We start from the raw sequence: 92,500 nt of genomic DNA, 5'->3' as shown, positions 1-92,500 counted from the left end.
GTAATTGGCGCGCCCGAGAGGAGTCGAACCCCTAACCTCTTGATCCGTAGTCAAACGCTCTATCCAATTGAGCTACGGGCGCTTATTCATGATGTTTTTTCGTCGTTGTAATTTGGCGACTCAATTATCTTATCATACTACATTTTCAAATGCAAGTACTTTTTTAAGATTTTTTTGGTGCGGCCGAGAGGACTTGAACCTCCACGGGGTTTCCCCCACTAGGCCCTCAACCTAGCGCGTCTGCCGTTCCGCCACGACCGCGCGGAAAAAACAAAAGTGAGCCATGAAGGACTCGAACCTTCGACCCTCTGATTAAAAGTCAGATGCTCTACCAACTGAGCTAATGGCTCGTAAATGGCTGGGCTAGCTGGATTCGAACCAGCGCATGACGGAGTCAAAGTCCGTTGCCTTACCGCTTGGCTATAGCCCATCGAAATAATTATCTTCTTTTCAAAGACAAATGTTATTGTAACATAATATCCAATAAAAAACAACTGCTATATAGCAGAAGTTAAAATGGCGGTCCCGACCGGGGTCGAACCGGCGATCTCCTGCGTGACAGGCAGGCATGTTAACCACTACACCACGGGACCATTTGGTTGCGGGGACAGGATTTGAACCTGCGACCTTCGGGTTATGAGCCCGACGAGCTACCGTGCTGCTCCACCCCGCGACAATACTATTCATATAAAATTATATGGTGGAGGATGACGGGATCGAACCGCCGACCCCCTGCTTGTAAGGCAGGTGCTCTCCCAGCTGAGCTAATCCTCCAAAAGTGGTGACCCGTACGGGATTCGAACCCGTGTTACCGCCGTGAAAGGGCGGTGTCTTAACCACTTGACCAACGGGCCAATATGTATGGCAGAGAAGAAGGGATTCGAACCCTCGCACCGCGTTAGCGATCTACTCCCTTAGCAGGGGAGCCCCTTGAGCCACTTGGGTACTTCTCTGTATGGCTCCGCAGGTAGGACTCGAACCTACGACCGATCGGTTAACAGCCGATAGCTCTACCACTGAGCTACTGCGGAATAATGAAGACAATTTGTATCTTATAAAAATTCTCTCTGTAAGTCAAGAAGTTTTTAACAACATCTTGTTCAAACGTGACATGTTTATAATATACTGGATTGCGTTTTTACTGTCAAGATGTTTTCGATATCGGTTTGAGTTTCCCTTTACACTTTCCACAGACATATCTTTTTGTATTTATTTGACGCCTTCTTACATATTGAAGTGAACACTCCATACATTCATACTTATAAATCTTTTTTTCCTTCTCTTCATTAATCATTCGTTTACAAAAACGTGGTGCATCAACTTTCTTTAACAACTCACGAAAATCCCTGTCCCTGTGCTTATACCCTCTTCCTGCAATATGTAAGTGATAATGACAAAGCTCATGTTTAATAATCCCGACTAACTCTTCTTCACCATACACTTCGTAATATCGATAATTTAATTCGATATTATGACTCTTCAATAAATAACGCCCACCAGTTGTACGTAATCTATTATTAAACACTGCTTTATGTAAGAACGGCATCTCAAAGTATTGTAGTGACACTTCTTCCACTAGTCGCTGAATTTCTTGCTCATCCACTCTCATTCCTCCTAAACAAAAAAATATTTTTACACTTTTCTCCCTTCTTATACATATATTAAATAGTACATATACCCATCCTCATGTAAGAAGCGTGGTTTCTAAAAACAAAACATGAATAGAAATCCACTCACCAACCTCTCATCAATAGCATTTTAAATTTTTGAGAGCAGGATTAAACAAGGAGGGATTCCTATGCCTACGTGGCTAAAAAAACAAATGCAACGTGCATATTTCGAAAAAAACCGGTATCAAATTAAGTTATTAAATGAATGCTGGTTTTATTATAGCAAAATACATCAAAGCTCATAATCCATTACACTTTTTATTCCATAAAAAAAGAGCAGTTTCATCTGCTCTCTTCTCTTACTATTCAATCGGCAACATAGATAGTGCAACGCGTCCTTTTTTTGTATCAATATCATCTACCCATACTTTTACAATTTGCCCTACTGATACAACATCTAACGGATGCTTTACAAACTGTTTGCTAAGTTTAGAAATATGTACTAAACCATCTTGCTTTACGCCAACATCAACAAAAGCACCAAAATCAACAACGTTACGAACTGTTCCTTCTAATTCCATACCACGTTTTAAATCTTCTAATTTCAAAATCCCTTTTTTCAGAAGTGGTTTAGGCAACTCATCCCTCATATCGCGTTCTGGACTAATAAGCGCATCTATAATATCAACTAACGTCGGCTCCCCAACTCCTGTTTCTTGAGATAACTTAGAAATCTCTACTTCTTCCAATCTCTTTTGTAATTGCGGTTGTCCTACGTCATCTATCGATAACCCTAGACTCTTCAATAATAATTCAACATTTTTATATTGCTCTGGATGAATACCTGTTCGATCTAATGGATTCGCTCCTTCTAGTATACGTAAGAAACCTATACATTGTTCATACGTCTTTGCACCTAAACGTGGGATTTTCTTTAATTCCGTGCGCTTCGTGAATTTCCCATCTTCTTCTCTCTTTGCCACAATATTTTTCGCAACAGTTTTCGATAAACCTGAAACATATTGTAACAATGCAACCGAAGCCGTATTTACATTAACCCCAACTTGGTTAACAGCTGTTTCTACTACAAATGTTAATGACTCATTCAGTCTCTTTTGAGATACATCATGTTGGTATTGTCCAACCCCAACTGATTTAGGATCAATTTTCACAAGTTCAGCAAGTGGATCTTGCAGACGTCTCCCAATAGAAACGGCACTTCTCTCTTCAACTTGTAAATTTGGGAATTCCTCACGGGCTAAATCAGAAGCTGAATATACACTAGCACCCGCTTCATTTACAATAATATAAAAGACATCTCGGTTCACACTTTGTAATACATCTACTATAAACTCTTCTGTTTCTCTAGATGCTGTCCCATTACCAATTGCAATCATTTCAACTTGATATTTATCTATAATAGAAAGAACTTTCGTTTTTGCATCATCATATTTACGAACAGGTGGATGCGGATAAATAACATCGATATGTAGTACTTTCCCCGTATCATCTACTACAGACAATTTACAACCAGTTCTATATGCCGGATCTACCGCTAGCACGACTTTCCCTTTCATCGGAGGTTGTAATAATAAGTTACGTAAGTTCTCAGAGAAAATATGTATTGCTTGTTCTTCAGCTGTTTCTGTTAATTCTTTACGAATCTCTCTTTCGATTGAAGATTGAATTAATCGTTTATAACCATCTTCAATCGCTAATTGTACATAATGTGCACTTTTCGAATCGTTATCACGAATTACTTTCTTATTTAAGAAAGTTACTATCTCATCTACTGGCGGAACAACAGCCACTCTCAATATATCTTCTTTCTCGCCACGATTCATTGCTAATACACGATGTGGTACTACTTTTTGCAATGGTTCTTCATAACTGTAATACATTTCATATATATTCTTTTCATCTTTTTCTTCATCTTTCACGGACGAAGACATAACACCTTTTCTAAAAGTAACATTTCGAATCCAACTACGATACGCAGCTTCATCTGAAACCATTTCTGCAATAATGTCTTGTGCACCTTGTAAAGCTTCTTCTGCAGATTGCACTTCTTTCTCTACATTAATAAATTCCACTGCCTTTTTAGCCGGATCTTCTTTCTTATATAACAATAACCATTCAGCTAATGGTTCTAATCCTTTTTCTTTAGCAATTGTCGCTTTCGTTCTTCTTTTCTCTTTATATGGACGATATAGATCTTCTACTTCTTGCAACTTTGTAGCTTTAACAATTTGCTGTCGTAGCTCTTCTGTCAGTTTCCCCTTCTCATCAATAAGACGAAGAACTTCTTCCTTCCTATCTTCAAGTTGCATCATATATTGCCATCTCTCTAAAATCGTACGAATTTGCACCTCATCTAAAGAGCCTGTCCATTCTTTTCGGTAACGAGCAATAAATGGAACTGTGTTACCTTCTTCTGTTAATTGAATAACATGACGAACTTGCTTTTCGGTAAAGCCTAATTCTTTCACTAACATTTTCATTAACGCTTGTCGATTACCTACCATTTCCATATACAACCGTAACCTCCTCTATAATAAAAAAAGTTGCCCTTCAAAGAGAGCAACTTAAACTGCCGATTTAAAAATCTATTAGTCCTAAACTAATTTGTAACGCTTCATCTACACGACTCATCATCACTTCATCCAAATGAGTGATTTTGTCCGTTAAGCGTTGCTTATCGATTGTTCGAATCTGCTCAAGTAAAATAACAGAATCTCTCTCAAAACCATACTTTTTCGCATCAATTTCCACATGAGTGGGTAATTTCGCTTTTTGAATCTGTGCAGTAATAGCCGCTACAATCACCGTTGGACTAAAACGATTTCCGATGTCATTTTGAATGACAAGAACCGGACGAACGCCTCCTTGCTCAGAACCAACAACTGGGGAAAGGTCTGCAAAATACACGTCGCCGCGTTTTACAATCAAAATATTACCCCCCGCTAACTAAGCGTTCTACTGTATGAGCTGCTTCATACTCTGCTAAGAAAGCTTCAGATGCAATACCAAGATTAATTTTTCCCATTTCAATGTACCCACGTCGCATTGATTCATGTTGGTAGCGTTTCTTCGTCTTATGTTGACGCAATAACAATTGTGTTGCCTGGCAAATTAGTTCATGGCGATTCTTATTCTCTTGTTTTCCAATTCCGTCCAATTCCGTTACCATTTGCTTTGGCAACCGAACCACGATTTCAGTAGTTACACTTGATTCGGACACAAAAATACACCTCCACCGTCAACTACACACCCAAATATATATATGACACCTATTGTAATAATACCATTGTATGGAGCCTGTTGCAAAGACTTCCTTATTCCTTGCTTATGTTTTCCAATTCACAAACAAAACATTCATCTTCTTAAATTTTTTATCTCATAACTAACTAAAAACAATAGAACTCCTCTTCAAAACTTACGTGCAACTTATATAAAAAATGATTATAAGTAAAAAGCTTCTCATCAAAAAGAGCTTATTATCCAGCAATGAACAGTCACTCCAATGACAAGAAGCAATCATACTACCTTCTATATATTGTTCAAGTAATTAATTATCTCTACAACCTTACCATTCCGTATAAATATTCTTGGCACACGGAAACTGATCGTTGCAATAATTTCATAATTAATAGTCCCTGAGTATTCCGCAACCTCTGTAGCGCTAATATACTCATCTCCTTGCCTTCCAATAAGCGTAACTTTCGTACCAAGTGGCACTTCACAAGGAAGATGAATCATGAACTGATCCATTGTTACTCGCCCTACAATCGGTACCCTTTTACCATTTATAAGCACTTCAAATCCTTGTAACCTTCTAAGCCACCCATCTGCATAGCCAATCGCTACAGTCGCAATCCATTCTTCAGTTTTCGTTCGATAGGTGACGTTATAACTAATTCCATCACCTTTAATTACCTGTTTAATATGAGCAACTTTCGTATGAAGTGATAGCGCCGGTTCTAATTCAAATGGTAAAAAAGGACGTATTTCTACAGAAGGAGATAATCCATACATTGCAATCCCAATTCGCACTGCATTAAATGTAATCCCTTGAAAACGTAACGTCGCAGCACTATTAGCTGTATGAACAAACTTAGGATCCACTCCGAATTCTTTCAACCAACTTAACTGCTCCAAGAACGTGTTATATTGCTTATCAAAATACGAAGTCTCAACCTCATCTGCCGTTGCAAAATGCGTGTATACTCCTTCTAACTCTAAAAACGGTGCACCCTCTAAACTCTTTAAAAATTCTTTTAGCTCTTTTCTTTCACGTATTCCAATTCTCCCCATACCACTATCAAAGTTAATATGGAATTTCATTACAGATGAACCATCCCAAAGTTTAATTGCTTCGTCCACCCATTCTTTTTGAAAAACAGTTAGCGCTACATCATTTTCAGCAGCTACATTTACATCACGCGGCGGCGAGGGACCTAATACTAAAATCGGCTCAGTAATACCAGCCCTCCGAAGCACTAAAGCCTCATCTAAAAAAGCAACAGCTAACCTTGTTGCACCTGCTTCTAATGCCGTTTTAGCCACCGGTACATAATCGTGCCCATATGCGTTTGCTTTAACTACAGCAAAAATCTCTACATTACTTGGGATGAACTCTTTAATATGTGTAACGTTGTTATAAATGGCATCTAAATCCACTTCCACCCAAGTGTCACGGTAAAATGGTGCTTCTTCCATAAATACACTTCCTTATACACGATATGCGAAGCTTATTCTTTTATATGCTTCTTTTATGAAATCCACCTTCAAACTAAGAAAAGACGTGGTGCACATATATCACCACGTCTAAGAAGTTTACTTCACCTGCTTCGCTGTAACTGAACGAGCAACCATTAACAGCTCCTTCGGCTCTAAACCTTTAGACACGAGCATATATTCTACTCCGTTATGCGACCACGTTACAGAGTCTTTTGTTAATGCACCAATCGTAAACCCAAGATCAACTGGTTCTCCACTTACACTTACCGCTGATGATGCCTCTGCAACTTTTGCCTTTTCTTGTATTAAAGTAAAGGATTTCTTATTTCCAGTGTATGTGAGTATCGCACGCTTGCCACTGTCTGTCTTCAACTCTTTTTCATCTTGCAGAGTCATACCTTGTGGTGTATCAAGTGGATACAAAATAGCAAACGGTTTGTCTTCTTTCGCTGTTGTTTGAACATCTACCTGCGCTCTAGACATATTTTGTTTCGTATCAAATGCACCTTTATCAAATTTCGCATCGAATTTCACTTTAGAGAAATCTACTTTCACAAGAACATTTTGATCATTATCCATTAACTTCACTGAAACTGGAGTCAAGTCGCTCTTATTCAATGTAATCTCTTGTCTCGGCAACATATTTTGATGTTGATAGTTTGTTTTTGTTTTAAAAATATAATACTTATCTGTTTTCTCAAAAGTAAGGTTTTTCTTGTCCTGCAAAATATCTCTTACAAGTGATTCATATAAATAAGCCTGGCTACTATTTTGCGGCCAATCACTTTGAAAACGGAAGCTCTTATTAAGCGCTGGCGTTAATACAAATACACCTTCTTCATTTCTCAAAATAATTTGGCTCTGATCTTTTTTTGCATTTTTTAAATTCACACGATAAAAAGACGGTTCCTTATGCCAAATCTCTACGTTATACTCTTGAGGCTCATTGCCTGTTTTAATAGATAATTTTGCCTCAGCTTGATAACTTTTCATCCCTTTTACTTTTGATTCTAAATCTCTCACGACATCATCTTGCTTCTTTTCCATACAACCCGCCAACACAAAAACGGTCAACAAACCGACAAGAACTAAAAACAGACGCCTTTTCATCAATTCAGCCCCTTTGCCCCTATAAATGAATGGAAGATGTACCTTCCTTATCGCTACCTCAAATATATGAGACAAAGATATAAAATATGCAGACTAGCGTGACGAGCTTTCTAAAACAACTTGAGCAACAGCAAATTCCTTACTATGACTAATTGATAAATGAACAATATGCTCTGTACTTGTAATCAGAATTGGCTTACCTCTTTCATCATTTTTCACTTCAATATCTAAAAAACTCACTTCTTTTCCGATACCAGTACCTACAGCTTTTGAATACGCCTCTTTCGCTGCAAACCTTCCAGCTACAAACTCTGTAAGGCGACTTCCTTTCAGCTCCATAGCAACATTACGTTCATTTTCCGTTAAAATACGTTCCATAAATTTAAGCTTTCCATCTAGCATTTTTTCAATACGATTTAATTCAATAATATCGATACCAATCCCTATAATCATTTCGAAATCCCCTTCTTCTATTTAACTTTCTTCTTTCATATTGATAAGAATAACAGAGAATCTTTCTGATGCAAAAGGGGTGATAGTAACCGTATGCTAATAAGATCCACTCATATTTCTTTACAACCGACTATTCTTACCTTACTGCTTATTCATTTAGTCATGATGATATTAGGCGACTTTTTTCTCTTACCACTGGCAGCCTCTAATGAATATATCGCGAAAGGAGAATGGTGGCGTGTCATAACTTCTCTTCTCGTACACGTAGACTTACAACATTTTCTTTCTAATAGTATTTTTTTGTTTGCTCTTGGTTCTTCTATCGAAAAGCAACTCGGACACTTTTCTTTTTTTATTCTATTTTTTCTCTCTGGAATTTCTGGAAATATTTCTTCTTATATTATTATGCCGCTTGAATATATTCACGCAGGTGCATCAGGTGGTATTTTCGGACTATTAGGTGCACAGTTATTTTTATTGTACAATCGATACCGCTCTTCAAAACCAAAAGAAATTGCCATTTTCTCAATTATGATACTTCTATTACTGCTATTTACTTTCTTTAACCCTTCTGCCAATCCGATCAGTCATTTAACAGGTTTAATAACCGGTGGCATTTTAACCCCTTTTTTAACAAAAAAAAACGATGGTGCAAAGCTTATTTAATATAAAAGCTTGCACCATCGATAATTTCTACATCTACTTGTTCACTTAAATCTCTCATTAATTGAAATAAAGACTCATCCTTCATCTTCGCCTCAATCATACAATCAATTTGCGGAACACTTCCCTTTATCCTTCTTAAAAAAGATAAAAATGCGTCTACATTAATATAATCTGCATGAGCTCTTGGATCTTTTCCCTCTCTAGGGCTAGAGATATGCATTTTAATCGGCAACAAAGACGTTTCCCACGTATGAACAACACGTGCCCAATCTTCATACCAATCTTCTTGCTCATTATTCATCATATGGTGATGCAAGTCAAATACGACGGGAATATCTAATTTTTCTCCTAAATATAATGTTTCCTCTAACGTAAAGGTTGTATCATCATTTTCTAATATAATCATTTCTTGAATACCCCTTGGGACATTCGACCAATTCTCTATAAAGCGCTCTAATGCAAGTTCTTTATCTTTATATCCTCCTCCAACATGCAGTACACATCGTTGCTTATGTTCAATCCCCATGCCTTTTAATAATTTTTTGTGCATCTGCAATGTTTTTACAGATTGTTTAAAAACACTCTCCTCAGGTGAATTTAGTACAACAAAATGATCTGGATGGAAATCAATTCTCATATTCATATGAACTGCATATTCACCTAGTTTTTTTAAATTTTCTTTTAACGGACGAATATAGTTCCACTCTAGCAATTCCTCATGATTCGCTAAAGGAATGAGCTTTGAACTGAGCCGAAAGAAAGATATGTCATGTCCTTTATTATGCTTTAATAAACGTAAACAATTTTCTAAATTGGAATTAGCAATTCTTTCAAGCTTACGAATTGCAGCATCACGATCATCTAATTTCTGAAACTGTGCATACGTCATCGTTTGAGATGGAGATGCATTCTTCAAATGTACACTCATCGCAACGTAACCAAGCCTTACAAGCATATAACAGCCCCTTTTCTATCATAACTATTATGTAGTATGCACAATTATAGAAATAAAAAAAGAGAATGCCCGCAAAGGGCATTCTCTTTTTTTATTAAGCTTGTGGACGGCTATGATGTTTTCTTTCGCCGCGTCCATTTGAAGAACCAGGGCGACCTTGGCCTTCACCTCTACGACCACGACTACCACCATCACGATTACGATCGCGGTTACCATCACGATTGCGATCACGGTTTCCGTCACGATTACGTCCATCACGGTTACGGTCACGATTACGTCCATCGCCACCGCCGCGTGCATCACGACTACGATTACGGTTACCATCACGGTATCCGCCTCCGTTACCGCCGCGTTTTTTAGAACCGCCGCCTCTTGAAACAACAGGTGGTTCTGATGTTAAAGCGATCGGAGTTGTATCCGGCTCTTTAGTCATCATTTTTAAAGCAGCAGCTACTACTGTTACAGAGTCATTTTCTTCTAACATTTCTTCTGCAATACGCTTGTAGTATGCTAAGTTTTCATTTTCAATTGTGCTTTGAAGCTTTTCAGCGATTAAACGTTGTTGACCTTCTAATGCCTCGTCAAGTGTCGGTGCATCCATACGGTCCATTTTACGTTTTGTTGTACGCTCGATATTTTTTAATTGTCCTGATTCACGTGGTGTTACAAATAGCATTGCAATACCTTTTTTACCTGCACGACCAGTACGACCGATACGGTGAACGTATGATTCTGGATCTTGTGGAATATCGAAGTTATATACGTGCGTTACGCCTGAAATATCAAGACCACGTGCAGCAACGTCTGTTGCAACAAGAACTTCAATAGAACCTTCTTTAAATTTACGTAATACAGACATACGTTTCGCCTGAGTTAAATCACCGTGAATACCTTCTGCAGCATAACCACGTAAGTTTAATGCTTCTGATAATTCATCAACACGACGCTTTGTACGACCGAATACGATTGCAAGCTCTGGAGATTGAATATCTAATAAGCGTGTTAACACGTCAAACTTTTTCTTTTCTTGCACTTCTAAATAGAACTGCTGAATGTTTGGCATTGTTACTTCTTTTGCTTTTACTTTAATGTGTTGAGGCTCAGTCATGAAACGCTCAGCAATACGGCGGATTGGATCCGGCATTGTCGCTGAGAATAGTAATGTTTGATGTGTTTCTGGCACATCTGTTAAAATTGCTTCAATGTCTTCAATGAAGCCCATGTTTAACATTTCATCCGCTTCGTCAAGAACAACTGTCTCTACGTTTTGCAGACGAAGTGTTTTACGGTTAATATGATCTAAAATACGACCCGGCGTACCAACAATAATGTGTGGGTGTTTTTTTAGAGCACGAATTTGGCGGTTAATATCTTGACCACCATAAATTGGTAAAATACGAACGCGTTTATGCTTACCAATTTTGTATAATTCTTCTCCAACTTGAATTGCTAATTCACGCGTTGGCGCGATAACAATACCTTGAACCGATTCTTTATGTGTATCCACTTTATCTAATAGTGGTAATCCGAATGCTGCTGTTTTCCCTGTACCTGTTTGCGCTTGCCCAATAATATCTTTACCTTGCAATGCATGTGGAATTGTTTCAGCTTGAATTGGTGTAGCCTCTTCAAAGCCCATACTTTCAACAGATTGCAGTAAAGAATCACTTAATCCTAATTCTCGAAATGTTGTCAATGTTACTTCTCCTTTTCTATCCTATACTTATCATTTAAAAAAAGGCGTTTTCCGAATTTGCGGAAAAGCCCTTTTCCTGAATGCTCACGTATATAAACGGGCGTATATTCTTCACGAAAATACTTCTAAACGTTATTACACTTTATCAATTATAAGTTTTGTATGTGTAAAAAGCAAACCCAACTGTTACCTTATTTTCATATTCAGAGTTTTTTTCTTCACTTTTATTTTTTTATATTTACTGTAAGCGCTTATTATAAGTTTCTTCTATTTTCGTAACTATCATCCCTATTTATATACACCAATTATTTCAACATCGTAATTACTTCTTCTAATTTCATACCGCGAGATGCTTTTATTAATACAACATCTTTCACATCGACTACTGCTTGTAAATCTTTTACTAACTCTTCTTTATTATCATACGCCTTTACACGTTCATTAGGGAAATTAATTTTCGCTCCTTCAGCAATTTGAGCCCCTAATCTACCGTATGTGAATACATGTGAGATTTTTGCTGGATCAATTAATTTTCCTACCTCATAATGGAACTGTACTTCTTGATCTCCAAGTTCTAACATATCACCGAGCACAACGATTTTTTTAGCAAAACCATCTAAACCATTCATTAAATGGAATGCTGCTTCCATAGCCGTCGGGCTTGCATTATAAGCATCGTTGATAATTGTTAAACCACTATTTGTTTTCACAATTTCCATACGCATGCCCGTCATTTGAAGTGTTACTAAACCTTCTTTCATCTCTTCCCACGTTACACCAAAATGTTTCGCAATTGCCATTGAAGCAAGTGTATTATACACATTATGTTTTCCTAACACCGGTAAGTAGAATGAAATATTTTCATCTCTATTCATTTTGAAATGTGTCCCAGTTGCTTGTAATGTTACAGTCGTTGGATAATAATCGTTTGCTCTTGCATCACCAAACGTAACCGTTTCTGCTGCTAAATTCATTCCAGGAACACGATTCGTTAATAAAGGCTCATCTCCGTTATATACGAACACGCCACCTTCTTGTAATCCTGTAACAATTTCTAATTTCGCCTCAGCAATTGCCTCACGAGATCCTAAATCCATTAAATGTGCCTCACCAATATTTGTAATGATAGCTGCATTAGGACGAGCTAACTTAGATAAGAATTCAATTTCGCCTCGGCTTGACATACCCATCTCTAATACTGCTACTTCTGTATTTTCTTCTAAGTTTAAAATGGTAAGAGGTAATCCGATATGGTTATTGAAGTTCCCTTCTGTTTTTTGCACTTTGAATTTAGTCGCAAGAAGACTTGTTACAATATCTTTCGTAGATGTTTTACCGTTACTACCCGTTACACCTACAACTTTAACATCCAATTGATCGCGATAGTTTTTCGCTAACATTTGCAATGCCGATAGCGTGTCTTCTACAAAAATAACCGGAAGATTCTCAGGTGGATTCGCTACATCTTTCATCCATAATGTAGCCACAGCTCCATTTTCAACAGCTTTATCTACAAAAGCATGTCCATCGAAGCGCTCCCCTTGAATCGGAACATACAAGTTTCCTTTTTCAATTTTTCTCGTATCAATAGACACGCCTTGAATAGTAATTCCCTCATATTGCTCTGCTAATTCAGTACCATTTACCATCTGTTCCACTTGCTTTAACATTCGCTTTATCATATATAAACGCTCCTTACATAGAGGAAGCACTATTCCTATGAATAGTGCTTCCTCCTTTTTTGTTAGATTGTATATTTAATTTTTTGTTTTTCTTCGTGACGTTCAATCGCTAAACGAATTAGCTCTTCGATTAATTCTGGATACGGTAACCCAGTATGTTGCCATAATAGAGGGAACATACTGAACGGTGTAAATCCTGGCATTGTGTTTACTTCGTTAATATACACTTCTCCATCTTTCGTTAAGAAGAAATCAGCTCGCGTTAAACCTGCACCGTCTAATGATTGGAATGCAATAATCGCATCACGCTTAATTACATTAGATTCTTCTTCTGTCATTTCAGCTGGAATAATTAGCGCCGTATCACCATCGATATATTTCGACTTATAATCATAGAAGTCCTTTTTCGGAACGATTTCACCTACAACTGAACATTTCGGCTCATCATTACCTAGTACCCCAACTTCTACTTCACGACCTACAATATTTTCTTCTACAATAATTTTGCGATCAAATTGGAATGCCTCTACAAATGCATCCTCAAGTTCTTCACGATTTTTACACTTATTAATACCAACACTTGAACCAAGGTTCGCTGGTTTTACGAAGCAAGGATATCCTAACTTATCTTCTACTTTAGAATAAGCTTCCTCACGATTTTTTTCCCATGCACTACGAATGAAGGATGCATATTTTGCTTGTTTTAAACCAGCCTCTGCAAAGATGTTTTTCATAACAACTTTATCCATACCAGCAGATGATGCTAGAACACCATTTCCTACATAAGGGATATTCATTAATTCTAATAGTCCTTGAACCGTTCCATCTTCACCGTTTGGTCCATGTAGTAATGGGAAAATAACGTCAATAGCGTTCTCCTCAGAAGCTGCAGATGGGATAATTTCTGTACTTAATGATAACGGAGAAATCGCATTTTCTGCACCGCTCATTTTTAAAGCTTCAACATCTGTTACTTCGCCTTCAATACGCTCACCGCGTACCCATTGACCTTGTTCTGTAATATAAATTGGATGAATCTCGAATTTATCTTGATTTAACGCTTTAATAGCAGCAAGAGCCGTCTGTAGCGAAACTTGATGCTCAGCTGATTTTCCACCATATAATAAACCTAATTTAATTTTCGTCAATGAAATCACCCTAACCAATTGTTTTCATTTTTCTATTTTAGCACTTTTTATAAAAATAGGTAGTTCCTATTTGAAATAAAATGTAACTTCCATAAATAATTAAATAACATCACTTATTGGTTTTTCATTTCATTTTCTATATAGCTACACAAAATAAAATGGCAATCTAATCTAGTTATGTACCTAAAATATGTAGAAATCCCCTTTTTTGTGTATGTCACCTATTCACTAAGAAGATTGTTTGGTTAGTGTGTCTTTTTGCCTTTGCTCCACAAGGCGATCTAAAGAAACATATACAATACCTGCAACTACACATCCTACAGCTAAAATTGTAAATAGAAAGTGACCAAGTAATCGATCTAATAAAAAACCGCCCAAAAGTGGACCAAATGCGCTTCCTGTAATCCACTGCAAACCTGCAGCTCCCATATAAGTCCCTCTCAAATGCTCAGGGGCCAAATTTGCTACAAATGTCATCTGTACAGGCGACATAATCATCTCACCTAACGTATATATAGCATAAACGAACAGTAATATTATTAAAATAATTGTAGCATTTGTATTAAATTCTCCAAACCACTTCGGTAACCACCCTATAAAAAATAATCCAATCCCGAATAAACATGCACCATATAACATCGTCTTCCCGACCGGTTTATCCGTAGCCCATTTTGAAATTTGAAACTGGAATAAAACAACTAATAGTCCGTTTAACGCCATTAAATATGGATATGGATTATTCGTTCCAAAAATATGCTTCATTTCATTATCAAAATGTAGTGGCAACATGCCTTCCGTTTGAGAAAACCCCATCGAAATGATAATGCCTGCTAATAAGTAAATCATTAATACCTTATCTCGCATTACAATTTTCCAAACTGCCCCAGCTTCCTTTTCTTTATGTTCTTCCTTATCTGTCCTTTTTGGCATCGTCTCTTGAATAAGAAGTAATACAAGTAACGCATAAAATAGCATTGTAGAAGAGGCAATAATAAACACAAGGTTCTTTGACAACACAACTACTGATGCTCCCATTATCGGACCAATCGCAGCACCTATATTGTGTCCCATTCGTAATAAACCATATGCCTCTGTTCTTTTTTCTGGTGCCGTTACATCCGCGACCATAGCTGATGCAGCTGGATGAAATAAAGAATTACTCAACCCTAAAAAAATAGATAAAATTGCATATGGAATAAATCCTTCTATAAATAGAAAACCGAGCATTAATAATGCATTACTTGCCATAGAAAATATCATAATAGGCTTTCTTCCATATATGTCAGCAATTCTCCCTCCTATAAGTGATCCAAAACTTGCAGCAATTGGAGAAAGCGCCATAATAACCCCAACTTCCAACAACGAATCCACCTTATCTTTTAAATATAATGCAAAAAAAGGCATTAACATCATCATTGCAATTCCATTTAACGTCTCTCCAATAAATCGAATCCATACGTTACGGTCCATCTCCCTTAACTCACGCCACGTATTTTTCATCATTTCACCCCTTTAGTTAGCCAACAATTATCTTATAATAAGTTCAGAAAAATGTAAATTTTCAAATAAAAAATCCATTCTAACAGAATTAGAATGGATTTTTTCACTTATAAATTTGCAACATCTTCTTCTTTTTTACTATTATTTAAAGCACTATGTTTTCGGCTATATAAGAAGTAAACCGCTATACCAATAACCATCCATATCCCAAAACTAATCCATGCTGTCCCCGATAATTGAAGCATTAAGTATAAACAGAAGATCACTGTTAATGCTGGTAAAAATGGTACAAGCGGAGCCTTAAATGCCCTTGGTAAGTCTGGATGTGTTCTTCTCATTACGATTACCGCAACAGCTACGAGTGCAAATGCTGACAATGTCCCCATATTTACAAGATGTGCTAAAACATTTAAATCTATTAATCCTGAAATCAGTGCCGCAATAATTCCCGTTGTCCATGTATTTAAAAATGGCGTTTTAAATTTCGGATGAACTTTAGCAAGACGTTTCGGCAGTAAACCATCTCGGCTCATCGCATAAGAAACACGAACTTGCCCATACATCATAACTAGCATTACTGTTGTAATTCCTGTAATTGCTCCTACCGAAATTACCCCCGCTAAACCATCTTGTCCAATAAATTGAAGTGCAAAAGCAACTGGATCTGATATATTTAGCTGTCCGTATGGAACAATTCCTGTCAAAATAAGCGAAACAACGATATAAAGAACTGTACAAATTAATAACGATGCAATAATACCAATTGGTAAATCACGTTGCGGACGTTTCACTTCTTCTGCCGCTGTTGAAACTGCATCAAATCCTATAAATGCGAAGAATACTGTAGCCGCTCCAGCCATTACACCATCTAAACCAAATGGCATAAAAGGCGTCCAGTTTTCAGGTTTCACATAATTAAAACCAGCAAAGATAAAAATAAGAACAACTGCTATTTTAATAAATACCATAATGTTATTTACTCGTGCACTTTCACGAACACCCCTAGATAAAAGAACTGTCATCACTAAAATAATTAGAACTGCAGGTAGATCAATTATTCCACCCTTACCTGTACCAGGAGCCGAGGAGAGAATAGTCGGAATATGAATTCCAAACCCCTTTAATAAAGATTGAAAATATGCAGACCAACCGTTCGCTACAGCAGATGTAGCAAGTAAATATTCCAGCATTAAGTCCCAGCCAATTAAAAATGCGAATACTTCCCCCATCGTCGCGTATGTATACGTATACACACTGCCCGAGACAGGAACTGAAGAAGCAAATTCAGCATAACAAAATGCAGCAAAGGCACAAGCTAGAGCGGCAATCGCAAATGATAATATAATAGCTGGCCCAGAATGTTTCGCTGCCACAACACCCGTTAGAACAAAAATACCAGTTCCAACAATTGCTCCGATTCCAAGCATAGTTAAATCTAGCGCGCCCAATGTTCTTGCTAACGTTTTTTGCTTACTTTCTTGCATTAACTTTGCAATTGGCTTCTTTTGAAAAATTTGCTTCATCTTTCACTCCTCCAAGTTTTAAATTTTCTGAAAATTTTTAATTCGCTTTTTTATTTTACTCATTACGCTTTTCCTAGTCAATACTTTTGTCGAAACAAGTAGAAATTCTTCTGAATATGCACGCCCCTTATTATTCTTTCTATATATCTTTCCATTATTTTTTTGGTATTATTATACATGTCGATTCCGTGAAAAAGGCATGCCCCCTTATTGAGAGCATGCCTTTTTTACTTATTTCACAGTATATGAACCTTGTTCAATCCAGCTATACATATACTTTTCATCTTCTGTTTCATGTGCTTGTTTTACAATACGAAGCGGACGGAATGTGTCTATCATAACAGCTAATTCAAGCGTCTCTTTCTTCCCTATACTTGCCTCTGTTTTCCCCGGATGCGGCCCATGGGGAATCCCGCTCGGATGAAGTGTAATAGAACCTTCTTCCACACCTTTGCGACTCATAAAGTTTCCTTCTACATAGTAAAGAACTTCATCACTATTAACATTACTATGATAATATGGTGCCGGAATTGACTCTGGATGATAATCGTATAAACGTGGTACGAAAGAACAAATAACAAAATTATGTCCTTCAAATGTTTGATGTACTGGCGGTGGCTGATGAATGCGCCCTGTAATTGGTTCAAAATCCTCTACATTAAATACCCACGGATATAAATAGCCATCCCATCCCACAACATCTAACGGGTGGTGTCCTAAAACATGTTTATGCATATAGCCTCTTGATTTTGTCATTACGACAAACTCGCCTTTTTCATCATATGTCTCTAATTTTTCTGGACCACGAAGATCTCTTTCACAAAACGGACTATGCTCTAACAATTGTCCGTATTCATTTCGATAACGACGCGGCGTTGTAATTTGGCTATTCGCCTCTACAACAAGAAACTTAGTCTCTCCTTCATCTGGAATAACACGATAAATCGTTCCAATTGGAATCGTTACATAGTCGCCTTTTCTATAGTGAATCGTTCCAAACATCGTTTCAATTTTCCCTGTTCCATAATGAACAAATAACATTTCGTCGCCATCACCATTACGATAGAAATAATCCATTTTTTCTGTTGGACTCACTACTCCAATTAATAAATCTTCATTTCCAAGTATGAAATTCCGTCCACTTATTGCATCACCACTTTTTTTACTTTCTTTCGTTCGAAAGTGGCGATGAGAAAGAGCAACATCCTCTTCATACTGCAACTGACAAGAATGCGATAATGCAGAATGACCTACTTCTGTCGGCATATAATGATGATACAAAATAGACTGCGTACCAGAAAAACCTTTTGTTCCCATTACCTGTTCACGATAAAGCGATCCATCTTTTTTACGAAATTGTACATGTCGTTTATGAGGTAGTTCTCCCATGTGACGATAAAACATGCCCATCACCCGCTTCCTTTTCTTTTTTGATCGTATTACGTAGTGTACCTAAACCAGTAATCGACAGTTCTACAACATCTCCATCTTGTAGCCACTCTTCTGTACCCAGTTCTAAAATACATCCTGTTCCTACTGTCCCAGAACCAATCACATCTCCTGGATATAACGTAACGTCCTCTGAAGCACGTTCAATCATTTCAGCAAATGTATAGTAAATATCTTGGAAGTTTCCTTTTGATAATAGTTTTCCATTTACATGAGCAGTCATTTCTAAATTATATCGATCACCATTACGATAAACGTCTAATTCCTCTTTCGTAACAAGATGTGCTCCTAAAGAAGTTGCAAAGTCTTTTCCTTTCGCTGGACCGAGACCTACTTTCATTTCTGTTGCTTGTAAGTCTCTCGCACTCCAGTCGTTCATAATACAATAACCAAAAATATATTCCTCTGCTTGCTCACGAGAAATATTTCGCCCTTCTCTTCCTATTACGCAAGCAATCTCCAACTCATAATCAAGCTTTTTAGACTTTTTCGGACCAATTACAAAATCACTGGAACCAATTACAGCACGATGATTAGTAAAATAAAAAACCGGAATATCATACCATTCAGGCACAACATCTAATCCTCTTCGTCCGCGAGCTGTTTTTACATGTTGTTCAAATGCGTAAAAATCTCGAATACTACTCGGATTAGGAAGAGCAGCTGTCAATTGTACTTCTTCTAAAGCATATATACCCTTATTTGGATTCTTAATATTCCGCACTACTTCTACATACTCATCCGCTTTCTCTAAAAAAGCAATCATAGAAGAAGGGATTTTCCCTTCACTAGCAAGATTCATATCTATTACTTTGTCACCTTCAAGCCATCCAGCCCGTAGTTCTTTTGAAGGAAGACGAAATGTAACAAATTTCATCCTGATTCCTCCTTATAAAAATGAAATTTCCACCAGCAAAGGGACTTTTGCTGGTGGATACAAATCTTATAAGTTTCCGCGACGCTCTTGTTCTCTTTCAATTGATTCGAATAACGCTTTAAAGTTTCCTTCACCAAATCCACGAGAACCTTTACGTTGAATGATTTCAATAAATAAAGTCGGGCGATCTACAATTGGTTTCGTAAAGATTTGTAGTAAGTAACCTTCATCATCACGATCTACTAAGATCTTTAATTCTTTTAACTTATCAATTTCTTCATCGATTTTTCCAACTCGTGCAGTTAACTCATCATAATAAGTATCAGGTGTATCTAAAAACTCCACACCATTTGCACGAAGCGCTTCAACTGTTTTAACAATATCACTTGTTAATAAAGCAAGATGTTGTACACCAGCTCCATTATAGAATTCTAGATACTCTTGAATTTGTGACTTTCTCTTTCCATCTGCTGGTTCGTTAATAGGAAACTTAATACGACTTCCATTCGTCATAACTTTCGACATTAACGCCGAATACTCTGTACTAATATCGTCATCATCAAAATGAATCATTTGTTTAAAGCCCATAACATTCTCGTAATAACTAACCCACTCTTCCATTTTTTCAACATTACCAACTACATGATCAACAGCAATTAAACCAGACTCTTCAAATGGAATATTAAATTCTACCTTTTGGAATCCTGGCATAAATGCCCCTTTATAATTTTTACGCTCTACAAGCGTATGAATTGTATCACCATACGTACCAATAACTGCTTTTTTCAATGTACCGTCCTCATCTGTTAATTCCTGCGGTGGAGCAATTGCGACGGCACCACGTTTCACTGCTTCTGAGTATGCTTTATCAACATCATCAACAAGTAGTGCCACATCCTTCACGCCATCACCATGAGTCTTTACAAACTCTGCAATACGATTTTCACTACTTAAAGCTCCAGACACAACGAAACGCATATTTTTTTGCACAAGAACATAAGAGACCTTTTCACGGTTTCCAGTTTCTAATCCAGAGTAAGCCACAATTTTGAATCCGAACGCTCTCGCAAGATAATAACTCGATTGCTTTGCATTCCCTACGTAAAATTCCAAATGATCTACATCACGTACTGGAAAAAAGTCCTCCATTTGTGCAGCTAGCGTATCCATAGATTTTTGTTTCATAATATCTTCATCCCCCTGTAAATAGATTAAATGGTCCATACTTAAAACCAACCGAAAACGCTTCCAACATTAATTAATAGAAATTAGTTAGCAAGCTAACAAATTCTGACCTTTAAAATTTTCTATCTTTTCTGTCAAATTCCTCTTTTTTTCTTACATATAAAATTCGACTTTTTTCTCTTTGAAATAAAGCGGGATTTTATTCAGTGGATTTTTGATTATTCGTTGAATCAAGTTTCAACCGCAGCGTTTAATTAGCCATGAATGCTGGATAATGAGGTAACTTTAATACTTGAGGGGATATAAGAAGAATATAAAAAAGACTCCAACATATTAACTACTTACTAATACGTTAGAGTCTTTATTTTTTTTGAATGATTGTATTTATATATCTCATACTAATACATTTGCAAGGAATAGAATAAATGATGTTAATATTACTGCTCCACCTAAGGATCCTAATAAATCTGTTTTTGTTACTTGAAACACTTGTTCACTGTTCATATCCCTCATTCTCCTTCCTTTTTTGTTTGATTTAAAACTTCTATTATACTAATACACTTGATAAAAATACGATTAATGCTGTTAATACTACCGCTCCACTTGCTGATCCTACGAAGTCACCTTTTGTTACTTGTAATACTTGCTCTTTCATATCTTTCATTCTCCCTTCTTTTTCCTTTGTTACAAAGCTTCTATTATACTAATACGCTTGATAGAAATACGATTAACGCTGTTAATACTACTGCTCCACTTGCTGATCCTACGAAGTCACCTTTTGTTACTTGTAATACTTGCTCTTTCATATCTTTCATTCTCCCTTCTTTTTTCTTTTGTTACAAAGCTTCTATTATACTAATACGCTTGATAGAAATACGATTAACGCTGTTAATACTACCGCTCCACTTGCTGATCCTACGAAGTCACCTTTTGTTACTTGTAATACTTGCTCTTTCATATCTTTCATTCTCCCTTCTTTTTCTTTTGTTACAAAACTTCTATTATACTAATACGCTTGATAGAAATACGATTAATGCTGTTAATACTACCGCTCCACTTGCTGATCCTACGAAATCACCTTTTGTTACTTGTAATACTTGCTCTTTCATATCATTTATCCTCCCTTTTTATAAGTTATCTATATGTAATTTCTAAGAAATGTTTATTTCATAGTTTTTATGTTAACGTTACATTAATTTTGATAACGTAACGTTTGTAACATTAATGTAACATAACTATTATTACGTTGCAATATAATTACGTAAAATTTATTACACTTTTTTTACGTTTTTTTATAATAACCCTCAAAAACCTTTATTTAATGCGTTTTTCACTAAGTTCACGTTTGTAACATTCGTGTAACATTACAGTCATAAAGTGAAATGTATTCATATTCCTCTCTATTTTTGTTACAAATCGTTTATTTAGTGACACTAAACCTATCTAATCTTTACTTACTTTTAATATGAGATAAAATACCGTCTTTCCAAGATAAGTTTATATGTTTCCTCTATATAACTATGTATAATAAAAACAAAGAGGTGGTCATTTTGAAATTAATCGCATTAGATATGGATGGTACACTACTATCATCTAATCTTGAAATCTCCAAAGAAAACCTACAAGCAATCCAAACTGCACAAGAAGCTGGTCATATTGTAATGATCTGTTCTGGTCGTGCGAAAGAGGATGCTTTAAAGCTATTGGAAGAATATAAATTATCTCTTCCAGTCGGAGCGAGCAATGGGGCTATTGTTTATGTGGATGGAAAAGTAATTAACTCGCGTTGTATACAAAACGACAAAGTGTACAAACTTGCAAAATTACTAGAATCTGAAGGTTTCCCATATAAGCTATATACGAATAAAGGAGTTTATTCTCCATATACATGGCAAGATCAAGTGATGCAAGCATTCGAAGAAAATAAGCATGCGCTTGATGTTACATTAGAGGAACTTGAACGAATTACAGAAAAGCAAAAGAAATCGAACCTAATTACTGATTTCAAAAAAATAGAAGATGTTGTAAATAACCAAGAACTAGAAATATCTAAATTCTTCATTTTAACGTTTAATGCAGCGCATCGCGCACAACTATTAAGTATATTACAAGAAGATGCTGATATTATGGTTACAGCATCAGCTCCTACTAACTTAGAAATTATGGATAAGAATGGACATAAAGGAAACGGGATACAGCAGATGGCAGCTCATTTTAATATCCCTATTGAAGATACAGTTGCTATTGGTGATAATTTTAATGATGTACCGATGTTAGAAGTAGCAGGCTTATCTGTTGCAATGGGCAACGCTGAAGAAGATGTAAAAAAGCTATGTGATGTTGTAACACTAACAAACAATGAACATGGTGTTGCTCACGCAATCGAGCAATTTGTATTGAAACAAACTTCATCTAGTAAATAAAAAAGGACTCTTTCAATTTGAAAGAGTCCTTTTTTATACGTGATGACAAGCAACAAAATGCTCTGCACCAACATTACGGAATTCTGGTACTATTTTTTTACAAACATCCGTCGCAAATGGGCAACGTGTATGAAAACGACAGCCCGAAGGTGGATTTGCTGGACTTGGAATATCCCCTTCTAGTATAATTCGCTCTCGCTTCACTGTTGGATCTGGTATTGGAACAGCTGATAACAATGCTTTCGTATAAGGATGTAGCGGATTGGTAAATAACTCATCACGCGGTGCTGTCTCCACAATCGTACCTAAATACATAATTCCGATTTTCGTACATAAATGTTCTACTACACTTAAATCATGCGAAATGAATAAATAAGATAATCCCTTTTTCTCTTGTAACTCACTAAATAAATTAATAATTTGTGCTTGGATAGATACATCTAGTGCCGCCACAGGTTCATCAGCTACAATAAATTCCGGATTTAATACCATAGCTCTTGCGATTACGATACGCTGACGTTGTCCACCAGAAAATTCATGGGGATACCGGTCAATATGATAAGGAGCTAACCCACATAACTCCAATACTTCAATTACCTTTTCACGAACATTTTCTTTCGTCGCTAATCCGTGGGCCAACATTGGCTCTCCAAGCGCTTCTCCAATTCTCATTCTCGGATTTAATGAGCTAAATGGATCTTGGAAAACGAGCTGCATATTAGGGCGATGTTTTCTTAATTCATCCTTGGATAAAGAATGAACATCTTTCCCTTTAAACTTCACTTCTCCCTCCGTTTTTTGAACGAGGCGTAAAATTGTTTTTCCTATTGTTGTTTTTCCGCTCCCTGATTCGCCAACGAGACCAAACACTTCACCTTTATTAATAGTAAAACTTACTCCATCAACCGCTTTTACATGCCCAATTGTTCTACTAAATACGCCACCCTTAATTGGAAAATATGTCTTTAGATTTTTCACCTCTAATAATGGTTCACTCATTGTTCCGCACGCTCCTCATATAGCCAGCAAGCTACTTTATGATTTTCATCATTTACATTTAGATTCGGGGCTTCTTTTCCACATATTTCCATACAATGCTCACAACGCCCACTAAAGTAGCAAAACTCACCTAAACCAACTAAATTCGGAACTTGCCCTGGAATAGAATATAGTTTATCTATTCGTTTTCCCATTACTGGTTTTGATTTCAATAATCCTTTCGTATAAGGATGTTTTGGATTTTGGAATATCTCTAGTACTGGGGCTTCTTCAATAACTTTCCCGCCATACATAACGACAACATAATCAGCCATTTCCGCTACGACACCTAAGTCATGTGTAATTAATAAAATCGACGTTTTAAATTCTTCTTTCACTTGTCTTAGTAGATCCAATATTTGAGCCTGAATAGTAACATCAAGAGCTGTTGTTGGTTCATCCGCAATTAATAACTTAGGATTACAACTAAGTGCAACAGCAATCATAATACGTTGTAACATCCCGCCGCTCAGTTCATGCGGATAAGAATGGACGATTTCATCAGCGCGGGCTATGCCAACTTTATGAATTAACTCAATTGCCTTCTTATATGCTTCATTTTTACTAAGTAATTCATGCTCCCTTAACGTTTCTACAATTTGCTCTCCTACAGTGAAGACGGGGTTTAGCGATGTCATCGGTTCTTGGAAAATCATCGCAATATCATTCCCTCGTAAACTACGAAGCTCTTTCTCTTTCATTCCTAAAAGACTTTTTCCTTCATATAAAATATCTCCACCTACTACACTGCCTGATTCAGCAATAAGTCCCATAATAGATAACGCCGTTACACTTTTTCCACAACCAGATTCACCTACAACACAAACAGTTTCACCTTCTCGAACAGAAAAACTAACATGATTCACAGCTTTTACTGTCCCTTCTTCTGTCTGAAAGTGTGTTTGTAAATCTTTCAGCTCTACTACCGCTTTACTCATATCTCCTCACCTACCGTCTCATCTTTGGATCTAATGCATCACGAAGTGCATCACCAAGTAAATTAATTGATACAACTGTTATAAAGATTGCAAAACCAGGCGGAATCCATAACCATGGACGCTTTTGGAAATCGATTAATGAGTTAGCTGCGCTAATCATGTTCCCCCATGATGGTGTAGGTGGAACGACTCCGAGACCTAAGTAACTTAGTGCGGATTCTCCCAAAATAGAACCTGCAACACCTAATGTAGATACGACAATTAAAATGGGTAAAACATTAGGTATTAAGTGATATATAATTTTCCGGTAATCTTTTATTCCTAACACATCCGCAGCTTGCATAAATGCTTGCTCCCTAAGTGATAAAATTTGCCCTCTTACAAGGCGTGCAAGCCCTGGCCAACCTACTAAACTTAAAATAATCATAATGACATACAAACGATAATCAGACGGTACTTTCCACTCTGATAAAATCGCACCCATTATAATAAGTAACGGTAATCCTGGCATCGACATTAAAATATCTGCAAGTCGCATAATAATATTGTCCACAATACCACGATAAAAACCTGCAATCGCTCCTAATAAAGCTCCAAGTATAACCGATAAAACCATTGAAGCTAAACCAATGGTTAATGAAATACGTCCCGCTTGCATAAGCCTTGTTAAAATATCTCTTCCTAATTGATCTGTACCAAGCCAATGAGAAAAACTAGGTGGTTTGTTAATGAGCGCAACTTGTATTTTTCCTGATGCATATGGAGAAAAGAACGGACCGATAAAACAAAATAAAAACATAAAAATTAATGCATAAAACCCTACAAGTGCCATCTTATTTTTCTTTATCTTTTTAAAAGCTTGTCGCCATGGTGATGATTCATTTCTTCTCTTTTTTTCTTTTTTTTCTGTAATTACTGTAACAGTCTCCATTTCTTTCCCCCCTTACTTCAACCGAATTCTTGGATCAACAACTGCATATACGATATCTGCTAAAAAGTTTGAAACGATTGTTAAACAAGAAAGAAACATCGTAAATGCCATCAATACTGTATAGTCACGGAAATTTAATGCTTCTAATTGAATATTACCAATCCCTGGCCAGTTAAAAATTTGTTCAATAATAATTGCCCCAGAAAACAATCCAGGTAATTCAAATGCTAATAACGTAATTGCCGGTAAAATTGCATTTTTTAATGCATGCTTATAAATAACCGTCTTCTCCTTCAAACCTTTCGCTCTTGCTGTTCGTATGTAATCTTGTCTTACAACCTCTAACATACTTGTTCTAAAATAACGAGTTAGCGAGCCGACCCCAAGAAGTGTCAAAATAAATACTGGTAAAATCATATGTTTTGCAACTTCTATCACGTAAGCAAATCCTGTTGAATTACTGCCAACATCAATCATTCCACCTATCGGTAATAACTTAAAGTCAACCGCAAACACCTTAATTAAAAACAAACCGATAAAGAATGAAGGGAATGACATTGCTGCAAAAACACCGATTGTTACAAGTTTATCGAATAAAGAATGTTGCTTCGTCGCCGAGAATACACCGATAATAAGTGCAATTAGCCAAATAAAAAACAATGCAATAATTGCTACACTAAAAGAATTCCAAATAAATTTATTTAATAATGACGTTACAGGCTCTTGATATTGAAGCGAAAAGCCAAAGTCCCCTTGCAATGCATTACCTAACCAATGAAAATAACGCTCAACAATTGGTTTGTTCAACCCATATAACTCCCTCAGTTCAGCTGCTCTTTCCGGTGTAATTTTCGGGTTTGAATCAATATAATCCCCAGGAAGAAGTGCGAACAGGACGAAGATAATAATTGATGTACCAAGCAGTGTAGGAATCATTTGTAACAACCTACGAACAATATATGTTTTCACCCTTTTTCTCTCCAATCTTATGCTTAAAATAGAAGAACATTTTTTCAAAGCGGCACATTACTAACCGAATGAAAAAATGTCTTCTACTTATACATTCTTATCGTTATTTTTCAAATGATAATACTGGTAAGTTTGCACTAATACTGTTGTACTTTTCAGGATCAATTCCTTTTATATTCCCGTTATAACCAGTAATTGTTCTACGGTAGTTTAATAGAATTACTGGTGGATCATCACTTAATTCTTTATACAATTCTTTATAAATAGGTTTACGCTTTTCGATATCTACAGTTTCAATACCTTTTTGAATTAGCTCATCTACTTTTGCATTCTTATAACCAAGACTAGTTTCATTTGCAGTAGACAAATATTCACCAGCTGTTTCACTCGGATCACTTGTAATCGGTGTCGAAACAGAAGCTAAATCATAATCCCCTTTGTTTACCTTAGAAAGCATCGTATTAAAGTCCATAAATTCAGGATTAAACTCTACACCTATTTCTTTATAATTCTCTTTCGCAATCGGAATTAATAAATCACTATCTTTAGCCGAACTTGGACCGAAATAAGAAAGTTTTAATTTTTGACCATCTTTTTCACGAATTCCATCCGAACCAACTTTCCACCCTGCTTCATCTAATAATTTTTTCGCTTTTTCTTTATCGTATTCGTATTTATTAACTCCTTCTTCCGTATAAGCCCAAGAAGTTGGATGAATTGGTACATTGGCTACTGTACCGTATCCTTTTAACGCTGTATCAACATATTTTTTGCGGTCTAATCCGTAAATAAGTGCTTGGCGAACCTTTTTATCCTTTAAGTAAGGCTTATTATTATTCATATAAATATAACTAAATGACGGTGCTGTTTCAATTTGGATATTTGCGAATTCTAAAGCCTTAGCCTGTTCAAGAACCTCATCACCAGTACCTAAGCCAGTATGGTCAACTTCTCCTGTTTGGAATAACTGAAGCTTCGTATCACCAGAAGTAATTTTATAAATGAAGTTTTGAATTTTTGGTTTACCCGCATAATAATTTTCGTTTGCTACAAAACGAACTTCTTGACCTGGAATATACTTTTCAAATTTATATGGACCCGCAGCTAATGGCTTTCCATATAAATCTTTTAAATAATCTAAGCTTGTATTTTGCTTATAATCTTTTCCATAATAAGCTTTTGATAGTACTGTACCTCCTAAAACAAATATAGCTTGTGAATTCACTTTTTCAGTTGTAATTTTAATTGTTTGTGGATCAACAACTTGAATACCTTCAATTGAAGTTGCTTTCCCTTCTTTATATTCTTTACCACCTTTAACCGCATATTGAGAGATATCTACTTCACCTTCATATGCCTTATCATGTAAAAGCGTCAATGTGAAAGCTACATCATCCGCCGTTAATGGCGATCCATCACTAAATTTCAAATCTTTACGTAAATGGAATGTATATGTTAACTGATCAGAAGAAACGTCCCACTTCTCAGCTAATTCTGGAATTGGTTTCCCTTGTTTATCGGTTGATACGAGAGATGCAAAAATAACTGAAGTTACGTTTCCATCCCAACCATTTTGTTGGAAGTATGGCAAAAATACGCCGCCTGGCTTACTAATACCAACTACTAACGTATCTTTTCTATTCTTCGCTTTGTCTGGCACTTTCGTTTTATCTGTCGCAGCGATCTTTTCAATTTTCACATTTTTTAAATCCTGCTTTTTCACCGGCTCTGTAGAAGCCGCGTCCTCCTGTCCCCCACAAGCAGACAACACAAGCGAACTACTTATTAATACCGAAAATACACCAGCCCATTTTTTTGTCTTTTTCTTCATTGTCCCCACCCTAACTTTTTATGATTATACCCTCTGAACGAATTACCTTATGTATGCCTCCCACAGCAACATTTATAGCCAATCGGAAAAGTCGGTTTTAATCGTAAAAAAATAGATGTTTTTGAGGGGTAACAACCTTATTCCGACCTTTCCGGTAGACTTTATGGTTATTAGCTTATATCGTTCATTATGTTTTGTCAATTCTTTCTAAATAAATATTTTGAGAATTTTTCCAAAATTATCACTCTACATTTATACTTTAAGAAAACTCAGCTATAATTCGTATTAAAACTTAAAAATCTACTTCTATTCCTTCAGCATGAAACATAGAATACTAATAACCAATTACAAAAAAGGGGGCGAAAATATGGACAACCTATTCCAATACGTCCTGCACTACGTATTATTAACAATTATGATAGTCGGAGCGCTATTACTATTCCCGTTCTTCCCAAAGTTCGTCCTCTTTTTAGCTTTTTTTATCATGCTCGGGATCGCTATTATAATTTCAACGAGAGAAGATGCCACGCAAAAAGAGAGCAGAGTTCAGCGCGTAAAGCTGTAACTTTGCTCTCTTTTTGTTTTCATTCACTAGTCTCTGTTACACATATTTATTCCGCTATTTGCCGGGCAGTAAGACCCCCACTGATTAAAGTTTCACTTTATCTCTCGGGAAATAATTAGCCTTTGTTTTTGTAATTACTCCTATCGAAAAACCACTAATGACATTTATTTTTCAGCTTATCATTTTCATATGTTTCACAAACTATGCAAATTGAGGAAAATGGATTTATCTAAGTTACTGTTTCACGTGAAACACATCGCTTCATTTAACCTTTAAAGCAAAATATCATTATGAAAAAAGCCACTTCCTCCAGCAAAACTGAAAGGAAGTGGCTTTCTACTCATTACTCCACCATATTCTCTAATTCATTATATAAATCTGCTCGTAACAACTCTTTCTTCGTTTTTTCCTCATATAATTTTTCAAGTCTTTCAACATCAGCTACATATTCCATTTCACTTTCTAATGCATATATATCTTCTTCTATATGCATTAACTCGTTTTCAATCTCCGCAAAACTTCTAGAATCTTTCTTTTTTATAGAGATTGCTTCAACACTTTTTCTTCCATGGTGCTTATGCTTTATTACTTCCTCCTCAAGCTTTTCTTCCCACTTTTGACGAGCCCATGCATAGTTTCCTGCAAACTCAAATAATTTGCATCTATCAATCCAGTACGTCTTTTCAAATAACTTATTTAAAAAATATCGATCGTGTGAAACAGCTAAAATCGTTCCGTTATATTGCTCAAGGGCTTCCTCTAAAACTTCCCTTGATTCAATATCAAGATGGTTTGTCGGCTCATCTAAAATTAGAAAATTGATGTCTTGATACATAAGTTTCGCAAGTCTTAATCTCATTTTTTCTCCACCACTAAGTTGCGTTACTTTCTTAAATACTGCTGGACCATAAAACAAAAACTTAGCTAATATATGTCTTGCTTCTCCCTCTGTTACAGCCACATTCTCTCTGAATGCTTCCAATACATTACTCTTCATATTTTCATATGCATGTTGTGATAAATAACCAATTTTGACACTACTACCAATTCGAATTTCACCAACGTCTGGATTTATTTCTTCTAATAGTAGTTTTAATAATGTAGTCTTTCCTGTACCATTACGACCAACGATAGCAGCACGCTCTTGAAAACGAACATGTAAATTCGCTTGTTCAAATAAAGATCGGCCAGCAAAACCTTTACTCACTTCTTTCATTACAACAACATCTTTTCCGCTTCTCTCTTGCCCTTCAAACTGAAGACCCATCTGTTTTCTTTCTAAAATCGGCCTCTTTAATTTCTCTATACGCTCTAACGCACGTTCCATATTCCTCGCTCTTTTATGCAATCCTTCATTCGGAGGATTCGCTTGATTTGCCCATTCACGTAGGCGCTTAATTGCTTCTTTCATTTTCTTTATTTTCTTTTGCTGCTCTTGATAAGCTTGAAACTCTTGAAGTAATCTTTCTTCCTTCTCCTCAACGAACTGAGAATAATTCGTATGGTACACGTGAATCTCTCCATCTTCCAGATCAAAAATTTTCGTTACAACTTCATCAAGGAAATAGCGATCGTGTGAAATAACCATAACTGTTCCATTATATTCTTTTAAAAATTTCTCTAACCATTCAACTGCAAACAAATCTAAATGATTTGTTGGTTCATCTAATAGAAGTAAATCTGGTTTCTGCAATAGCATATATGCAAGGCTTACTTTCGTCTGTTCTCCTCCACTTAATTCCGTAAATACTCTTGGAAATAAGTCTGTTACTTGTAAGCCATTTGCTACCTTCATTATATTTGCCTCTATTTCATAACCACCGAGAAATGCAAATTTTTCTTGAATTATTCCGTACCTCTCCATTAGCTTTTGCAAAGAAGATTGTTCCTGCTCCTCCGCCATATTTTTTTCTAGAGCATGCATTTCTTTTTCTAATTCCTTTTCTACTTTAAAAGCGGAACTCAATACATCATATACAGTCATGAACTCATCAAACTTCGGAATTTGTGCGACATGACCAATACGTGTACCTTTCTTCATATGGATGGCTCCTGCATCCAAACTCTCCATTCCCGTCAGAAGCCCAAAGATTGTTGTCTTCCCACTACCGTTACGACCAACTAACCCAACACGTTCACCATTCTTTATTTCAAGCGATATATTTTCAAATATGATGTTTCCACCAAAAGATTTCGTTACATTATTTACACTACAAATAGTCATTTTCCGTACTCCTTTCAATATAAAAAACCATGAGAAAGAAACATTCCCCATGGTTTTCGGCATAGAAAAAGGAAGCCAAATAGCTCCCTTTTCACACGTTTATTAAAAATGGGTGAAGAGATTTCTATCGTTCAATAGTCACTATGCAATTGTTAAAAAAGGGCATACGTATCCCGTTAACAACTACATCATGAAAAATCGCACGACAAAAATAGATAAAATCTAAAAATTTGGCACGCGCAGCTAAAGAACGTTTCATCTCATTCACCCCTTTCGTACGGAATTTAATACTTACTTCTTTATTATACTTTCCAATTTCATGTTTGAATAGTCATTTTTCTGAAAATAATGAAGATAGACTAAACATTTCAATAAGTGACATCAAATCTTACAAAACTGTTATGTTCACGTAATGGAAAGCGATAGTACAAAAAGATGCCTCCCTATACAATAAAGATGTAAACAAGCGAGACAAACAAAAGGAGGAAACAAACATGATAAAAGAAATCGTAAAAGCAATCTTTGAGGTATTAGTGAACGGACAAGCAGTTGTAAAAGAACTAAATGAACTATAAAAAGGAGTGAAGAAATATGATGAACATGGTGAAAATGATTTTACACGCTTTAGTCGATGCAAAAGCAGTTAGCCAAGAATTAAACCAACAATAAAAAGGGGTATATGAATATGAAGAAAGCCATTATTATAATTGCAAGCACAGCAATTACCTTATACACAATAAAAAAGAGAAAAAAGAAAAATAATGAAAATGTTCTATATTATCCATACACGCTATTAGAGAAAAAATAAAAGACAAGGTACCCTATCGTAATGAGGATATCTTGTCTTTTATTTTTCCCCTATTCCTTTAGAGGATTTCCTTCTCCTTTTCCCGAATGTATTAAGCGGGATTTTTACACATATTTTAAAGGGGCATATATACAAATGGATACACAACAACTATATTTTTTAAACGATATCGGTAAACAAAAACCAGAAAGTATTCGGAATAGAAGCGCTGCATGTCCATTTTGCGATAAAGAACAATTAACGGATATTTTAGCAACTGATGGTTCTATTATTTGGTTAAAAAATAAATTTCCTACATTACAAGATACATTTCAAACAGTGTTAATCGAAACCGATAATTGCGAAGATCATATCGCAACATATACAAAAGAACATATGAGAAAATTACTACAATTTTCTATTCAACATTGGTTACACTTACAGAAGAACGAAGAGTTCGCATCTGTGATTTTATATAAAAATCACGGTCCATTTTCAGGTGGAAGTTTGCATCATGCACACATGCAAATTATCGGAATGAAATATGTAGATTATCTTGAAAATATTGAAGAAGAAAATTTCCAAGGGTTAATTGTTCAAAAAAATGAACGCATTGAGCTTAATATTTCAGAGCGTCCCATTATTGGCTTCACTGAATTCAATATAATCATTGATAATATTTCATATATAGATGAAATGGCAAATTACATTCAGCAAACTGTACGTTACATACTGACAGATTTCCATAAAGGATGCAGTAGTTATAACTTATTCTTCTATTACTTAAATGGAAAAATTATTTGTAAAGTTGTACCTAGATTTGTCGTTTCACCATTGTATGTAGGATATAAAATACCGCAAGTTTCTACAAAACTAGAAGAGGTGAAAATACAACTCACGCAGTATTTCACGAAAGAAAAGAATGAAATTATTCATAAAAAAACAGAGTAGGTATAGAAAACCTACTCTTTTATTACACCTTTATTTCGATAGTACACATCTTCTAATCCGATGTTATACTTCATGTTATTATCCGTCCACTCTGGCCCTAAATTCCCTGGCCATCCAGATGTATTCGCTATATATTTCAGTAATGCAAAATCAGTCAAACCTTTTTGCACCCCACGCTTATATCCTTTCATTAAATGCGGCATTGCAATTTGCGCATTTGTACGTGGATCTTTCAGCTCATCATCAGTTAAATGTTCTGGTGCAAGCCCGCCGCCGCGGTGTAGTTGAAACAATCCGAATGAAGTTCCATTATCTCCAACACTTCTTGGATTTAATCGACTTTCATGCTCGGCAATTGCAAGAGGTATCCATTCTGGAAGATTTACTTTCTTCGCTTCCTCTATAATGATTTGTTTCATCTGTTTTGCTTCTTCTGAATCAACATAGCTTGTTCCATTCACTAGCTTATCCATTCCTTCAGACTTTCCTTGGAAATATAAATATACTCCAAGAACAACTAAAAATCCTACAAAGAATTTCTTCACTACCTCTACCTCTTTCTCCGCTGAAATTTGTCCCCTTTCAGCCTTCCCTTTACAATTACCTACATTCTATTACTCTTTTATCATAGCAAATAACTATACATATTATCATCATGCTTTAGACCGATTTTGTGAAAAAACAGCTGGTAAATACGGGCAAAAATGTAACTTTCATAGACTATAACGCATTTATTGTATATAATTGTAAACTGAACTCTATATATAGAATAGGAGCGTACAAAATGAAAAAATGCCTAACACTCTTGTTCAGCATTTTACTACTCATCCCTACCTACACCTCTGCACAAACATCATCAAAACCAAAAGTACTTGTTTTGTATAGTACACAAGACGATAAAGTTTCAAATAATGTCCAAATCCTTAATACTCAATTAGGACATTTTACAAATGATATAACCGTAAAAAAATTAAAAGAAGCAACTTCAATTAATAACGTATCCTCCTATACACATATTGTTTATATCGGTGAAACAAAAGAAGCGTTTTCTGATGAAACGAAACAATTTCTAGAAAACTTCTCCGGCCCTATATTAGTATTAGGACAAAATGTTGAACAATTATCTAAGCGTTTTTCTTTCATTACTTTGAAGAGTGATGATATACGAGTTAATAAAATTGAATATCCAGACAAGAAGCTAAAAAATACCTTAGAAGAGGAACGATTAATTCAATTATTTGATACGAATGGAACTGTGCTTGCTAACGCCTTAAGCTCAAATAACACTAATCCACTAATTGTTCAGCATGAAACATCTTATTATGTTGCAACACCTAACCTCTTTGACTGGATGTCTCATTACGTCGGTGAAATGTTATTTTCTTATTTCGGCCAAAAACCAACGAAAAATAAAGTTGAAGCTTATTTACGCCTTGAGGATGTTCACCCAGCAGCAGATATAAATCAATTGAAAGAAATTGCTGAATTACTAAAAGAGAAAAAGATGCCTTACATGATTACTGTTATTCCGGTATATAAAGATCCAGATACAGGAAAGATAATACATTTAAAAGATAGACCAGAACTAGTTGATCTTTTACGCTCTATGCAAGATGATGGTGCAGCAATTATTATGCATGGTTATACTCACCAATTTTATGACAGTGAAACAGGTGAGGGCTTTGAATTTTGGGATGTAAAAACAGATCAACCAATTCGCCAACCGAAGCATGAAAAACCGAAGACAAAAGATGACTTTCCAAATATAGAGGCATATAACCAATATGTAAAAAAAGGGGAAGAATTCGAGAAAAAATATACGAAAGATCATATCGAAAAAGGAATTCAAGAACTTGTAGATGCTAAACTATATCCTGTTGCCTTTGAAGCACCTCATTACACGATGTCTCAAAAAGGATATGAAATATTATCAAGGTACTTTTCAACTTATGTAGGACAACTACAGTTAAATGATACAACTTGGAAATCCATGCACTCACCATATTATACAAGTACTCCGTCATTTTTACATGGAATGAAACTATTGCCTGAAACAGTCGGATTTATTGAAGAAGATACGCCACAAACTATTGCTAAAATGAAAGAACGTGCTCTATCTGTTTCTAAATTATCAGATGGAGTTATTGGTGCATTCTATCATCCTTACTTAGGTGTGAAACCATTAAAAGAAGTATTAAAGGATCTAGAAAGTATTCCAAATATAGAATGGATTGATTTACAAAAGGAAAAGAATGAAGTAAAAATGAAAGATATTCATATTACGACGAATAAAGACGGCATTCACGTTGAAAAACCAACCAGTGCGAATGACATAATTGATTATATAAAGCAATATGGCTTCTTCCTTATACTGGGGTTCGTTATCATTGTCTTTCTTTTATTATTAAAACGTGCGAAAAAATTAGAATCCTAATACAAAACCACCGAGCGGAACGCTCGGTGGTTTTTTTCATATATCAAACCGTGGCATTTTATTAAATAAATTCAACTTTTACTTTTTCCGTTACATTATGAAAATTATAATTCTCCTATCCTTTCAAATAAAATCGACTTGTATTTTCATATATTGTTTCTGCGACCTTATCAATGGATATGTTTTTTATAGAACTAATTTCCTTTAATACCTCTCGAATCATTCTTGGATGCGTTATAACACCCTCTTGAAATTCCCACGGTCCATCTGTTTCTACCATCATATATTCAAGCGGATAATACGAAACGATTTTTCTAATCTTCTCCTTATGTAAAACATCCGGTGTAATCGAAATATAATAACCATTTCTCATCATCCGTTTCATTGTTTCATCGCTTCCTTTAAACCAATGGAAGTGTGCACGTGAAACTTTATATTTCTCTAGCAAATCACATACAATGTCAGCATCTTCATAAACTGCGTGTAATACAATCGGCAAATTATACTTACTAGCTAGTTCTATAAATTTTTTCAATACAGCTATGTATGGATCTGCAGCAATTCTTTCATCTTCTTTTCTCAAATAATAGGGCAAACCTACTTCACCAATCGCAACAATTTCCTCTGCGTTCTGTTCAATAAGTTGATAAATCTGTTCACACTCTTCTTTATGAATCTGTTGCTCTGGATGAAACCCTATCGCTGGATATATAAAGGGATACTTCTTCGCTAAAGATAACGTTTCCTTACAAGATTGATAATTCATAGATACTGCAATAAGCCCCTTTATTTCATTACTATTTTCCACCTCTTTCAGTAATCTGCTCTTCTCTTCATCCTTATATTGATCAACATGTATATGACTATCAATCCATTTCATCTTTATGCCCCCATAAAAAAAACAAGAAAGGACTTCCTTTCTTGTTTTAGCATCTATATTATTTAACAATTAAGTTTGTTATGATATCAAATAATCCAATACACACTACGGCAACAGTAAAGTAGCTACAGAAATCTTTAATTGGTAACTTCACTACTTCTTCTTTACGCATCCCATTCTTCTCCCTTCTTACTAGATCCCTAATTATTTTTCTATCTGTATCTATTATGCAAAAAATATGACAAATTTACTATCGAATTAACTTACGTAAACCTTACAATGTTGTAAGGTTTAAAAAAGGATCCCCATCTTTATTCAGATGAGGATTATTAAAAATTAGTTGGTTTTTCATTCTTCATTACAAACAGAAAGTAATACATTGAGACTTTCTAGTTACACTATATGAAAATTACTATCTTTTAACTATCGAATTACATTACAGAAGGCTTACATGTTTGTAAGTTATGTGTAATGTAATTCGATAGTTCCCCTTACTTATATTTCGTACAATAAAGTTAGGAAGTAAGCCAAATAAGAAGAACACTCACATAACCAAATTACATTGCTAGTAGCTACTCTTCTTATACCTTTCACCCATGCTACTACAATGTACCCCCTTCCTCTTTATATAATAAAAAAGCCTTAGTCTATATGGACTAAGGCTTTTTTGTTAATCTTAAAAATACCCTTACCCAGTATTTTTATTTTCGACAAAAAATAGCTGGGGGTATATTTTACTATCTCATCGTTAAAAGTTTGCTCTTCGCATTTATAGGAATATTTGCAACCTCAATCTCTTCAATCGATTCACCGTAACGTCCTTTTGCAAAAACCTTTAATGCTTCATCTCTCTTTAACATATGCTTAACCGTTTTCTTTATTTTCTGCTCTCTACCACGTTCATCGAATGCAATAAATTCATATTCATACCACTCATCACCAATATGCTGACCAATTGTATTCACAACCGTATAGTATTCTTTCGTCTTATAAAATGGATTATATTTATCGATAACCGGTCCAAGTTTCGTAGGCAGTAACATTACTACTATCACTATCATCGCTATTATAGTAGTGATCATTTTTTTCTTCATAATAAACATTCCTCCTCTGCAGGATATATATACATCCATTTTAAAAAGGGGGAATAAAATCTACTATTGAATCTCATTACATTACACTTACATTTTTGTAAGAATTAAAAAAGGTGAACGAATTTGCTCGTTCACCTTTTAGCTTGCTTTAAAGCCACCGCCAAGTACATCACGTACATCATGTATAACAACGAAAGAATCTTCATCTACCCGACTAATAACTTGTTTTAACTTAACAAGCTCTTGTTTATTAATAACAACATATAAAACTTCTTTATTTTTACCAGTATATCCGCCGCGCCCTTCTAATACAGTAACACCGCGTGTCATATTTTTCGTAATAGCTTCACGAATTAAGTCTGGTTGATTCGAAATAATCGTAACAGCCGTTTTTGTGTCCATTCCTTCTACAATGAAATCAATCACCTTCGCTCCAATGAACACAGCTACAAGTGTATACATTGCCTTTTCTTGCCCTATTATAAATACAGAACCAGCAATTACAACAATATCAATAATTAGTACACCTTTACCTACACTCCAACCTAAATATTGATTTGCTAACTGAGCTAAGATTGCTGATCCTCCCGATGTACCTCCGGCTTTGAACATACAGCCTAATCCAATACCCACAAATAAACCAGCAAATAAAGCTGCTAATAATGTATCACTATTTACATGATACTCAATATGTTCTGTAACGTATAAAAACAAAGATGTTTCTACAATCCCTAAAATTGTATAAATCATTGTTTTCTTATCAAAAAATTTATAACCAATAGCTAGTAAAATTGCATTTATAGCAAAATTCACAATCCCTGGTGACCAATCAAATAAGTAGTACGTAACAACCGTTAAACCAATAATTCCACCTTCCGATAAACGGTTTGGAATTGCAAAGTAATTAATACCAATTGCGAATAATAATGAACCAATTGTAATTAGTGTTATTTCCTTTATACGTTGATTAACCATAGTTCATACCCTCCCCCCATTTGACATTGTATCACTATCTCCTAGAGGTTTAGAAGTGGTTTTTATTCCGCATTTTCCCTCTTAAAAATTGAAATATTATGTTTAAACAGAGGGTTGATTAATTATTCATATTTGCTCTAACTACATGGACAAATCGCTCCACATTCCCTTTCTGAATATGCTTAGCTCTAACCGTTTCATGATTATAAGTAAACTCAAAGTACGAATGAAAATCTATGCTATCTATATGCAAATATGGGTACTCTTTAAATGTTGAAGGATAGTACGGAAATTTCCCGTAAAAAAGGAGACGTCTAGTAGTGGCAACAAAAATTCCATGTTGGTAACATAACATAAAATTATCCTTCTCAAAGATCCCTACTACAAAGGCTAACATTTTTTCGTTATCCTCTATATACTTGTTCACACTTAATAAAAGTTCATTCATGCATATCCCTCCAAATACTATTCTTGAAAAGAATCCATGGATTGTTACAAACCGGTTTAACTCCTTTATAAAGTATGAAACGCGTTTCCTGTCAAAGGTATTTCAAAAAAATAATCCGTTATGCGATTATACACATAACGGGTTAAAATTAAACTGTAGAGCGTTCCACAAGTTCGTATGGAATTTCCAGCTTTTCTTGTTCAGAACTCTCTTCATTCACTTTTCTATGCAACATTTCAAAAGCAGTTTTCCCTATCTCCTTTAAATTTTGATCAATAGTTGTCAATTGTAACACTTGCGAGATAGGTTGATTATCAAAGCCAATAATCGCTAAATCCTCAGGAACTTGAATCCCTAATTTTTCAACCTCTGTCATAACCCCAATCGCAACTTCATCGCCTGCTACTATTAATGCTTCAGGAAGATCCTGCATCTCTTTTAACTTATGAGCCACTTTCACACCATCTTCTAGTGTAAAACATTCTGTAAAAATCCATTCTTCATTAACCTCTTCGTCTATAGATTGCAATTGCTGTTTATAAACATCAAAACGCTTTTGACTACTCGGCCCTAATTTTCTTCCCGTACAATAACCAATTTTTTTATAACCTTTCTCAATCAAATAATCCATTCCTAATTGAAAGGCCGCTGAATGATTCGTATATACACTTGAGATGTTTGAAATATCATTATTATCTTCACAAGCAATTATTGTGCCGTAAGAAGCATACGGTTCTATCGTTTCCCAATCATTTGCACGTGAACAAATAATAAGACCATCCAATTGTTTTGTTTTTAACATATGTAAACTTTTCATTTCTTCTTTTTTATTATAATTCGTTTGGCAAAGTAGCACCCTGTAATTATGAGTTAACGCTCCCTCCATCATTCCCCCTACCATTGCATCAAAGCTCGGGTGATTAATGTAAGGTAGAATTACACCAACAATATTCGTCTTCCCTTTTGATAAATGAACAGCATTTGCGTTTTGCGAGTAATTCAATTTCTCAACTATCTCTATAACCGCTTTTCTTTTTTCTTCACTTACATATGGGTGATCATTCAACACTCTCGAAACAGTCGTAACTGAAACTCCCGCCATCTTTGCGATATCTTTAATATTAGTCATACACTCACCTCTATCTTTAACTTAATGAATCCCATGAACATATGTCAAATCTTCTTATCATTACACCTTCATTCGTTTCTCTTACAAAAGTGTAATTTTTCTGTAAGCTAATTCGATAGTGACTTTCCGCAACATTTCATACAATTAAGTCAGAAACAAGGTAACAACTATTCGAAAAGGAGCGGATTAATATGATGAACAAAATAAAAACGAACAATTTCTTACATACAATGGGCATGGTATTTTCCGCTCTTATCGACGCAAAAGCTGTTGCTTCTACATTAAACAAGTAAGGAGAATGTATTATGAATAACATCACTTTTAACAAATTAGATTTTTTAGGACTAGCTAGTGGCTCGATTCTTCTTACTGCTTTTATTTACGCCGCTACGCTTGTATAACTTTGTGTCCCCTTTCCCCTTTATATAGAAAAAGACGACCGTCTATGCCCGGTCGTCTTTTCTTATTTTTGATTTGATTGCAAAGCTTCTTTTAACTCCTCAAACTTCTCATTTAATTGATCTGTCATCATTTTCATAGCAGTTTTTCGATCTATTTGTTCTCCAGCCTCAATTTGAATCGGATCTCCAAAAATCAATTGTGCCTTTTTCCCCTTTATTAATTCTTTTACACTTGATGGACCAACATAAGCTGCCGGCACTAAAGGTACATTAGAACGCATCGCAATTGTCACAGCACCCGCTTTTAATGAAACATCTTCCGCTGATCTCGTTCCACTCGGAAAAATCCCTACTACCTTTCCTTCTTTTAATAAACGTGATGGAATTTTAAGTGTACTTGGTCCCGGATTCGCGCGATCTACAGGGAATGCATTTACATTTTTAAAGAACCAATTTTTGAATTTCCCTTCAAATAATTCTTTTTTTGCCATGTAATGAATTTGAGTTGGGTACATCCCTGTAGCTAACATTAATACATCCATAAAACTTGTATGTGTACACGCAACAACATACGGACCACCTTCCGGTAACTTTTCTCTTCCTTGCACTTCTACTTTCCCAGCTGTTTTAAATATATATTTCAACAAAAATGTAATTGGTTTATACATTGGTTTCGTTCCTTTCTAAACATCCGAAGTATAATCATATTCTTATAACGATTATAACACTAAGTTTTAGGAGTTGGTAATAAAATTAAGTATGAATTGTTAAATTTCAATTCTTACAAAAGTGTAATTTTCTTGTAAGCTAATTCGATAGTTACTTCTCACTATATTTCATACAATTAAGTCAGAAACAGGGCAACAACTATTCGAAAAGGAGTCGATTGATATGATGAACAATATGAAAATGAACAATTTCTTACATACAATGGGCATGATATTATCAGCTCTTTTCGACGCAAAAGCTGTTGCTTCTACATTAAACAAGTAAGGAGAACTCATTATGAATAACATCACTTTTAACAAATTAGACTTTTTAGGATTAGCTAGCGGCTCTCTTCTTCTTACTGCTTTTATTTACGCTGCTATGCTTGTATAACCTTGTGTCCCCTTTCCCCTTTATATAGAAAAAGACGACCGTCTATGCCCGGTCGTCTTTTTAATTTTTTCTTTCTTTCAATTCTTTTAAAAGCTGTATTAGCTCAGCTTGTTGTTTTATCTTTTTACGACCATTTCGATTAATTGCTGCAAGCTCACAGGCAACTCCGACGGCGAAGAAAAACAATAAACTTTCTAACATGTGAAATCCTCCATTTGCCTATTAAACAGCTTGACGTAATTGTTCTTCTTGTAAAACTCTCTTATTTATATTTTCTTCTTTTCTCTGACAAACGTTATTGCGAATAAGCGCTGCAATAACAAGTACAGTCCCTATAATATCAAACATTGTGATTTGATACCCTTGCATCATCATAATAGCTAAAGTCGTAATTGGTACAAAATTAATAAATAAAATCCCATTAATGGATGATAAAATTTTCACACCATAGTTCCAAGCAAGTAGCGCTACAATACCTGGCAATGTCATCATAAATAACAAATCATATTTCACAATAGAAATCGTTCCCATACTCGGAACTGAAATATATCCAAGCGACGTAATAATTACCGTTATAATCGCTGTAACAGTCGTACCGAATACACACGTCAACGTAGAATAACGTAATGTTGACCAATCACTACAAGTTTGACCACCCATCGTATAAATAACCCACCCTACAACACCAATAAATATAAATGCTAATGGGAACATATTATCTTTCAATGTTACAAAGAAACTCATGTCACCTTTTGTAATAACAAACACAGCTCCTACAAAAGCAATAACCATACTCGTTATCATATACTTCTTCGGTTTTATATGCTTATATCCCCATAAAATACAAATAGAAATCATCGGCATAAGTGCTTCCATAATGGAAGCTACCATTACACCCGACTTACCCATTAACATTTGCCCTAAAAATATGAGGACATTATATACTGTAAATGCCATCGTTCCAAAAAAGACGAGTAACTTTCCTCTTCCCTCTAAACAAAATGCCTGTTTTCCTTCTTTCACTAACAACAATACAATCAGCATTATCGCCACTGCTCCATAGCGAATAAGCGAAAAATAAAATGGATCTATGTATTCTAGCGCATGATCAGCAACTGGAAACATCGCTCCCCATGACATACTCGCAATTAAACACGCCAAAGCCCCTATTATCATTTGACCTCTTCTCACCGCAATCCCCCGTTTCTTTCTATTTGCACAAAGAGAATTGTAAAAGAAAAAATATATCACGTAAAATGATTCAAAATGATGTTAACTATCATTTATAATGATAGTTAACATCAAGGGGGATTACAAAATGGAATTACGAGACTTACAAATCTTTAAAAGCGTTGCCGATCAGGGTAGTGTAAGTAGCGCAGCAAAGGAATTAAATTATGTACAATCAAATGTAACTGCACGTATTAAACAACTAGAAAACGAATTAAAAACCCCACTCTTTTACCGCCATAAACGAGGAATGACTTTAACAGCTGAAGGAAGAAAAATGCTCGTTTATGTTAGTAAAATTTTGCAAGATGTCGACGAACTAAAACAAGTATTTTTAGATAGCGAAACACCTTCTGGTATATTAAAAATCGGTACAGTCGAAACAGTAAGTACACTGCCTACCATTTTATCTTCTTACTATAAAAGTTATCCGAATGTCGATTTATCATTACAAGCAGGTCTAACAGAAGAATTAATTAGAGAAGTACTTGATCATCAATTAGATGGCGCCTTTATATCAGGTCCTATTAAACATCCACTAATCGAACAATACGATGTTAGTACAGAGAAATTAATGCTTATAACACAAAATAAAGCCTTTCATATAGAAGAATTTACAACAACGCCTCTACTCGTTTTTAACCAAGGATGTGGATACCGCTCCAAACTAGAACGTTGGCTTAAAGATGAAGGTTTGCTACCAAAAAGAATTATGGAATTCAATATATTAGAGACAATATTAAACAGTGTTGCACTCGGTCTCGGAATTACACTCGTACCACAGTCTGCTGTCCATCATCTTTCTAAAGCAGGTAAGGTACATTGTCATGCAATCCCTGAAAAATACGGCAGTATTTCAACGGTTTTCATACGCCGTAAAGATAGCTATATGACGAATTCAATGCGTAGTTTTTTAAAAACAATTGAAGACCATCATCATATCAATATGCTGTGAAAGACATTCTTACATGAATGTCTTTTTTTCTTACAAAAGTGTAAGTCTTTCGTAAGCTAATTCGATAGTTGCAAGTATCCATATTCCCTATAATTAAGACATAAGCAGGGCAACAACAACTCGAAAAGGAGCGGATACGCATGATGAACAATATGAAATCAAATAAATTTTTAAATACAATGGGCATGGTGCTATCCGCACTTGTCGATGCAAAAGCTGTTGCAACTACATTAAACAAATAAGGAGAGATTATAATGAACAACATTACTTTCAACAAATCAGACTTTATCGGACTTGCAAGTGGAGCTACTCTTCTTACGGCTTTCATTTATACACTTGCTCAAGGTCTTATTTAACACTTTGTTTCCCCAAACCCCTTTATATATAGAAAAAGCTGCTCGTCTTATAGACAAGCAGCTTTTTAGTTTGTCCCGCTTTAATGGGCAGTAAGACCCCCACTGATTAAAGTTTCACTTTATTTCATATACAATTTGACCTGTTTTCGTAATATCATATCCGCCAATCGCATTTAATTCATTATGAAATTCTTCCGATTGCAGAATGTCTTTCACAACTTCAATCAGCTCTTCATTTTCTTTATTCTTCAAAATTACTAAATCATACTGTTCTTTCATGATTGGAATAAAGTCCACATTTACAATTTGCGAAAACTTTTCTGAACCTACTCCTACATCAGCTTTTCCATTTGCAACTTGCGTGGCAACACCAAGATGATTCGATTCTTCCCATTCATATCCACTAATACGTTCTTTATTTAACTTTTGAATGCGCAATTGTTCATCGACTAACACCCTAATACCAGAACCTTTTTCTCGATTTACAAATCGTATAGATGATTGAGATAAATTGGCCCATGTTTTTATATTTTTAGGATTTCCCTTTTGCACATAAAACCCAACGTTCCTTGCTAATAAATTAATCATAGTACATGGTTGTCCAACTAAAATACGTTTTACGTAAGGAACATTATATGTACCCGTTTCTCCATCAAACAAATGAAGACTAACGATACTTCCTTCTCCTTGATACATTTTTATTAAACTCGTTAAACTACCTTGATATGCCCTTAATATATTTGAACTTGGCAGGCGATTTTCTATACGTTTTGCCAACATATCTAACGTTAGTTCTTGTCCGCTAATAATACATGTATCCAAGCCTCTACTATCTTCGCTCTTTACAGGAGTACCTTGTATTTTCCCTGTTTTCATTTGCTTTATATATTGTTCTAAATCTGCTGCATCAATGCGCATCTGTCTACCAACTCTATAAGAAGGAAGTTCTCCTTTTTTAATTAAGTCGTATACAGTTAATTTTGATACTTTTAATCGCTTTGCTACTTCTTCCGTTGTGTAGGAATGATGATCCATAGACGATTCCTCACTTTCTCCTTTCATTGTAACAAAGAAAAGAATATTTCTCCTATTTTTTAAAAATAGATATATGTTCAAATTACATTCAATTATAACTAGTTATATTTAGATATAATTAGTTATAATTAGATGTATCAAAACGAAAGGGGATTTTTTTATGAATAAATTTACATTACGTTCCATCGGGGCACTTATACTTTCTTTCCTTCTTATATTTAGTGCTGCTTGTACAAGTGGGGAAAAGCATACAAAGTCAGCTGCTAAAGAGGATAAAACAGTTGAACTGACTATCTCAGCTGCTGCAAGCTTACAAGATGCATTAAAAGAAATCGAAAAACAATATAAAGAAAAAGAGCCAAATATCAAACTTTCTTTTAACTTCGGTGCTTCTGGAGCACTTCAACAACAAATTGAACAAGGTGCACCTGCTGATTTATTCTTCTCTGCAGCAGAAGATAAATTCCAAACCCTTGTAAAAAAAGGATTCATTAGTGAAAAAGAAGGGAAAAATCTTCTTGGAAATGAACTAGTTCTAGTCATCCCTAAAGATAGTTCACTTACAAAATTTCAAGATTTAAAAGATGAGAAAATCAAAAAAATTGCACTTGGTACACCTGAATCTGTACCTGCTGGCAAATATGCAAAGGCTTCTCTAACACACGAAAACCTTTGGAATGATGTTCAAAATAAAGTCGTATTTACAAAAGATGTTCGCCAAGTGTTAACATATGTAGAAACAGGGAATGTCGATGCTGGCATCGTATACAAAACAGATGCTCTCATTTCGGATAAAGTAAAGATTGGTGAGACAGCAGCAGCTACTTCTCATGAGCCAATCCACTATCCTTTAGGTGTTATAAAGGAATCTAAACATAAGAAAGAGGCGACTTCATTTTATGAGTATTTGCAGTCAAAAGATGCACAATCTATCTTTAAGAAATATGGATTTACAGTTCTGTCGTAATCACTATGAGCATTGATGCTATTTTATCGCCTGTCTTTCTATCTTTAAGAGTAGCTGCGTGCGCCACTATTCTCGTTACAATTTTAGGGACAATTGTCGGGCGAGCACTAGCTCGCTCCTCATGGCGATATAAAGTACTATTAGAAACCATATTTTTATTACCAATGGTACTTCCACCAACTGTTATCGGCTTCTTTCTCATTATCATCTTTGGAAACAACAGCCCGATCGGAAAGTGGGTTGAATCATTATTTCAGCAGTCTATTATGTTCACATCTACTGCTGCGATTATCGCTTCTACAGTTGTTGCATTTCCGCTTATGTACCAATCAGCGAAAACGGGATTTTCTATCGCAAATGTACAAATTGAAGAAAGTGCTCGTGACCTTGGCGCAAGTGAATATCAAGTTTTTCTGCACGTTACACTTCCACTCGCATTTCCTGCCTTACTAAGCGGGATGATTTTGAGCTTTGTCCGCGCGCTCGGTGAGTTTGGTGCTACACTCATGTTTGCCGGGAACATTCCTGGTAAAACACAGACAATCCCAACTGCAATTTACATGGCTATTGATGCAAGTAATATGCAACTCGCCTGGACACTTGTAGTTATTACTATCGGTATGTCACTCGTATTTCTACTATGTATTCAACTTATTAATAAAAGAATTACTAACTCTTAAAGCAGCTTTTGTCGAAGCTGCTTCTTTATTTCTTAGGAAATAAAATATACCAATGGGAAATAACTGAATTTTACATCTTATTTAAATATACATTTTATTTGAATTCACTTTCTAAAATAGGCAATTTCCTGTTATTATATGGAGGTGTTTCAAAAAATGAAGAAATGAAAACGCATTTATATTGTGAATTCTTCATCCTGTTTTAGCGATCGGTAATCTTCTACTCTATTAGTGGGGCATTACCGATCGTTAGAACGATATGTAACTATATTGGTATAGCAAACCGAAGGGAGTCTTGTAATGGACATTTTATTAGCGCTTCTTCCTGCAATTGCATGGGGAAACATCTTATTAGTAAGCGTAAAAATGGGCGGTGGTGCATATAGCCAAACGGTAGGTATGACAATCGGTGCTCTATTCTTCGCAACAATTATGTATGTATTTACTCAACCAGCTTTAACAATGACAATCTTAATTGTTGGTTTTATTTCAGGTTTATTCTGGGCTTTAGGACAAGTAAACCAATTAAAAACAGTTGAAAAACTAGGTGTTTCAACTACTGTAACGATTTCTACTGGTATGCAACTTGTTGCAACTTCTATCTTTGGGGTTATCGCTTTCCGTGAGTGGACTACTACTACAACGATCATTCTGGGAACGATTGCAATCCTATTAATTGTAGTTGGTGTTGTATTCACATCATTAGATGATAAAGAAAATGCTCAGCCACCTGGACAATTGAAAAAAGGACTTCTTACTTTAATTGTTTCTACTTTCGGCTATCTTGTATATGTAATTATTATTCGTTGGTATAATATTGATGGTTGGTCTGCTATTTTACCACAAGCAGTTGGTATGTTTGTTGGTGCGGTTGTACTGACGTCTAAACATAAACCGTTTAACAAATATGCAATCCGTAATGCTTTGTCTGGTTTACTATGGGGAACTGGAAACTTATTCTTACTTCTTTCATTACCACGTGTTGGAGTAGCAACAAGCTTCCCATTATCTCAAACTGGAATCGTTATCTCAACATTCGGTGCGATTGTATTCTTAGGTGAAAAGAAAACAAAACGTCAATTGATCTTTATTGCACTAGGTAGTGTTTTAATTATCGGCGGCGCTGTATTACTTGGTATGACAAAAGCATAATCTTATATTCTATTAGTAAACCCCTGAAGCATATATGCTTCAGGGGTTTTTCAATTCTAATTATTTTCTAGATATAATTATTTGTATGTTCTTGCCCCCTATAATTGCTCTTCCACTCTAGCAAACCAGCTACACATATAAAGAGATTAATAACAGTTAATATTAGCATGAATTTCCGCCTTCTCATTATCCATTCCATCTACGGTAAGTCTTTTCTTTTTACAACATTCTCTTAAAGATGATATCGTTTTTATAACATATCTCTACTAGAAAGGAATAAAGAATATGCTAACTAAACATCGAATTTTATTTATTGGTGCCGGTCGTATGGCAGAAGCTATATTTTCCGGATTACTTAAAACAAGCAAAGAGTACATCGAAGAAATTATCGTCTCTAATCGAAGCAACGTAGAAAAGCTAAAACAGTTACAACATCGATATAATGTGTCTACTGCAACAGATTGGAAACAGCATGTTACATCTGTTGATACGGTTGTTTTAGCAATGCCACCTTCTGCTCATGAAGAGTTATTAGCTGAGCTATCTCCGTTAATATCAAATCAACTAGTCGTAACAGTCGCAGCTGGCATTGGACCATCTTATTTAGAAGCTAGACTCCCAAAGGGCACGCCTGTTGCTTGGATTATGCCTAATACAGCTGCTGAAATTGGAAAATCTATCTCCTTATATACAATGGGACAATCAGTAAATGAGATGCATCAAGAAACCCTGCAACTGCTTTTAAAAGGTATTGGTACTTCGCAACTTTGTACTGAGGAAGAAGTTCATCAGCTTACTGCAGTTACTGGAAGTGCACCAGCCTTCCTTTATTACTTTGCTGAAAGCTTAATTGAAACAACAAAAAGTTATGGAGTCGATGAAGAAACCGCAAAACATCTTGTCATTCAAATGATTTCTGGCTCTGCTTCTATGCTCGAACAAACGCAAAATCCAGCTAACCTCCGCGAACAAGTAACAACGCCAGGTGGTTCCACAGCTGAGGGTCTCAAAACTTTATACGAATATAATTTTTCAGAGGCAATTCAAAAAGCAGTAGAAGCAACAAACAAAAAAGCTAGGGGGAAATAATATGATTTTAACAAGTTTAAAAGACTATACAACATTACATAACGGTGTAAAAATGCCTTGGTTTGGTTTAGGTGTTTTTAAAGTAGAAGATGGTTCAGAAGTAATTGATTCTGTAAAAGCAGCAATTAAAAATGGCTACCGCAGCATCGATACTGCAGCAATCTATCAAAATGAAGAAGGCGTTGGACAAGCGATTCGTGAATCCGGTGTTTCACGCGAAGAATTATTTATTACCTCAAAAGTATGGAATAGCGATCAAGGATATGAAACAACACTTCAAGCATTTGAAACTACATTAGAGAAATTAGGTCTAGAATATTTAGATTTATATTTAGTACATTGGCCTGTAAAAGGGAAATATACCGAATCATGGAAAGCATTAGAAAAACTTTATAAAGATGGCCGTGTTCGCGCTATCGGTGTGAGTAATTTCCACATTCACCACTTACAAGACGTATTTGAAATTGCTGAAATTAAGCCAATGGTCAACCAAGTGGAATACCACCCACGTTTAGCACAAGAAGAGTTACATGCATTCTGTAAAGAACATAATATTCAGCTTGAAGCTTGGTCACCATTAATGCAAGGACAACTACTAGATAATCCAACGTTACAAGAAATTGCGACAAAATATAATAAATCAACTGCGCAAATTATTTTACGCTGGGATTTACAAAACGAAGTTGTAACAATTCCCAAATCAATTAAAGAACATCGCATTATTGAAAATGCAAACATCTTCGACTTTGAATTAAGTGCTGATGATATGAAAGCAATTCAAGCTTTAAATGAAGATCGTCGCGTTGGTCCAGATCCAGATAACTTTAACTTCTAGTAGAAAAACCACTGCCCTATGCAGTGATTTTTCCATTTAATAAAACTGAAAATTTAAACTATATTTCATTTAGTTGACACTTCATTATTCAAGGTGTAAGATTTTGAATTATCAAAGAAACACAAAAATTAATAAAATTTATTCGTTTACTCATTGTATCAAGAGAGGTGGAGGGACTGGCCCTTTGAAACCTCGGCAACAGGTTCATTTTGAATACTGTGCCACTTCCTGCAAGCTTTATGCTTGAAAGATAGAATGAGGGACTTCGTTTATATACGGGTGCATAACTTGTACGTAAAAATCCCTCTTTCTCAATATGAAAAGAGGGATTTTTTATTTTTCATTTCCCTCATCATCATCCAAACTTAATTATTTAGGAGGAAAATCAAATGAAAAAGAAGTTTGTACCCGGTATTGCATCAGTTGTAGGAGTAAGTATTTTATTAACTGGTTGCGGTAGTTATAAAAACGAAGCAAGCGGAGCAAATGCAAAAGACGAGGCACCTAGTAAACAGGTTTTAAACTTATCTTCACCTACTGAAATACGAACAATGGATACGGCTCGTGCTACAGATACTGATTCTGGTCAAGTAATGAGAAACGTATTTGAAGGTTTGTATAATCTTGGTGAAGGTAACAAACCTGTTCCTGGTGTTGCAAAATCTCATGAAGTAAGTGGCGATAAAACGAAATACACATTCCATTTGCGAGATTCAAAATGGTCAAACGGCACTCCTGTTACAGCTAAAGATTTTGTGTTCGCTTGGCAAAGAGCCGTAGATCCAGCAACAGCCTCTGAATATGCATTTCTATTCTTTGATATTAAAAACGCAACAAAAATTAACAACAAAGAACTTCCAGCCGACCAACTTGGTGTAAAAGCAGTTGATGACCATACGTTTGAGGTAGAATTGGAGCGTCCTGTTCCGTATTTTATTAGCTTAACAGCGTTCCCAACATTTCTACCAATTAACGAGGAATTCTTTAAAGCACAAGGTGATAAGTACGCTTTAGAAGATAATACAATCTTGTACAACGGAGCTTTTACACTAAGCGATTGGAAGCACGAACAAAGCTTTAAATTCAAGAAAAACCCTACCTATTGGGATAAAGATACTGTCAAACTAGAAGAAATCAATTTTAACATCGTAAAAGAAAAATCAACAGAAGTAAATTTATTCGAGTCAAAACAATTAGATCGTATAAAACTAACATCTGACTTCGTCGATAAATATAAAAAGGATGCTAACTTTAAAGAACGTCCAAACGTAGGCGTACAATTTTTACGTATGAATCAACAAAACAAAGTGCTTCAAAACGTTTCTGCACGCCAAGCAATTGATCAAACAATTGATAGAAAATCCTTTGTAAATACGTTATTAAATGATGGATCTACACCAACATTTGGTCTCGTTCCAAAAAACTTTGCAAAAGGACCTGAAGGAAAAGACTTCCGTACTGCAAATGGCGATTTAACAAAAGTTGATACAAAATCTGCACAAGAGTTATGGAAAAAAGCTAAACAAGAGCTTGGTTCTGAAAAGATAACATTAGAATTATTAACGAGTGATGCTGACCTTGATAAGAAAACTGGTGAATTCTTAAAAGGACAACTAGAAAAGAATCTAGATGGATTAACAGTAAATATAAAACCGCAACCGCGTAAGCAACAAGTTTCGCTTTTATTAAAAGGTGACTACGAAATCGGAATTGATGGCTGGAGCCCTGACTTTGCGGATCCAATTACATTCCTTGAGCTATTTACAACGAATAACCCTTATAACTTAGATCATTACTCTAATAAGGAATTCGATAAAACAATAGCAAAAGTGAAAACAACTTTAGCTGGTGATGAAAAAGCTCGCTGGGAAGCATTACTAGCATCCGAGAAAATATTATTTAAAGACTCTGTTATCGCTCCTCTTTACCAAAAAGGCGAATCTTATTTAGAACGTTCTTATGTGAAAGGAATTGTGCAAGTAGACTTTGCAGGGCAATTAAACTTCAAGTGGGCAAAAATTGAAAAATAAAGTGAAACTTTAATAAGTGGGGGTTTCTTCATCCCCACTTATTATTAGCCCACACCAATTGTTTTTTTAGCAAAATATATTAAAAATAGGTTCTCTCACACATGAAAATCCGCTTTTTCAATATATTATTCTAAGAAATTAACAATCTATTTTTATTATTGACATATAGTTCTTTCCAGTGTTAATATTCTAAATAATCAAAGAAACGAAATATTTCACCATCAAAATATAATGTCTACTACGTTGAAACATATAACGATAGATTATAGATCAACATGTATATACATATAGAACACCTGATTACCTATAAACAAATATTTATAATAGGTTTTATCTCCTTCTATAGCTACTTCAAGACATGGACATTATGACGTTACGAACAACACATTTAGGGAGGAACGAACAATGAAGAAAAAAGTTATACCTGTTGTTGCATCTGTTTTAGGGGCAAGTCTATTACTAACTGCTTGCGGGGGAAATAAGGATAATGCAAGCGGAGCGAAAGCAAACGATAAAGCACCTGATAAACAGGCAATTAACTTATCATTCGCTTCAGAAATTCCAACAATGGATGTTGCAAAAGCAACGGATGGGGAATCCATGAACGTAATGCGCAATGTTTTTGAAGGGTTATATGCAATGGGAGAAGATAATAAACCGGTTCCTGGTGTCGCTGAGTCGGTTGACATTAGTCCCGATAAAACAAAATATACATTCCATCTGCGTGATTCAAAATGGTCAAACGGTACTCCTGTTACAGCAAAGGACTTTGCCTTCGCTTGGCAACGTGCCGTAAATCCTGATACAGCAGCTGAATACGCATTCTTATTCTTCGATATAAAGAATGCGAAACAAATAAACCAAAAACAATTGCCAATTGATCAACTAGGGGTCAAAGCTGTTGATGACAAAACGTTAGAAGTGCAACTAGACCGTCCTGTTCCCTACTTCTTAAGCTTAACGACATTCTCAACATTCTTACCAATTAATGAAGAGTACTTAAAATCTCAAGGTGATAAATATGGTTTGGAAACAAATCATTTAATTTACAACGGTGCTTTCACATTAGAGAACTGGAAACATGAACAAAGCTTCCAATTGAAGAAAAACCCTAACTATTGGGATGCTAAAACGGTAAAATTAGAAGAAATCAACTTCAATGTCGTTAAAGATAAGTCTACAGAAGTGAACTTATATGATTCAGGACAAATTGATCGTGTTGCTTTAACTGCAGAGTTTGTTGATAAATATAAGAGCGATCCAAACTTCAAGGAACGCGCTGAAGTCGGCATTCAATTCTTACGATTAAATCAAAAAAATGAAACATTAAAAAATCAACATGCACGCCTTGCTATTAACGGCGCAATGAATAAAAAAGCTTACGTAGAAACAATTTTAAATAACGGCGCTGTTCCAGCTGAAGGAATGGTTCCTGCGAAATTCGCAAAGAGCCCAGAAGGCAACGACTTCCGTAAAGAAAATGGAAATCTAGTCAAGGATGATGTGAAAACAGCGAAAGAAAACTGGAAAAAAGCAAAACAAGAACTTGGTACTGACAAAGTAACAATCGAACTATTAACAAGTGACAATGCTTTAGCTAAAAAGACTGGTGAATATTTAAAAGGTGAATTAGAAAAGAACTTAGACGGATTAACAGTGAATTTAAAACCACAACCACGTAAACAACAGCTAAAACTACTATTAAGTGGTGACTATGAAATTGGTATTGACGGCTGGGGCCCTGACTTCGCTGATCCAATTACATTCTTAGATCTATTTACAACAGATAGTGCTTATAACTTCGATAAATACTCTAACAAAGAGTACGATGAGCTAATTCATAAAGTGAAAACAGATTTAGCTGGCGATGAAAAAGCACGCTTTGAAGCAATGAAGCAAGCTGAAAAAATTCTATTACAAGACGGCGCTGTCGCTCCTTTATACCAACAAGGTCGTTCTTACTTACAACGCTCTTTCATTAAAGGACTTGTAACAACTGACTTCGGTGGTGAGTTTAACTACAAGTGGACAGAAGTTGCAAAGTAACAAAAGTAAAAGGTATCCCATGAAGGATACCTTTTTACTTTTATACAACTTTAACTACAGAGCTTCCTCTTCCCTTTGCCATTCCTTTTATAGCTAAAATCATACCTGCTACTAATTGTATAACCAATACAATAACTAATAATGAAATAATATTTCTTTCTAAACTAACTCCTCCAAATATTATTGTATAATAGCCATTTCCTGCATATATTGCAGGAAATAATTCACTGATTGTTTGGTATGTTTTAGAAAGCATTTCATGTGGTACAATTACACCCAAACTTACAAGTTGTAACGATAGTGAGATGATATTGAAAATCATACCTGCATCTCCAAAAACAGTTACAACCATTTGTGTTAATGAAAGAAAGGCGAAGAAGACTATTGTCAATAATCCTCTTTTCCTTCTTTTTGCATTGAACCAAAACTCATCATACATATAAACACAAACATCAAATATGTTCTCCACGTCAAAGAAGGTATATGCCCTGACCAAAGATAGCTAACTAAATAATTAACTCCCATAATACAAGACGATATTACTAAACTAATACTTATTAGTTTTACATATTTGAGCATATCTTTTCTCCTTGTTTTTTATTTTTCTACTTCTTCAAATTGTAGATTCACCGGCTCTTCTAAAAGTGTTTCATAAAAGTTCTCTGCCAAATCTGTTGAAGGAATTTTTTCATCTACTTCATCAAATCGAATACTATCTAGCCACACACAACCTTCTCCTGATAATAAAACACCAAATGCAATACCAAGTGCTTCTTCTTTTATATCTAATACAACCGAGTACGATTGCCAGTTATTCGTATTTTTAATGGGGCGATTTTGCATATTATCCATAGCGAGCGGTTCTGTATCTTTTCCATCTACTCGCATCCACAATCCTGCCCAATCTCTTACATTTTCACTCTTAATAAATGCTGTAAAACGTAATCTCTTTCCTACATATTTATCCGCTCGGAACATTTGCATTAATGTTGAAAATCCTCCGTGCGTAACATTCTCTTTTGCTTTTATGTATGCAGATACTTTCCCCTGATGGACAACTTCATAATCTAAACCCATCTCATATTCAGCAGGATGACTTCCACTTAAGATCCATCCTTTCGGTATACCTTTTTGCATTGAAACACCCTCTCTTTCTATATAAAATGACTGAAAGTACTTTCGATATTTCTTTGGTGGCAATTGAAACATTCTTTTAAAAGCTCTCGTAAATGCCTCTTGTGAGGAAAAACCGTATTGCACTGCAATATCAATAACAGCTCTCTCCGTTGACACTAAAACTTGCGCAGCATGAGTTAACCTTCTCTTTCGAATATAATCTGTTACACTCATCCCAACATATCTTTGAAAGATGCGATGAAAATGGTACATCGATACTGCACTGTGAGATGCCACTCTTTCTGTTGTAAGCTCCTCATGTAAGTGATTCTCTATATATTCAATTGATTTTTTTATTATCTCTTTATATTCTTCATGCATTTTAGCCCCTCCTCACAACTTCAATTTACCATATACATACAAATCTTTTTTGATTTAAATTGCGGATTAGCCCTTGCAACTACAGAATAATAATTTATTTTCAACACATACATAATTACATGTTTTTGGGAAAAACTTGTATAGAACGAATTTACATAAGGAGGAATTTATAATGAGAATTCTACTATCAGTTTTATTAGCTCTTATGCTAGTACCTGCATTAACAGGATGTAAAGCTCCTGCAAAAGAAGACACAACTTCTAATAAAAAGACGACTGAAGAAGCAAAAAATGAGGCTCCTGCAGATTTAAAACTAAACTTCAATGAATTCGATTTAAAGGCAGACTACCAAGATACAAAGAAAGACTACGAAGCAGACTATAAAAATGTAGCAGCTGATAAGAAAATGGAAGCAAAAATTGAAGATCATAAAGCAGATGTAAAATTAACAGGAGACGAGGCTATCACAAAATTAAGCCCACTCTTACAAGAATTAAAATTTGATAAAAATACTGCTGACCAAGAAGTAATCGATCAAGTAGTGAACGTGTTCAAACTTGATAAAGACTATCAAAAATTTGATTTAGAAGTTGTCTTCTCTGATGGAACGAAAAAAGAATACAAAAGAGAAATAAAATAAAGAAGTAGGCGGTTGCCTACTTCTTTATTTTTTAATTTTTGCGTATCTTAATTCTGGACTAGAACCAATAATGAATTGGACACCAGATACTGATGATTTTTGTAAATATGAGGCACTTGGGAAAATAATTGGGATTAATGGTGAATCTGTAAACATAATATCTTCCGCTTTATGTAATAATTCAAAGCGCTTATCCTCGTTTTGTTCAACTTTTGCTTCTTTTATTAAAGCGTCAAATTCTTTATTATGCCACTTTGCATAGTTATTCGGACCATCACCTGCATATAAATCTAGTTTAGTAATTGGATCTAATAAAGAGCCGCCCCATCCCATATAAGCTAATTGGAAATCACTTTGCTTGTATGTGTCGATGTAACTCTTCCACTCTTTATTTTCTAATTTAATATCTACGCCAAGATTTTTCTTAAACATTTCTTGCATTGCTTCTGCTACTTTTTTATGTTGTGTATCTGTAGTGAATTTTAATGTTACTTCAGGTAATGTAGACCAGCCTTGTTCTTTCATGCCTTCTTCTAATAACTTTTTCGCTTCTGCTGGATCAAATTTAACGTAATCACCTTTTTCTTTACGGAAATCACGGCCACTTTGTGTTTTTGCTCCTTCTGGAACGAATGCATATGCTTCTTGCGCATTATTTTTATACAATTTTTCAACGATAAATTTACGATCAACCGCTAATGAAAATGCTTTACGTACCTTCGCATTTGTAAACGGCTCTTTTTCTACGTTAAACGAATAAATATACGAAGAGAAACCTGCAACACGCTTATATTCTTTATTTCCTTTTTCTTTTTCGATCATCTCTTGTGGTAAACCACTTAGTAAATCTAATTCTTTGGATTTAAATAATTGATACGCTGTTTTAGAGTCTGGAATAATACGAAACTCAATTTCTTTTAGAGTTACCTTTTTATCATAGAATTCTTTATTTTTTTGTACTGTAATAGCCTGGTTATGCTTCCACTCTTTTAACGTGAATGGCCCATTCGTAATTAACTCTTTTGGATCTGTTTTTAATTTATTATTATCATCAATCGACTTTTTAGCTAATGGAATAAATAGTGAGCTTGCTAGTTTTTGTTTAATAGAAGCAACTGGGTGTTCAAGGGTTACCTTTAATGTTTGAGGATCAACAACTTGAATACCAACTTGCCCCTCTTCACCTTTCCCAGTATTATACGCCTCTGCCCCTTTAATAAAATACATTTCTGTCGCATTCATAGAACCCGTTTTTGGATTTAATAATCGCTTCCATGCAAATTCAAAATCATTTGCTGTAATAGGCGAACCATCTGACCATTTAATATCTTTCTTCAAATGAATTGTATATTCAGTTCCATCAGCATTTACTTCTTCTTTCTCCGCTAATTCATTTTGATATTTCCCATCACTATCTTGCGTATATAAACTTGAAAACAACTGCCCAATTATATAACCTGACGTGCTATCTGTTGCAATAGCAGAATCAAGTGTATATGGATCACTACTAATATTCGTTACTAATCGATCGCCTTCTCCCTTACCAGCACTCGCCTTTGGCGTTTCTTTCTTACCGCAAGCAACAGAAGTAATTGCTAAAACAGTCATAATGACAAACAGTAAAAACTTCTTCATCCTACATTCTCCTTTAACCTGAAATTTTTGGTGTTGATGCTAATAATGTTTTTGTATAAGAATGTTGTGGATTACGGAATACTTCGTCCGTATTTCCAAATTCAACAAGTTCTCCTTTGTATAAGACAGCTACTTTTTCACATAAATAGTGAACCATCGGTAAATCGTGAGCGATGAATAAATATGTATAACCTTGTTCTTTTTGGATTTTTTGCAGCAGATGTACAATTTGAATTTGCAATGAAACGTCTAATGCTGAAATTGGTTCATCAAGAATCAATACTTCTGGCTCACACAATAACGCTCTTGCAATAGCGATACGTTGACGTTGTCCTCCGCTAAATTCATGCGGATATCGATCAATATATCTTCTATCTAATCCAACACGCTCCAGGGCATCACCCGCTACTTTATCCTTCAATCCTTTATCACCTAAACCGAATGAAATATAACCCTCCGTTACGCTATCGCGTATTTTCCAGCGCGGATTTAATGCAGCTGTAGAATCTTGAAAAATGAACTGTACTTTCTGTAAAAAATCTCGCTTATGAGCTGACTTCAGCATGTGAACAACTTGACCGTTATAATCAATTTCACCAAACGTTGGACTCTCAATCCCTGCTATGAGCTTTCCAAGTGTTGTTTTTCCTGAACCACTTTCACCAATAATGCCAAGTGTTGTTCCTTTCGGGATAGAAAGTGATATATCTTTTAACGCTGTGATTTCTTTACTTTTACTTCCATATGTTTTCGTTACTTGCTTTACAGTAATTAAATCTGTCGTCATGAGGCATTCACCTTCTCTTTTGATTTCGCTTTATTATGCTCCAGAACATGCTGCCAGCAATGTGAACTATGCTCCTTAGAATACGTTGTTCTCTCTGGGAAACGATGAATACATTCTTTTATGGCTACTGGACAACGATTTACAAAAGGACAACCAAAGCTATTTAATGTTTCAATGGAAGGTGTCGTTCCTTCTATAGCACGTAATACCTTTTCGGAAACATCCATATTCGGAATTGCTTGTAATAAGCTTTTCGTATATGGATGTTTAGGAGAACCTATTACCTCCTGTATCGTTCCTTTTTCAACAACACGTCCCCCGTACATAACAACTACTCGATCAGCTACCTCACGTACAAGTGCCAAATCATGTGTAATTAATAAAATACTCGTATTTTGTTTTTCTTTTCTTTCTTTTAATAGCCCCATAATTTGTTTCTGAATCGTTACATCTAACGCTGTTGTCGGCTCGTCTGCAATTACAAGCTTTGGATGACAAGCAAACGCAATTGCTAAACAAATACGTTGCCTCATCCCCCCGCTTAATTGATGTGGGTACTGTTCAAAGCGTTTCTCTGCTTCATGTATCCCTAAATCTGTTAACAAGTTAATCGCAATTCCCTTTGCCTCTCTTTTCGACTTTTTCCCATGTTGCAAAATTACTTCTGTAATTTGTTTGCCTACCTTCATCGTTGGGTTTAAAGATGAAAGCGGATCTTGAAATATAAAGGAAATATCTTTTCCGCGAATTTGATTCCATTCTGATTCTTGTAAATTCGTTAATTCCTTTGATTGGAAAGATACATTTCCATCATCGATATGAATTAATTCTTGATTCAAGCCGATAATGGATTGTGCTGTAACACTTTTTCCTGAACCACTTTCTCCTACAAGTGCAACTATTTCACCTTCGTTAATAGAAAAGGAAACATGTTTCACAATTGCTTGCTTACTATTCTCTTTTTCAACGGCTAACGTTACGTTTTCTAAAGATAAGATTTGTCCCATGTTTTTTCTCCTTTCGATTCCGTTTGACGATTTTTGGATCAATTGCATCTTGCAAACCATCACCAATTGCATTAAATGCGAACATAATGAGTGCAATCATGATTGCTGGGAAAAATAGCTGCCACCATTCTCCGCTCAATAATGTCCCGAGTGCATCATTCGTCATCGTCCCCCAACTTGCCGCTGGTGATTGTACCCCAAGTCCTATAAAGCTTAAAAATGATTCTGAAAAAATAGCTGCTGGAATTGTAAATGATAAATTGACGATAATAATCCCTGTTAAATTCGGAATTAAATGCCCATATATAATTTTCATATGTGATGTACCTAATCGCTCTGCTGCAATAACAAACTCTCGTTGTTTTAAAGACAATACTTGTGCTCGAATGAGACGAGCCATTCCAATCCATCCCGTTAATGCAAGGGCGATAATAATGGTGAAAAGACCTGGTTTCATAACAATTAATAGTAAAATAACAATTAATAAATATGGGATGCCGTATAATACTTCAATTCCTCTTATAATCCACTCATCAATTAACGTTCCAAGGCGATTACGCCCTCTCACATATCCACTAAATCCACCAATCAGTACACCGAGCCCTATATCGAGGGCAGCTGCTACTAATCCAACTGTTAGTGAAATCTTCCCACCAGCCCAAGTACGTGCCCAAATATCTCTCCCTAGATCATCTGTTCCAAACCAATGTTCACTACTCGGCGGTAAATTTGTTGCCTCTTTTACTTGTTCACTCGCAGTAAATGAAGTTAAACTTTCGCCAATAAGCGAGAAAACAATAATTAGCAATAACGTCACTGTTCCTAAAACTGCGATTGGATTCGATATAAACTTACGAAACACTTCTTTCTTTCTGCTAATCGTTTGCTGATTTTTATTTATCGTTAATTCTTTTTTCTCTTCATTTGTTAATAACTGGTCATTAATTTCATAAGCCCCCATCTAAACATCCCCCTCCTTACGTAATAGAACGAATACGTGGATCAACAATACGGTGAATAATATCTGTAATGAAAATACAAGTAATTAATAATGCACTATAGAAAATTGTTGTTCCCATAATCACCGGATAGTCTCGGTTAAAAATACTATCTACAAAATATTTTCCTAGGCCAGGAATTGAAAAGATTTTTTCAATAACGAAAGTCCCCGTTAAGAGTCCAGCCATTAACGGTCCAACAAATGTAAGTACTGGAACAATCGCATTTCGAAGAGCGTGTCTTATAATAATCTTCTTAATTGGTATGCCTTTTGCTCTTGCTAACTTAATATAATCACTCTGCAGTACTTCGATCATATTAGAACGAACAAACCTTGTAATCACTGCGATTGGCCCTAACGCTAACGCAAAGGATGGCAATACTGTATGTTCGAATGTTCCCCAAGAGGCTACTGGTAAAAGCTCGAATTGAATAGCGAATACTTGTATAAATAGTGGTGCTAAAATAAAACTTGGAATAGAAATACCTAGAATTGCGAGCAAACTCACACTATAGTCAATTACTTTCCCATGATATAGAGCAGCAAATGTACCTGCAGCAATTCCGACTAGCAATGAAATAATAAGTGCTTGTAAACCAATAATTGCTGATGGACCAAAACCAGTTGTTATAATTTCTGATACACCTTGCCCGGTTGATTGAACAGATTCACCAAAATCAAAATGAACTACGCCGTCTAAATAAGCAACATATTGATTCCATAACGGTTCATCAAGGTGATACTTCGCTCTCATGTTTTGGATCACTTCTTCAGGAAAGATTTTTGCATCTGATGAAAATGGATCCCCCGGAATAATATGCATAATTAGAAATGTCACCGTCGTAATAACCCATAGCGTGAACACCATAACTGATAATTTTTTAATTACATACACCCTAATAACCCCCTAAACACATATATTTACTTAGTTTTATAAACGTACTTTTTCCATTACTCCCTTTTCTCTTTTTAGAATACAAAAAGCCTTGATCTTAAAAAATAAGATCAAGGCTTAATAAACAAAGGCCCATCACTTATCTTTCAAGACTTGCTTGCTGGAATTAGCACGGTGTTCTTATTACAGAACCCGCTGCTGAGGTGTCATAGGGCCAGTCCCTCTACCTCTCTGGATAAGTAAATTGCTATATTATTATTTAGTTCAAATTGTATATCTCGAATTATAATTCTGAAAAATTGAAAAGTCAATCTAATTGGATAAATTTAGAAAAGTCAGTTTTTAATTCTTTTATCGAAATTACAGTTTTCGGCTTATAATAAAAAGAAATGATATTAAAGGAGTTATAAGATGGACCCCTTACTTCTTGCTACTATAGGATTACCCTTAACAATCGTTATACTTGTCATCATCGGCTTCTATAAACTCTTTATTAAAAAGAAACGTATTACTTCTTTTTATACTCCTTTCGATAATATTACCGGGCAAACTATTTCCGAATTTCACGAAGAACAGAAGGTATTAGTATCCGAGGATGAAGACGGAGATGGTAAGAAGAAAAAATAACCTTGCACAGGCAAGGTTATTTTTTCGTTTCTGCTTGAAAACGTTTATAGTATGTCGATGCTGTTGCAAAGTTAATTTCTATATCACGAATCAACGATGAATCTTCTTCTTTCGCTAACTTCTGTAATTTTTTCATCGCTTGTTCTGATTCATTCAAGAAACCAACATATACCTCATGTTCTTGCTCTTTCGATTTTGGAACACGAATTTCTTTACGTATATGATCAATATCTTCTAACATGCTCGTTGTTACCTTTTGCACATCTTCTTTATATGTAGCATTCGTTATTTCCTTACCGCCCTTTTCTTTTGCCACTTCAAATAACTGCAGTGCGTTATTAATTTCTTTATTCATTTTCAAATCGTATTTTTCATGTACTGCACGGTATTCTTTCATTTCTTCTGTTTGTTCTGTAGATTGCTCTACCTTTTCTTTCGTTTCTTTCGTTTCTTTATTTCCATTACACCCTGCTAGAAGGAGCATACTTCCCATTACAGCAATACCCAAAACCTTCTTCATCTCTTCTTCTCCTTTTATCTACAGCTATTACTCATTATAGTTTCTTTTATCTCCACTTGTTATTATACCGAGAACGCCCTACTTTTTACACTTAAGACGACATCGTAATATATATACCAACATGTTTGTCACAGTATCGTCACTTTATACAAATAACTTTTGCAATGCTTTACTACATCACCTTACAAAACTGTATGAGGTATTTCAAAGAAATGAAAAAAGAACTGATTCAAACATTCCCTTTGAATCAGTTCTTTTTTATTAAGCCTCTAAATTTTGTCTTTGTTGCAGTTCAAACTGCTTCTCACTTCTTCTGGCCATAAATAGATAACATAATACTGCTCCTACTTCACAAAGCGCAATAACAATACCCATCGGTAATGCTGTATTACTTCCACCGATACCTACTAGCGGCGCAACAAGAGCTCCTGAAATGAACTGTAATAAGCCTAATAAAGCTGATGCTGTTCCTGCAGCTTGTTTCTGATTTCTCATCGCTAATGAAAACCCAGTTGTTGATACAACCCCGACACTTGATACGACAAGGAATAACGAACATAAAACACCGATTAAACCTATTCCTAGTACGATTGTAAGTAGTAAAGATAGGCCACCAACAGCTGCGATAATAATACCAGCAACAAATAATGTCTTCTCATTCACTTTCCCCGCTAAACGACCCGTTACCTGACTAGCAATAATAATACCGATGCCGTTAATCGCAAAGAATAAACTAAATTGCTGTGGTGATGCTCCGTATATGTTCTGCAACACAAATGGTGAGCCCGAAATGTATGCAAACATTGCCGCTGTTACTAATCCTTGTGACAATGCATATCCCATAAACAGACGGTCCTTTAATAGTTTCCCGTACGTCGCCAAAGTCCCTGACAAACCACCCGTTTCTCTTTCTTCAGGAGGTAATGTTTCGCGCAATACGAAAGTAGCTGAGATTAACATAAATACGCTAATTGCCCCAAGGACGATGAAAACACCGCGCCACGTTGTAAACTGTAATAATTGCCCCCCAATAATCGGTGCCAAAATAGGTGCTGCTCCGTTTACTAACATAAGCAGTGAGAAAAACTTCGTCATTTCAGAACCTGAGTACATATCACGTACCATGGCACGTGATATAACAATACCGGCTGATCCTGAAGCTCCTTGTAGAAAGCGCAATAACACTAATGTCCAAATAGATGGCGCGACAGCACAAAGTAAAGAAGAAGCAACATAAATAATAAGAGCAATAATAAGCGGTTTGCGTCTTCCGTAAATATCACTAATTGAGCCAACAAATAATTGTCCTACTGACAGCCCAAGCAAACAAGCTGTTAATGTAAGCTGCGCTAGGGATGCACCTGTTTGCAAGTCATCCGTTAACTTCGGTAATGAAGGCAAATACATATCAATAGATAATGGCCCAATCGCCGTAAGTGTTCCTAATACAAGAATCATCCATAACCTGTTTGCCTTTACAGGTTTATATATTTCATGATTAACTTCATTCACTTTTTCAATTCACCCTTTCCTATACAAACCAAATCGTAACAATTATAGTTACATCATAAACATACGTCAAGTACAGTGCATTTTCCTCTTTCATAATGTAAAAAAAGCGATAGAAATTCTATCGCTTTACTTTTTTACATTGCTATTCGTAAATTTAGATACTGAGGCCATCGTCTCTCCCGTATCTAAATATGTAATTTGAATTGGGTCTCCTACTTCTGTAAACATAGCATATGGGAATTTCTTCACCGGTATCATAAATACCTTTTGTTCATTCTCTAAAAGTACGTACACGATTGTATTTTCACCTGATTTCTCTTTATATACACGTTGTACAATACCTTCTTTTTGCGCTTCTTTTCCTGTTGAGGTTGGTCTAAATGTATCACCATTACCGCTCATTACGTTTTTATAATTCTCAAGCGCTTCTTTCTGCGAAGAACCTGTCGCAAATATTTTTGCATTAGCAGCATATACAACTGTATGTGCACGTACTAGGCCTCCATCATCAACAACCGGAATAATCCAAGCTGGTTTACCGTATACGTTATAAATGACAGGCATTGTCCCATGCCATTTCTCTCTCTTAAAGGAATTATCCACTACTTCTGTAGCTGCTGAACCATCCATAATCCCCTTTACTTCTTTTCCATTATAGTAATATAGCTTGCCTGTACGTGCATCTACTAATGAATAGCCTAGGGCTGAATCTACTCCTTCTTTTGGAGAAGTAAAGTCTGTAAAATAATACAGTGTTCCATCTTTACCAAAGATCGGGGTCACCCCTTCTTTCGTTCCCCACTCAGTCGGAATTTTCATATCTGTTTGCGAGAATTTCGTATTCCAAAATCCGTGAATATATTTACCAAAGTACGTATTTAACGTAGATGCAGTCTCATGATTTAATACACCATCAACAAATTTAGGTGCCTTTCCTTTATCATATCTTTTCACTTCACCTGTTTGTGCATCTACTACGACAACACCTTCTACCTCAAATCCAGATCTTCCTGAAATAAATTCACCATACGTCATTGTATAATATGGTTTTCCTTTATCATCAACCTCAAATTTAGGTTTTCCTTTAAAGATTAAATTTGGTTCTGCTTGCCTTACCACACGCTCTAAATTATTACCAAAAAACATGCTTGGCACATATTTCATTTTATAACCGAGGTGCAGTTTCGCTTCCGCATCAGGATTCGTACCTGACATCGTTACATACCCTGGAATTGTCTCAGCTTTACGCGCTTTAAAAAATCCTGAAACTTCAATCGGCGCTACATATAAAGCCTCGCCGTTTACCATTTGTGGCGTTAATTCTCCTAGCTCAAAATAAGCTACTTTTGGAATATCACCAAATACTTTTTTCATCTTATTCTCCGCTGTCTTTGGCGGCACTGTAAACGGCTGGTCATTTTCAGTAAATGGCTCTGAAATATCTTTCTCTACCTTAACAACAGAATCATATTTCTTTTGCGAGATTACTATATCGTGCAAATAACCAAAGTAGCCGTAACTTGCGAGTAAAATAAACATTAGAAGTCCTTTTAATGTACCTTCTAATTTCCCTATTTGATCTTGTGAAAATAAAACAAGCCCAATTAAAATTGCTACTGCAACAGAATAATGAGTAAGAATCGAGTCTACTCGATCATCAATTAGCCAAAAGTATTCATAGATTGCAATACCTATCCAAAATAAAACAGGAATAACTAAAATAGATGATTTCTTACCCTTTACAACCTTCTTATCTCCCTTCTTATCCACTGCTCGAAGCTTACTACTACTTCTTGTCCATGGAATCAAAAACAAAGTAAGAATAGCTAAAACTACAAATTTCATCAAAGGCACTGTCCCCTTTTCTTTTGTATTCCCTTTTAGTATAACAAATAAAGGGTATTAAGGTAAAAATAGGAATAGTTATATTTTTTTACTACTTAATACAATCCCGCTCACTACATATAGAATAGATGCAATATAAAAAATTGTACCAATCGTAAAGAAATCTACTAAATATCCCGTGGCAATAACCGCTACTGCTCCGCCAATGGATGTCCACACATGGTACTTTCCAATCTCATAACCAGCCTTTTCCTGCGCAACCTTTCGTGCTAACGAAGTCTTCTCAGTATTACGCTGCACAGCACCTAAAACGCCCATTACAATTTGAAGAATATACACATGCCAAACTTCCGTGGCAATTGGAAAGCAAAGCATTAAAATTGCCATGGACCAAGCGTATATGATTAATAATTTTTTATCACCTACTTGATCAGATACCTTTCCCACTAGTGGATATACAAGCGCTGATGTTAAAGCAAATAAGCCATACGCCCAGCCAAATTGCGAGAAGCTATTTCCAACGTTTCGAAGTAATAATATATAAAAAGGAAATACCATACTTCCTGCCATCATGATAATACTTTGCGAAGCCACAAATCTTCTATATGTCATTTCGTATACTCCCTATAAAATAAATTCACAAATCGCTCTTCTGAATCTACTTCCTTCTTTTTCTTGAGAAATTCTTCAATACGAGGATATGCCCTCTTTAACTGCTCTTTCGTTGGATAAGAATAGTACGGCAAATAGTAACTACCGTTATGCTTTAAAGTAACATCAATCATCTTCCGAATGACATCCTCTGTTCTCTTTATCTCACTCTCTGAGCGTCCCTGGTTAATCAAAAGAACCAGCGCAAACATATCATCTTTCGCATAGGACAAAACTGCATTTTCATTCTTTTCCACGTAACGAATCGTAATGTTGAGTAAATTAAACTCTTCTTCATTTAATACGTTACGTAAATCATCTATATACTCTGTGAAAGCATCTATAGGCACAAAGTATTCTTGTAACACTTCGGTCCTATTTGGATTTTCATATTCCATAAAAGCACTATCTGATCTCATAACATTATTACGCGTCTCATACTTTCCATCTGTACGTTCAAAATAACCTCTTTGTATATCCCAAAATGTATTCTTTCCCCAATCACTATAACGTGATAACCCAAGTAAAAATTTCGGTGCAGCTATAATATTTTCTTCCTTTAATTCACTGTACTCTTCTCTCATATTTTGATTTTGTGCCAAAGTATAATCCGTCACATACATCTCTTTTAAAAATGAATTTGGAGCAACAGAAATACGTGCTAAGTGCATACGAACATTCTCATCTCTTTTCACTTTCTCTTTGAAATAAGATGCGTATTCTTTATAATCTATCATTCTCGTGTGCATTTCATATAATTCATCTTCTGTTAACTTCAGCGTCATATCTAAAATAACTCCAAATAAACCGTAACCCCCAATGACATATGGAAATAACTCTGCATTTTCTTCTCTACTTACATTACGTACCGTGCCATCTGCCATTAACAATCTAAATGAATCTACTGTATCAATCAGTGCCTCATGACGAATATCACGCCCGTGTACATTTACACTTAATGAACCGCCAACAGTAAAAATATTTTGAGACTGCATGACCTGTACCGCAAGGCCATAAGGATTTATTTTCTTCTGAATATCATTCCAGGTGACACCACTTTGAACTGTAATCCGCTTCTTCTCTGGATCAAATTCTAATATTTTATTATATCCTTTCATATCGAGCATCGTGCCATTCGGATAATATGTCTGTCCTCCTTGGCTATGTTGCATGCCTGCAATGGAAATTTTCTCTCCTGAAACTTTTGCATCTCGCACTAATTTTATTAACGAGTGCTCTTCCGTAGCACTTTCAACACGTTTTATTTTCGTCGGAAGCAATTTACCTACATCACTCATAATAGGATGATCAATTTGTTTTTTATACGTATGTACAGACGTTGCAAGCAAAACCGTATATGCGACAATGACCACTGCTATCTTTCTTTTTTTCAAAGGACACTCTCCTTATTAGCAACAAAAAGAGATACCCGTTCTTTCAGGTACCTCTCTTGACAGTGATTACTTTGCTGCTGGCAATTGTATTGGATCAAATTTATCATACGATGTAAACTTTGCATCCGTAATAATATGCGCTTTATCCTCACCATTGCTACTCATAACCATATCTATCTTTGCTGATTCATATTTAAAATCTTTTGTAATAATATATTCCCCATCTATTTCTTCTATCTTTGCATTTTGGCCTTGTAGCATTTGTTTCTGCTTTTCATCCATACTAGCTAACATACTCTCTGTCTCTTGCCCTTTTAATGCAAACTTCAGCTTATAATTATCTCCACTTTTCTCCATCTTCACTTTATTTAAAATTTCCGATGGAATCTCTAAATTATCTACCATTCCTTGAGTCGCGTTCATTCCGTTAGCATTTAATTGTTCCTCTGGTACAGACATAACTTCACCCGTATTAGGATTTTTCAACTGACCAGCAATTTTGCCACCCACATCATAAACAACAACCTCTGTACCAGAAACATTCATTTCAGAACGAGAATTTTTTTTCTTCGGCTCTAGTTGCATTTTGGCCTTTATTACATTCATCTCTGTTCCTTCAGCCTTTATTCCCACATCATATGTCATCGTTACATTTTCTTCGTTTTTAAAAGCTTCATTCGCTTTATTAAAAACATCCTTCGCTGTTAATTCCTTTTCTTTCTGCACAGCTTCTTTTTTCGGTTCATCAGTCTTTTTTGTTTTCTCATTACTACACCCTACTCCTAGACCGACTGCAAGTACTAAACTTGAAATTAAAATAAATTTTTTCATAACGTCCCCTCCTTCCCAAAAATAATATCATCTCTTTTCCTATGAAATCTATATAATTCGTAATATTTATCTTTAAATTTATTTCCTATATAACAACATGTTTGAGAAAAAGTTTAAATATGATGTAAATAATAACAACTCATTTCAGGAGGTCAGGATGAAAGCGATTATTTGCACAAAGTATGGACCACCTAATGTTCTCCAGCTTCAAAATGTAGAAAAGCCTAAACCTAAAAAAAATGAAGTATTAGTTAAAATTCACGCAACAAGTGTATCAACTGGAGATTGTAGAATACGTGGCTTTAATAGCCCCCTCTTATTTTGGATTCCTATGCGGATCATATTAGGTTTCAGAAAACCGAGAAAACCTATACTTGGCGTAGAATTATCCGGTGAAATCGAAGACATTGGAACAGATGTAACACAATTTAAAAAAGGAGATCCAGTTTTTGCATTAACAGAACTAAACCTTGGTGGTTATGCGGAATACACATGCGTGCATGAAAGTGGATTAATAGCATTAAAACCTACCAATGTGACATATGAAGAAGCTGCCGTTATTCCTTTTGGCGGAACTTCAGCATTGCACTTCCTTAGAAAAGGACAGATAAAAAAAGGGCAACGAGTACTTATATACGGCGCCTCTGGGTCAGTAGGGACAGCTGCCGTACAACTTGCGAAATACTTCGGGGCGACTGTCACAGCCATTTGTAGTAGTTCGAATTTCGATTTAGTAACAGCTTTAGGGGCAGACAACGTAATTGATTATATGAAAGAAGATTTTACTAAGCGGGGCGAGCACTATGATATTATATTTGATGCAGTTGGAAAATATAAAAAGTCTCTTTGTACAGATGCATTAATGCCTAATGGAAAATATGTATCTGTGAACGGAATGATGGCAAAGGTCAGTAAAGAAGATATGAACCTACTAAAACAACTAGCTGAAACAGAAAAGCTAAAGCCTGTTATTGATAGAACTTACCGATTAGAAGAAATTGCTGAAGCTCATATATATGTAGAAAAAGGACATAAAAAGGGGAACGTTTCGATTACCTTAAAATAAAATATATTCTGAAAATATCATTGACAATTCTTTTTGTACGATTTACTATTAGTACCATATTCAAAACTACATACACATACTCTTATCAAGAGTGGCGGAGGGACTGGCCCGATGATGCCCGGCAACCGAGCTTATGACGTATAAGCTAAGGTGCTAATTCCTGCAAAACGAGTTTTCGTTTTGGAAGATAAGAGAGGAATCTATTTCGTCTATTCGGCACCTCTCTTATTTTTGAGAGGTGCTTTTTATTTTGGAACGTATATGAAGGGGGATTTATAGATGAAAAAGGTATTATTAAGCATTGTAAGCGGAGCAGTATTATTATTAGGCGCATGTAGCGTGAGTTCAAATAAAGAGGTAAAAGCATTAGACGAGAAAAAGATTACTGTCGGTGTAACAGGTGGACCACATGAACAAATTTTTGAAAAGGTAAAAGAAGTTGCAGCAAAAGATGGTCTCGAAATTGATATAAAAGTATTTAATGATTATGTAGCGCCAAACGTATCATTAGATGAAAAAAGCCTTGATGTAAATAGCTACCAAACGAAATCGTATTTAGATGTATTTAAAGCTGAACGCAATATGAAATTAGCTGAAGTATTTTCAACAGTAACATTCCCTATGGGCGTATATTCTAAAGATATAAAAGATGTAAAAGACTTGAAAGAGGGCGATGCAATTGCTGTACCAAATGACCCAACGAATGAACTTCGAGCTTTAAAATTATTTGAAAAAGCAGGGGTTTTAAAAGTTGATCCAAAGGCTACAGAAAAAGCGACTGCAAAAGATGTAATTGAAAATCCAAAAAAATTAAAGATTGTCGAATTAGAGGCATCTCAATTACCAACGCAACTAAGTGAAGTGAAAGCAGCTGCAATTAACACAAACTTTGCATTAGGTGCAAAATTAAGTCCAGCGAAAGATTCTATTTTCCGCGAAGGAAAAGATTCACCCTATGTGAACTGGGTTGTTGTTCGTACTGAAAATAAAGATGATGCCGTTGTAAATAAATTAAAGAAAGCTTATCAATCTAAAGAAGTAAAAGAGTTTATCGAGAAAAAATTTGATGGTTCAGTTTTACCATCTTGGTAGGAGCTGACGATAATGATTGAATTAAAAAACATATCCAAAGTATTTACAACAAAAAAAGGGAATGTTGAGGCTCTTAAGTCTACTTCCCTTAAAGTAGAAAAAGGCGAGGTATTTGGAATCATTGGGTATAGTGGCGCTGGTAAAAGTACATTGATTCGATGTGTAAATTTATTAGAAAAACCAACGACAGGAAATATCATTGTAAACGAACAAGACTTAACAACGTTATCGACAAAAGAACTAGCAAAAGCGAGACAAAGAATCGGAATGATCTTTCAAGGATTCAATTTACTTAAAACTGTTACCGTTTATGAAAATATCGCATTACCGTTACGGCTTGCTGGCATTACAAAAGCAGAAATTGAAAAAAGAGTAGAAAAGTATTTACGCATTGTCGATCTTTTTAATCGAAAAGATGCGTATCCAAGCGAACTTTCTGGTGGTCAAAAACAGCGTGTTGCAATTGCTCGTGCGCTATCACATGAACCTGAAGTGTTATTAAGTGATGAAGCAACGAGCGCATTAGATCCCGAAACAACCGATTCTATCCTTGATTTGCTATTAAAGATTAACGAAGAAATCGGAATTACGATTTTACTCATTACACATGAAATGAATGTCATCCAGCGTATATGTGACCGCGTTGCTGTTATGGAACATGGATCTGTAGTCGAAAGTGGGACTGTAAAAGATATTTTCACAAACCCACAACATGTAACAACGAAGAAATTTGTAAATAGCGCATTTGCAGCGAAAATTCCAGAAGAGGTACAGAAAGAACTACAAAGTACTGGAGAAATTGTAACACTTTCATTTATTGGCACTACTTCAGGGGAACCTGCCTTAGCCGTTGCCACAAAACGTTTCCAAGTGTATCCGAATATTTTATCCGGTAATATTACGCAGTTAAAACATGAAGCATATGGGAAACTAGTCGTTCATATGCAAGGGGAACAAAATGAAATCCACCGTGCTTTATCATTTTTACAAGAGCAAGGAATCATCGTAGAAGGAGGTAGAACAGACTATGGGAAACAAGTCCTTTTTGGATGAATGGGGTAAAGTCATATGGGAAGCTACGATCCAAACCTTTCAAATGACATCTATTTCATTACTCATCTCGATCCTTATTGCACTGCCACTTGGTGTTACACTTGTTTTAACGAGACCTGGTGGGCAGCGTGAAAATAAAATCATCTATCCTATTCTTAATACAATTATTAATATCATTCGCTCTCTTCCATTTATCATTCTATTATTCTTTATTTTACCTTTTACAAAGTTTCTAATGGGAACGTCCATTGGCGTGCAAGGTGTTATCGTACCGCTTGTCGTCTTCACAGCCCCTTATATCGCACGTTTAATGGAGACAGCTTTACTAGAAGTCGATCGTGGTGTCATTGAAGCCTATCAAGCGATGGGCGTTTCTACTATAAAAATTATTTGGCACGTTATGGTGAAAGAAGCTCGTCCCTCCCTTGTACTCGGATTAACAATTGCAACGATTGGCTTAATCGGCGCAACAGCAATGGCTGGCCTTGTAGGTGCTGGCGGGCTAGGGGATTTAGCATACCGGTTCGGACATTTACGCTACGAGCCTGAAGTAATGTATGCAACCGTCTTTATTTTAATTATCCTCGTTCAAGGATTACAGTCTTTAGGGAATGGTGTTGCACGAAGATTGAAGAAAGATTAAAAAAGAAGGCATCTCACCCTGGTGAGATGCCTTCTTTTTTATCTTTTAAATCCACCTTCTGAATGAATAACTTGCCCAGTAATCCACTCGGCCTCTTCACTTACTAAAAATTTAATGAGTCTAGCTGCATCCCTTGGCTCACCAATTCTGCCAAAAGGAAACATCGGCTTTAACCCTTGTTTTATCTCTTCAGTCATCCATCCTGTATCGGTTGGTCCTGGATTAATTGCATTCACTGTTATTCCTAAATGAGCTACCTCTGCTGACAACGTACTAGTAAGAGCATCAATAGCTCCCTTCGTTGTCGCATAAGCTAGTTCTCCTGCCATAGGACCTTGAAATTGCCCCGAAGTAATATTAACAATTCTACCACCAGATTTCTTATCAAATCCCCGGGAAAATTGACTACTGAGCAATGTAGTCGCACGAACATTTACCATATAATGCTTATCTAATTCTTCAGCAGTCAACGTAGAGAAATCATTATTCGTAGAATATGCTGCATTATTAATTAATATATGAGGGTACCCTAATTGTTCAGTAACTTTATTTATAAGCTCTTTTGGTGCATCATTCTGAGTTAAATCTAACTCCATACTTGATACTTTAACACCGTTTTTTAGTAACTCTTCTTTTAATTGTATTTGTTCATTTTTATCAACGCCCCAAGGCATCTCTTTATCGTAAGCTGTCCAATACGTAAAAAATATATCGTATCCTGATTCAGCTAATTCTTTACAAATCGCTGCCCCTATACCATCTAGACGACTTACCCCTGTAATAACTGCTACTTTATTTTTTAATTGGTTCATCATATACTCCTCCAAGTTTAAAGGACGCATATTTTATATAAGAGATATAAACTTTCCCACAAAAAAGACAGATACATAAAATAGGCACCTATCCTTATAAAAGGGATGTACAAGCCAAATATGCATTCCTTGAATGATTTACAGATAACTAAATAAACCCTCGCTTATGAGAGCAAAATTTATCTATCTAGTAGTTTCTAATCATTACAAGTTCATCCACATATTGAGTCTTTGTCTCCTCTCCATATATCTCCAAATTTTATTTTAGCACTAAAGATTTAATATTTCAAAAAATAAAATAACCACTCCTATTTATAAAGTATCGTGTACTATAAACCATAGTTAATAACTAATTTAAATTTAAGTGTATACATTTATCATTACCTATTCGTTGTATAAGTGTAGGGAGGAAAAGTGATGGGAAAAGAAAATATATTTACCTCCTATCTTATCAATCTAGGGGAGGAAGTGTTCAAACTACTACTAGCGAAAGGGGCTATAAAAGAAGATGCAGAAGACATCATCCAAAATACTTTCTATAAAGTATATACGTTGCTAGATCACCTAACCGAGAGTAACATACGACCATGGTTTTTTAGGGTCGCATTAAATGAATACATTGACTTAAAGAGAAAAAAAGAGCAACAGAACATCTATTTAACTGAAGATATTTATTCAAAATTACAATATACAGACCGAGAATTAGACGCTGTTTTAAATAAAGATGAGATTTTCTATTTATTAAAAGATATAAAACCAGAATATAAAGAAGCCTTCTTTTTAAAATACTATTACAACTTTTCATATGAAGAAATCGCTCTAATACTAGATATTCAAGTGAACAGCGTAAAACAAAAATTACATCGTGCACGTAAAACAATTCATTCTACAGTAGGAGGAAAACCTTAATGGATACTTCTTTAAAAGATGCATTAAAAAAAGCTCAAAGAAAACAGTTACTTAAAATCATCATTACCTCAATTATCGTTGTAATCATGCTTATACCTATAATTTATAAAGTTGGCAATTACTTTGCGGCGAAAAGTTCGACAAAGCTTCACGAAAGTCTCTTTTTACATAATGCAATTGCCGAACCTAATGTGCAAATCGATTCTCAAGTTACAAGTAATTCAACTATGTTTGGCGGCAATATTATATCAAATCGATCTAAAAATATTAATGGTTATGTAGTCCCATGGAACACTTTAACAAGTTCCTATGGTTGGCTCCGTATCAACATTGATACCAATGAATTAACACCCGGATTTTATTGGTCCGATACAGAGTTCTATGAGTATGATAAACAAACAAAGAAAAAATTTGCAACATTTTATAATCCCGCTATTAAGGAATATTTTGATGGTGTCCAAAATGAATTAGGGGAAGTTTCACAAATGAATAACTATGTTGCCGAAGTTGCTATTTCTTTCAACCAGCCCTACACACTACAAGAAATTAAAGAGAAGATTCCAGACAACTTAAACATTGTATGGTTATACATGACCTCACCAATTAGAGATGAAAGCAAAGGGCCTGCTGGTATGCCCGTTTATGGATTTAATCCAGACAAGTCACCTGGAGAAGCCTATAAAGAGTTCGTTGATTCACTTAACCAATACGATGACGATGGTCATGATAAAGATATCCAGAAGTTTTTAAAATCAAACAAGGACAAACCATTTGATCAAGTGAAAATTTTAGGGGTTATGCTAACTGGGAGAACGGAAAACTTTAAGGCGTTAGAAAACCAAGACTTTATTCGTGGTGCTTCTGTAGGGGTGACTGCGCAAATTGTTCCTTATATAAAGCCAGAGAAATAATACGTAATGCGCAGATACACTAAAAAAACTAAATGAATCTATTTACTCTGGGAGCTCTCTACTACAATAGATAGCTCCCAGACCACATTTATTCTTCACCTTCCAAAAATAAACTTCAAAATGCTTTGTACAATTTCACAAATGAAAAATCATAAATTTGTTCACATTAGATATATAATAAACGTGTAAATACAATATTGGAGGGATTTCAATGGTTATCAATTTTTTAAGAACTGATAAACGTGCTACTTTCATATTATTACTTTTACGGCTTTACATAGGATATACATGGCTCGCTGCTGGGATAGGCAAAGTCTTCGGACAATCTTTTGACGCAAGCGGTTTTCTAAAGGGTGCTATTGCTCAAGCATCAGGTGACCATCCTGCAGTACAAAGTTGGTGGGCAGATTTTCTTCAACATTTTGTCCTTCCAAACGCAGACCTATTTAGCTTTTTAGTTCAATGGGGAGAAATTTTAGTAGGTCTAGGTTTGATTTTAGGCGGATTAACAAAAACAGCTGCATTTTTCGGAATCATAATGAATCTTTCATTTTTATTAAGCGGAACTGTTAGTGTAAACCCAAACCTGCTTATTTTGACTATGTTCATTTTAGTTGCAGGGCAGAACGCTGGACGTATTGGATTAGATGGCTATGTTTTCCCTAAACTTTTCCGTAAAAACAACCACGGAATATATAAATTAAGTAAAACTGCGTAGTAACAATTTACTTTTAAAATATAAATAAGAAAAAGAGCCTGAATATAGGCTCTTTTTCTTATTTATCCTAATTTAAACTTTTAACGAACCACGAAAACCTCTGGCAGCATAGTAAGAGTCTGCTCCATTGTGGTACACGAAAACATGTCCAAAGCGATAATCGCAAAATAGAGCACCACCAAGCTCTCTAATATCTGAAGGTGTTTGTACCCAACTCGATGATTTCATATCAAAATCTCCAAGTTGTTGTAACTCTCGATATTGTTCTTCCGTTAATAACTCAATACCCATAGCGGCCGCCACATCAATAGCGTTATTTTCTGGTTTATGCTTTTTTCTTGATTCTAACGCTTCAAGATCATAACAAAGACTTCTGCGGCCTTTAGGACTCTCCTTTGAACAATCATAGAAAATATATTCGTCCTTTTCTTCATCATAACCAATAACATCCGGCTCACCACCAGTTACTTCCATTTCGTTAAGTGACCATAATTTTTCAGCATTAGCTTCTATCTTCGCTTCAACTTTAGCCCATTCAAGACCTTCATGGCGGTTCATGTTTTTCTCAAAACGAGCTTGCAATACTTTCAATAACTCTTCACGTTTTTCTACTAATAAGTCATTTTTATTTCCTGTCATATTAGTCCTCCCTGATATATGTACTGATAGTAGTTTAAGTATATATTTTATAATAAATCATCTCAATATGAAGACCGTTTCAATCATATATCTTGTACAAACATCTATTACAAAGTCCTAAAACCCTCCATACTCTCTTCAAGCATATAGTGTGAAAACCACATCAAGTTCTGCTTCATAATAGCCACATGAACTCCTGGTTGGTCAGAACTATATGCCATTCCTTTAAATATAATTAATTCTGTATCAACTTCCATATCCATTAATCCTTGATATAGATCATATGCATTTGTAATCGGAATTCTTGCATCCTTTTCCCCATGTTGAATTAAGGTAGGCGTACAAGCTGATTTAATATACGTCATAGGTGATGTCTTCGTATATATATCTGGATCATTCCATGGAGTATTTCCTAAATACATTCTAATAAAGTAAGGTATATCTGTATTTACATAATGGGTACTCCAGTTAGTTATTCCACCGCCAACTGAAATAGCTTTAAACCTGCTACTAAATGTAGAACAAAAAGCTGATACATATCCACCATTGCTCCATCCCATAACTCCTACTCTATCTTTATCTACTATCCCTTGATCAACTAGTTTATCAACTCCTGATATAACATCGTCGTAGTCAGCAATCCCCTGTTTTCTATAGTTAGCTTTTAAAAATTCATTACCATAACCTGAACTTCCTCTGTAATTTGGCTCTAAAACGATAAAGCCTTTTTCAACAAACTGTTCAATCGGATATTTCTCATTGAAGCAGTCTGAAAATATCGGAAAAGATGCCCAAGCCGGACCACCGTGAATTACTACTAATAAAGGATATTTTTTATTAGTGTCAAACTCTACTGGCGTTGATAAAACACCTTCTATTTCAAGACCATCACTACTTTTCCATGAGATGATTTCCCTGTTACTTTTAAGTTTCCCTTTGAAAAAGCTATTTTCATCCGTTATTTTTTTATCGTCTAAATAGATTTCAAAGGTTTCATTTGTTATAGCCTTATTATAGGTTATATGATTTCCATCCTTTGTTATAGAGGCATCCATTATAAAGCCATCTACCTTGTCGCTTAATGCTTCCACAGTGCCATCTTCAGCTAGTAATCCAATACGATAATTCGTTTTATCCTGCCATCTAATTAAAATTCCTTTAGCTGTCCACTGTAATGGCATAACTGTACTATCAAAGTTTGTTAGAGGCTGAATTACCTCTCCAGTATTCATATCATATATCTCTAACGTACTATCTTGTATATGGTTTCTATAGTAATCCTTCTCTCTTATGCTTGCTGTGTAACATATTTTACTGCCGTCAGGAGAAAAGCAAACACTCCCTCCCAACAACTTATCCACATTCAGCTTTTGTAGCTCTCCAGCTTTAATATGGAGTATGTATAGATCTCCATTTATATAATCTGCCATATTTGAGCTTGGTGTCGCCATAAATACAACCTTTTTACCATCCTTTGAAATATCAAATTCATGGATATGAAAATCCTTACCATCCGTTAATTGATAAACAACTCTGTTCTCGTGTTCATCTGTATCACTTTGTATCACCTTCTCTATTTCAATGTAATATAAACCATTATTCTGGTGTTCCTTACCTATATGTTGAAAATCTCCATATAGGTCCTTACGTTTCTTTATCTCCTCACATTCTTTTGACTGCGTAACATAATAAAGACCCTTTCCAGTAGGACCCCATTTGAATGTACTGACTCCTTCTTTCTCATCAGTAATTTGAACATCTCTATAACCATCTAGTGACTTAACAAATATCTGATTTTCCCCATCACCAACTGGACTAAGATATGCGATGCACCTAGCATCTGGAGACCATAATGGGTGTGTACTATCTATATCACTATTTGATAATGGGTAACTCTGCTTCTTATCTTTTTCATATATCCATACATGATTCCTATATATATTGTCTTTCCAATCAGCCGTCTTCTTAACAAATGCTACGTTTTTACCATCATCACTTATGTTTGTACTTGATACGGTTGGTAATGAAATAATCTCTTCTATACTTAGATATGTTTTTTCATTCACTTTCATCAATATACCCCCTTGAAATGTCCATAAATCTCTCGTCTCTTTTTGTCGTAATAAAGGAAATTGTTCACGAATACTTAAAATGGTAACGGAAAATTCAGATAAATAAAAGTGAAGTCGATAAAGTAAAACTTTAATTTATGGGGTTCTATCCACTTACCAATTCTAGATGTTCTTTTTCGACACAAAAACACCCCTTTTAGATACAAATTTGTAAATTTATTTTAAAGCTATAACTATATGTTGGTTTGGAATAAAATTTGATAGAAATGAAGTCACAAATCTTTATTTAACAACAAAAAAATTCATTTTGAAAAAACGATTGATCAAAATAGAATTACTCTTTTTAACTAAGTATGAGATTTTTATAAAAAAATTTTAATCAAAACTCACTTAGAATCTTTACTTGAAGGAATAAAGCTTCGCATCTTTTTTGTGAACATCGTTAAACTAAGATAAATTTTGACCGTATCTGTAATTAATTGTAAAATATTATACGTAGAAAGGTATTATAAAATAAATATAGAAGGGGTATGTTTTTTAGTTTTAAAGGGGCTAAAGCACATCTATTTTATGTTTTCAAAGGGAGAATTGAAAAATCATATGAAGAATTTCAAAAAGAGTACAGGTAAAATTTTACTAGCATCCGGATTAGTAGTTTCTATGTCAGCTTGTAGTGTAACAAATTTATTTGGAGAAAAAGAAAAAACAAATGCTGAATCTGGTAAACAAGAAAGTAAAGAAACTAAGACAGAAGGAACAAATTCAACTAAGTCAGAAGGTAAATCATCTGAAACAAAGGAAAAATCAACTAACTCAAAAGAAGAAAGTAAAGATGTTAAGATGATTATGGTTTTACCTGAGGATTACCCACAACTTATGGTAGACATTGAAGAAGACTTATTAAGACGTCTAGATTACTATGATGCTTCTGTGAGGGATAATAAAAAGGGAAGTAAGTCAAATGAAGAGGTACGAGATAGTATTAAAGACTTAGATAAAGTATTTAATAAAATAGAGCGTATAGATGCACCAGGAAAATACAAGGAAGATCATAAGGAAATTGTAAAAGCTGTTCAAAAGTTAAAAGAATCTTTCAAAGAAGTATCGAAGTTATTTGATTACTCTAAAACACTTAAAGATACGGATGATGCAATCATAGATAAAGCAAACAATAAATTAGATGAAGCAAAACGCATTTGGAAACCTGTATTTGATAAGTTAAAAGCGGAAGCTAAGGGTGGTTCAACAACTACTTCTACAACAAGTGGTACTAGTTCTTCTAACTCACCGAGTTTATCTAGTGGTAATACAGTTAAAACATACAGTACCCAAGATAAAACTGGTATATTCAAAGGAAAAATTGATACACCAGACGAGGATTCCGCTAAGTTTAAGAATGTACAGAACAACTATAAAGACGGTACAGAGCTTGTAGGTAATTGGGGTATTGATTACGGAGACGGAGTCAATACTACGTTAGTCCTAAAAGCAGATAAGACATTTGAAACATATGCAAATGGTTCTTATCCAAATAAAGATAATTACTTAACAGGAACATACCAAGCAGACGTTTCTTCCCATCAGTTAACGCTAATGGTGGAAAAAGGAACTCAAAATGGTCAAGAAGTGAAATTGGAAAGACCTATTTATTCATCATATGAGGTTAAAAATTTAGATGGTAAAGCGTTACAGATTTTCCACATAGACGAACAAGTAACAATTTGTTATGTAAAACAATAAATAACTAAAAAAACTCTGTAAAATGATTTTTACAGAGTTTTTTCTTAGTTTTAATTTATTTCAAACGTATAACTATATTTATTAACCTACCAATCTCCTACTCAACAGTAACAGACTTAGCTAAGTTACGTGGCTTATCAACGTCACACTCGCGGTGAAGCGCTGCGTAGTATGAGATAAGTTGTAATGGAATAACTGCTACTAGCGGTGCTAGTGCTTCGTGTACAGCTGGTAATACGAAGCTGTCACCTTCCATTTCTAAGCCTTTCATTGAGATGATACATGGGTTAGCTCCGCGTGCTACTACTTCTTTCACGTTACCACGAATTCCAAGGTTTACGTGCTCTTGTGTAGCAAGTGCGATAACTGGTGTACCATTTTCGATTAAAGCGATTGTACCGTGTTTTAACTCTCCTCCAGCGAATCCTTCTGCTTGGATGTAAGAGATTTCTTTTAGTTTTAACGCACCTTCTAATCCTACGTAGAAGTCTACGCTACGTCCGATGAAGAAACAGTTACGCGTTGTCGCTAAAAATTGTTTTGCTAATGCGTCCATTTCTTCTTTTTGATCACAAAGTTCTATCATTGCATTTGCTACAAGTCCTAGTTCGTGTGTTAAATCGAAATCAAGAACTTCACCTTTTGCTTTAGCAATATCAGCCGCTAAAATTGAAAGTACTGCAAGCTGTGCTGTGTAAGCTTTCGTTGATGCAACTGCAATTTCTGGTCCAGCGTATAACGGAAGTGTATAATCAGCTTCACGAGAAAGCGTAGAACCAGGCACGTTTGTAATTGTTAATGCTTTATGGCCCATTTCATTTGTTTGCACAAGTACTGCACGGCTATCAGCTGTTTCACCACTTTGTGAAATGTAAATGAAGAATGGTCTTTCTGTTAATAATGGCATGTTGTAAGAGAATTCACTTGCCACGTGTACTTCAACTGGCATTTTTGCAAACTTCTCGATAAATTGTTTTCCAACAAGACCTGCATGATAACTCGTTCCACATGCAATGATGTAAATACGATCGCTATCTAAAATCGCATTGCGGATGTCTTGATTTAATTCAATTTCGCCATTTTCATCTTGATACTTTTGAATTATATTACGGATTACAAGTGGTTGCTCATCGATTTCTTTAAGCATGAAATGAGGATATGTTCCCTTTTCAATATCACTTGCGTCTAATTCCGCTGTAAACGGTGCACGTTCAATCGTTTCACCTTGTAAGTTTTTAATTGTAATACTTTCTTTCGTTACGATTACGATTTCTTTATCCATTAGCTCAATAAATTGATCTGTAACTTGTAACATCGCCATAGCGTCGCTTGCCACAACATTAAAGTTGTCACCAACACCTACTAATAGCGGGCTTTTGTTTTTAGCAACATAAATCATGTTTGGATTTTCAGCATCAAGTAATCCGATTGCATAAGAGCCATGTAAAAGAGATAGCGTATTACGGAACGCTTCTTCTACACTTAATCCTGTGCTCACTTGTTGTTCCATAAGCTGTACGATAACCTCTGTATCTGTTTCACTTACGAACGTTACATCTTGTAAATATTCCTTTTTCACTAATTCATAGTTTTCAATTACACCGTTATGAACTAATGTAAAGCGTTTTGATGTACTTTGATGCGGATGCGCGTTTACCTTACTTGGAACACCGTGTGTAGCCCAGCGTGTGTGTCCGATACCCACGCTTGCTGCTACGTTCTCATCTACGATTTCACGAAGTTTTGCGATACGGCCTTTTTCTTTGTATACAACAACACCGTTCTCTGCTTGTACTGCAATACCTGCTGAATCATATCCACGATATTCTAGCTTTTCTAAACCTTTTAATAAAATTTCCTTTGCATCTTGCTCTCCAATAAATCCTACGATTCCACACATGTTTAGTCGCCGTTACAAATGCTTACACTGCTCTGCGAACATGTAACGACATAGTCCGATACCATTTTTATTTATACTAAAAAACGGATTACATATTGCTAGCCCTGTAAGCTTGTAACGGCTTTCACCTTCCTCTCGATTGGGTTTAAGTCCGTATATACTTATACAGCTAGTTTTCATCCGTTCCTCTTCTCTCATCACACTTTCACCTTTGTCCACTAAGTCACCTTAATGATTTAAGTAAAAGTTTGCGGTTGTGATGAACAACCGGGAGTCATCCGCCGAAATCTCGATAAACCCCACCTCGTCAACTACACTATTTGTAGTTCTGGCGCTTTTATAATTTACAATATTTCCTTTGAGAAAAAGAACAAGACCATCTTATAACAAACATGGATAAACCGTCAATGAAATTTTTTTCATCGTCTATAAAACATATGAAAAAGGAGCACTTTTTGTGCTCCTTTTTCATATAAATTCAGCTAATTATTCAGCGCCAACTTCGGCTTTCACAACTTCTACAATGCGATGTACATATGCATCACAAACTTCTTGTGTTGGTGCTTCTGCCATTACACGAATAAGTGGCTCTGTTCCAGATGGACGAACAAGAATACGGCCATCACCGTTCATTTCTTCCTCTACAACACGAATAATTTCTTTAATTTTTTCATTTTCTAATGCTAATTTTTTATCTGTTACACGAACGTTTACTAACAATTGTGGGAATTTCGTCATTTCTCCTGCAAGCTCAGATAATGGCTTTTTCGTCATTTTCATGATGTTTACAAGTTGAAGTGCACTTAACATTCCATCACCAGTTGTAATGTAATCAAGTAAGATAATGTGGCCTGATTGTTCTCCACCTAGGTTGTAACCTCCACGCTTCATTTCTTCCATTACGTAGCGGTCACCAACTGCTGTTTTATCACTTGTAATATTATTTGCTTCAAGTGCCTTGTAGAAACCTAAGTTACTCATAACAGTTGAAACAACTGTATTATGTTTTAATTGACCAGTTTCTTTCATATATTTCGCACAAATGAACATAATTTGATCACCGTCAACGATGTTTCCTTTTTCGTCTACAGCAATTAAACGGTCGCCATCGCCATCAAAAGCAAGTCCGATATCCGCACCTTTTTCTTTTACCAATTCAGCTAAGCCTTCTGGATGTGTAGATCCTACACCCTCATTAATATTCATACCGTTTGGAGAAGTTCCCATTGTTGAAATATCAGCTTCTAGGTCTGCAAATAAGTATGGAGCTAGAGAAGAAGTTGCACCATGTGCACAATCTAAAGCGATATGTAGGCCAGAGAAATCTTCTTCAACAGTTTGTTTAATGTACTGTAAATATTTTTGTCCACCTTCAAAGTAATCGCTCACTTGTCCAAGATTAGTACCTGTCGGACGTGGTAGTTCATCAACTTCTTTGTCTAATAAAGCTTCAATCTCAGCTTCTTGCTCATCTGTTAATTTAAAGCCGTCTGAACCAAAGAATTTAATACCGTTATCTTGTACTGGATTATGAGATGCAGAAATCATAACACCCGCTTGTGCATCTAGTGCTTTTGTTAAATAAGCAACGCCCGGTGTAGAAATAACGCCAAGGCGCATTACTTCTGCTCCAGTTGATAATAGGCCTGCTACTAAAGCTCCTTCTAACATATGACCAGATACACGTGTATCACGACCGATAATTACTTTTGGACGATCTGTATCTTTTGTTAATACATAACCACCAAAACGTCCAATTTTGAAAGCTAATTCAGGTGTTAACTCCTTATTTGCAACTCCGCGTACTCCATCTGTACCAAAATATTTACCCATTATGATTCGCTCCTTTTTCTTGCTCTTTTTGATTATCTACTGTTGGTTCTTGACTCGTTTCTTTATCTTTATCTTGATTTTGATTTTGGTTTTGATTCTTTTCCTGTTCTTTTTCTGAATCAGGTTCAGGATTTTTTGGTTTCTCATTTTGATTTTCTTGATCCGTATTTGAATCGGGTTGTTGACCGTTACCCTGTACTTCTTTATCTGGTTTTTCTTTCTTCACAATAGTAACTTTAGCACTTTTTTGTTTTGGCTCTATTGAAATATTACCAGGACCGCTCACTTGAATTGAAATATCTTTCGTCCCTGAGGATACATTTTGCAGATTAATTACCGCTGTTATTTGAGCAGCTGTTATTTTATCTACTATACTTGCTTCTCCTGAAATATCAACACTTATCTTTCCATCTTGCGGCGAAAGTAGCTGAGCAGTAACATCTTTAGACAGTCCATTTTTCTGGATTGGGATACCATCAATCGTTTTTGTTTTCGTTTGTTTTGTTTTTTGCACTCCCACCGAAACCTTCACTTGATTCGGTTTTGCACTTGTTACACCCTTGGGTAATAAAACAGAGGCATCGAATGTTGTAGACTCTGTCAATTGACTAAGATCTACTTCGACCCCCTCTAGAGATTGTATATTATCCAAAATATCTTTTGGACCAGCTATCGTTACTTCTCTCGGTTCAACACTGATATTTGTAACCGCCAATCCTTCTGCTAAACTCCCCTTCTTCGTATACGTTACAGGAACAGTTTTTTCAGTATTATTGGCTGTAGTTTGCGTTGCCACATTCAACGTTACACTAATCTTAGATGGACTTGTTCTTACATTTAAACGTTTTCCTTCTTTATTGTATAATGTAACTTCGGGAGTTTTTGTAACAGTTTTATTAACACCTTTTAAATCAACATACGCTTTGGCAGATGAAATGCTTTCAATTTCTTCTTTCGTCCCAACTACCTCAACAGTATCCGGTTTAAGGCTTGATTTTTCTAGAGTAGCCCCCGCTGGCATCTGATCCTCATTTGATAATTTCAGATCTACATGAACATATTTTCTCGCCTTTTCATGAAGAGTAACTTTAATTGTTGATGGCTGAACTGTTCCTTTCACATCATCTGGAAGCCCGTTCGTTTTTAAAGAAATCTCATAAGTTCCTTTTGGACTATCTCGCAAATCAACCGGTATGTCAAATTGTTTTTTTGCTTTTGCTGTAGCAACTGATGCTTTTGGGCCTTCTAATTTTACTTTAACGCCCTCTGCCGGAATACCACTTACAATATATTTTTCCTCATCATACTTAAGATTAATAGCATAATTAGTTAATGTTTCTTTCGTATCATTTGCAAAAGGTAATATACCTGATGTCGTATTTTTTTCAGTTAACGTCGCTGACATAAAAAGCATACACGCCAATAGTAATGAGATCCCTTTTAAAAACCAATGATTCTCCATTAACTTATCCATGACGCTTTCTCCTCCAATTCCATAAAGACGAAGAAGTCGTTTTTTCGTTTCCACTAAATTCAGCTAATAACATATCTTTCAGCTGTTCTGTCTTCAAATCACGATGCAACTTACCATTTTTCGTTAAAGAAATTTGACCAGTTTCTTCAGACACAACTACTGTAATACTATCAGTAACTTCACTAACTCCCATTGCAGCACGATGTCTAGTTCCTAATTCTTTAGAAATAAACGGACTTTCTGATAATGGAAGATAGCATGCTGCTGCTTTAATTGTACTTCCTTGCATAATTACCGCTCCGTCATGAAGAGGTGTATTTGGAATAAAAATATTAATAAGTAATTCCGATGATACGTTTGCATTAAGCGGAATACCCGTTTCCACATAATCACCCATACCGGTCTCTTTTGACAAAGTAATTAATGCACCAATTCTACGTTTCCCCATATATTCGGTTGCTTTTGCTATCGCTGTTGCAACCATTTCAGGTTCATCATCCTCATGCGTTCCAACACGCGAAAATAAACTCCCGCGCCCTAGCTGCTCAAGTGCTCTTCGCAATTCTGGCTGAAAGATAATAATAACGGCTAAAAATCCCCACGTTAATACTTGTTCAGTTAGCCAAGATAGCGTACGCAATTCAAGGAAAATACTGATCATCTTAACGACGATAATAACTGTAATCCCTTTTAAAAGTTGAACAGCTTTCGTCCCTCGGATTATAAGAATTAGCTTATATATAATAAACCATACAATGGCAATATCTAATGCCGTACTAAGATATTTCAAAATGGTCGTATCTTCAAAAGGCATGCTATCCCTTCCTCCTACTTACGAGCAATTCTATCCATATATTGAAATATTGTTTTATGCTCTATCTGTATGTATTTCCAACAACTAGTTAATTATACCATACATGAAACAAACGACAATTACAAACAACCCCCTTTAGCTCAAATTGGTAAGATGTCAAACATTTTTATTGTACAGTATAATATAAATCATTATTATACGCTTATTTTCAAATAAAAAAAGCAACTTCTCAGTTGCTTTTCTTACATTTATTTTAGTTTTTCACCGAATAAAGAACCCATTAAAGCAACTGCTGTTGTTGCCGTTCTATTTCTCTCATCTAAAATCGTATTTACCTCAACAAATTCAGCAGATGTGATAATATCAGCTTCTGCTAACATTTCCATCGCCAAATGACTTTCACGATAAGATAGACCGCCAATTACAGGTGTTCCAACACCTGGTGCATCATGAGGATCAAGACCATCTAAATCTAATGATAAGTGTACACCATCGGTATGAGATAAATATGCGATTGTTTCTTCCATCACAGCCGTCATCCCCATACGATCAATTTCATGCATTGAGAACACTTTAATACCTTCATTGCGAATGAAATCTTTTTCTCCTTCATCCAATGCACGCGCACCGATAATTACGACATTCTCTTTTTTCACCTTTGGATATGCTCCGTATAAATCTACAAGTGAAGAATGTCCATAACCTAAACTTGCTGCAAGTGACATACCATGAATATTTCCAGATGGTGAAGTTTCCTCTGTATTTAAATCACCGTGTGCATCATACCAAATAACGCCTAAGTTTTTATAATGTTTTGCTACACCAGCTAATGTACCGATAGCAATACTATGGTCACCACCTAATACAAGTGGAAAACGACCTTCTTCTATAATATGATCCACCTTACTTGCTAATTCATTACATACAGTTGCAACTTGTGTAAGGTTTCTTAATTTTGTATTTTCATCTATCTCTTTTTCTCTCTCTATACATATATCTCCCATATCTTTAACGTCATATCCAATTTCTTCAATTCTTTCAATTACCCCTGCATAACGGATCGCGCTCGGTCCCATATCAACTCCACGACGCATCTGTCCTAAATCCATTGGAACTCCAATAACTGAGATTTCTTTTTTCATAGATAGTATCCCCCTTTTATGCCTTCACTAAATATTTTAAATCTTTTATATAGTCTGACTCAACTCGACATTTTTCTGTATGGATATACAATTTATTCACTTATATTCACGTTGAAAACCAAATTTTAAGACTATTCTATGTATAAAGTTAACTTAATGAAACAATCGCAATCACTATTATTAAATAATAATAATAAAACACTCCTATATTTAGAAGTGTTTTTCTGATGCTATTTTCCATACTGTTGCAATATTCTTCGTTGTCATTTCAATATTTTCTTCTGCTACTTTATATGCTTCTTCTAGTGTCATCGGTCTCGTTGTAATACTAAATACCGCATCTATTCCTTTCTCGTACACAGCTGAATAATCAGATGATACAGACCCTCCAATAGCAATTACAGGCACAGAAAAACGTTTTGCACGCCCCGCAACACCCACAGGAGCCTTTCCATATGCAGTTTGTTTATCTATTCTACCTTCACCAGTTATAATAAGATTTGCATCTTCTATATGTTTATCGAAATTTGTATAATCTAATACAATTTCAATGCCCCTACGCAAGTCTCCCTTTAACACTGAAATAACAGCCGCTCCCATTCCTCCCGCTGCCCCTGCACCAGGTATTTCAGATACATCAAAAGATACATATCGTTTAAGCATATTCGCATAATGTTGTAAATTTTCATCTAGCTCTTTCATCATCTCTATATTTGCACCCTTTTGTCTCCCAAATACGAAAGATGCTCCCTGCATTCCGACTAATGGATTATCCACATCACATGCCGCTTCTATCTTTACCCCCTTTAAGCGTGGGTCCATTCGTGAAAAATCAATAGTAACAATCGAGTGTAATGTGCCTCCAGATGGATCTATTACTTCACCCTTGCCATTTATAAACCTTACTCCTAAAGCCGCTAACATACCTGCCCCGCCATCATTTGTAGCACTTCCTCCAAGTCCTAAAATTATGTACTCCACTCCTTGATTTAGCGCATGTAATATAAGTTCTCCTGTTCCTTTTGTCGTTGTAATAAGTGGGTTGCGCTTTTCAACTGGAACGTGCTGTAATCCTGATGCTGCTGCCATTTCAATAAACGCTGTCTTTTTATCTTTAGAAATGCCATAAAAAGCTTGTATACCTTCTCTAAGCGGTCCTGTCACACTAATTGATATAATTCTCCCCCCTGTAGCATCAACAAGCGATTCAACCGTCCCTTCTCCTCCATCTCCAATTGGTATTTTCACATACTCTGCATTAGGAAAAATTGCTCTAAAACCTCTTTCAATAGCTCCACATACTTCTATAGCTTTTAGGCTTTCTTTATATGAATCAGATGCAATAACAACTTTCACAATTATCTCCCCATCCCTTATTTTTACGTTTTCTTCATTTTAAACGACAAGTATAAAAGTTGTCTTTTTAAACACAAAAAAAGCTTACATCGTATGATGTAAGCTTTTTTATTTAGATGGAGCCTAGCGGGATCGAACCGCTGACCTCCTGCGTGCAAGGCAGGCGCTCTCCCAGCTGAGCTAAGGCCCCTTATTAATTAAGCGGAAGACGGGATTCGAACCCGCGACCCCAACCTTGGCAAGGTTGTATTCTACCACTGAACTACTTCCGCAAAAATGATGAGCCATGAAGGACTCGAACCTTCGACCCTCTGATTAAAAGTCAGATGCTCTACCAACTGAGCTAATGGCTCGTAAATGGCTGGGCTAGCTGGATTCGAACCAGCGCATGACGGAGTCAAAGTCCGTTGCCTTACCGCTTGGCTATAGCCCATTAATATTTACTAGTATGGTTATCTTTTCAAAAAAATAAACCCTCTCAGGTTATTTTAAAGAAAATGGTGGAGGGGGGCAGATTCGAACTGCCGAACCCGAAGGAGCGGATTTACAGTCCGCCGCGTTTAGCCACTTCGCTACCCCTCCGACATTTTAAATATATATGGTGGAGGATGACGGGATCGAACCGCCGACCCCCTGCTTGTAAGGCAGGTGCTCTCCCAGCTGAGCTAATCCTCCAAAAGTGGTGACCCGTACGGGATTCGAACCCGTGTTACCGCCGTGAAAGGGCGGTGTCTTAACCACTTGACCAACGGGCCAAAAAAGTTTTAAACCTATTCCCAAGCTTCCAACCGGGCTTGAACCGGTGACCTCTTCCTTACCATGGAAGTGCTCTACCAGCTGAGCTATGGAAGCATAATGGCTCCGCAGGTAGGACTCGAACCTACGACCGATCGGTTAACAGCCGATAGCTCTACCACTGAGCTACTGCGGAATAATATTAGCCTGGCAACGTCCTACTCTCACAGGGACAAGGTCCCAACTACCATCGGCGCTAGAGAGCTTAACTTCCGTGTTCGGTATGGGAACGGGTGTGACCTCTCTGCCATCATTACCAGACTTTTATCATTATAAACATTTCTTTCGAAATGTCAAGAAGAAATTTTAATATATATTCCTTCAAAACTAGATAACATTTGCTACATATTATATGGTTAAGTCCTCGATCTATTAGTATTCGTCAGCTCCACATGTCACCATGCTTCCACCTCGAACCTATCAACCTGATCATCTTTCAGGGATCTTACTAGCTTACGCTATGGGAAATCTCATCTTGAGGGGGGCTTCATGCTTAGATGCTTTCAGCACTTATCCCTTCCGCACATAGCTACCCAGCTATGCCCTTGGCAGAACAACTGGTACACCAGCGGTGCGTCCATCCCGGTCCTCTCGTACTAAGGACAGCTCCTCTCAAATTTCCTACGCCCACGACGGATAGGGACCGAACTGTCTCACGACGTTCTGAACCCAGCTCGCGTACCGCTTTAATGGGCGAACAGCCCAACCCTTGGGACCGACTACAGCCCCAGGATGCGATGAGCCGACATCGAGGTGCCAAACCTCCCCGTCGATGTGGACTCTTGGGGGAGATAAGCCTGTTATCCCCGGGGTAGCTTTTATCCGTTGAGCGATGGCCCTTCCATGCGGAACCACCGGATCACTAAGCCCGACTTTCGTCCCTGCTCGACTTGTAGGTCTCGCAGTCAAGCTCCCTTATGCCTTTGCACTCTACGAATGATTTCCAACCATTCTGAGGGAACCTTTGGGCGCCTCCGTTACACTTTAGGAGGCGACCGCCCCAGTCAAACTGCCCACCTGACACTGTCTCCCGGGTCGATAAGACCCGTAGGTTAGAATTTCAATACAGTCAGGGCGGTATCCCACCAGCGCCTCCACCGAAGCTAGCGCTCCGGTTTCAATGGCTCCCGCCTATCCTGTACAAACTGTACCAAAATTCAATATCAGGCTACAGTAAAGCTCCACGGGGTCTTTCCGTCCTGTCGCGGGTAACCTGCATCTTCACAGGTACTATAATTTCACCGAGTCTCTGGTTGAGACAGTGCCCAAATCGTTACACCTTTCGTGCGGGTCGGAACTTACCCGACAAGGAATTTCGCTACCTTAGGACCGTTATAGTTACGGCCGCCGTTTACTGGGGCTTCAGTTCAGAGCTTCGCTTACGCTAACCCCTCTCCTTAACCTTCCAGCACCGGGCAGGTGTCACCCCCTATACTTCGCCTTACGGCTTCGCAGAGAGCTGTGTTTTTGCTAAACAGTCGCTTGGGCCTATTCACTGCGGCTTTCCGTTAAGAAAGCACCCCTTCTCCCGAAGTTACGGGGTCATTTTGCCGAGTTCCTTAACCAGAGTTCTCTCGCACACCTTAGGATTCTCTCCTCGCCTACCTGTGTCGGTTTGCGGTACAGGCACCTTTTATCTCGCTAGAAGCTTTTCTTGGCAGCGGGGAATCAAAGACTTCGCTCCATAAGGAGCTTCCCCATCACAGCTCAGCCTTCACGATAAGCGGATTTGCCTACTTATCAGCCTAACTGCTTGGACGTGCACAACCAATCGCACGCTTCTTCTATCCTTCTGCGTCCCTCCATTGCTCAAACGATAAAGAGGTGGTACAGGAATATCAACCTGTTGTCCATCGCCTACGCCTGTCGGCCTCGGCTTAGGTCCTGACTAACCCTGAGCGGACGAGCCTTCCTCAGGAAACCTTAGGCATTCGGTGGACGGGATTCTCACCCGTCTTTCGCTACTCATACCGGCATTCTCACTTCTAAGCACTCCACCAGTCCTTCCGGTCTGACTTCACTGTCCTTAGAACGCTCCCCTACCACTGATACCATCGGTATCAATCCGCAGCTTCGGTGGTGTATTTAGCCCCGGTACATTTTCGGCGCAGAGTCACTCGACTAGTGAGCTATTACGCACTCTTTAAATGGTGGCTGCTTCTAAGCCAACATCCTAGTTGTCTAAGCAACTCCACATCCTTTTCCACTTAATACACACTTTGGGACCTTAGCTGGCGGTCTGGGCTGTTTCCCTTTTGACTACGGATCTTATCACTCGCAGTCTGACTCCTAAGGATAAGTCATTGGCATTCGGAGTTTGACTGAATTCGGTAATCCGATGAGGACCCCTAGTCCAATCAGTGCTCTACCTCCAAGACTCTTACACTTAAGGCTAGCCCTAAAGCTATTTCGGGGAGAACCAGCTATCTCCAGGTTCGATTGGAATTTCTCCGCTACCCACACCTCATCCCCGCACTTTTCAACGTGCGTGGGTTCGGGCCTCCATTCAGTGTTACCTGAACTTCACCCTGGACATGGGTAGATCACCTGGTTTCGGGTCTACGACCACGTACTAAACGCCCTATTCAGACTCGCTTTCGCT

General features: G+C 36.0%; 90 protein-coding genes, 20 tRNA genes, 2 rRNA genes and 3 riboswitches (2 of these 115 only partly in view). Of the genes, 28 read left to right on the top strand and 84 right to left on the bottom strand.

The window, feature by feature from the left end; all coding sequences use genetic code 11:
* The 12 genes from NST90_RS01380 to NST90_RS01325 form a co-directional block, all read right to left on the bottom strand.
* Position 1: transfer RNA gene (locus tag NST90_RS01380), tRNA-Pro, on the bottom strand (it extends 76 nt beyond the left edge of the window).
* Positions 2-5: 4 nt separating this feature from the next.
* A tRNA-Arg gene (locus NST90_RS01375) sits at positions 6-82 on the bottom strand.
* Positions 83-175: 93 nt separating this feature from the next.
* Positions 176-261: transfer RNA gene (locus NST90_RS01370), tRNA-Leu, on the bottom strand.
* A gap of 16 nt (positions 262-277) precedes the next feature.
* Positions 278-350, bottom strand: a tRNA-Lys gene (locus NST90_RS01365).
* Between the two features lie 5 nt (positions 351-355).
* Positions 356-430, bottom strand: a tRNA-Gln gene (locus NST90_RS01360).
* Between the two features lie 87 nt (positions 431-517).
* A tRNA-Asp gene (locus tag NST90_RS01355) sits at positions 518-593 on the bottom strand.
* 3 nt (positions 594-596) lie between these two features.
* Positions 597-673 (bottom strand) — tRNA-Met (locus NST90_RS01350).
* Between the two features lie 25 nt (positions 674-698).
* Positions 699-774, bottom strand: a tRNA-Val gene (locus tag NST90_RS01345).
* Positions 775-779: 5 nt separating this feature from the next.
* A tRNA-Glu gene (locus NST90_RS01340) sits at positions 780-854 on the bottom strand.
* An 8-nt stretch (positions 855-862) separates the two neighbouring features.
* Positions 863-953, bottom strand: a tRNA-Ser gene (locus tag NST90_RS01335).
* 3 nt (positions 954-956) lie between these two features.
* Positions 957-1,031 (bottom strand) — tRNA-Asn (locus NST90_RS01330).
* Positions 1,032-1,144: 113 nt separating this feature from the next.
* The gene (locus NST90_RS01325; protein WP_000344237.1) at positions 1,145-1,603 is read right to left on the bottom strand and encodes a SprT family protein; all 459 of its coding nucleotides are present in this window, start codon (positions 1,601-1,603) and stop codon (positions 1,145-1,147) included.
* Positions 1,604-1,798: 195 nt separating this feature from the next.
* On the opposite strand from NST90_RS01325, the gene cmpA reads away from it, so the two are divergent.
* Positions 1,799-1,915, top strand: a complete 117-nt coding sequence (cmpA, locus tag NST90_RS01320; protein WP_001143642.1) for a cortex morphogenetic protein CmpA — start codon at positions 1,799-1,801, stop codon at positions 1,913-1,915.
* 57 nt (positions 1,916-1,972) lie between these two features.
* Here the strand turns inward: cmpA and NST90_RS01315 are convergent, their stop codons facing one another.
* The 6 genes from NST90_RS01315 to acpS all read right to left on the bottom strand — a co-directional run bounded on the left by NST90_RS01315 (position 1,973) and on the right by acpS (position 7,913).
* Positions 1,973-4,141, bottom strand: coding sequence for a Tex family protein (locus NST90_RS01315; RefSeq protein WP_016124211.1), 2,169 nt, complete (start codon positions 4,139-4,141; stop codon positions 1,973-1,975).
* Positions 4,142-4,208: 67 nt separating this feature from the next.
* Entirely contained in the window at positions 4,209-4,559 is a 351-nt protein-coding gene (gene ndoA / locus NST90_RS01310; RefSeq protein ID WP_000635965.1) for a type II toxin-antitoxin system endoribonuclease NdoA, read from the bottom strand.
* A 4-nt stretch (positions 4,560-4,563) separates the two neighbouring features.
* Complete coding sequence (locus tag NST90_RS01305; protein WP_000004570.1) at positions 4,564-4,851, bottom strand: antitoxin EndoAI; 288 nt, start codon at positions 4,849-4,851, stop codon at positions 4,564-4,566.
* Between the two features lie 308 nt (positions 4,852-5,159).
* A complete protein-coding gene (alr, locus tag NST90_RS01300) occupies positions 5,160-6,329 on the bottom strand; it encodes an alanine racemase (protein ID WP_000390615.1) in 1,170 nt (389 codons plus the stop codon).
* Between the two features lie 117 nt (positions 6,330-6,446).
* On the bottom strand, positions 6,447-7,397 hold the full coding sequence (locus NST90_RS01295; protein ID WP_002004297.1) for an outer membrane lipoprotein carrier protein LolA: 951 nt from the start codon (positions 7,395-7,397) through the stop codon (positions 6,447-6,449).
* A 156-nt stretch (positions 7,398-7,553) separates the two neighbouring features.
* Positions 7,554-7,913, bottom strand: coding sequence for a holo-ACP synthase (gene acpS / locus NST90_RS01290; protein ID WP_000583415.1), 360 nt, complete (start codon positions 7,911-7,913; stop codon positions 7,554-7,556).
* 93 nt (positions 7,914-8,006) lie between these two features.
* On the opposite strand from acpS, the gene NST90_RS01285 reads away from it, so the two are divergent.
* Positions 8,007-8,579, top strand: coding sequence for a rhomboid family intramembrane serine protease (locus tag NST90_RS01285; RefSeq protein ID WP_000908523.1), 573 nt, complete (start codon positions 8,007-8,009; stop codon positions 8,577-8,579).
* Here the strand turns inward: NST90_RS01285 and uvsE are convergent.
* The 14 genes from uvsE to NST90_RS01215 all read right to left on the bottom strand — a co-directional run bounded on the left by uvsE (position 8,572) and on the right by NST90_RS01215 (position 21,712).
* On the bottom strand, positions 8,572-9,534 hold the full coding sequence (gene uvsE, locus NST90_RS01280) for a UV DNA damage repair endonuclease UvsE (RefSeq protein WP_000961166.1): 963 nt from the start codon (positions 9,532-9,534) through the stop codon (positions 8,572-8,574). The genes NST90_RS01285 and uvsE overlap by 8 nt on opposite strands.
* A 94-nt stretch (positions 9,535-9,628) precedes the next feature.
* Positions 9,629-11,230 carry a DEAD/DEAH box helicase gene (locus NST90_RS01275; protein WP_000206585.1) on the bottom strand — a complete coding sequence of 534 codons (1,602 nt, stop codon included), beginning with the start codon at positions 11,228-11,230 and terminating at the stop codon, positions 9,629-9,631.
* Positions 11,231-11,535: 305 nt separating this feature from the next.
* Complete coding sequence (murF, locus tag NST90_RS01270) at positions 11,536-12,912, bottom strand: UDP-N-acetylmuramoyl-tripeptide--D-alanyl-D-alanine ligase (protein WP_000595957.1); 1,377 nt, start codon at positions 12,910-12,912, stop codon at positions 11,536-11,538.
* 62 nt (positions 12,913-12,974) lie between these two features.
* Positions 12,975-14,060 carry a D-alanine--D-alanine ligase gene (locus NST90_RS01265; RefSeq protein WP_000161427.1) on the bottom strand — a complete coding sequence of 362 codons (1,086 nt, stop codon included), beginning with the start codon at positions 14,058-14,060 and terminating at the stop codon, positions 12,975-12,977.
* Positions 14,061-14,288: 228 nt separating this feature from the next.
* Positions 14,289-15,560, bottom strand: a complete 1,272-nt coding sequence (locus NST90_RS01260) for an MFS transporter (protein WP_046392318.1) — start codon at positions 15,558-15,560, stop codon at positions 14,289-14,291.
* A 107-nt stretch (positions 15,561-15,667) separates the two neighbouring features.
* Positions 15,668-17,083 (bottom strand): amino acid permease, encoded by a 1,416-nt coding sequence (locus NST90_RS01255; RefSeq protein WP_000809361.1) that lies wholly within the window; start codon positions 17,081-17,083, stop codon positions 15,668-15,670.
* A gap of 231 nt (positions 17,084-17,314) precedes the next feature.
* Positions 17,315-18,487 (bottom strand): homogentisate 1,2-dioxygenase, encoded by a 1,173-nt coding sequence (locus NST90_RS01250; protein ID WP_013141710.1) that lies wholly within the window; start codon positions 18,485-18,487, stop codon positions 17,315-17,317.
* Entirely contained in the window at positions 18,453-19,409 is a 957-nt protein-coding gene (locus tag NST90_RS01245; protein ID WP_000674004.1) for a fumarylacetoacetate hydrolase family protein, read from the bottom strand. The genes NST90_RS01250 and NST90_RS01245 overlap by 35 nt, the downstream gene beginning before the upstream one ends.
* Positions 19,410-19,475: 66 nt before the next feature.
* A complete protein-coding gene (gene hppD / locus NST90_RS01240) occupies positions 19,476-20,594 on the bottom strand; it encodes a 4-hydroxyphenylpyruvate dioxygenase (protein WP_000810922.1) in 1,119 nt (372 codons plus the stop codon).
* Positions 20,595-20,987: 393 nt separating this feature from the next.
* The gene (locus NST90_RS01235) at positions 20,988-21,098 is read right to left on the bottom strand and encodes a DUF3948 family protein (RefSeq protein ID WP_001083690.1); all 111 of its coding nucleotides are present in this window, start codon (positions 21,096-21,098) and stop codon (positions 20,988-20,990) included.
* A 43-nt stretch (positions 21,099-21,141) separates the two neighbouring features.
* Entirely contained in the window at positions 21,142-21,258 is a 117-nt protein-coding gene (locus NST90_RS01230) for a DUF3948 family protein (protein WP_000654250.1), read from the bottom strand.
* A 34-nt stretch (positions 21,259-21,292) separates the two neighbouring features.
* Positions 21,293-21,409 carry a DUF3948 family protein gene (locus NST90_RS01225; protein WP_000654250.1) on the bottom strand — a complete coding sequence of 39 codons (117 nt, stop codon included), beginning with the start codon at positions 21,407-21,409 and terminating at the stop codon, positions 21,293-21,295.
* Positions 21,410-21,444: 35 nt separating this feature from the next.
* Entirely contained in the window at positions 21,445-21,561 is a 117-nt protein-coding gene (locus NST90_RS01220; protein WP_000654250.1) for a DUF3948 family protein, read from the bottom strand.
* Between the two features lie 34 nt (positions 21,562-21,595).
* Positions 21,596-21,712, bottom strand: a complete 117-nt coding sequence (locus NST90_RS01215; protein ID WP_025988984.1) for a DUF3948 family protein — start codon at positions 21,710-21,712, stop codon at positions 21,596-21,598.
* 432 nt (positions 21,713-22,144) lie between these two features.
* Between NST90_RS01215 and NST90_RS01210 the strand changes: the two genes are divergently transcribed.
* The gene (locus NST90_RS01210; protein WP_000766421.1) at positions 22,145-23,017 is read left to right on the top strand and encodes a Cof-type HAD-IIB family hydrolase; all 873 of its coding nucleotides are present in this window, start codon (positions 22,145-22,147) and stop codon (positions 23,015-23,017) included.
* 33 nt (positions 23,018-23,050) lie between these two features.
* Here NST90_RS01210 and NST90_RS01205 read toward each other — a convergent pair whose 3' ends face one another.
* From NST90_RS01205 to NST90_RS01185, 5 genes are all read right to left on the bottom strand, one after another.
* Complete coding sequence (locus NST90_RS01205; RefSeq protein WP_001294518.1) at positions 23,051-24,016, bottom strand: ABC transporter ATP-binding protein; 966 nt, start codon at positions 24,014-24,016, stop codon at positions 23,051-23,053.
* The gene (locus tag NST90_RS01200) at positions 24,013-24,993 is read right to left on the bottom strand and encodes an ABC transporter ATP-binding protein (RefSeq protein ID WP_025710410.1); all 981 of its coding nucleotides are present in this window, start codon (positions 24,991-24,993) and stop codon (positions 24,013-24,015) included. The genes NST90_RS01205 and NST90_RS01200 overlap by 4 nt, the downstream gene beginning before the upstream one ends.
* A 10-nt stretch (positions 24,994-25,003) precedes the next feature.
* A complete protein-coding gene (gene opp4C / locus NST90_RS01195; RefSeq protein WP_000451077.1) occupies positions 25,004-25,924 on the bottom strand; it encodes an oligopeptide ABC transporter permease in 921 nt (306 codons plus the stop codon).
* A 12-nt stretch (positions 25,925-25,936) separates the two neighbouring features.
* Positions 25,937-26,893 (bottom strand): ABC transporter permease, encoded by a 957-nt coding sequence (locus NST90_RS01190; protein ID WP_000860748.1) that lies wholly within the window; start codon positions 26,891-26,893, stop codon positions 25,937-25,939.
* Between the two features lie 103 nt (positions 26,894-26,996).
* On the bottom strand, positions 26,997-28,724 hold the full coding sequence (locus NST90_RS01185; RefSeq protein ID WP_025710409.1) for an ABC transporter substrate-binding protein: 1,728 nt from the start codon (positions 28,722-28,724) through the stop codon (positions 26,997-26,999).
* A 367-nt stretch (positions 28,725-29,091) separates the two neighbouring features.
* Here NST90_RS01185 and NST90_RS01180 point away from each other — a divergent pair, with 367 nt between their 5' ends.
* Positions 29,092-29,289 (top strand): hypothetical protein, encoded by a 198-nt coding sequence (locus NST90_RS01180; RefSeq protein WP_000369254.1) that lies wholly within the window; start codon positions 29,092-29,094, stop codon positions 29,287-29,289.
* 343 nt (positions 29,290-29,632) lie between these two features.
* On the opposite strand, the gene abc-f is transcribed toward NST90_RS01180, so the two are convergent.
* Together abc-f and NST90_RS01170 are read right to left on the bottom strand one after the other, a co-directional pair.
* Positions 29,633-31,513: an ABC-F type ribosomal protection protein gene (gene abc-f, locus NST90_RS01175; protein ID WP_046392317.1), complete on the bottom strand. Its 1,881-nt coding sequence runs from the start codon at positions 31,511-31,513 to the stop codon at positions 29,633-29,635.
* Between the two features lie 124 nt (positions 31,514-31,637).
* Complete coding sequence (locus tag NST90_RS01170; RefSeq protein WP_000830643.1) at positions 31,638-31,772, bottom strand: RAxF-45 family protein; 135 nt, start codon at positions 31,770-31,772, stop codon at positions 31,638-31,640.
* A gap of 420 nt (positions 31,773-32,192) precedes the next feature.
* Between NST90_RS01170 and NST90_RS01165 the strand changes: the two genes are divergently transcribed.
* Entirely contained in the window at positions 32,193-32,321 is a 129-nt protein-coding gene (locus tag NST90_RS01165) for a hypothetical protein (RefSeq protein ID WP_002023099.1), read from the top strand.
* Positions 32,322-32,456: 135 nt separating this feature from the next.
* On the top strand, positions 32,457-33,251 hold the full coding sequence (locus NST90_RS01160) for a DUF4931 domain-containing protein (RefSeq protein ID WP_025710407.1): 795 nt from the start codon (positions 32,457-32,459) through the stop codon (positions 33,249-33,251).
* Positions 33,252-33,262: 11 nt separating this feature from the next.
* Here NST90_RS01160 and NST90_RS01155 read toward each other — a convergent pair whose 3' ends face one another.
* On the bottom strand, positions 33,263-33,796 hold the full coding sequence (locus NST90_RS01155) for a transglycosylase SLT domain-containing protein (protein WP_000713249.1): 534 nt from the start codon (positions 33,794-33,796) through the stop codon (positions 33,263-33,265).
* A gap of 239 nt (positions 33,797-34,035) precedes the next feature.
* Between NST90_RS01155 and NST90_RS01150 the strand changes: the two genes are divergently transcribed.
* Complete coding sequence (locus tag NST90_RS01150; RefSeq protein ID WP_025710406.1) at positions 34,036-35,685, top strand: polysaccharide deacetylase family protein; 1,650 nt, start codon at positions 34,036-34,038, stop codon at positions 35,683-35,685.
* Positions 35,686-35,800: 115 nt separating this feature from the next.
* Here the strand turns inward: NST90_RS01150 and NST90_RS01145 are convergent, their stop codons facing one another.
* The 5 genes from NST90_RS01145 to NST90_RS01125 all read right to left on the bottom strand — a co-directional run bounded on the left by NST90_RS01145 (position 35,801) and on the right by NST90_RS01125 (position 40,211).
* On the bottom strand, positions 35,801-36,565 hold the full coding sequence (locus NST90_RS01145) for a TatD family hydrolase (protein ID WP_016124200.1): 765 nt from the start codon (positions 36,563-36,565) through the stop codon (positions 35,801-35,803).
* Positions 36,566-37,302: 737 nt separating this feature from the next.
* Complete coding sequence (locus NST90_RS01140) at positions 37,303-37,659, bottom strand: YxeA family protein (protein ID WP_000728422.1); 357 nt, start codon at positions 37,657-37,659, stop codon at positions 37,303-37,305.
* A 138-nt stretch (positions 37,660-37,797) separates the two neighbouring features.
* Positions 37,798-38,634, bottom strand: coding sequence for a YitT family protein (locus tag NST90_RS01135; protein WP_000248038.1), 837 nt, complete (start codon positions 38,632-38,634; stop codon positions 37,798-37,800).
* A gap of 118 nt (positions 38,635-38,752) precedes the next feature.
* The gene (locus NST90_RS01130) at positions 38,753-39,082 is read right to left on the bottom strand and encodes a PH domain-containing protein (protein WP_001004230.1); all 330 of its coding nucleotides are present in this window, start codon (positions 39,080-39,082) and stop codon (positions 38,753-38,755) included.
* A gap of 148 nt (positions 39,083-39,230) precedes the next feature.
* Positions 39,231-40,211 (bottom strand): LacI family DNA-binding transcriptional regulator, encoded by a 981-nt coding sequence (locus NST90_RS01125; protein WP_006919721.1) that lies wholly within the window; start codon positions 40,209-40,211, stop codon positions 39,231-39,233.
* Between the two features lie 305 nt (positions 40,212-40,516).
* Here NST90_RS01125 and NST90_RS01120 point away from each other — a divergent pair, with 305 nt between their 5' ends.
* Positions 40,517-40,612: a DUF3948 family protein gene (locus NST90_RS01120; protein ID WP_001059999.1), complete on the top strand. Its 96-nt coding sequence runs from the start codon at positions 40,517-40,519 to the stop codon at positions 40,610-40,612.
* Between the two features lie 62 nt (positions 40,613-40,674).
* Here the strand turns inward: NST90_RS01120 and NST90_RS01115 are convergent, their stop codons facing one another.
* Entirely contained in the window at positions 40,675-41,280 is a 606-nt protein-coding gene (locus NST90_RS01115; RefSeq protein ID WP_000277778.1) for a lysophospholipid acyltransferase family protein, read from the bottom strand.
* A 337-nt stretch (positions 41,281-41,617) separates the two neighbouring features.
* Between NST90_RS01115 and NST90_RS01110 the strand changes: the two genes are divergently transcribed.
* The gene (locus tag NST90_RS01110; protein ID WP_064774791.1) at positions 41,618-41,713 is read left to right on the top strand and encodes a DUF3948 family protein; all 96 of its coding nucleotides are present in this window, start codon (positions 41,618-41,620) and stop codon (positions 41,711-41,713) included.
* A 60-nt stretch (positions 41,714-41,773) separates the two neighbouring features.
* Here NST90_RS01110 and NST90_RS01105 read toward each other — a convergent pair whose 3' ends face one another.
* Together NST90_RS01105 and NST90_RS01100 are read right to left on the bottom strand one after the other, a co-directional pair.
* Positions 41,774-41,914: a YrzO family protein gene (locus NST90_RS01105; RefSeq protein ID WP_000894065.1), complete on the bottom strand. Its 141-nt coding sequence runs from the start codon at positions 41,912-41,914 to the stop codon at positions 41,774-41,776.
* Between the two features lie 21 nt (positions 41,915-41,935).
* Complete coding sequence (locus NST90_RS01100; protein ID WP_002180311.1) at positions 41,936-42,904, bottom strand: DMT family transporter; 969 nt, start codon at positions 42,902-42,904, stop codon at positions 41,936-41,938.
* Between the two features lie 127 nt (positions 42,905-43,031).
* Here NST90_RS01100 and NST90_RS01095 point away from each other — a divergent pair, with 127 nt between their 5' ends.
* Both NST90_RS01095 and NST90_RS01090 read left to right on the top strand, forming a co-directional pair.
* On the top strand, positions 43,032-43,898 hold the full coding sequence (locus NST90_RS01095; RefSeq protein WP_000423031.1) for a LysR family transcriptional regulator: 867 nt from the start codon (positions 43,032-43,034) through the stop codon (positions 43,896-43,898).
* Between the two features lie 254 nt (positions 43,899-44,152).
* Positions 44,153-44,254: a DUF3948 family protein gene (locus NST90_RS01090; protein WP_001060017.1), complete on the top strand. Its 102-nt coding sequence runs from the start codon at positions 44,153-44,155 to the stop codon at positions 44,252-44,254.
* 114 nt (positions 44,255-44,368) lie between these two features.
* Here the strand turns inward: NST90_RS01090 and NST90_RS01085 are convergent, their stop codons facing one another.
* Positions 44,369-45,316: a substrate-binding domain-containing protein gene (locus tag NST90_RS01085; protein ID WP_074619113.1), complete on the bottom strand. Its 948-nt coding sequence runs from the start codon at positions 45,314-45,316 to the stop codon at positions 44,369-44,371.
* A 133-nt stretch (positions 45,317-45,449) separates the two neighbouring features.
* Between NST90_RS01085 and modA the strand changes: the two genes are divergently transcribed.
* The 7 genes from modA (at position 45,450) to NST90_RS01050 (ending at position 54,088) form a co-directional block, all read left to right on the top strand.
* Positions 45,450-46,256 (top strand): molybdate ABC transporter substrate-binding protein, encoded by an 807-nt coding sequence (gene modA, locus NST90_RS01080; RefSeq protein WP_001032229.1) that lies wholly within the window; start codon positions 45,450-45,452, stop codon positions 46,254-46,256.
* 5 nt (positions 46,257-46,261) lie between these two features.
* Entirely contained in the window at positions 46,262-46,936 is a 675-nt protein-coding gene (modB, locus tag NST90_RS01075) for a molybdate ABC transporter permease subunit (RefSeq protein ID WP_000020526.1), read from the top strand.
* A 300-nt stretch (positions 46,937-47,236) separates the two neighbouring features.
* Positions 47,237-48,088 (top strand): GRP family sugar transporter, encoded by an 852-nt coding sequence (locus NST90_RS01070; RefSeq protein WP_000353544.1) that lies wholly within the window; start codon positions 47,237-47,239, stop codon positions 48,086-48,088.
* Positions 48,089-48,373: 285 nt separating this feature from the next.
* Positions 48,374-49,177 carry a pyrroline-5-carboxylate reductase gene (gene proC / locus NST90_RS01065; protein WP_000956278.1) on the top strand — a complete coding sequence of 268 codons (804 nt, stop codon included), beginning with the start codon at positions 48,374-48,376 and terminating at the stop codon, positions 49,175-49,177.
* A 1-nt stretch (position 49,178) separates the two neighbouring features.
* On the top strand, positions 49,179-50,012 hold the full coding sequence (locus NST90_RS01060) for an aldo/keto reductase (protein WP_000604196.1): 834 nt from the start codon (positions 49,179-49,181) through the stop codon (positions 50,010-50,012).
* A gap of 152 nt (positions 50,013-50,164) precedes the next feature.
* Positions 50,165-50,269: riboswitch (SAM riboswitch) on the top strand.
* A 132-nt stretch (positions 50,270-50,401) separates the two neighbouring features.
* Positions 50,402-52,042: a peptide ABC transporter substrate-binding protein gene (locus NST90_RS01055; RefSeq protein ID WP_044307081.1), complete on the top strand. Its 1,641-nt coding sequence runs from the start codon at positions 50,402-50,404 to the stop codon at positions 52,040-52,042.
* 405 nt (positions 52,043-52,447) lie between these two features.
* Positions 52,448-54,088: a peptide ABC transporter substrate-binding protein gene (locus NST90_RS01050; protein ID WP_000730942.1), complete on the top strand. Its 1,641-nt coding sequence runs from the start codon at positions 52,448-52,450 to the stop codon at positions 54,086-54,088.
* A gap of 40 nt (positions 54,089-54,128) precedes the next feature.
* On the opposite strand, the gene NST90_RS01045 is transcribed toward NST90_RS01050, so the two are convergent.
* From NST90_RS01045 to NST90_RS01035, 3 genes are read right to left on the bottom strand one after another with little or no spacing between them, the layout of a single operon-like run.
* The gene (locus NST90_RS01045; protein ID WP_000156942.1) at positions 54,129-54,479 is read right to left on the bottom strand and encodes a hypothetical protein; all 351 of its coding nucleotides are present in this window, start codon (positions 54,477-54,479) and stop codon (positions 54,129-54,131) included.
* A complete protein-coding gene (locus tag NST90_RS01040) occupies positions 54,476-54,667 on the bottom strand; it encodes a hypothetical protein (RefSeq protein WP_000922552.1) in 192 nt (63 codons plus the stop codon). Before NST90_RS01040 ends, NST90_RS01045 begins: the two co-directional genes overlap by 4 nt.
* Positions 54,668-54,685: 18 nt before the next feature.
* Positions 54,686-55,585 (bottom strand): AraC family transcriptional regulator, encoded by a 900-nt coding sequence (locus NST90_RS01035; RefSeq protein WP_000544203.1) that lies wholly within the window; start codon positions 55,583-55,585, stop codon positions 54,686-54,688.
* Positions 55,586-55,757: 172 nt separating this feature from the next.
* Between NST90_RS01035 and NST90_RS01030 the strand changes: the two genes are divergently transcribed.
* Positions 55,758-56,225, top strand: a complete 468-nt coding sequence (locus tag NST90_RS01030; RefSeq protein WP_001221553.1) for a YusW family protein — start codon at positions 55,758-55,760, stop codon at positions 56,223-56,225.
* A 24-nt stretch (positions 56,226-56,249) separates the two neighbouring features.
* Here the strand turns inward: NST90_RS01030 and NST90_RS01025 are convergent, their stop codons facing one another.
* From NST90_RS01025 to NST90_RS01005, 5 genes are read right to left on the bottom strand one after another with little or no spacing between them, the layout of a single operon-like run.
* Positions 56,250-57,860 carry a peptide ABC transporter substrate-binding protein gene (locus tag NST90_RS01025; protein WP_000714099.1) on the bottom strand — a complete coding sequence of 537 codons (1,611 nt, stop codon included), beginning with the start codon at positions 57,858-57,860 and terminating at the stop codon, positions 56,250-56,252.
* Between the two features lie 13 nt (positions 57,861-57,873).
* A complete protein-coding gene (locus NST90_RS01020; protein WP_000205679.1) occupies positions 57,874-58,647 on the bottom strand; it encodes an ATP-binding cassette domain-containing protein in 774 nt (257 codons plus the stop codon).
* Positions 58,644-59,654, bottom strand: a complete 1,011-nt coding sequence (locus NST90_RS01015; protein ID WP_000529797.1) for an ABC transporter ATP-binding protein — start codon at positions 59,652-59,654, stop codon at positions 58,644-58,646. Before NST90_RS01015 ends, NST90_RS01020 begins: the two co-directional genes overlap by 4 nt.
* A complete protein-coding gene (locus NST90_RS01010) occupies positions 59,611-60,615 on the bottom strand; it encodes an ABC transporter permease (RefSeq protein WP_000501529.1) in 1,005 nt (334 codons plus the stop codon). The genes NST90_RS01015 and NST90_RS01010 overlap by 44 nt, the downstream gene beginning before the upstream one ends.
* A 16-nt stretch (positions 60,616-60,631) precedes the next feature.
* Complete coding sequence (locus NST90_RS01005) at positions 60,632-61,549, bottom strand: ABC transporter permease (RefSeq protein ID WP_044307082.1); 918 nt, start codon at positions 61,547-61,549, stop codon at positions 60,632-60,634.
* A 136-nt stretch (positions 61,550-61,685) separates the two neighbouring features.
* Positions 61,686-61,791: riboswitch (SAM riboswitch) on the bottom strand.
* Between the two features lie 169 nt (positions 61,792-61,960).
* Between NST90_RS01005 and NST90_RS01000 the strand changes: the two genes are divergently transcribed.
* Positions 61,961-62,176: a DUF3951 domain-containing protein gene (locus NST90_RS01000; protein WP_000371386.1), complete on the top strand. Its 216-nt coding sequence runs from the start codon at positions 61,961-61,963 to the stop codon at positions 62,174-62,176.
* A gap of 16 nt (positions 62,177-62,192) precedes the next feature.
* On the opposite strand, the gene NST90_RS00995 is transcribed toward NST90_RS01000, so the two are convergent.
* The 6 genes from NST90_RS00995 to NST90_RS00970 all read right to left on the bottom strand — a co-directional run bounded on the left by NST90_RS00995 (position 62,193) and on the right by NST90_RS00970 (position 68,929).
* A complete protein-coding gene (locus NST90_RS00995) occupies positions 62,193-62,696 on the bottom strand; it encodes a lipoprotein (protein ID WP_044307083.1) in 504 nt (167 codons plus the stop codon).
* 261 nt (positions 62,697-62,957) lie between these two features.
* On the bottom strand, positions 62,958-64,217 hold the full coding sequence (locus tag NST90_RS00990) for a multidrug effflux MFS transporter (RefSeq protein ID WP_231009439.1): 1,260 nt from the start codon (positions 64,215-64,217) through the stop codon (positions 62,958-62,960).
* A gap of 117 nt (positions 64,218-64,334) precedes the next feature.
* Positions 64,335-66,053 (bottom strand): DUF3981 domain-containing protein, encoded by a 1,719-nt coding sequence (locus NST90_RS00985; RefSeq protein WP_000674048.1) that lies wholly within the window; start codon positions 66,051-66,053, stop codon positions 64,335-64,337.
* Positions 66,054-66,131: 78 nt separating this feature from the next.
* The gene (locus tag NST90_RS00980; RefSeq protein WP_000222367.1) at positions 66,132-66,665 is read right to left on the bottom strand and encodes an MFS transporter; all 534 of its coding nucleotides are present in this window, start codon (positions 66,663-66,665) and stop codon (positions 66,132-66,134) included.
* Positions 66,662-68,098 (bottom strand): FAD-binding oxidoreductase, encoded by a 1,437-nt coding sequence (locus NST90_RS00975; RefSeq protein ID WP_046392313.1) that lies wholly within the window; start codon positions 68,096-68,098, stop codon positions 66,662-66,664. Before NST90_RS00975 ends, NST90_RS00980 begins: the two co-directional genes overlap by 4 nt.
* A 66-nt stretch (positions 68,099-68,164) precedes the next feature.
* Complete coding sequence (locus NST90_RS00970) at positions 68,165-68,929, bottom strand: DUF6612 family protein (RefSeq protein ID WP_000713522.1); 765 nt, start codon at positions 68,927-68,929, stop codon at positions 68,165-68,167.
* Positions 68,930-69,086: 157 nt separating this feature from the next.
* On the opposite strand from NST90_RS00970, the gene NST90_RS00965 reads away from it, so the two are divergent.
* The 4 genes from NST90_RS00965 to NST90_RS00950 all read left to right on the top strand — a co-directional run bounded on the left by NST90_RS00965 (position 69,087) and on the right by NST90_RS00950 (position 72,783).
* Entirely contained in the window at positions 69,087-69,995 is a 909-nt protein-coding gene (locus NST90_RS00965) for an NAD(P)-dependent alcohol dehydrogenase (RefSeq protein WP_000643859.1), read from the top strand.
* 79 nt (positions 69,996-70,074) lie between these two features.
* Positions 70,075-70,189: riboswitch (SAM riboswitch) on the top strand.
* Positions 70,190-70,274: 85 nt separating this feature from the next.
* Entirely contained in the window at positions 70,275-71,087 is an 813-nt protein-coding gene (locus NST90_RS00960; protein WP_000756997.1) for a MetQ/NlpA family ABC transporter substrate-binding protein, read from the top strand.
* A 12-nt stretch (positions 71,088-71,099) separates the two neighbouring features.
* Positions 71,100-72,140 carry an ATP-binding cassette domain-containing protein gene (locus NST90_RS00955; protein ID WP_046392312.1) on the top strand — a complete coding sequence of 347 codons (1,041 nt, stop codon included), beginning with the start codon at positions 71,100-71,102 and terminating at the stop codon, positions 72,138-72,140.
* Positions 72,115-72,783 carry a methionine ABC transporter permease gene (locus NST90_RS00950; RefSeq protein ID WP_000527151.1) on the top strand — a complete coding sequence of 223 codons (669 nt, stop codon included), beginning with the start codon at positions 72,115-72,117 and terminating at the stop codon, positions 72,781-72,783. The genes NST90_RS00955 and NST90_RS00950 overlap by 26 nt, the downstream gene beginning before the upstream one ends.
* Positions 72,784-72,821: 38 nt before the next feature.
* Here the strand turns inward: NST90_RS00950 and NST90_RS00945 are convergent, their stop codons facing one another.
* Positions 72,822-73,598: an SDR family oxidoreductase gene (locus NST90_RS00945; RefSeq protein ID WP_002098920.1), complete on the bottom strand. Its 777-nt coding sequence runs from the start codon at positions 73,596-73,598 to the stop codon at positions 72,822-72,824.
* A 414-nt stretch (positions 73,599-74,012) separates the two neighbouring features.
* Here NST90_RS00945 and NST90_RS00940 point away from each other — a divergent pair, with 414 nt between their 5' ends.
* From NST90_RS00940 to NST90_RS00930, 3 genes are all read left to right on the top strand, one after another.
* Positions 74,013-74,504, top strand: a complete 492-nt coding sequence (locus NST90_RS00940) for an RNA polymerase sigma factor (RefSeq protein ID WP_000514134.1) — start codon at positions 74,013-74,015, stop codon at positions 74,502-74,504.
* Positions 74,504-75,415: a sigma factor regulator N-terminal domain-containing protein gene (locus tag NST90_RS00935; protein WP_000381492.1), complete on the top strand. Its 912-nt coding sequence runs from the start codon at positions 74,504-74,506 to the stop codon at positions 75,413-75,415. Before NST90_RS00940 ends, NST90_RS00935 begins: the two co-directional genes overlap by 1 nt.
* A 211-nt stretch (positions 75,416-75,626) precedes the next feature.
* Positions 75,627-76,133 carry a DoxX family protein gene (locus NST90_RS00930; RefSeq protein ID WP_000236366.1) on the top strand — a complete coding sequence of 169 codons (507 nt, stop codon included), beginning with the start codon at positions 75,627-75,629 and terminating at the stop codon, positions 76,131-76,133.
* A gap of 72 nt (positions 76,134-76,205) precedes the next feature.
* Here NST90_RS00930 and NST90_RS00925 read toward each other — a convergent pair whose 3' ends face one another.
* Together NST90_RS00925 and NST90_RS00920 are read right to left on the bottom strand one after the other, a co-directional pair.
* Positions 76,206-76,772: a DUF4256 domain-containing protein gene (locus NST90_RS00925; protein WP_000147387.1), complete on the bottom strand. Its 567-nt coding sequence runs from the start codon at positions 76,770-76,772 to the stop codon at positions 76,206-76,208.
* 107 nt (positions 76,773-76,879) lie between these two features.
* Positions 76,880-78,844 carry a S9 family peptidase gene (locus NST90_RS00920; RefSeq protein ID WP_046392311.1) on the bottom strand — a complete coding sequence of 655 codons (1,965 nt, stop codon included), beginning with the start codon at positions 78,842-78,844 and terminating at the stop codon, positions 76,880-76,882.
* Between the two features lie 600 nt (positions 78,845-79,444).
* Between NST90_RS00920 and NST90_RS00915 the strand changes: the two genes are divergently transcribed.
* The gene (locus NST90_RS00915; protein WP_046393133.1) at positions 79,445-80,584 is read left to right on the top strand and encodes a DUF3994 domain-containing protein; all 1,140 of its coding nucleotides are present in this window, start codon (positions 79,445-79,447) and stop codon (positions 80,582-80,584) included.
* 97 nt (positions 80,585-80,681) lie between these two features.
* Here NST90_RS00915 and glmS read toward each other — a convergent pair whose 3' ends face one another.
* The 18 genes from glmS to NST90_RS00825 all read right to left on the bottom strand — a co-directional run.
* Positions 80,682-82,484 carry a glutamine--fructose-6-phosphate transaminase (isomerizing) gene (gene glmS, locus NST90_RS00910; RefSeq protein ID WP_000334163.1) on the bottom strand — a complete coding sequence of 601 codons (1,803 nt, stop codon included), beginning with the start codon at positions 82,482-82,484 and terminating at the stop codon, positions 80,682-80,684.
* A gap of 12 nt (positions 82,485-82,496) precedes the next feature.
* Positions 82,497-82,682, bottom strand: coding sequence for a hypothetical protein (locus NST90_RS00905; RefSeq protein WP_001206405.1), 186 nt, complete (start codon positions 82,680-82,682; stop codon positions 82,497-82,499).
* 288 nt (positions 82,683-82,970) lie between these two features.
* Positions 82,971-84,317 (bottom strand): phosphoglucosamine mutase, encoded by a 1,347-nt coding sequence (gene glmM, locus NST90_RS00900; protein ID WP_000521476.1) that lies wholly within the window; start codon positions 84,315-84,317, stop codon positions 82,971-82,973.
* Positions 84,310-85,791: a CdaR family protein gene (locus NST90_RS00895; RefSeq protein WP_000359601.1), complete on the bottom strand. Its 1,482-nt coding sequence runs from the start codon at positions 85,789-85,791 to the stop codon at positions 84,310-84,312. The genes glmM and NST90_RS00895 overlap by 8 nt, the downstream gene beginning before the upstream one ends.
* The gene (cdaA, locus tag NST90_RS00890; protein WP_001115697.1) at positions 85,784-86,605 is read right to left on the bottom strand and encodes a diadenylate cyclase CdaA; all 822 of its coding nucleotides are present in this window, start codon (positions 86,603-86,605) and stop codon (positions 85,784-85,786) included. The genes NST90_RS00895 and cdaA overlap by 8 nt, the downstream gene beginning before the upstream one ends.
* Before the next feature lie 248 nt (positions 86,606-86,853).
* Positions 86,854-87,747, bottom strand: coding sequence for an arginase (rocF, locus tag NST90_RS00885; RefSeq protein WP_000711563.1), 894 nt, complete (start codon positions 87,745-87,747; stop codon positions 86,854-86,856).
* A 210-nt stretch (positions 87,748-87,957) separates the two neighbouring features.
* Positions 87,958-89,103, bottom strand: a complete 1,146-nt coding sequence (locus tag NST90_RS00880) for a glycerate kinase (RefSeq protein ID WP_000869592.1) — start codon at positions 89,101-89,103, stop codon at positions 87,958-87,960.
* A 117-nt stretch (positions 89,104-89,220) separates the two neighbouring features.
* A tRNA-Ala gene (locus NST90_RS00875) sits at positions 89,221-89,293 on the bottom strand.
* Between the two features lie 10 nt (positions 89,294-89,303).
* Positions 89,304-89,375 (bottom strand) — tRNA-Gly (locus NST90_RS00870).
* Between the two features lie 8 nt (positions 89,376-89,383).
* Positions 89,384-89,456, bottom strand: a tRNA-Lys gene (locus tag NST90_RS00865).
* Positions 89,457-89,461: 5 nt separating this feature from the next.
* Positions 89,462-89,536 (bottom strand) — tRNA-Gln (locus NST90_RS00860).
* A 65-nt stretch (positions 89,537-89,601) separates the two neighbouring features.
* Positions 89,602-89,685 (bottom strand) — tRNA-Tyr (locus tag NST90_RS00855).
* Between the two features lie 17 nt (positions 89,686-89,702).
* Positions 89,703-89,778: transfer RNA gene (locus NST90_RS00850), tRNA-Val, on the bottom strand.
* A 5-nt stretch (positions 89,779-89,783) separates the two neighbouring features.
* Positions 89,784-89,858 (bottom strand) — tRNA-Glu (locus NST90_RS00845).
* A 24-nt stretch (positions 89,859-89,882) separates the two neighbouring features.
* Positions 89,883-89,955 (bottom strand) — tRNA-Thr (locus NST90_RS00840).
* A gap of 4 nt (positions 89,956-89,959) precedes the next feature.
* Positions 89,960-90,034, bottom strand: a tRNA-Asn gene (locus tag NST90_RS00835).
* A 9-nt stretch (positions 90,035-90,043) separates the two neighbouring features.
* Positions 90,044-90,159: ribosomal RNA gene (gene rrf, locus NST90_RS00830) — 5S ribosomal RNA — on the bottom strand.
* 91 nt (positions 90,160-90,250) lie between these two features.
* Positions 90,251-92,500: ribosomal RNA gene (locus NST90_RS00825) — 23S ribosomal RNA — on the bottom strand; it runs 672 nt beyond the window's last position.

It is taken from the genome of Bacillus sp. FSL E2-8900 (assembly GCF_037966225.1).
Taxonomy (GTDB): Bacteria; Bacillota; Bacilli; order Bacillales; family Bacillaceae_G; genus Bacillus_A; species Bacillus_A cereus.
The sequence above is the reverse complement of the archived record's forward strand: the minus strand, read 5'-3'. Positions and strand labels throughout refer to the sequence as shown.

Bases quoted from the DNA above. Each gene is read 5' to 3' on its own strand.
- NST90_RS01060 (WP_000604196.1), top strand. From the start codon at position 49,179: ATGATTTTAACAAGTTTAAAAGACTATACAACATTACATAACGGTGTA.
- NST90_RS00995 (WP_044307083.1), bottom strand. From the start codon at position 62,696: ATGAAGAAGGTTTTGGGTATTGCTGTAATGGGAAGTATGCTCCTTCTA.
- NST90_RS00905 (WP_001206405.1), bottom strand. From the start codon at position 82,682: ATGAGAGAAGAGGAACGGATGAAAACTAGCTGTATAAGTATATACGGA.
- NST90_RS01015 (WP_000529797.1), bottom strand. From the start codon at position 59,654: ATGGGACAAATCTTATCTTTAGAAAACGTAACGTTAGCCGTTGAAAAA.
- NST90_RS01025 (WP_000714099.1), bottom strand. From the start codon at position 57,860: ATGAAGAAGTTTTTACTGTTTGTCATTATGACTGTTTTAGCAATTACT.
- NST90_RS01115 (WP_000277778.1), bottom strand. From the start codon at position 41,280: ATGTATAAACCAATTACATTTTTGTTGAAATATATATTTAAAACAGCT.
- NST90_RS00915 (WP_046393133.1), top strand. From the start codon at position 79,445: ATGAAGAATTTCAAAAAGAGTACAGGTAAAATTTTACTAGCATCCGGA.
- NST90_RS01220 (WP_000654250.1), bottom strand. From the start codon at position 21,561: ATGAAAGATATGAAAGAGCAAGTATTACAAGTAACAAAAGGTGACTTC.
- NST90_RS01150 (WP_025710406.1), top strand. From the start codon at position 34,036: ATGAAAAAATGCCTAACACTCTTGTTCAGCATTTTACTACTCATCCCT.
- NST90_RS01035 (WP_000544203.1), bottom strand. From the start codon at position 55,585: ATGCATGAAGAATATAAAGAGATAATAAAAAAATCAATTGAATATATA.
- modB (WP_000020526.1), top strand. From the start codon at position 46,262: ATGAGCATTGATGCTATTTTATCGCCTGTCTTTCTATCTTTAAGAGTA.
- NST90_RS01205 (WP_001294518.1), bottom strand. From the start codon at position 24,016: ATGAGTGAACCATTATTAGAGGTGAAAAATCTAAAGACATATTTTCCA.
- NST90_RS01260 (WP_046392318.1), bottom strand. From the start codon at position 15,560: ATGAAAAATACGTGGCGTGAGTTAAGGGAGATGGACCGTAACGTATGG.
- NST90_RS00955 (WP_046392312.1), top strand. From the start codon at position 71,100: ATGATTGAATTAAAAAACATATCCAAAGTATTTACAACAAAAAAAGGG.
- NST90_RS01040 (WP_000922552.1), bottom strand. From the start codon at position 54,667: ATGCTCAAATATGTAAAACTAATAAGTATTAGTTTAGTAATATCGTCT.
- cmpA (WP_001143642.1), top strand. From the start codon at position 1,799: ATGCCTACGTGGCTAAAAAAACAAATGCAACGTGCATATTTCGAAAAA.
- NST90_RS00965 (WP_000643859.1), top strand. From the start codon at position 69,087: ATGAAAGCGATTATTTGCACAAAGTATGGACCACCTAATGTTCTCCAG.
- glmM (WP_000521476.1), bottom strand. From the start codon at position 84,317: ATGGGTAAATATTTTGGTACAGATGGAGTACGCGGAGTTGCAAATAAG.
- NST90_RS01180 (WP_000369254.1), top strand. From the start codon at position 29,092: ATGGACAACCTATTCCAATACGTCCTGCACTACGTATTATTAACAATT.
- NST90_RS01135 (WP_000248038.1), bottom strand. From the start codon at position 38,634: ATGGTTAATCAACGTATAAAGGAAATAACACTAATTACAATTGGTTCA.
- NST90_RS01050 (WP_000730942.1), top strand. From the start codon at position 52,448: ATGAAGAAAAAAGTTATACCTGTTGTTGCATCTGTTTTAGGGGCAAGT.
- NST90_RS00945 (WP_002098920.1), bottom strand. From the start codon at position 73,598: ATGATGAACCAATTAAAAAATAAAGTAGCAGTTATTACAGGGGTAAGT.
- NST90_RS01000 (WP_000371386.1), top strand. From the start codon at position 61,961: ATGGACCCCTTACTTCTTGCTACTATAGGATTACCCTTAACAATCGTT.
- NST90_RS01170 (WP_000830643.1), bottom strand. From the start codon at position 31,772: ATGAAACGTTCTTTAGCTGCGCGTGCCAAATTTTTAGATTTTATCTAT.
- opp4C (WP_000451077.1), bottom strand. From the start codon at position 25,924: ATGGAGACTGTTACAGTAATTACAGAAAAAAAAGAAAAAAAGAGAAGA.
- NST90_RS01145 (WP_016124200.1), bottom strand. From the start codon at position 36,565: ATGAAATGGATTGATAGTCATATACATGTTGATCAATATAAGGATGAA.
- proC (WP_000956278.1), top strand. From the start codon at position 48,374: ATGCTAACTAAACATCGAATTTTATTTATTGGTGCCGGTCGTATGGCA.
- NST90_RS01130 (WP_001004230.1), bottom strand. From the start codon at position 39,082: ATGAATGAACTTTTATTAAGTGTGAACAAGTATATAGAGGATAACGAA.
- NST90_RS00895 (WP_000359601.1), bottom strand. From the start codon at position 85,791: ATGGATAAGTTAATGGAGAATCATTGGTTTTTAAAAGGGATCTCATTA.
- NST90_RS01230 (WP_000654250.1), bottom strand. From the start codon at position 21,258: ATGAAAGATATGAAAGAGCAAGTATTACAAGTAACAAAAGGTGACTTC.
- NST90_RS00960 (WP_000756997.1), top strand. From the start codon at position 70,275: ATGAAAAAGGTATTATTAAGCATTGTAAGCGGAGCAGTATTATTATTA.
- NST90_RS01160 (WP_025710407.1), top strand. From the start codon at position 32,457: ATGGATACACAACAACTATATTTTTTAAACGATATCGGTAAACAAAAA.
- cdaA (WP_001115697.1), bottom strand. From the start codon at position 86,605: ATGCCTTTTGAAGATACGACCATTTTGAAATATCTTAGTACGGCATTA.
- NST90_RS01285 (WP_000908523.1), top strand. From the start codon at position 8,007: ATGCTAATAAGATCCACTCATATTTCTTTACAACCGACTATTCTTACC.
- hppD (WP_000810922.1), bottom strand. From the start codon at position 20,594: ATGAAACAAAAATCTATGGATACGCTAGCTGCACAAATGGAGGACTTT.
- murF (WP_000595957.1), bottom strand. From the start codon at position 12,912: ATGATAAAGCGAATGTTAAAGCAAGTGGAACAGATGGTAAATGGTACT.
- glmS (WP_000334163.1), bottom strand. From the start codon at position 82,484: ATGTGTGGAATCGTAGGATTTATTGGAGAGCAAGATGCAAAGGAAATT.
- NST90_RS01010 (WP_000501529.1), bottom strand. From the start codon at position 60,615: ATGGGGGCTTATGAAATTAATGACCAGTTATTAACAAATGAAGAGAAA.
- NST90_RS00985 (WP_000674048.1), bottom strand. From the start codon at position 66,053: ATGAAATTTGTAGTTTTAGCTATTCTTACTTTGTTTTTGATTCCATGG.
- NST90_RS01165 (WP_002023099.1), top strand. From the start codon at position 32,193: ATGAATATGAAGAAAGCCATTATTATAATTGCAAGCACAGCAATTACC.
- NST90_RS01245 (WP_000674004.1), bottom strand. From the start codon at position 19,409: ATGAAATTTGTTACATTTCGTCTTCCTTCAAAAGAACTACGGGCTGGA.
- NST90_RS01110 (WP_064774791.1), top strand. From the start codon at position 41,618: ATGAATAACATCACTTTTAACAAATTAGACTTTTTAGGATTAGCTAGC.
- NST90_RS01090 (WP_001060017.1), top strand. From the start codon at position 44,153: ATGAACAACATTACTTTCAACAAATCAGACTTTATCGGACTTGCAAGT.
- NST90_RS01085 (WP_074619113.1), bottom strand. From the start codon at position 45,316: ATGAAAGGAGAAAGTGAGGAATCGTCTATGGATCATCATTCCTACACA.
- NST90_RS00920 (WP_046392311.1), bottom strand. From the start codon at position 78,844: ATGAAAGTGAATGAAAAAACATATCTAAGTATAGAAGAGATTATTTCA.
- NST90_RS00940 (WP_000514134.1), top strand. From the start codon at position 74,013: ATGGGAAAAGAAAATATATTTACCTCCTATCTTATCAATCTAGGGGAG.
- NST90_RS01055 (WP_044307081.1), top strand. From the start codon at position 50,402: ATGAAAAAGAAGTTTGTACCCGGTATTGCATCAGTTGTAGGAGTAAGT.
- NST90_RS00925 (WP_000147387.1), bottom strand. From the start codon at position 76,772: ATGACAGGAAATAAAAATGACTTATTAGTAGAAAAACGTGAAGAGTTA.
- abc-f (WP_046392317.1), bottom strand. From the start codon at position 31,513: ATGACTATTTGTAGTGTAAATAATGTAACGAAATCTTTTGGTGGAAAC.
- modA (WP_001032229.1), top strand. From the start codon at position 45,450: ATGAATAAATTTACATTACGTTCCATCGGGGCACTTATACTTTCTTTC.
- NST90_RS01315 (WP_016124211.1), bottom strand. From the start codon at position 4,141: ATGGAAATGGTAGGTAATCGACAAGCGTTAATGAAAATGTTAGTGAAA.
- NST90_RS01185 (WP_025710409.1), bottom strand. From the start codon at position 28,724: ATGAAGAAAAAGACAAAAAAATGGGCTGGTGTATTTTCGGTATTAATA.
- NST90_RS01120 (WP_001059999.1), top strand. From the start codon at position 40,517: ATGAATAACATCACTTTTAACAAATTAGATTTTTTAGGACTAGCTAGT.
- NST90_RS01095 (WP_000423031.1), top strand. From the start codon at position 43,032: ATGGAATTACGAGACTTACAAATCTTTAAAAGCGTTGCCGATCAGGGT.
- NST90_RS01235 (WP_001083690.1), bottom strand. From the start codon at position 21,098: ATGAACAGTGAACAAGTGTTTCAAGTAACAAAAACAGATTTATTAGGA.
- NST90_RS00950 (WP_000527151.1), top strand. From the start codon at position 72,115: ATGGGAAACAAGTCCTTTTTGGATGAATGGGGTAAAGTCATATGGGAA.
- NST90_RS01200 (WP_025710410.1), bottom strand. From the start codon at position 24,993: ATGAGTAAAGCGGTAGTAGAGCTGAAAGATTTACAAACACACTTTCAG.
- NST90_RS01255 (WP_000809361.1), bottom strand. From the start codon at position 17,083: ATGAAGCAAATTTTTCAAAAGAAGCCAATTGCAAAGTTAATGCAAGAA.
- NST90_RS00930 (WP_000236366.1), top strand. From the start codon at position 75,627: ATGGTTATCAATTTTTTAAGAACTGATAAACGTGCTACTTTCATATTA.
- NST90_RS00980 (WP_000222367.1), bottom strand. From the start codon at position 66,665: ATGACATATAGAAGATTTGTGGCTTCGCAAAGTATTATCATGATGGCA.
- NST90_RS01140 (WP_000728422.1), bottom strand. From the start codon at position 37,659: ATGAAGAAAAAAATGATCACTACTATAATAGCGATGATAGTGATAGTA.
- NST90_RS01070 (WP_000353544.1), top strand. From the start codon at position 47,237: ATGGACATTTTATTAGCGCTTCTTCCTGCAATTGCATGGGGAAACATC.
- NST90_RS01295 (WP_002004297.1), bottom strand. From the start codon at position 7,397: ATGGAAAAGAAGCAAGATGATGTCGTGAGAGATTTAGAATCAAAAGTA.
- NST90_RS01020 (WP_000205679.1), bottom strand. From the start codon at position 58,647: ATGACGACAGATTTAATTACTGTAAAGCAAGTAACGAAAACATATGGA.
- NST90_RS00970 (WP_000713522.1), bottom strand. From the start codon at position 68,929: ATGAAAAAATTTATTTTAATTTCAAGTTTAGTACTTGCAGTCGGTCTA.
- uvsE (WP_000961166.1), bottom strand. From the start codon at position 9,534: ATGCTTGTAAGGCTTGGTTACGTTGCGATGAGTGTACATTTGAAGAAT.
- NST90_RS01125 (WP_006919721.1), bottom strand. From the start codon at position 40,211: ATGACTAATATTAAAGATATCGCAAAGATGGCGGGAGTTTCAGTTACG.
- rocF (WP_000711563.1), bottom strand. From the start codon at position 87,747: ATGAAAAAAGAAATCTCAGTTATTGGAGTTCCAATGGATTTAGGACAG.
- NST90_RS01105 (WP_000894065.1), bottom strand. From the start codon at position 41,914: ATGTTAGAAAGTTTATTGTTTTTCTTCGCCGTCGGAGTTGCCTGTGAG.
- acpS (WP_000583415.1), bottom strand. From the start codon at position 7,913: ATGATTATAGGGATTGGTATCGATATTATTGAATTAAATCGTATTGAA.
- NST90_RS01225 (WP_000654250.1), bottom strand. From the start codon at position 21,409: ATGAAAGATATGAAAGAGCAAGTATTACAAGTAACAAAAGGTGACTTC.
- NST90_RS01030 (WP_001221553.1), top strand. From the start codon at position 55,758: ATGAGAATTCTACTATCAGTTTTATTAGCTCTTATGCTAGTACCTGCA.
- NST90_RS00935 (WP_000381492.1), top strand. From the start codon at position 74,504: ATGGATACTTCTTTAAAAGATGCATTAAAAAAAGCTCAAAGAAAACAG.
- NST90_RS01250 (WP_013141710.1), bottom strand. From the start codon at position 18,487: ATGTTTTATCGTCACATGGGAGAACTACCTCATAAACGACATGTACAA.
- alr (WP_000390615.1), bottom strand. From the start codon at position 6,329: ATGGAAGAAGCACCATTTTACCGTGACACTTGGGTGGAAGTGGATTTA.